Origin of the sequence: Marinovum sp., from assembly GCF_034669705.1 — a bacterium.
GTDB lineage: Bacteria > Pseudomonadota > Alphaproteobacteria > Rhodobacterales > Rhodobacteraceae > Marinovum.
Map to the genome: position 1 here is coordinate 1 of NZ_JAXMOR010000013.1, position 114210 is coordinate 114210.

Annotated in this window: 99 protein-coding genes, 1 tRNA gene and 2 pseudogenes; 57 read left to right on the forward strand and 45 right to left on the reverse strand. The window is 66.6% G+C overall.

Annotation, left to right across the window (positions count from 1 at the left end; translation table 11 throughout):
* Positions 1-675 precede the first annotated feature (675 nt).
* The 5 genes from VOI27_RS10895 to VOI27_RS10915 form a co-directional block, all read right to left on the reverse strand.
* A complete protein-coding gene (locus tag VOI27_RS10895) occupies positions 676-1992 on the reverse strand; it encodes a hypothetical protein (RefSeq protein ID WP_323765375.1) in 1317 nt (438 codons plus the stop codon).
* Positions 1986-2384 carry a TadE/TadG family type IV pilus assembly protein gene (locus VOI27_RS10900; RefSeq protein WP_323765376.1) on the reverse strand — a complete coding sequence of 133 codons (399 nt, stop codon included), beginning with the start codon at positions 2382-2384 and terminating at the stop codon, positions 1986-1988. Before VOI27_RS10900 ends, VOI27_RS10895 begins: the two co-directional genes overlap by 7 nt.
* A 134-nt stretch (positions 2385-2518) precedes the next feature.
* Positions 2519-3559, reverse strand: a complete 1041-nt coding sequence (locus tag VOI27_RS10905) for a Hint domain-containing protein (protein ID WP_323765377.1) — start codon at positions 3557-3559, stop codon at positions 2519-2521.
* Between the two features lie 602 nt (positions 3560-4161).
* On the reverse strand, positions 4162-4692 hold the full coding sequence (locus tag VOI27_RS10910; RefSeq protein ID WP_323765378.1) for a hypothetical protein: 531 nt from the start codon (positions 4690-4692) through the stop codon (positions 4162-4164).
* 547 nt (positions 4693-5239) lie between these two features.
* On the reverse strand, positions 5240-5851 hold the full coding sequence (locus VOI27_RS10915) for a TetR/AcrR family transcriptional regulator (protein ID WP_323765379.1): 612 nt from the start codon (positions 5849-5851) through the stop codon (positions 5240-5242).
* A 214-nt stretch (positions 5852-6065) separates the two neighbouring features.
* On the opposite strand from VOI27_RS10915, the gene VOI27_RS10920 reads away from it, so the two are divergent.
* The 5 genes from VOI27_RS10920 (at position 6066) to VOI27_RS10940 (ending at position 13465) form a co-directional block, all read left to right on the forward strand.
* Positions 6066-7325, forward strand: coding sequence for a hypothetical protein (locus VOI27_RS10920; protein WP_323765380.1), 1260 nt, complete (start codon positions 6066-6068; stop codon positions 7323-7325).
* A gap of 925 nt (positions 7326-8250) precedes the next feature.
* A complete protein-coding gene (locus VOI27_RS10925) occupies positions 8251-9501 on the forward strand; it encodes a sarcosine oxidase subunit beta family protein (protein ID WP_323765381.1) in 1251 nt (416 codons plus the stop codon).
* A 67-nt stretch (positions 9502-9568) separates the two neighbouring features.
* Positions 9569-9856 carry a sarcosine oxidase subunit delta gene (locus VOI27_RS10930; RefSeq protein WP_323765382.1) on the forward strand — a complete coding sequence of 96 codons (288 nt, stop codon included), beginning with the start codon at positions 9569-9571 and terminating at the stop codon, positions 9854-9856.
* Positions 9853-12909 (forward strand): sarcosine oxidase subunit alpha family protein, encoded by a 3057-nt coding sequence (locus tag VOI27_RS10935; RefSeq protein ID WP_323765383.1) that lies wholly within the window; start codon positions 9853-9855, stop codon positions 12907-12909. The genes VOI27_RS10930 and VOI27_RS10935 overlap by 4 nt, the downstream gene beginning before the upstream one ends.
* A 1-nt stretch (position 12910) precedes the next feature.
* The gene (locus VOI27_RS10940) at positions 12911-13465 is read left to right on the forward strand and encodes a sarcosine oxidase, gamma subunit (protein WP_323765473.1); all 555 of its coding nucleotides are present in this window, start codon (positions 12911-12913) and stop codon (positions 13463-13465) included.
* A 412-nt stretch (positions 13466-13877) separates the two neighbouring features.
* Here the strand turns inward: VOI27_RS10940 and VOI27_RS10945 are convergent, their stop codons facing one another.
* The gene (locus VOI27_RS10945) at positions 13878-14882 is read right to left on the reverse strand and encodes a GlxA family transcriptional regulator (RefSeq protein ID WP_323765384.1); all 1005 of its coding nucleotides are present in this window, start codon (positions 14880-14882) and stop codon (positions 13878-13880) included.
* An 87-nt stretch (positions 14883-14969) separates the two neighbouring features.
* Between VOI27_RS10945 and VOI27_RS10950 the strand changes: the two genes are divergently transcribed.
* The 9 genes from VOI27_RS10950 to VOI27_RS10990 all read left to right on the forward strand — a co-directional run bounded on the left by VOI27_RS10950 (position 14970) and on the right by VOI27_RS10990 (position 24753).
* Positions 14970-15626: an XRE family transcriptional regulator gene (locus VOI27_RS10950; RefSeq protein ID WP_323765385.1), complete on the forward strand. Its 657-nt coding sequence runs from the start codon at positions 14970-14972 to the stop codon at positions 15624-15626.
* Positions 15627-15884: 258 nt separating this feature from the next.
* Entirely contained in the window at positions 15885-16781 is an 897-nt protein-coding gene (locus VOI27_RS10955; RefSeq protein ID WP_323765386.1) for a glutamine amidotransferase family protein, read from the forward strand.
* 1 nt (position 16782) lies between these two features.
* Positions 16783-17466: a GXGXG domain-containing protein gene (locus VOI27_RS10960; protein WP_323765387.1), complete on the forward strand. Its 684-nt coding sequence runs from the start codon at positions 16783-16785 to the stop codon at positions 17464-17466.
* Between the two features lie 10 nt (positions 17467-17476).
* The gene (locus VOI27_RS10965) at positions 17477-18817 is read left to right on the forward strand and encodes an FMN-binding glutamate synthase family protein (protein ID WP_323765388.1); all 1341 of its coding nucleotides are present in this window, start codon (positions 17477-17479) and stop codon (positions 18815-18817) included.
* Between the two features lie 101 nt (positions 18818-18918).
* Positions 18919-20277: a type III glutamate--ammonia ligase gene (glnT, locus tag VOI27_RS10970; RefSeq protein ID WP_323765389.1), complete on the forward strand. Its 1359-nt coding sequence runs from the start codon at positions 18919-18921 to the stop codon at positions 20275-20277.
* 592 nt (positions 20278-20869) lie between these two features.
* Positions 20870-21850, forward strand: coding sequence for a TRAP transporter substrate-binding protein (locus VOI27_RS10975; protein ID WP_323765390.1), 981 nt, complete (start codon positions 20870-20872; stop codon positions 21848-21850).
* A gap of 70 nt (positions 21851-21920) precedes the next feature.
* Positions 21921-22448 carry a TRAP transporter small permease gene (locus tag VOI27_RS10980; RefSeq protein WP_323765391.1) on the forward strand — a complete coding sequence of 176 codons (528 nt, stop codon included), beginning with the start codon at positions 21921-21923 and terminating at the stop codon, positions 22446-22448.
* Positions 22449-22460: 12 nt separating this feature from the next.
* A complete protein-coding gene (locus VOI27_RS10985; RefSeq protein ID WP_323765392.1) occupies positions 22461-23744 on the forward strand; it encodes a TRAP transporter large permease in 1284 nt (427 codons plus the stop codon).
* Positions 23745-23772: 28 nt separating this feature from the next.
* Positions 23773-24753 (forward strand): aldo/keto reductase, encoded by a 981-nt coding sequence (locus VOI27_RS10990; protein WP_323765393.1) that lies wholly within the window; start codon positions 23773-23775, stop codon positions 24751-24753.
* 74 nt (positions 24754-24827) lie between these two features.
* Here VOI27_RS10990 and VOI27_RS10995 read toward each other — a convergent pair whose 3' ends face one another.
* The 11 genes from VOI27_RS10995 to VOI27_RS11045 form a co-directional block, all read right to left on the reverse strand.
* Positions 24828-25652 carry a sugar phosphate isomerase/epimerase family protein gene (locus VOI27_RS10995; protein ID WP_323765394.1) on the reverse strand — a complete coding sequence of 275 codons (825 nt, stop codon included), beginning with the start codon at positions 25650-25652 and terminating at the stop codon, positions 24828-24830.
* Complete coding sequence (locus VOI27_RS11000) at positions 25649-26803, reverse strand: dihydrodipicolinate synthase family protein (RefSeq protein WP_323765395.1); 1155 nt, start codon at positions 26801-26803, stop codon at positions 25649-25651. Before VOI27_RS11000 ends, VOI27_RS10995 begins: the two co-directional genes overlap by 4 nt.
* 10 nt (positions 26804-26813) lie before the next feature.
* Positions 26814-27965: a Gfo/Idh/MocA family oxidoreductase gene (locus VOI27_RS11005; protein ID WP_323765396.1), complete on the reverse strand. Its 1152-nt coding sequence runs from the start codon at positions 27963-27965 to the stop codon at positions 26814-26816.
* Between the two features lie 234 nt (positions 27966-28199).
* On the reverse strand, positions 28200-28862 hold the full coding sequence (locus tag VOI27_RS11010) for a TetR/AcrR family transcriptional regulator (RefSeq protein ID WP_323765397.1): 663 nt from the start codon (positions 28860-28862) through the stop codon (positions 28200-28202).
* A gap of 35 nt (positions 28863-28897) precedes the next feature.
* Positions 28898-30211 carry an enolase C-terminal domain-like protein gene (locus VOI27_RS11015; protein ID WP_323765398.1) on the reverse strand — a complete coding sequence of 438 codons (1314 nt, stop codon included), beginning with the start codon at positions 30209-30211 and terminating at the stop codon, positions 28898-28900.
* A complete protein-coding gene (locus VOI27_RS11020) occupies positions 30208-31038 on the reverse strand; it encodes a sugar phosphate isomerase/epimerase family protein (RefSeq protein WP_323765399.1) in 831 nt (276 codons plus the stop codon). The genes VOI27_RS11015 and VOI27_RS11020 overlap by 4 nt, the downstream gene beginning before the upstream one ends.
* Complete coding sequence (locus VOI27_RS11025) at positions 31031-32554, reverse strand: tripartite tricarboxylate transporter permease (protein WP_323765400.1); 1524 nt, start codon at positions 32552-32554, stop codon at positions 31031-31033. Before VOI27_RS11025 ends, VOI27_RS11020 begins: the two co-directional genes overlap by 8 nt.
* Positions 32551-33036 (reverse strand): tripartite tricarboxylate transporter TctB family protein, encoded by a 486-nt coding sequence (locus VOI27_RS11030; protein ID WP_323765474.1) that lies wholly within the window; start codon positions 33034-33036, stop codon positions 32551-32553. Before VOI27_RS11030 ends, VOI27_RS11025 begins: the two co-directional genes overlap by 4 nt.
* Positions 33037-33121: 85 nt before the next feature.
* Positions 33122-34141: a tripartite tricarboxylate transporter substrate binding protein gene (locus VOI27_RS11035; RefSeq protein ID WP_323765401.1), complete on the reverse strand. Its 1020-nt coding sequence runs from the start codon at positions 34139-34141 to the stop codon at positions 33122-33124.
* A 115-nt stretch (positions 34142-34256) separates the two neighbouring features.
* A complete protein-coding gene (locus tag VOI27_RS11040; protein ID WP_323765402.1) occupies positions 34257-35498 on the reverse strand; it encodes an L-rhamnose isomerase in 1242 nt (413 codons plus the stop codon).
* A gap of 21 nt (positions 35499-35519) precedes the next feature.
* A complete protein-coding gene (locus VOI27_RS11045; protein ID WP_323765403.1) occupies positions 35520-37622 on the reverse strand; it encodes a bifunctional rhamnulose-1-phosphate aldolase/short-chain dehydrogenase in 2103 nt (700 codons plus the stop codon).
* 189 nt (positions 37623-37811) lie between these two features.
* Between VOI27_RS11045 and VOI27_RS11050 the strand changes: the two genes are divergently transcribed.
* From VOI27_RS11050 to VOI27_RS11085, 8 genes are all read left to right on the forward strand, one after another.
* Positions 37812-38618 carry a DeoR/GlpR family DNA-binding transcription regulator gene (locus VOI27_RS11050; RefSeq protein WP_323765404.1) on the forward strand — a complete coding sequence of 269 codons (807 nt, stop codon included), beginning with the start codon at positions 37812-37814 and terminating at the stop codon, positions 38616-38618.
* 38 nt (positions 38619-38656) lie between these two features.
* Entirely contained in the window at positions 38657-39658 is a 1002-nt protein-coding gene (gene rhaS, locus VOI27_RS11055; RefSeq protein ID WP_323765405.1) for a rhamnose ABC transporter substrate-binding protein, read from the forward strand.
* Between the two features lie 123 nt (positions 39659-39781).
* Positions 39782-41305: a sugar ABC transporter ATP-binding protein gene (locus VOI27_RS11060; RefSeq protein ID WP_323765406.1), complete on the forward strand. Its 1524-nt coding sequence runs from the start codon at positions 39782-39784 to the stop codon at positions 41303-41305.
* Between the two features lie 7 nt (positions 41306-41312).
* Positions 41313-42296: an ABC transporter permease gene (locus VOI27_RS11065; protein ID WP_323765407.1), complete on the forward strand. Its 984-nt coding sequence runs from the start codon at positions 41313-41315 to the stop codon at positions 42294-42296.
* Positions 42293-43279, forward strand: a complete 987-nt coding sequence (locus VOI27_RS11070) for an ABC transporter permease (protein WP_323765408.1) — start codon at positions 42293-42295, stop codon at positions 43277-43279. Before VOI27_RS11065 ends, VOI27_RS11070 begins: the two co-directional genes overlap by 4 nt.
* Complete coding sequence (rhaM, locus tag VOI27_RS11075; protein ID WP_323765409.1) at positions 43279-43593, forward strand: L-rhamnose mutarotase; 315 nt, start codon at positions 43279-43281, stop codon at positions 43591-43593. Before VOI27_RS11070 ends, rhaM begins: the two co-directional genes overlap by 1 nt.
* Positions 43590-44966 (forward strand): FGGY-family carbohydrate kinase, encoded by a 1377-nt coding sequence (locus VOI27_RS11080; protein WP_323765410.1) that lies wholly within the window; start codon positions 43590-43592, stop codon positions 44964-44966. The genes rhaM and VOI27_RS11080 overlap by 4 nt, the downstream gene beginning before the upstream one ends.
* A gap of 192 nt (positions 44967-45158) precedes the next feature.
* Positions 45159-46094, forward strand: coding sequence for a LysR family transcriptional regulator (locus VOI27_RS11085; protein ID WP_323765411.1), 936 nt, complete (start codon positions 45159-45161; stop codon positions 46092-46094).
* 78 nt (positions 46095-46172) lie between these two features.
* Here the strand turns inward: VOI27_RS11085 and VOI27_RS11090 are convergent, their stop codons facing one another.
* The 3 genes from VOI27_RS11090 to VOI27_RS11100 form a co-directional block, all read right to left on the reverse strand.
* Complete coding sequence (locus VOI27_RS11090) at positions 46173-47642, reverse strand: biotin carboxylase (protein WP_323765412.1); 1470 nt, start codon at positions 47640-47642, stop codon at positions 46173-46175.
* Positions 47643-47839: 197 nt separating this feature from the next.
* Positions 47840-48193, reverse strand: a complete 354-nt coding sequence (locus tag VOI27_RS11095) for a hypothetical protein (protein ID WP_323765413.1) — start codon at positions 48191-48193, stop codon at positions 47840-47842.
* A gap of 82 nt (positions 48194-48275) precedes the next feature.
* A complete protein-coding gene (locus VOI27_RS11100; protein WP_323765414.1) occupies positions 48276-48779 on the reverse strand; it encodes a VOC family protein in 504 nt (167 codons plus the stop codon).
* A gap of 153 nt (positions 48780-48932) precedes the next feature.
* Here VOI27_RS11100 and VOI27_RS11105 point away from each other — a divergent pair, with 153 nt between their 5' ends.
* Positions 48933-50018 (forward strand): C45 family peptidase, encoded by a 1086-nt coding sequence (locus VOI27_RS11105; protein WP_323765415.1) that lies wholly within the window; start codon positions 48933-48935, stop codon positions 50016-50018.
* A complete protein-coding gene (locus VOI27_RS11110) occupies positions 50018-50869 on the forward strand; it encodes a carbon-nitrogen hydrolase family protein (protein ID WP_323765416.1) in 852 nt (283 codons plus the stop codon). Before VOI27_RS11105 ends, VOI27_RS11110 begins: the two co-directional genes overlap by 1 nt.
* A gap of 160 nt (positions 50870-51029) precedes the next feature.
* Here the strand turns inward: VOI27_RS11110 and VOI27_RS11115 are convergent, their stop codons facing one another.
* Complete coding sequence (locus VOI27_RS11115) at positions 51030-52751, reverse strand: hypothetical protein (protein ID WP_323765417.1); 1722 nt, start codon at positions 52749-52751, stop codon at positions 51030-51032.
* Positions 52752-52854: 103 nt separating this feature from the next.
* Here VOI27_RS11115 and VOI27_RS11120 point away from each other — a divergent pair, with 103 nt between their 5' ends.
* The 13 genes from VOI27_RS11120 (at position 52855) to cysG (ending at position 70123) form a co-directional block, all read left to right on the forward strand.
* Positions 52855-54345: a UbiA family prenyltransferase gene (locus VOI27_RS11120; protein ID WP_323765418.1), complete on the forward strand. Its 1491-nt coding sequence runs from the start codon at positions 52855-52857 to the stop codon at positions 54343-54345.
* Positions 54342-54710 carry a DMT family transporter gene (locus VOI27_RS11125; RefSeq protein ID WP_323765419.1) on the forward strand — a complete coding sequence of 123 codons (369 nt, stop codon included), beginning with the start codon at positions 54342-54344 and terminating at the stop codon, positions 54708-54710. The genes VOI27_RS11120 and VOI27_RS11125 overlap by 4 nt, the downstream gene beginning before the upstream one ends.
* 398 nt (positions 54711-55108) lie before the next feature.
* On the forward strand, positions 55109-55693 hold the full coding sequence (locus VOI27_RS11130; protein WP_323765420.1) for an ANTAR domain-containing response regulator: 585 nt from the start codon (positions 55109-55111) through the stop codon (positions 55691-55693).
* Positions 55690-56865 (forward strand): CmpA/NrtA family ABC transporter substrate-binding protein, encoded by a 1176-nt coding sequence (locus tag VOI27_RS11135; protein ID WP_323765421.1) that lies wholly within the window; start codon positions 55690-55692, stop codon positions 56863-56865. The genes VOI27_RS11130 and VOI27_RS11135 overlap by 4 nt, the downstream gene beginning before the upstream one ends.
* Positions 56866-57130: 265 nt before the next feature.
* The gene (locus tag VOI27_RS11140; RefSeq protein WP_323765422.1) at positions 57131-58498 is read left to right on the forward strand and encodes a CmpA/NrtA family ABC transporter substrate-binding protein; all 1368 of its coding nucleotides are present in this window, start codon (positions 57131-57133) and stop codon (positions 58496-58498) included.
* Between the two features lie 102 nt (positions 58499-58600).
* On the forward strand, positions 58601-59683 hold the full coding sequence (locus VOI27_RS11145; protein ID WP_323765423.1) for an ABC transporter permease: 1083 nt from the start codon (positions 58601-58603) through the stop codon (positions 59681-59683).
* Between the two features lie 45 nt (positions 59684-59728).
* Positions 59729-61420: an ABC transporter ATP-binding protein gene (locus tag VOI27_RS11150; RefSeq protein WP_323765424.1), complete on the forward strand. Its 1692-nt coding sequence runs from the start codon at positions 59729-59731 to the stop codon at positions 61418-61420.
* Entirely contained in the window at positions 61417-62358 is a 942-nt protein-coding gene (locus tag VOI27_RS11155) for a GAF domain-containing protein (RefSeq protein ID WP_323765425.1), read from the forward strand. The genes VOI27_RS11150 and VOI27_RS11155 overlap by 4 nt, the downstream gene beginning before the upstream one ends.
* A gap of 11 nt (positions 62359-62369) precedes the next feature.
* The gene (gene nirB / locus VOI27_RS11160; protein ID WP_323765426.1) at positions 62370-64802 is read left to right on the forward strand and encodes a nitrite reductase large subunit NirB; all 2433 of its coding nucleotides are present in this window, start codon (positions 62370-62372) and stop codon (positions 64800-64802) included.
* Positions 64799-65131 carry a nitrite reductase small subunit NirD gene (nirD, locus tag VOI27_RS11165; RefSeq protein WP_323765427.1) on the forward strand — a complete coding sequence of 111 codons (333 nt, stop codon included), beginning with the start codon at positions 64799-64801 and terminating at the stop codon, positions 65129-65131. Before nirB ends, nirD begins: the two co-directional genes overlap by 4 nt.
* The gene (locus tag VOI27_RS11170; RefSeq protein WP_323765475.1) at positions 65131-67761 is read left to right on the forward strand and encodes a molybdopterin-dependent oxidoreductase; all 2631 of its coding nucleotides are present in this window, start codon (positions 65131-65133) and stop codon (positions 67759-67761) included. The genes nirD and VOI27_RS11170 overlap by 1 nt, the downstream gene beginning before the upstream one ends.
* The gene (locus VOI27_RS11175; RefSeq protein WP_323765428.1) at positions 67758-68720 is read left to right on the forward strand and encodes a glycosyl transferase family protein; all 963 of its coding nucleotides are present in this window, start codon (positions 67758-67760) and stop codon (positions 68718-68720) included. The genes VOI27_RS11170 and VOI27_RS11175 overlap by 4 nt, the downstream gene beginning before the upstream one ends.
* Positions 68721-68740: 20 nt before the next feature.
* The gene (gene cysG / locus VOI27_RS11180; RefSeq protein WP_323765429.1) at positions 68741-70123 is read left to right on the forward strand and encodes a siroheme synthase CysG; all 1383 of its coding nucleotides are present in this window, start codon (positions 68741-68743) and stop codon (positions 70121-70123) included.
* A gap of 396 nt (positions 70124-70519) precedes the next feature.
* Here the strand turns inward: cysG and choV are convergent, their stop codons facing one another.
* Complete coding sequence (choV, locus tag VOI27_RS11185) at positions 70520-71554, reverse strand: choline ABC transporter ATP-binding protein (RefSeq protein WP_323765430.1); 1035 nt, start codon at positions 71552-71554, stop codon at positions 70520-70522.
* Positions 71551-72384: a choline ABC transporter permease subunit gene (choW, locus tag VOI27_RS11190; protein ID WP_323765431.1), complete on the reverse strand. Its 834-nt coding sequence runs from the start codon at positions 72382-72384 to the stop codon at positions 71551-71553. The genes choV and choW overlap by 4 nt, the downstream gene beginning before the upstream one ends.
* 71 nt (positions 72385-72455) lie before the next feature.
* Between choW and VOI27_RS11195 the strand changes: the two genes are divergently transcribed.
* Positions 72456-73079, forward strand: coding sequence for a glutathione S-transferase family protein (locus VOI27_RS11195; protein ID WP_323765432.1), 624 nt, complete (start codon positions 72456-72458; stop codon positions 73077-73079).
* A 59-nt stretch (positions 73080-73138) separates the two neighbouring features.
* On the opposite strand, the gene VOI27_RS11200 is transcribed toward VOI27_RS11195, so the two are convergent.
* Positions 73139-74059, reverse strand: a complete 921-nt coding sequence (locus tag VOI27_RS11200; protein WP_323765433.1) for a choline ABC transporter substrate-binding protein — start codon at positions 74057-74059, stop codon at positions 73139-73141.
* Between the two features lie 81 nt (positions 74060-74140).
* Between VOI27_RS11200 and betI the strand changes: the two genes are divergently transcribed.
* Genes betI through betA form a run of 3 tightly spaced genes read left to right on the forward strand, consistent with a single transcriptional unit; the run spans position 74141 to position 77839 of the window.
* A complete protein-coding gene (betI, locus tag VOI27_RS11205; RefSeq protein WP_323765434.1) occupies positions 74141-74722 on the forward strand; it encodes a transcriptional regulator BetI in 582 nt (193 codons plus the stop codon).
* Positions 74719-76179 (forward strand): betaine-aldehyde dehydrogenase, encoded by a 1461-nt coding sequence (betB, locus tag VOI27_RS11210; RefSeq protein ID WP_323765435.1) that lies wholly within the window; start codon positions 74719-74721, stop codon positions 76177-76179. The genes betI and betB overlap by 4 nt, the downstream gene beginning before the upstream one ends.
* 1 nt (position 76180) lies before the next feature.
* On the forward strand, positions 76181-77839 hold the full coding sequence (gene betA, locus VOI27_RS11215) for a choline dehydrogenase (protein ID WP_323765436.1): 1659 nt from the start codon (positions 76181-76183) through the stop codon (positions 77837-77839).
* A 443-nt stretch (positions 77840-78282) separates the two neighbouring features.
* Here the strand turns inward: betA and VOI27_RS11220 are convergent, their stop codons facing one another.
* Positions 78283-78975: an HAD family hydrolase gene (locus tag VOI27_RS11220; RefSeq protein ID WP_323765437.1), complete on the reverse strand. Its 693-nt coding sequence runs from the start codon at positions 78973-78975 to the stop codon at positions 78283-78285.
* Positions 78972-79256 (reverse strand): DUF3572 domain-containing protein, encoded by a 285-nt coding sequence (locus VOI27_RS11225; RefSeq protein WP_323765438.1) that lies wholly within the window; start codon positions 79254-79256, stop codon positions 78972-78974. The genes VOI27_RS11220 and VOI27_RS11225 overlap by 4 nt, the downstream gene beginning before the upstream one ends.
* 95 nt (positions 79257-79351) lie before the next feature.
* On the opposite strand from VOI27_RS11225, the gene VOI27_RS11230 reads away from it, so the two are divergent.
* Positions 79352-80755 carry a diguanylate cyclase gene (locus tag VOI27_RS11230; protein ID WP_323765439.1) on the forward strand — a complete coding sequence of 468 codons (1404 nt, stop codon included), beginning with the start codon at positions 79352-79354 and terminating at the stop codon, positions 80753-80755.
* A 15-nt stretch (positions 80756-80770) separates the two neighbouring features.
* Here VOI27_RS11230 and VOI27_RS11235 read toward each other — a convergent pair whose 3' ends face one another.
* From VOI27_RS11235 to VOI27_RS11250, 4 genes are all read right to left on the reverse strand, one after another.
* A complete protein-coding gene (locus VOI27_RS11235) occupies positions 80771-81262 on the reverse strand; it encodes a periplasmic heavy metal sensor (RefSeq protein WP_323765440.1) in 492 nt (163 codons plus the stop codon).
* Positions 81263-81264: 2 nt separating this feature from the next.
* A complete protein-coding gene (locus VOI27_RS11240) occupies positions 81265-81669 on the reverse strand; it encodes a hypothetical protein (RefSeq protein WP_323765441.1) in 405 nt (134 codons plus the stop codon).
* On the reverse strand, positions 81656-82252 hold the full coding sequence (locus VOI27_RS11245) for an RNA polymerase sigma factor (RefSeq protein WP_323765442.1): 597 nt from the start codon (positions 82250-82252) through the stop codon (positions 81656-81658). The genes VOI27_RS11240 and VOI27_RS11245 overlap by 14 nt, the downstream gene beginning before the upstream one ends.
* 167 nt (positions 82253-82419) lie before the next feature.
* A complete protein-coding gene (locus VOI27_RS11250; protein ID WP_323765443.1) occupies positions 82420-83058 on the reverse strand; it encodes an EF-hand domain-containing protein in 639 nt (212 codons plus the stop codon).
* Between the two features lie 220 nt (positions 83059-83278).
* Between VOI27_RS11250 and VOI27_RS11255 the strand changes: the two genes are divergently transcribed.
* The gene (locus VOI27_RS11255; protein ID WP_323765444.1) at positions 83279-83734 is read left to right on the forward strand and encodes a DUF983 domain-containing protein; all 456 of its coding nucleotides are present in this window, start codon (positions 83279-83281) and stop codon (positions 83732-83734) included.
* Between the two features lie 10 nt (positions 83735-83744).
* The gene (locus VOI27_RS11260) at positions 83745-84443 is read left to right on the forward strand and encodes an NUDIX hydrolase (RefSeq protein WP_323765445.1); all 699 of its coding nucleotides are present in this window, start codon (positions 83745-83747) and stop codon (positions 84441-84443) included.
* On the opposite strand, the gene VOI27_RS11265 is transcribed toward VOI27_RS11260, so the two are convergent.
* Complete coding sequence (locus VOI27_RS11265) at positions 84444-84647, reverse strand: DUF2061 domain-containing protein (RefSeq protein WP_323765446.1); 204 nt, start codon at positions 84645-84647, stop codon at positions 84444-84446.
* Between the two features lie 105 nt (positions 84648-84752).
* Between VOI27_RS11265 and VOI27_RS11270 the strand changes: the two genes are divergently transcribed.
* On the forward strand, positions 84753-85610 hold the full coding sequence (locus VOI27_RS11270) for a helix-turn-helix transcriptional regulator (protein WP_323765447.1): 858 nt from the start codon (positions 84753-84755) through the stop codon (positions 85608-85610).
* Here the strand turns inward: VOI27_RS11270 and VOI27_RS11275 are convergent, their stop codons facing one another.
* The gene (locus VOI27_RS11275) at positions 85611-86513 is read right to left on the reverse strand and encodes a DMT family transporter (RefSeq protein ID WP_323765448.1); all 903 of its coding nucleotides are present in this window, start codon (positions 86511-86513) and stop codon (positions 85611-85613) included.
* A 46-nt stretch (positions 86514-86559) separates the two neighbouring features.
* Positions 86560-87156, reverse strand: coding sequence for a LysE/ArgO family amino acid transporter (locus VOI27_RS11280; RefSeq protein ID WP_323765449.1), 597 nt, complete (start codon positions 87154-87156; stop codon positions 86560-86562).
* 166 nt (positions 87157-87322) lie between these two features.
* Here VOI27_RS11280 and VOI27_RS11285 point away from each other — a divergent pair, with 166 nt between their 5' ends.
* A complete protein-coding gene (locus VOI27_RS11285) occupies positions 87323-88336 on the forward strand; it encodes a Fe(3+) ABC transporter substrate-binding protein (RefSeq protein WP_323765450.1) in 1014 nt (337 codons plus the stop codon).
* A 344-nt stretch (positions 88337-88680) separates the two neighbouring features.
* Here the strand turns inward: VOI27_RS11285 and VOI27_RS11290 are convergent, their stop codons facing one another.
* From VOI27_RS11290 to VOI27_RS11320, 7 genes are all read right to left on the reverse strand, one after another.
* Complete coding sequence (locus VOI27_RS11290; RefSeq protein ID WP_323765451.1) at positions 88681-90342, reverse strand: iron ABC transporter permease; 1662 nt, start codon at positions 90340-90342, stop codon at positions 88681-88683.
* A gap of 45 nt (positions 90343-90387) precedes the next feature.
* Positions 90388-90870: a tRNA (N6-threonylcarbamoyladenosine(37)-N6)-methyltransferase TrmO gene (tsaA, locus tag VOI27_RS11295; protein ID WP_323765452.1), complete on the reverse strand. Its 483-nt coding sequence runs from the start codon at positions 90868-90870 to the stop codon at positions 90388-90390.
* 65 nt (positions 90871-90935) lie between these two features.
* Positions 90936-91967: a diguanylate cyclase domain-containing protein gene (locus VOI27_RS11300; protein ID WP_323765453.1), complete on the reverse strand. Its 1032-nt coding sequence runs from the start codon at positions 91965-91967 to the stop codon at positions 90936-90938.
* Positions 91967-92563, reverse strand: a complete 597-nt coding sequence (locus tag VOI27_RS11305) for a heme NO-binding domain-containing protein (protein WP_323765454.1) — start codon at positions 92561-92563, stop codon at positions 91967-91969. The genes VOI27_RS11300 and VOI27_RS11305 overlap by 1 nt, the downstream gene beginning before the upstream one ends.
* Before the next feature lie 95 nt (positions 92564-92658).
* Positions 92659-94521: a PAS domain-containing protein gene (locus tag VOI27_RS11310; protein ID WP_323765455.1), complete on the reverse strand. Its 1863-nt coding sequence runs from the start codon at positions 94519-94521 to the stop codon at positions 92659-92661.
* Between the two features lie 141 nt (positions 94522-94662).
* The gene (locus VOI27_RS11315) at positions 94663-95805 is read right to left on the reverse strand and encodes a lytic murein transglycosylase (RefSeq protein WP_323765456.1); all 1143 of its coding nucleotides are present in this window, start codon (positions 95803-95805) and stop codon (positions 94663-94665) included.
* A gap of 145 nt (positions 95806-95950) precedes the next feature.
* The gene (locus tag VOI27_RS11320; RefSeq protein WP_323765457.1) at positions 95951-96691 is read right to left on the reverse strand and encodes a YebC/PmpR family DNA-binding transcriptional regulator; all 741 of its coding nucleotides are present in this window, start codon (positions 96689-96691) and stop codon (positions 95951-95953) included.
* 122 nt (positions 96692-96813) lie between these two features.
* On the opposite strand from VOI27_RS11320, the gene VOI27_RS11325 reads away from it, so the two are divergent.
* Positions 96814-98586 (forward strand): SLC13 family permease, encoded by a 1773-nt coding sequence (locus VOI27_RS11325; RefSeq protein ID WP_323765458.1) that lies wholly within the window; start codon positions 96814-96816, stop codon positions 98584-98586.
* A 177-nt stretch (positions 98587-98763) separates the two neighbouring features.
* Here the strand turns inward: VOI27_RS11325 and VOI27_RS11330 are convergent, their stop codons facing one another.
* Positions 98764-99621: a MurR/RpiR family transcriptional regulator gene (locus VOI27_RS11330; protein ID WP_323765459.1), complete on the reverse strand. Its 858-nt coding sequence runs from the start codon at positions 99619-99621 to the stop codon at positions 98764-98766.
* A 250-nt stretch (positions 99622-99871) separates the two neighbouring features.
* Between VOI27_RS11330 and VOI27_RS11335 the strand changes: the two genes are divergently transcribed.
* The 5 genes from VOI27_RS11335 to VOI27_RS11355 all read left to right on the forward strand — a co-directional run bounded on the left by VOI27_RS11335 (position 99872) and on the right by VOI27_RS11355 (position 103998).
* Entirely contained in the window at positions 99872-100834 is a 963-nt protein-coding gene (locus tag VOI27_RS11335; RefSeq protein WP_323765460.1) for a tripartite tricarboxylate transporter substrate binding protein, read from the forward strand.
* The gene (locus VOI27_RS11340; RefSeq protein ID WP_323765461.1) at positions 100831-101769 is read left to right on the forward strand and encodes a BMP family protein; all 939 of its coding nucleotides are present in this window, start codon (positions 100831-100833) and stop codon (positions 101767-101769) included. The genes VOI27_RS11335 and VOI27_RS11340 overlap by 4 nt, the downstream gene beginning before the upstream one ends.
* Positions 101757-102197 carry a tripartite tricarboxylate transporter TctB family protein gene (locus tag VOI27_RS11345; RefSeq protein WP_323765462.1) on the forward strand — a complete coding sequence of 147 codons (441 nt, stop codon included), beginning with the start codon at positions 101757-101759 and terminating at the stop codon, positions 102195-102197. The genes VOI27_RS11340 and VOI27_RS11345 overlap by 13 nt, the downstream gene beginning before the upstream one ends.
* A 1-nt stretch (position 102198) precedes the next feature.
* On the forward strand, positions 102199-103710 hold the full coding sequence (locus VOI27_RS11350; protein ID WP_323765463.1) for a tripartite tricarboxylate transporter permease: 1512 nt from the start codon (positions 102199-102201) through the stop codon (positions 103708-103710).
* Positions 103711-103924: 214 nt separating this feature from the next.
* Positions 103925-103998: transfer RNA gene (locus tag VOI27_RS11355), tRNA-Cys, on the forward strand.
* An 80-nt stretch (positions 103999-104078) separates the two neighbouring features.
* Here VOI27_RS11355 and VOI27_RS11360 read toward each other — a convergent pair.
* Together VOI27_RS11360 and VOI27_RS11365 are read right to left on the reverse strand one after the other, a co-directional pair.
* Positions 104079-104990, reverse strand: coding sequence for an NAD(P)-dependent oxidoreductase (locus tag VOI27_RS11360; RefSeq protein ID WP_323765464.1), 912 nt, complete (start codon positions 104988-104990; stop codon positions 104079-104081).
* The gene (locus VOI27_RS11365; protein WP_323765465.1) at positions 104987-105754 is read right to left on the reverse strand and encodes an SDR family NAD(P)-dependent oxidoreductase; all 768 of its coding nucleotides are present in this window, start codon (positions 105752-105754) and stop codon (positions 104987-104989) included. The genes VOI27_RS11360 and VOI27_RS11365 overlap by 4 nt, the downstream gene beginning before the upstream one ends.
* Positions 105755-105903: 149 nt before the next feature.
* Here VOI27_RS11365 and VOI27_RS11370 point away from each other — a divergent pair, with 149 nt between their 5' ends.
* The 3 genes from VOI27_RS11370 to VOI27_RS11380 are packed head-to-tail and all read left to right on the forward strand — an operon-like array spanning position 105904 to position 108916.
* Positions 105904-106866, forward strand: a complete 963-nt coding sequence (locus VOI27_RS11370) for a tripartite tricarboxylate transporter substrate binding protein (RefSeq protein ID WP_323765466.1) — start codon at positions 105904-105906, stop codon at positions 106864-106866.
* Positions 106867-106920: 54 nt separating this feature from the next.
* The gene (locus VOI27_RS11375) at positions 106921-107415 is read left to right on the forward strand and encodes a tripartite tricarboxylate transporter TctB family protein (RefSeq protein ID WP_323765467.1); all 495 of its coding nucleotides are present in this window, start codon (positions 106921-106923) and stop codon (positions 107413-107415) included.
* A gap of 22 nt (positions 107416-107437) precedes the next feature.
* A complete protein-coding gene (locus VOI27_RS11380) occupies positions 107438-108916 on the forward strand; it encodes a tripartite tricarboxylate transporter permease (protein ID WP_323765468.1) in 1479 nt (492 codons plus the stop codon).
* Between the two features lies 1 nt (position 108917).
* Here VOI27_RS11380 and VOI27_RS11385 read toward each other — a convergent pair whose 3' ends face one another.
* Positions 108918-109763 (reverse strand): IclR family transcriptional regulator, encoded by an 846-nt coding sequence (locus VOI27_RS11385; protein WP_323765469.1) that lies wholly within the window; start codon positions 109761-109763, stop codon positions 108918-108920.
* A 67-nt stretch (positions 109764-109830) separates the two neighbouring features.
* Entirely contained in the window at positions 109831-111543 is a 1713-nt protein-coding gene (locus tag VOI27_RS11390) for a thiamine pyrophosphate-binding protein (protein WP_323765470.1), read from the reverse strand.
* Between the two features lie 172 nt (positions 111544-111715).
* On the opposite strand from VOI27_RS11390, the pseudogene VOI27_RS11395 reads away from it, so the two are divergent.
* Together VOI27_RS11395 and VOI27_RS11400 are read left to right on the forward strand one after the other, a co-directional pair.
* Positions 111716-112762: pseudogene (locus VOI27_RS11395) on the forward strand (sigma-54-dependent Fis family transcriptional regulator); the annotation flags it as partial.
* 1 nt (position 112763) lies between these two features.
* Positions 112764-113249, forward strand: a pseudogene (locus VOI27_RS11400) (NAD(P)/FAD-dependent oxidoreductase); the annotation flags it as partial.
* Positions 113250-114210: the final 961 nt, after the last annotated feature.

Consider the following 114210-nt stretch of genomic DNA (forward strand, 5'->3'; position numbering starts at 1 on the left):
TCCACGACCAACATCCCACACTGTGCTCCCCGATGATCTCGGGGGCATCATCCACATCAGTGTAAGGGGGTCATTTTTGGACGCCGATCACCCCTCTACGGGGTCAAAATTGCACGCCGGTTCACATGCAAGCAATTGCACGGAAAAACGAGCGCCGAGACGCCACAAGGCGCAAGATCATCTACGGAGCCGCGATCCTTCAACTACTTGACGATGTGCATGGCGAGAAATCCGAAAAGCTACAGCGTTTATTGGACGAGAGGATCAGACGCCCAAGTGATCGTAAATCCCTCGGGTTGCCTGTCATTGGAACGTCAACTGAGCCCGGCTAATGAAAATTCCCCAGCGCCTGATACAGCGTCGAACGGCTCACCCGCGCGCAGATGCCTGAAAGTCGGTGCAGTTAAGCACCTGCTTGTGAAGCACCGCAAATCGAAGGGGGCCTTTGCGGCCAATGAGTTCCGGAATCAGAATAGCGCTCTGGTGATGGAGAAGTTTGAAGCGAGCTGGATTCGCGCGCCCGCATTTGACTTGGGCGTGCGAACAAATGGCAATCCAAGGTTTGACACCGTTGATCTTCGCGATGGCGAACAGAGAGGCGATGCTGGCCCAGGTTCGGCCGCTTCGCAATGCCCTGCAACAGTTGCTTTCTTCCGCGTCGCGGAGTCGTCCTACTCAGTCCACCATCTGATAGCTGTAAAGGCCGAGCCCCAAGTCGTGGTCGCAGGTCCCGAAGGAGGAGTTGGACGTGCCTCGGATTTCGTCGCCCGATATGACAACTGCACCGTCCATGGTGCCCGCATCGGCCGCAAAATGGATCGGTCCGGCGGCCAGAACCGCGCTGCCGTGCAGCTCGAACCCCGAAGCCACCGAGATGCCGCCTCGGGTGACCAGAATCGCGTTGTTCGCAGGGTCGCAGCCGTCGATGGCACCGAAGCGGACACCATTGGCTGCGCTGAATGCCTTAATGTCCGTGTTTTCCTGGTAGATCACAACGTTCTCGAAGGCGACGCCGGAGGGCATCTGGATTGCGCAGTCGGTGCGGATGCCAAGGTTCTGATAGAGTCCGGCGACAAACTTGAGTTTCCCGCCGCCCTGACCGCAGGTCACGTCATAGAAGGCTCCGGACGACAAGGTCTGAGGGGTGACCGGGTTCGAGAGTGAGGTGCCAAGCTGATGCATCTCAACCGGGAGCGTGGCAGCCGAAATCGGGATGTCGAGCGCGCCTTTGCCCTCAAGGCTTGCCTCGAAGTCATCGATCATGCGGGGCACATCGAGCCAGGCAGGACGCACGCGACGCGCTGCATCGAGGCCGGTTTCCTGCCCGGAGGCCAGATTGGCCAGGACCGGGAGCGTCACTTCGGCGTGGGCGCCGAACACCGTGTGGTTCACGAACTGCATCGTGTTGTCGGAATGGATGCAATAATAGGGGCCGAATTCGTTGTTCCCCGAGAATCTTATATGGTTCTCGGCGAGCATTCCGCTGCGCGCGCACTGGTGGCTCTTGGTGCGAAAGACGCTGGAAGCCTCGACTTCAAAACCGGCGAACCCGACAAGACGCGTCAGGAGACCGCGAAGGTAGTTGTTGCGGGCCTGGCCGTAGAGGGCGCTGGCTTGCACGGCGTTTCTGGCATTCGGGTCGGGGGCAAAGAGACGTGTTGTATCGTCCCAGGTGCCGAACTTGATATCCCCGGCATTGATCGCGCGACCTTTTCCGACCGTGCCTACATTCGGCCCGGCGATTTGCAGCGCGGCCGCTCTGGCGCTCGGGGCGTCGCGCGTCTGACGCGCGACAAGCGCGGCATGGGCCACGGTGTCCGTGGCAAGCTGCAGGCGCACCCGGCTGTCGTCACGGCGCATGAAGTCCACCGCAACGCTACTGAACGCAAGCGCGGCAAAAAACATGATCACAGCGCCCGTCGTCATCGATCCGCCCTCGGCGTGGAGGAAGCCGCGGGCCTGTGCCTGAGTCCTGCCCATAGAGATCACCATTCGACCAGCTGCCGATAGGCAACCGCGACATCAACGGGATTGAACGCGTCGAAAAATTTCATCGTCATCAGGTCCTTGGAGGGCACGCTGACCTGAGTGAGAACGTATTCGCCCTCCCGGCTGGTCGTGATCGCCGCGTTCGCGGCAGACAGGCCCATTTCGCTGCGCACATGGGTCTCGACCTCGGGAAGAGACAGGTATCGTCCGGTCGCGTAGGCCCGATTCGCCTCGTTGACCGCAAGGGATATCTGGCTCTGCTTGTGATACATCGACGAGACGTCGATTGTCAGGGCGATGATCAAGGTGAAGATCGGCAACCACAAGGCCGCCTCGACAGAATAGGAGCCGGTTTCGTCGCTCTTGAACCTCTGGAGATAACTCGTGTATTGCATTGGCGTCACCGTGACTTGTAAAATTTTGCGGGTATCGTAACTAATCACGGGAACGTGGCGGAACCGCGTCCGGAATGAAGCGGCAATGTGTCGAGTGGTCGGCTCCCGGACAGAGCGAAGCCACCGCGCAGGCCCTATGCCCGCACCGACTGCTCCTGCTTCATTTGCGCCACGCGCTCTCTGACGGTGGCGACTTTCATGCAGTCTCGTGCCGGCGGTCCGTTGAGCGCCGAACCTCGGTCCATGGCAGGATCACGCTGCCCCCTGAAGCTGCGTTGCTGTGCTCTGGTCATGTGGGCAAGGACCATGGGACCGAGCAGAAGGGATTCCGAAAGGCAACCGTTGGCGAAGACGATCTCGTGACTGTCGAAAGCAAAATGAACCCAGGTCATGTCGCGCTTGCCCATCATTGTGCGGATGCCGGGCAGGTCTGTCAGCGCCTTGGCAGGAACAAGACAAGGCCGGTCGAAGAGGTGTGGCAACTGCCCCTCGCCGCCAACCAGTATCCGATGCTGTGGCGAGACGACCAGGTCGTGCGAGGGACAGCCCGGCCCGAAGGCGCTGCGCCGGATCATTACAGGCTTTGCGTCGCGCGGCGCGTCTTCCAGTGGCTGATCCGCCTGCCGCACCCATCTCACCGGCAAGGGGCCGTGGTCCAGAGTGCTTACAAGGTCCCCGGTCCGTAAGGTTTCGATCCTGCGCGGCCCCTGCGCCGTGGCGATGAGCGTGCCTGGCGCATAACAGGGGACGGTCCCTGGATTCTCGTCTGCCTGCTGGTAGTAGGTGGCCCCGCCGTCATCGGATTGCAGAGAAGTGCCGCCGGGTGCCTGACCGATATCGGTAGCGGTGAGACCGGACGCCGGGCCCTGCGTCGCGGTGGTTCCAGAGCTTTGGGAGACGAATTGCAGAACGGTCCCGGTATCATCCACCAGAGCAAAGGCATCGGTGCCGGTGACCGGAAAGTTTCCTGTCGGCGCGTTCTGGATGGAGTAGACGTCCTGCCCGGCGATGCTCGAATCCGCCGCGCCAAAGGTGTAGGTGGCGTCCACGTGTCCGTTGGCTTTGTAGACGACCAAGGTGTAGCCGCTGACGTCGGTGCCCGCGGGCACAGCGATCTCTACGAAACTGGGGCTGCCGCTGTTGCTCCAGCTGACCTCGGAAATATAGACTGACACGGCTCTGCCCCTTGTTTTTTGCGACTTACTATAGCGCCATCTTGAGGAAACAGGGGGTTAATTGGGTTGGTCAGGCTGTCCGGTTTTTCAGTGCGCCGCGAGAACCACACTCTTGAGGTTTCGGTGAGGATGCGCCGATGTCGTGCCACTGAATATCCCCGTGTATCGTGGATGCCCTTTTTCGCCAGTTTTGTGGCCAGGAGACCATGATGAGCGGGAGCAAGTTTAGCGATGAATTCGCGACGGTCGCGCAGATAACCAGGCGGCGCTACCCTGTCAGAGAAGTAGCGGAGCATCTCGCGGTCAGGCCGTAGCTGCTTTTCGCCTTGAGGAAGACGTTCGCGATGGCGTCATCTGGCGAGGCGGGTCAGATGGGCCGATGCGCACATGAGAGTGGTGACGCTGCCATCGTGGCGATCCCAGTTAGAAAGATGACGAACTTGCATGGCCCACGCCCTTCGCCTGTAGCGGAGGCAAGAGCGGGGACCATCCGAAGTTTAAGTTGCCCCTCCAGCGCGGCCGCGATTGATACCGGCTCGACCACACTAAGAAGGTGGGCCAGAGCCGTCCTCCTCGGCGCAATGAGGCCGCCTCCGTGATCTTTATGCGAAGATGACCACCTCCCAGTCATCGTCATCTTGCAGTTCGGCAGACGCGTCATTTTCGGGGAGGGGCGGGAGAGAGAACAAAGCGTCGAAAATCTCCGCAACCTCGTCTTTCTCACAGTCATCGTTGGCGTGGAATTTCTGATGGCCCAGGCCATTGGCATATCCGATGCTCTCGTGGTCATGGCCGACGCCGTTCTGGTGGCCGGTGCTGTCCTCCTGATGGCCGACTGGGGTCGCCTTGGCACCTGCGCCGCTTTCGCAGCTGTCGTCGGGCCAGTCGTCCTCCGGGTCTTCGAAAATGGCATGCTTGAGGTCCGCTTCATCCTTCTCACAGTCATCGTCGCCGTGGAATTTCTGATGGCCCGAGCCGTTGGCATATCCGGTGCTCTCGTGGTCATGGCCGACGCCGTTCTGGTGGCCGGTGCTGTCCTCCTGATGGCCGACTGGGGTTACCTTAGAACCTGCGCCGTTTTCACAGCCGTCGTCGGGCTCATTCACAGTGGTAAAATTCTTCGCATACTTCATTTTGGACACTCACCTTTTGAATTCCGAGCTGTCGAAAACCAACTGCATTACCAGGCGGACTGTCAGCTTCCATATCATTATCCGACCCGGTCTTCCCTGCCGTATAGGAAAAGGCTAATAAGTTATTTTGCCAAGTTATTTCCGCATTTTGGTCTAAATTGATTCTGTTTGTTTCTGGCGAGTAAACAGCCAGCTTCTTTTCCCGTAATTGGAGAGAAAGGTTACGCCGTAAGCGGAGGAAAGCCTGCCAATCGACTGATTCGATCTCGACCGAAATACCTGTGCGCCACTTCAAAACATCTTAGAAGCAACAGAAACGTTGGGGATGTCCGCAGAGCGTGGTGGCGGACTGTGCGAGCCGGTGTATGCGCGGTATGGCATACATACCAATGTCGCCGGCACAATACCCAAGGGGGCAAAGCGAGCCAGTCCGCGCGGACTGCACCGTTTTAAAGCAACCAAGCCGTCGTCGGCCGACCGCACGACGTGCGCGCAGAAGCAGCGGCGCCCACCTGACCAACACGATCTTCGACGCCCCACTTAGTGTTCAGCAACCTTGACCAAAGGTTGCCCGAACCAATCGGCACATCAAGTCGCGAGCGTCTGCGTCAGAGAGGTCTTGATCGCAGCAGAGCTCCCGCCACGTCAAAAAGCTGGACGCGTGAGCTATGGCAGCCCGCTGAAGGTCTGTGGCTTGCGCTTTTGGCACGCCAAACCCCGCATGCAATACACCACGAATATCTTCCAACCATTTGGCAAAACCCGTGAGGGTTTCCTTGAGCGCCGGAGACCCCTCTGCGTGCCGGATCACGTTGGCGAGCATCTGCGCATTCGGCCGATAATAGGAATAGATCAGATCGAGCACAGTGGTGAGGCGCTCATGACCGCCAGTGATGTGGCGCAGTTGCCCGGCATCCGGAAGAGGGTTCTGAGACAGCCAACGGCTCGAGCATGCCGCGAACAGGGCCGTCTCATCCGGGAAATGCCTGTAGACCGTGGCGCGCCGGACATTGGCCCTCTCTGCAACCGCGCTGATCGTCGTGAACGCCGGGCCGACGCTGCCGTGCAGATCGACCGCGGCCTGGGCGATGCGGGCCCGGGTTTCGGCTTCACCTTCGGCGCGCTTGCGCTTGGTATAGGATCCACTTTCGCTGGACATATGTGTTCGCCGAATATTGACACGACTCACCGGGTGGGTCTTACTTGATGATACACGCATGTTCAGCGAAAGGAATTGTGATGGACCAGAAAGTGATGGAAGCCCCGGCCAGGGTGCTTGGCCCGGATGACGGACAGCTCGGGGTCTTCGCGACAATAGCGGGATATGACCGGCTGCGGAGCAGTGAGACCTATCTTCAGAGGGGGATGTGAACATGCCGAATACTTTGACTATTTCCGTCCGCGACAAGGGCGGGGCCAACATCGCGGAGCTGTTCGACGCGCTGGAACAGGGGCTGATGACCGCAGATGGCACCACCATGGAGCTCGGCCCCGTGGGCACCGCGCTGATGACCGCAGATGCAGGCACCACGGAGTTCGGCGCTGAGGGCACCGCGCTGATGACCACGGATATGGGCACCCTGGAGTTCGGCGCTGAGGGCACCGCGTTAATGACGGATGCGGGCACCATGGAGCTCGGCCCCGAGGGCACCGCGCTGATGAGCACGGATGCAGGCACCATGGAGTTGCGCATCGATTACACCACCATCGCCGGCGAGGTTCACGCCACCGGTCTGACCGTCGTCGACGACGGCGATGTGGTCTGGCAGGGGATCTATGCCGAGCCGCAGCCGCTGGGCTTCGGCTCATGGGGGATGAGCACTGGCACGCTCTTTGATCCGCTTCTGGGCGACACCCGGATCGACATGAAGGGCAGCAAGGGCGATGACTGGGCCACCGGCTCTGATTTCGGCGACCGCTTCAAGCTCGGCGGTGGCAACGATGCAGCCAATGGCGGCGACGGCGATGACCTGTTCAAGGGCGGCACGGGCAACGACCTGCTGATCGGCGGCGCCGACAATGACAGGCTGTCGGGGGGAAACGACAACGATCTGCTGATCCTCGGCACCGGCAATGACCGCGCCGATGGCGGCAGGGGCAACGACGTGCTGATCCTCTCCAGCGGGCAGGACGTTGCCAAGGGCGGCAAGGGCAATGACATTTTCATCGTCGACTCCACCGCAGATACCGACGACCCGAACGTCCAGGCCCGGATCACCGATTTCAGTCGTGACGATCTCCTTGTCTTCACCGAATTCGACGTCGCGATGCCCGAGGGCTTTGGCGGCGAAACGCTGGCCGATCTCGTAAATAGCACGATTGACGACTTTGTCTGGCGCGAGACCAGGAATGGCGTCGAGATTCAGGCGGGGGACGCGACGCTTCGGCTGAAAGGCGTGTCGGCGGATGAGATCGATCTCGACCAGCTTGTGTTCTCGATCGAAAGCACCGCCGACACAGCAACGCTGTTCGACACCGGCGGCCCCGGAGGACACTTGGGCACATCGCTGGCGGGTGATCCCTTCCTGATGATCCCCGAAAATAACGGCGCCGACACATCGTTCCTCGACTTCGGATCGGACGAAGCGAGCTACGATCTCTGGGGCGGCGATTTTTCAGGATTTGTCACCTAAGGGGCCGAAACCACCCTCTGACAAAAGCCCGCAGCGCATACCGCGGAGCTTCACCGCGGAAATCAGGCCCATCATCCGCAATCCGGCACCATATGGCAGACCGCCAACCCGGGCGGTCTGCTCGCTGCGCGCACGAGTCGTCCTGATGACCCAGCGAATCCCGGAATGCGCTCGGGTTCTTTAGCTTGTTGGTCAAGCCGGCCAACAGGCCGAGAAGGACGCCGTCAGGCGCGCTTTTCCTGCGAAGAAATACCAGTCGATGTCGCCATCGAGGTTTTTCGACGGGGGGCCTTTGAGCGGCCGCATGCACACCTTAAGTTGGTTATGAAGGGCGTTCGCGTATTGAATGTGAAGGCTTTAGGCGATCTTTTTCCTGCCCGGTGAATTGCTCAGCACCATATGGAATAGGCCATGGCGCGTCGCGAATTTGGCGTAAGCAGGGAAGCCTTGCCGAATACTTATGTTCATGCTCGCCAAGTTTCGGGAACCCGGCAATTTGACCACTCTTCAAACCTTGCAACCCCGTGGGCCACCTTGCTGGCAAGCTATTGATTTCCCTGTGCCAAGCTGAGCAGTTGCGTGGGACACCAGGCCCTTAAAAATCAATTACTTAGCCCGCGGGTGGGACTCCCCTACGGGCTGCCACTTTTCGCCTTAGATCACCAAATCGTATCGCAGAATGCCGCTCCATGCGGGCCGCATCGGGCGTTCGAGCCACCAACTCGCAAAACGCAAACATGGGTCAACCGCCCACGGTACAGTGCGATCACCCTCCCCATGTCATGCCCGCGACTCCGCAAAACGCATCAGCCAAACGCCCCAACCAGACAGCGAATGTCGGGTTTGAACAGCTTCTCGTCCGATCCCGGCCTCCTGCACTGCTGCGAAATCCTGCATTCTGGTGTCGCAAACGAGCGAGGTCGCGATGAAGTATTCAGGTCTGCGAGTGATCAAGGAAGCCCTGACCGGCCACAGAGGCTGGGGCCCGGCGTGGCGCGATCCCGAGCCGCAGAAGAGCTATGACACCGTCATCATCGGCGGCGGCGGGCACGGGCTGGCGACGGCCTATTACCTGGCCAAGCACTTCGGCGGGAAACGCATCGCGGTGCTGGAAAAAGGCTGGATTGGCGGCGGCAACGTCGGTCGCAACACCACGATCATCCGTTCGAACTACCTGCTCGACGGCAACGAGCCGTTCTATGAATTCTCGCTGAAGCTCTGGGAAGGTCTGGAGCAGGAGTTGAACTACAACGCAATGGTCAGCCAGCGCGGCATCCTCAACCTCTATCACAACGACGGCCAGCGCGACGCCTTCGTCCGCCGCGGCAATGCGATGATCCTCAATGGCGCCGATGCCGAGATGCTCAGCGTCGGCCAGATCCGCGAGCGCTATCCGTTTCTCGATTTCGACAACGCCCGCTTTCCCATCAAGGGCGGGCTGGCCCAGCATCGCGGCGGCACGGTGCGCCATGACGCGGTGGCCTGGGGCTATGCGCGGGGCGCCGACAGCCACGGCGTCGACATCATCCAGAACTGCGAGGTCACCGGTTTCCGCATCGAGGACGGGGTCTGCAAGGGCGTCGAGACCTCGCGCGGTTTCATCGGGGCCGGCAAGGTCGCTTCCTGCGTCGCCGGATCGTCGAGCCGCGTCATGGCGCTCGCCGGCATGCGCCTGCCGATCGAGAGCCACGTCTTGCAGGCCTTCGTCTCGGAGGGGCTGAAGCCGGTGCTGCCGGGGGTCATCACCTTCGGTGCCGGGCACTTCTATTGCAGCCAGTCCGACAAGGGCGGGCTGGTCTTCGGCGGCGATCTCGACGGCTACAATTCCTATGCCCAGCGCGGCAACCTGCCCGCGGTCGAAGATGTCTGCGAGAGCGGCATGGCGCTGATCCCGGCGCTGGGCCGCGCGCGGCTGCTGCGGATGTGGGGCGGGGTGATGGACATGTCGATGGACGGCTCGCCGATCATCGACCGGACCGATGTCGACGGGCTCTACTTCAACGGCGGCTGGTGCTACGGCGGCTTCAAGGCGACGCCGGCCTCGGGCATGTGCTACGCGCATCTGCTGGCCACCGACACCCCGCATGAAACCGCCACCGCCTATCGCTTCGACCGCTTCCGCCGCGGGCTGATGATCGATGAAAAAGGCGTGGGCGCGCAGCCCAACCTGCATTGACCGTGGGTATCTCAGCAAAAGCGGGAACCGGATTTGCGGTTCGAGATGCGAACAGAGGATCTGAAAGATGATGATCGACCACCCCCTCCTCGGTCCGCGTGACGCGCAGGAGTTCACCTATCTCGGCGACGCATCCCTGATCGACCGCCCCGACTGGCAGGCCGAGGATGCCGTGGACCAATTCCACGACTACCTCTACCTGCGCGACAATCCGGCGGGCGTTCACCGCGAGTTGTGGTTCCACGAGATGGGCGACCGCAGCTGGCTGGTGGTGACCCGCAATACCGTGACCCATGAAATCACATCGGTTGAACTGGCCCGCGACGTGGCCCGCAGCCGGGGGCGCAGCAAATGACGTTTACAGACCATCTTCGTGACGGGGCCAAGGGCCTGTCGCTGAACCTCCAGCGCTTCAAGGGCGCAGCCGACGCACAGACCGGACCGTCGAAGGGCGCGACACAGGTCAACCGCCTGTCCGGCGGCCAGATCGACACCTCGCGTACCCTGTCCTTCACCTTCGATGGCAAGACCTATCGGGGCCATCCGGGCGACACGCTGGCCTCGGCGCTGCTGGCCAACGGCGTGCGGCTGATGGGCCGGTCGTTCAAGTATCACCGCCCCCGCGGCGTGCTGACCTCGGGCAGCGAAGAGCCCAACGCGCTGGTCGAGCTGCGCACCGGCGCCCGGCAAGAGCCCAACACCCGCGCCACCACCGCCGAGCTGTTTGACGGGCTCGAGGCCAACAGCCAGAACCGCTGGCCCACGCTCAAGCACGACGCGATGGCGATCAATGACCGGTTCTCGAACTTCCTCACCGCCGGCTTCTACTACAAGACCTTCATGTGGCCCGCCGCCTTCTGGGAAAAGCTCTACGAGCCAGTGATCCGCAAGGCCGCGGGCCTCGGCTCGCTGTCGCTGCAGGCGGACCCGGACCAGTACGACAAGGGCTTTTTGCACTGCGACCTGCTGATCGTCGGCGCCGGTCCGGCGGGCCTTTCTGCCGCACTGACCGCAGGCCGGACGGGCGCGCGGGTGATCCTCGCCGACGAGGATTTCGCCATGGGCGGACGGCTGAACGCCGAGACCTTCGGCATCGACGACACCGCGGGGGCCGACTGGGCCGCGGCTGCCGTGGCGGAACTGCACAGCATGGACAACGTCCGCTGCATGCCCCGCACCACGGTGATCGGCGCCTTCGACCACGGCATCCATGGCGCGGTCGAGCGGGTCTCGGACCACCTGCCCGTGCCTGCCGCCGGAAAGCCGCGGCAGATCCTCTGGCGGATCTATGCGAAACGGACCCTGCTTTGTGCCGGGGCCATCGAGCGGCCGATTGCTTTCGAGAACAACGACCGCCCCGGCATCATGCTGGCCGGCGCGATGCGCGCCTATGCCAACCGCTGGGCCGCGACGCCGGCGCAGAAGGTCGCGGTCTTCACCAACAACGACGACGGTCATCGCACCGCCGTGGACCTGATGGCCAAGGGTGTGAAGGTCGCGGCCGTGATCGACGTTCGCCCCGACGCGCCGCGGATCGCCGATTGCGAGCTTCTGGCCGGCGCGCAGGTGGTGGACACCTCCGGTCGGCTGGGTCTCACCTTCGTCAAGCTGCGGCAGGCCGACGGCGCGGAGCGGATGATCGAATGCGGCGCGCTTGGGGTGTCGGGCGGCTGGAACCCCAACGTGCATCTGACCTGCCACCAGCGCGGTCGTCCGGTCTGGAACGAAGCCATTGCCGCCTTCGTCCCCGGCGGCGCGCTGCCACAGGGCCAGAGCGTGGCCGGGGCCGCCATGGGCGCCTTCTCGACCCATGCCGCGCTCGCCACCGGCGCGGATGGCGCTGTCGCCGCACTGGACACGCTCGGGATCAAAGCCGACAAGGCCCCCCTTCCCCGCGCCGAGGATGCGCCTGTCAACCTCAAGCCCTTCTGGTATGTTGCCGGCAAGGGCCGCGCCTGGCTCGACCAGCAGAACGACGTCACCGTCAAGGACGTGAAGCTGGCGCATCAGGAAAACTTCCGCTCGGTCGAGCACCTCAAGCGTTACACCACGCTGGGCATGGCGACCGACCAGGGCAAGACCTCGAACATGGGCGGCCTCGCCATCATGGCGGAACTCGCCGGCAAGACCATCCCGGAGGTCGGCACCACGATCTTTCGCCCGCCCTACACCCCTGTCTCCATGGGCACCCTCGGTGGCCGGTCGCGCGGTGAAAACTTCCACCCGGTGCGCGAAACCCCCAGCCACAGGTGGGCCACCGAACAGGGCGCGGTCTTTGTCGAGACCGGCAACTGGCTGCGCGCCCAGTGGTTCCCCCGCCCCGGCGAGACCACCTGGCGCGAGAGCGTCGACCGCGAGGTGCGCGCGGTGCGCAGCTCGGTGGGGGTCTGCGACGTGACCACGCTGGGCAAGATCGATGTGCAGGGCACTGATGCGGCGGAGTTCCTCAACACGGTCTATGCCAACGGTTTCGCCAAGCTGGCGGTCGGCAAGACCCGCTATGGCGTGATGCTGCGCGAGGATGGCATCGTGATGGACGACGGCACCGCCGCGCGGCTGGCCGAGGATCATTTCGTGGTGACGACCACCACCGCCAACGCAGTCAGCGTCTATCGCCACCTCGAATTCGTGCGCCAGTGCCTGTTTCCCGACATGGACGTGCAGCTGATCTCCACCACCGAGGCCTGGGCGCAATACGCCGTCGCGGGGCCGAACAGCCGCAAGCTGTTGCAGAAGATCGTCGATCCAGAGGTGGACATCTCGAACGAGGCCTTCCCCTTCATGGGCTGCGGCGAAGTCACCGTCTGCGGCGGTCTGCGCGCCCGGTTGTTCCGCATCTCCTTCTCCGGCGAGCTGGCCTTCGAGATCGCGGTGCCGACGCGCTATGGCGATGCCTTGATCCGCAAGTTGATGCAGGCCGGCGAGGAATTCGACGTGGTGCCCTATGGCACCGAGGCGCTCGGCGTGATGCGGATCGAGAAGGGCCATGCAGCCGGCAACGAACTGAACGGCACGACCACGGCGCTCAACCTCGGCATGGGGCGGATGGTGTCGAAAAAGAAGGACGCCATCGGCTCGACCCTGTCGGAGCGCGCGGGGCTGAACGCCGACGACGCGCTGGCGCTGGTCGGCTTGCGGCCGAAGGTGGCCGAGGACAAGGTCACCGCCGGTGGGCACCTGATGAACAAGGACGGTCCGGTCGATGCGGCGCATGACCAGGGCTATGTCACCTCGGCCTGCTATTCGCCGATCCTGAACAGCCATATCGGCATCGGCTATCTGAAATCCGGCTCCGAGCGCATGGGCGAGACCCTGCGCCTGGTCAGCCCGCTGACCGGCCAGAACATCGAGGTCGAGGTGGTCTCGGCCCATTTCGTCGATCCAGAGGGGGACCGTCTCCGTGCATGACATGATCGCAGTGACCGCGCTTGGCGGGGCAACAGCGCAGATCGATGATTTCGACGGGCTGCGGATATCGGAATGCCCGGATTGGGCGCTGGCCTCACTGGCGGCGCGGCTGGGGCGCGAGGCTGAGCTGGCTGAGGCGGCCGCGCGGTTTCTGGGCGCTGGCCTGCCAGAGGTCGGATGTTGCGGCGGGGTGGCGCCTTTCGGGGTGTTCTGGATCGGGCCGGAGCAGTGGATGATCGAAGCGCCGCACGCCAGCCACGAGGATCTCGCGGCGCAGGTCAAGGCGGCTGTCGGGTCGGCCGGGTCGGTCACCGAGCAGAGCGACGGCTGGGTGCGGTTTGACCTGGAGGGGGTGCGGTGCCATGACGTGCTGGAGCTTTGCTGCAACGCCGACAGTCGCGCCATGGCGGTCGGAGCGGTAACGCGAACGCGGATCGAGCACCTGGGCTGCTTCCTGATCCGTCGCGGCACCGGGCATTTCAGCGTGCTGGGCCCACGGTCCTCGGCCGGCAGCCTGCATCACGCACTGGTGGGCGCGGCGAAGAGCGCGATTTGACTGGTGGGGTGGCAGTTCTGTTCCGCCGGCGGCATCTGTCACCCAGCGCGTCAATTGCTGGCATCACGACGGAGGCACACAGCCGGAGCGCAGTTTTGGCTTTGCGCCGTCGACGGAGTCTGCCCTCAAGCGCCTCAACTGCGAGCTAGAGCCTGTCGCTCATTGTTTGCGCGAGACCAGCTTCATGCTCCCGTCGCCGTCTGCCACCCAGCGCACTAACAGCGGGCTGAAAGCCCGCCGCGCATCGTCATGCCGGTGGCATGCCTTCGGCATGACGCCGCCCCCAGGTCCGGCAATTTGGCCGCCCGCAGCGCTCCGGCTCCTAAGTCTACGGGCTTGCCTATATGAACTGCCACATGCGCCGTCGGGTCGCCGCACCGCGGCCCGGCGATGCGCGGCTCCGCACCGGCGCTCATGACGGGATCGGTCGGTTCTTCTCCACCCGGAACAGGTTGATCTTCTGCCTGTCCTCCTTGGGCGTGGTGCCAAAGGCCTCGCGGTATTGCCGCACCAGCGGCGCGGTGGCGCCGTAGCCCACCGCCGCGGCGATGCTCGACATGCTGTCGTTGGAATAAAGCACCAGTTGCCGCGCCGCATTCATCCGCAGGTTGCGGTAGTAGCGCGACGGGCTCTGCCCCGTGGCCGCCTTGAAGTTCCGCTCGAGCTGGCGCGGCGAGAGCCCCACCATCCGCGCCACATCATCGACGTTCACCGGGTCCTCGATATGGTCGCCGAAGATCCGCACCGCCTGCGCCACCGTCGGCGGCAGCATGTCAGAGGTGCTTTCGCGGCGCAGGGTCGGCACCTTCTGCCGCACGCCTTGGCCACGCATCAGCGGATGCTGAAACCAGCAGGCGACCTCGGTCGTTACCTCCTCGCCCAGCTTCTCGTCGATCAGGCTGAGCATCAGGTCGAACACCGCCGCCGCCCCCGACACGGTCAGCCGGTCGCGGTCGATGATGATCACGTCGCTCTCCACCCGCATCTCGGGGAATTCCGCGGCAAAGGCGGCCTCGTAACACCAGTGGACGGAACAGACATGGCCGTCGAGCAGGCCCGAGCGCGCCAGCGGAAACACCCCGCCGCTGACCCCGCCGACCCGCACGCCGTGCCGGCTCAGGCTGCGCAGCCGGCCGTTCGAGGGCCGCGGCGTATCGAACCGCGCCAAGGGTCCTGAGAGCAGGAACAGGTAGTCGAGCGTCAGGTCGTCACTCAGCGCCTGATCCGGGTCGAACCAGATGTCGGCGCTGGATTTCACCCGCGCGCCGGTCTCGCCGATCAGCTTCCAGCGAAACGCGTCCTGACCGGAAATCTCGTTCGCCGCGCGCAGGGGCTCGATCGCCGAAGTCAGACAGGACATCGGAAAGCCGGGGAAAATGAGAAACCCCAAAGTGGTTGTGTTTTCACCTCTGGTCATTACGGTATTCCTGAGAGGAAACTTGGCGCGGGTCAACCCCGGTCGTCGCGCCGGCAGTGCCGGACGCCTGTTGAGGATGTGTGGTAGATGGTACAGCAGACAACGGACGCAGCAAGATCGCGCAAGGCCCTGACGCAGGATCCCCACCGTGTTGGCGAAGAGCGTGAAAAGAACCTCGAGGTCGCGATCGGCCGCGAGGTCCGCGCCTATCGCAAGCAGCAGAACATGACGGTCGCCGATCTGGCCCGGGCCAGCGGATTGTCGATCGGCATGCTGTCCAAGATCGAGAACGGCAATACCTCGCCCTCGCTCAACACCCTGCAGACCCTGTCGCATGTGCTCAGCGTGCCGCTGACCGCCTTTCTGCGGCGGTTCGAGGAAAAGCGCTCGGCGGTGCATACAAGGTCCGGCCGTGGCGTCGAGATGGAGCGCGAGGGCACCCGCGCGGGCCACCAGTACAACCTGCTCGGCCATATCGGATCGAACGCCAGCGGGGTGATGGTCGAACCCTATCTGATTACCCTGTCAGAGACCTCCGACGTGTTTCCGACGTTTCAGCACGAGGGGATCGAGACGATCTACATGCTCGAAGGCACGGTGGATTACCGCCATGGCTCCGAGGTCTTCAGGCTCGAGCCCGGCGACACGCTGTTCTTTGACGCCGATGCGCCGCATGGGCCCGAGGGGCTGGTGCGGCTGCCGATCCGCTACCTGTCGATCATCTCCTATCCGCAAGCCAACTGACTCGCGCCGCAGGTCCGCGACGGGGTTGCCGGCGCCAATAGGGCGCGGGTCGTTCCGGCCGTGGCCGCGCGGGAAGATCTTCGGCCGCTCATGAATCGTGCATGTCGGCCGAGGAACGCTTGGAATTTGACCGCGTCGCGCCGTCGCGACCCCTGTTCGGCGGAATTATTCCCCAAATGCAAAAAAGTTTCTTATGAGTTGAGGGGGCGACGGGTCGGTGATAGCGTCCGGCCAGAGGCAACAAGAAGGGTCTGCGCCATGTGCGGAATCGTTGGATTATTCATCAAGGACAGGTCGCTGGAGCCGCAGCTCGGCAGCTTGCTGACCGACATGCTGGTCACCATGACCGACCGCGGCCCCGACAGTGCCGGCATCGCGATCTACGGCGGCCAGAACGCCGGTGCGGCCAAGCTGACCGTGCAATCGGATGACCCCGGAACCGATTTCGCGACCTTGGCCGAGGATCTCGGTCTGGCGATCGCGGCCGGCGTCACCGGCACCGTCAAGGACAGCCACATCGTGCTGACCCTGCCCGCCGACAAGGTGGCCGAGGCCCGTCAGGCGCTGCCGGAACTGCGCCCGGCCGCCAAGGTCATGAGCAGCGGCGAGACCATGGAGATCTACAAGGAAGTCGGCCTGCCCAAGGACGTGGCCGCCCGCTTTGCCCTGTCGCAGATGAGCGGCAGCCATGGCATCGGCCACACCCGCATGGCCACCGAATCCGCCGTCACCACGATGGGCGCGCACCCGTTCTCGACCGGGATGGACCAGTGCCTCGTGCACAACGGATCGCTGTCCAACCACAACTCGTTGCGCCGCAAGCTGCGCCGCGAGGGCATCCACATCGAGACGATGAACGACACCGAGGTCGGCGCCGCCTACCTGACCTGGAAAATGCAGACCGGGTCGAGCCTCGGGGAAGCGCTGGAAAGCAGCCTCGCCGATCTCGACGGGTTCTTCACCTTTGTCGTCGGCACCAAGGACGGCTTCGGCGTTGTGCGCGACCCGATCGCCTGCAAGCCCGCAGTGATGGCCGAGACCGATCAATACGTCGCCTTCGGCAGCGAATACCGCGCCCTCGTCAACCTGCCGGGCATCGAAGACGCCCGCGTCTGGGAGCCCGAGCCCGCAACCGTCTACTTCTGGAACCACTGACATGCAGAGATTCGACTTGGAAGCGCAGGGGCTCCGCGCCCTGAACGAGGCCCTGCACGCGCAGGCGGAAACCACCAACCAGACCGCGTGGGAAGTGGTCAACGCGCGCGGCAGCCATGCCATCGCCGTCGGCCTCGACGCGCCGATCGAGGTCAGGGTCATGGGCTCCACCGGCTATTACTGCGCCGGGATGAACAGCCAGGCCACGGTGCATGTGCATGGCTCCGCCGGGCCGGGCGTGGCCGAGAACATGATGTCGGGCAAGGTGATCGTCGAGGGCGACGCCAGCCAGTATGCCGGGGCGACCGGTCATGGCGGGCTGCTCGTCATCAAGGGCAATGCCAGCTCGCGCTGCGGCATCTCGATGAAGGGCATCGACATCGTGGTACATGGCAACATCGGCCACATGTCGGCCTTTATGGCCCAATCCGGCAACCTCGTGGTGCTGGGCGATGCCGGCGACGCGCTGGGGGATTCGCTCTACGAGGCCCGGCTCTTCGTGCGCGGCAGCGTCAAGAGCCTCGGCGCCGACTGCATCGAGAAGGAGATGCGCCCCGAACACATCGAGATCCTGCGCGACCTGCTGGAGCGTGCCGGGGCGGATGCCAAGCCGGAAGAGTTCAAACGCTACGGTTCGGCCCGCAAGCTCTACAACTTCGACGTCGACAACGCGTCCGCCTACTGAGGAGATGGACATGAAAGACCAGACAACACCGGCCATCCCGCGGACCGAACCGATCCAGTCCGAGACCTTCACCAACCCGATCAACGCCGAGATCCGCCGCGCCGCGGCCACCGGCATCTATGACATCCGCGGTGGCGGTGCGAAACGCCGGGTGCCGCATTTCGACGACCTGCTGTTTCTCGGCGCCTCGATCTCGCGCTACCCGCTCGAAGGCTACCGCGAGAAATGCGAGACCAAGGTGACCCTTGGCACCCGCTTCGCCAAAAATCCCGTCGTGCTGGACACCCCGGTCACCATTGCCGGCATGAGCTTCGGGGCCCTGTCCGGCCCCGCCAAGGAAGCCCTGGGCCGTGGCGCCAGCGCCGCCGGCACCTCGACCACCACCGGCGACGGCGGCATGACAGAGGAAGAGCGCGGCCACTCCAAGACGCTGGTCTACCAGTACCTGCCTTCGCGCTACGGCATGAACCCGCGCGACCTGCGCCGCGCCGATGCGATCGAGATCGTCGTCGGCCAGGGCGCCAAGCCCGGTGGCGGCGGCATGTTGCTGGGTCAGAAGATCAGCGACCGCGTGGCGGGCATGCGCAACCTGCCCAAGGGCATCGACCAGCGCTCGGCCTGCCGTCACCCGGACTGGACCGGACCTGACGATCTGGAAATCAAGATCCTCGAAATCCGCGAAATCACCGGCTGGAAGGTGCCGATCTACGTCAAGATCGGCGGCACCCGGCCCTATTACGACACCACGCTGGCGATCAAGGCCGGGGCGGACGTCGTGGTTCTCGACGGCATGCAGGGCGGCACCGCGGCGACGCAGGACGTCTTCATCGAACATGTCGGCCTGCCGACGCTGGCCTGCATCCGCCCTGCCGTTCAGGCGCTGCAGGACCAGGGGCTGCACCGAGAGGTCCAGCTGATCGTCTCTGGCGGCATCCGCACCGGCGCCGACGTGGCCAAGGCGATCGCCCTGGGCGCGGACGCGGTCGCCATCGGCACCGCCGCGCTGATCGCGCTGGGGGACAATGATCCGAAGTGGGAGGCAGAGTACCAGAAGCTCGGCACCACCGCCGGCGCCTATGACGACTGGCAGGAGGGCCGCGACCCGGCCGGCATCACCACCCAGGACCCGGAGCTGATGGCACGGTTCGATCCGATCGAAGGCGGCCGGCGGCTGAAGAACTACCTCAAGGTGCTGACGCTGGAGGCGCAGACGATCGCGCGGGCCTGCGGCCACAACCACCTGCACAACCTCGAGCCGGAGGACCTCTGCGCGCTGACCATGGAGGCCGCGGCCATGGCCAGGGTGCCGCTGGCCGGCACCGACTGGTACCCCGGCAAGGCAGGGTTCTGAAACACGCGCGGCGCGGCCCCACCCGGGTCGCGCCGCTTTGCAAAGCGGGTGCCGGCCTGAACGGACACCGAGATGACTTCGACAGAGAGGATCAAGATCACATGCCCCGAGATCAAGTGGCGCCCGACGCGCAGACCAACCTCGCCGAGTACGCCGCCGAGCGCGACATCAAGTACTTCATGATTTCCTTTACCGACCTGTTCGGCGGACAGCGCGCCAAGCTGGTGCCGACGCAGGCGATCGCCGACATGCAGGAGAACGGCGCGGGATTTGCAGGCTTTGCCACCCATCTCGACATGACGCCGGCGCATCCCGACATGCTGGCGGTGCCCGACCCCTCGTCGGTGATCCAGCTGCCGTGGAAGCCAGAGGTCGCCTGGGTCGCCGCTAACTGCGTCATGGAAGGCGAGGACGTGGCGCAGGCGCCGCGCAACGTGCTGCGCCGGCTGATCAACGAGGCCGCGCAGGAGGGCATGCACGTCAAGACCGGCATCGAGGCCGAGTTCTTCCTGCTGACGCCGGACGGCGAGCAGATCAGCGACGAGTTCGATACCGCCGACAAGCCCTGCTACGACCAACAGGCGGTGATGCGCCGCTATGACGTGGTGCGCGAGATCTGCGACTACATGCTGGAAATGGGCTGGGGCCCCTACCAGAATGACCACGAGGACGCCAATGGCCAGTTCGAGATGAACTGGGATTTCGACGACGTCCTGAAGACCGCCGACAAGCACTCCTTCTTCAAGTTCATGACCAAGTCGGTGGCCGAAAAGCACGGCTTCCGCGCCACCTTCATGCCCAAGCCCGTCGAGGGGCTGACCGGCAACGGCTGTCACGCGCATATCTCGGTCTGGGATGCGCCGGGCAAGGCATCGAAGAAGAACGTCTTTGCCGGCGAAAAGGGCGACAGCCCGACGGCGCAACTGGGCCTGTCGGAGAAGGGCAAGCACTTCCTCGGCGGCATCATGAAACACGCCAGCGCGCTGGCCGCGATCACCAACCCGACGGTGAACTCCTACAAACGCATCAACGCGCCGCGCACCATGTCGGGGGCGACCTGGGCGCCCAATACCGTGACCTGGACCGGCAACAACCGCACCCACATGGTGCGCGTCCCCGGCCCCGGCCGCTTCGAGTTGCGCCTGCCAGACGGCGCGGTGAACCCCTACCTGCTGCAGGCGGTGATCATCGCCGCCGGTCTCAGCGGCGTACGCTCCAAGGCCGACCCCGGCAAGCGCTGGGACATCGACATGTACGCCGAGGGCCACAAGGTGAAGGGCGCGCCGAAATTGCCGCTCAACATGCTCGACGCGCTGCGCGATTACGACAAGGACGCGGCATTGAAGTCCATGATGGGCGAGGCGTTCTCCTCGGCTTATCTGAAGCTCAAGCGGCAGGAATGGAACTCCTTCGTGTCGCATTTCTCGCGCTGGGAAAAGGCGCATACGCTGGATATCTGACCCATTCGGCACCGGTGAAAACGCCGTCGCGGGCTTCCTGCGGCGGCGTTTTGCGTGCCTGCATCGCCGCGACGCGCGGCCGCGCGCCGGACCCCGCTCAGGGGCCTCTCCGCAAGCCCCGGCAGAAGGTCCCGGATCCGGTCCGACACGGCGGCGAGGCAGGTTCCTTCCGTCCCGTGTCCCTCGCAAAAGGCGGACTCGCGACGGCATGCCCTGCCCCGGTTCAAGACCTGAATCGTCCAATGCCGAAAATTTTATCTTGACTTAACTGGGATACTAGTAATCATTAGGAGCAAGACAGGATCGCAAGGTGCCCCGGGGAGAACAACGGGCGCCGCACGGTCACGAGTGACGCGACACGGGGGGGACGGCCGCGGAAAGCATCGGGCTGATGACAGCAGGACCAGCGGTCCTGCGACTGTCGCAGCCTGGCGCCACAACGCAATCTAATTCCGACAGGACTGCCGCCGCCAAGTCGACAACCGGCGCACCGCTGGCTCGTGGCGGCCTGTCAAAGTTACCCGCGACGGGCGGCCCACCGGCCCCCGTCGCGGATCGGATCAACTGGTTACGATATCCAAGGGAGGACACCATGTACCAGAAATTCACCACCACGCTTCTCGCCACGGCGGCCGCCGCGGCACTGCTCGCCACGGCCGCCTCGGCCGAGAACTGGCGCGCCTGGAACATCCACAGCGACGGCCATCCGAACACCGCCGCGATGGACCGTTTCGCCGAGCTGGTCGAGGACAAGACCGACGGCGAGGTCACCATCGAGGTGTTCCACGGCGGCGTTCTTGGCAGCCAGCCCGATGCGCTCGAGCAGGTGCGCCTGGGCGCCATCGAGGTCGGCAACTTCAACCTCGGCCCGATCGGCCCGATGGTGAAGGAGGCCAACCTCGTCTCGCTGCCGTTCATCTTCAAGAGCGTGCCGCACATGTTCCGCGTGCTCGACGGCGAAGCCGGCCAGATGGTCTCTGACGCGATGGCCGAGGCCGGCCTGCTGCCGCTGGCCTGGGTTGATGCCGGCGCGCGCTCGTTCTACACCCAGAAACCGATCAACACGCCCGACGACGTCGCCGGCCTGAAGATCCGGGTGATGAACAACGATCTCTACACCGCGATGATCTCGGCCATGGGCGGCAACCCCTCGCCGATGGCCTTTGGCGAGGTCTACCAGTCGCTGAAGACCGGTGTGGTCGACGGCGCCGAGAACAACTTCCCCTCGTTCAAGAACGTGGCGCATTACGAGGTGACCACCAACTATTCGCTCTCCGAGCACCTGATCATCCCGGAATGCATCTGCGTCAACACCACCAAGTTCGAGGCGCTCTCGCCCGAACTGCAGGACGAAGTGCGCGCAGCCGCCGAAGAGGCCGGTCTCTACCAGCGCGAGCTCTGGGCGGTACAGTCCGAACAGGCGCGCAAGGATGTCGAGGAAGCGGGCGTCACGGTCAACGAGATCGCCGACAAGACCCCGTTCCAGGATGCCATGGTCGCGGTCTATGACGACTACCTGGCCGCCAACCCCGACATGCGCAAGCTGGTCGAGCTCGCCCAGTCGACCGAATAACGCCTGACTGACAGAAATCCAGAAACGCCCGGCCCAAGGATGGAGCCGGGCGTTTTTCGGGAGAAAAGCAATGAACGATACCCCCGAACTGCTCAAGGGCCTGCGCGCGCTCGAGCGTGTCTTCGATGCCATCGTCTGGGTCTGCCGCGTGGTGGCCGGTGCGGCGCTGGTGGTGATGACGCTGATCTTTGGCTGGCTGGTCTTCGGCCGCTACGTGATGAACGACACCCCCACCTGGGTCGAGCAATACTCGCTGCTGCTGGTGATGCTGATCGCCTTTCTCGGCGCCGCCGTCGGCGTGCGCGAGAACACCCACCTCTCGGTGGTGGCCTTCCGCACCATGGTGCCCGCCCGCGTGCGCACCGTCTTCGTGATCCTGTCGGACATCTTCATGGTGCTCTTCGGCGGTCTGATGCTCTGGTACGGGGCGCTGCTCACCCAGTTCAAGTGGAACTCGCTGATCCCGCTGATCCAGATCAGCGAAGGTTATCGCTCCTTGCCGCTGACCATCGCCGGCGGGCTGATCCTCGTCTTCTCCCTCGGCCATCTGACGCGCGTCTTCCTCGGCCGCGATCACCGCGTCGATTCGATCGAATAAAGGCAAAATCCCATGGGACTTCTCTTGCTTCTCGGGCTGTTTGCCTTCTGCGTCGTCATCGGCACGCCGGTGGCCTTCGCGCTCGGCATCTCGGCCATCGCCGCCTTCTGGTACGAGGGCCTGCCGCTGATGATCGGCTTTCAGCGCATCGTCTCGGGCATCAACGTGTTTTCGCTGATGGCCATCCCCTTCTTCATCTTCGCCGGCGAGCTGATGTTTCATGGCGGCATCGCCATGCGGCTGGTGCGGTTTGCCTCGGCCGCGGTCGGTGCGGTGCGCGGCGGGCTCGGCATCGTCAACGTCTTTTCCTCGATGCTGTTCGGCGGCATCTCGGGTTCGGCCATCGCCGACATCTCGGCGCTGGGCTCGATCCTGGTGCCGGTGATGAAGGACAAGGGCTATGACGCCGATTACGCCGTCAACGTCACCGTCACCTCCTCGATCGCCGGGATCATCATTCCGCCCAGCCACAACATGATCATCTTCGCCATCGCCGCCGGCGGCGGCATCTCGATCTCCAAGCTGTTCCTCGCCGGCGTGGTGCCGGGCGTGCTGATGTGCCTCTGCCTTGCCGCCGCGGCCTATATCGTCGCGGTCAAACGCGGCTACCGGGCCGAGACCTTCCCGGGCTGGCAGGCGCTGGCCTTCACCTTCTTCAGCGCCATCCCCGGCCTGATGACGGCGGTGATCATCGTCGGCGGCGTGCTCTCGGGCGTCTTCACCGTCACGGAATCCGGGGCTTTCGGCGCGATCTATGCCTTCCTGGTGACGCTGCTGGTCTATCGCAACATCACCTGGGAGAACTTCAAGATCGCGGTCTCGTCCTCGGTCAAGACCACTTCGATGGTGATGATCCTGATCGCCTGCGCCGCGGCTTTCGCCTACATGCTCACCTTCTACCGGGTGCCGAGCCTGACCATCGAGCTGATGACCGGGCTGACCGACAACCCGATCCTGATCCTGCTGATGATCAACCTCGTGCTGCTGATGCTGGGGATGATCATGGACATGGCGGCGCTGATCCTGATCTGCACACCGATCTTTCTGCCGGTGGCCAACAGCATCGGCGTCGATCCCTACCAGTTCGGCATGATCCTGCTGGTCAACCTCGGCCTCGGCCTCTGCACCCCGCCGGTGGGCTCCTGCCTCTTCGTCGGCTGTGCCGTCGGTGGATTGCCGATGGAAAAGGCTGTGCGCACGATCTGGCCGTTCTACATCGCGATCTTCGTGGCACTGATGCTGATCACCTTCGTGCCGGCGATTTCGCTGACCCTGCCCAACCTGGTCGGGTCCTGACCGCAACTTTCACTCTGAGGTAAAGACAGTGAACCAGACTTTCGGAAACACCGGGCTGACGACCAGCCCCATCGTTTATGGCTGCATGGGCGGCGCCGGCGCCTTTGGCGCGCAGGAAGAGAGCGACAGCATCGAGGCGCTGCGCGCGGCCTTTGACGTCGGCATCAATTTCTTCGACACCGCCGAGGCCTATGGCGCGGGCTATTCCGAGCAGCTGTTGCATCGCGCGCTTGGCGACAAGCGCAAGGAGATCGTGATCTCCTCGAAGGTGGCCGAGCGCAACGCCGCGCCGGAGGACGTGATCACCGCCTGCGAACGCAGCCTCAAGAACCTCGGCACCGATCACATCGACATCTACATGCTGCACTGGCCCAACCGCGAGGTGCCGCTGGCCGAGACCCTGGGCGCGCTCAAGGCCTTGAAGGACGATGGCAAGATCGGCCATTACGGCGTGTCGAACTTCGGCAGCGCCGATCTTGACGAGGCGCTGGCGCTTGGCGAGATCTCGGTCAACCAGCTGCCCTATCACCTGTTCTACCGCGCCATCGAGTTCGAGGTGCAGCCCAAGTGCGCAGCCGCGGGCGTGCCGATCATGTGCTATTCCTCTCTGATGCAGGGGCTTCTGGCCGGCAAGTACAAATCGCTGCAGGATTTCCCGGTCAACCGCGCCCGCACCCGGATGTTCGACCACGCCAAATGGGCCGAGGCGGTGCATGGCGAGGACGGTGCCGAGGACGCCGGACAAGAGCTGCTCGACGCGCTGTGGAAGATGACCGATGAGACCGGTCTGAGCATGGAAGAGCTGGCCATCGGCTGGCTGAAGTCGCGCCCTGCCGTGGGCGGCGTGATCGTCGGCACCCGCAACGGCGAACAGAGCCGCGGGCTGAAGAAGCTGCTCGAGGTCGAGCTGTCGCCAGAGGTGCTGCAAAAGCTCGATCAGGCGTCGGACCCGCTCAAGCAGGCGCTCGGGTCGAACATCGACATGTGGGGCAAGGGCCGCACCCGCTAAACGACTCGCACGAATGCCAAAGCCCTCCCTGTCGTTGACAGGGAGGGCTTTTTTCCGTCCGGACGTCCGGCATGTCAGATCACCGGCAGCGCCGCGACCATGGCCTTGAGCACATCGTCGCCCGGCTTTGTCCACCAGTTCCCGGCCGAAAAGATCTCGACCTCGACCAGCCCGTCAAAGCCCTGTGCCTCGACCATCTGGCGGAAGGCGGGGATGTCGATCACCCCCTCGCCCATCATGCCGCGATCGGTCAGCATGTCCTGCGTCGGGTTCATCCAGTCGCAGACATGGAACGCGAGCAGACGCTCCTTGCCGGCGCGCTCGATCTGCGCCGCGATCTCCGGATCCCACCAGATGTGATAGACGTCGAGCGCCACGCCGATGCCGTCGCCCAGCTGGTCGCAGATATCCAGCGCCTGCCCGGTTGTGTTCACGCAGGCGCGGTCGGCGGCATACATCGGATGCAGCGGCTCGATGCCGATCTTGACGCCTTGCGTGCGGGCATAGTCGAGCGTCTTGCCCAACCCCTCGGTGACGATCTCGCGTGCGGCGACGATGTCTTTCGATCCCTCGGGCAACCCGCCGACCACCATGACAAGGCACTCCGCCCCGATGGCGGCCGCCTCGTCAACGGCCCGCTTGTTGTCGTCGATCACCTTCTGCGTCAGCGCGCCCTCGGCGGTGTACCAGCCGCCGCGGCAAAGCCCGGAGACGCCGAGGCCCGCGTCGCGGATCAGCTTGGCCGCGCGGTCCACGCCGCATTCCTGCAGCTTGTCGCGCCAGGGAGAGATGCCGCCGATGCCGTGGCGCTGGCAGCCCTCGATACATTCCTCGAGGCTCCATTGCTTCGACACCGTGGCGGTGTTCAGAGACAGGTCGGATGCGGTGAGCGTTCTCATGCCCCGATCCCCCGTGCCTGGAATACCGGCGTGGCACGGCGCACCACCTCGTCAGGGTCGGTAAACAGCTGGGCCGCATTGGCCAGCCGGATCGCCTCGGCCAGGTGGAGCGTCGAACGCGCGCTTTCCTGCCCGCCGACCATGGTGAAGTGATCCTGATGACCCATCAGGTAGGCCAGGAACACCACCCCGGTCTTGTAAAACCGTGTCGGCGCCTTGAAAATATGCCGGCTGAGCGGCACGGTCGGATCGAAGGTCGCGTGATAGGCCGCGTCGTCGCCCTCGGCCAGCGCGTTCAGCGCGCGACAGGCCGCACCCGCGATCGGATCGAAGATGCCGAGCAGCGCGTGGGAATAGCCCTGATCGTCGCCCTTGATCAGCTCGGGGTAGTTGAAGTCGTCGCCGGTATACATCAGCACGCCTTCGGGCAGGCGGCGGCGCATGGCGATTTCCTTTTCGGCCGAGAGCAGCGAGATCTTGATGCCGTCGATCTTGTCGGCGTTCTCGGCGATCACCGACAGGCAGGTGTCCATCGCCTTCATGTGGTCGGCGTCGCCCCAGTAGCCCGCCAGCGCCGGGTCGAACATCTCGCCCAGCCAGTGCAGGATTGCCGGCTGCTTGAGCCCCGAAAGCACGCGGCCATAGACCCGCGCGTAATCGTCCGGCGATTTCGCCGCCTGCACCAGCGCGCGGCTGGCCATCAGAATGACGCGCGACCCGGTGGCTTCCACCGCCTCGCATTGCATTTCGTAGGCGGCGATCACGTCGTCGACGGTCACGTCCGGCCCGGGCGTCAGGTGGTCGGTGCCGGCGCCGCTGGCGATCAGCGCGCCCTCTGGGGCCACGTCCATGCTGCGCTGGATCAGCTCGAGCGAGGTCGGCCAGTCAAGGCCCATGCCGCGCTGCGCGGTGTCCATTGCTTCGGCCACGCCAAGCCCCAGCGACCAGAGGTGCTGGCGGAAGGCCAGCGTGCGGTCCCAGTCGACGGCGACGCCATCGCCGGGGTCGACCTCGGCCAGCGGATCGGCCACCACGTGGGCGGCCGCATAGGCGGTGCGGGTCCAGCCGCCGCCGGGTGCGGGGACCGGGCCGGCGGTGATCTCGAGGGGCGCGGTGGCGCCGCCCGAGACGGGGAGGATCAGTTTTGCCATGTCAGCGCCCTCAGATGTCCAGCGCCGGCACGTCGAGCCAGCGGCGCTCTTCCGAGCTCTTGTAGCCCAGCTCGGCCAGCTGCACGCCCTTGGCGCCCTCTTCGAGGGTGTAGGACCACGGCGCATCCTCGACCACGTGGCGCAGGAACTGCTCCCACTGGACCTTGAAGCCGTTGTCGAAGTCCTTGTTGTCGGGCACTTCCACCCAATCCTCGAAGAAGTTCATGGTCTGCTTCTGGTCGGGGTTCCAGACCGGCTTGGGCGTATTGACCCGCGACTGGCTGTAGCAGGTGTGCAGACCGGCCACGGCGCTGCCATGGGTGCCATCGATGTGGAAGGTCACCAGATCGTCGCGGCGCACGCGGGTGCACCACGAGCTGTTCAGCTGGGCGATGATGTCGCCCTCCAGCTCAAACGTGGCATAGGCGGCATCATCGGCGGTGGCGTCATAGCGTTCGCCGTTCTCGTCCCAGCGCTCGGGAATGTGGGTCACGGCAGTGCAGTTCACCGCCTTGACAGGTGCCACGACGTTGTCGAGCACATAGCGCCAGTGGCAGAGCATGTCGGAGACCATGCCGCCGCCGTCCTGCTTGCGGTAGTTCCACGACGGGCGCTGCGCCTGCATCCAGTCGCCCTCGAACACCCAGTAGCCGAATTCGCCGCGCACGCTGAGGATCTTGCCGAAGAAGCCGCTGTCGCGCAGGCGCTTGAGCTTCAACAGGCCCGGCAGGTCGAGCTTGTCATGAACGATGCCGTTCTTGACGCCTTTGGCCTTGGCGTGTTTGGCGATGGCAATGGCCTCGTCGAGACCCTCTGAGACCGGCTTCTCGGAATAGACATGCTTGCCGGCGTCGATCGCCTTGCGCAGCAGGCCGGGGCGCATCTGGGTGCTGGCGGCGTCAAAGAAGATGGTGTCGTCGGGATTGGCCAGTGCCGCGTCGAGATCGGTGGTGTAGCGCTCGACGCCGTGTTGCGCGGCCAGCTCGGCGATCTTTTTCTCGTTGCGGCCGACGATGATCACATCGGGCACCAGACGGTCGCCGTTCTTGAGCAGCATGCCGCCCTGGTCGCGGATTGCCAGAACCGAGCGGATCAGGTGCTGGTTCATCCCCATCCGTCCGGTCACGCCATGCATGATGATGCCGATGCGTTGTGTAGCCATTGTCTCTTCCCTTGCTGTGTCTGCACATCCGCCGCCCGCTCTCCCGAGGCGGGCCGGTGGGCGGAATGTCTGGTTCCTACCGGATGGTAGCTCTTAAACTACCAATTAGTAGGTTACGTGATTCCTGTCAAGCATCGCCGTGCCGCCCTGCTCCGGAAAGCGCGGCACGCGGCCCGCCTTTGCCGCGCCCAAGGCGGAGCGGGACGGCCGTCGGACAAACGACAGGAGATGCGGTCAGGAGGTGGCGGGGTCGTCGGCCTTGAGGTAGCCGTTGATCATCATCGCAGCCTTCTCGGCGTGATCGGTCAGCCAGTCCTCGCCGATCGGCTGCTGGAACACCACCGACAGCGTGTGCATGTTGGAGATCGGGAACCAGCAGACCGAGGCGATGAAGATATAGAGCTCGACCGGGGTGATGCTGGCGCGGAACAGCCCCACTTCGTGGCCGCGGCGCAGAATCTCCTCGACCCGCCGCAGCAGCACCGACTGGATGTCGGCGGCATCCTCGAGCGTGCGCACCGTGGTGCCGCCCATCAGGTTCTCGGTGTTGAGCATGCGGATGAACCACGGATTGTTCCAGAAGTGGTTCATGGTGAACATCACCAGCGCGCGGATGGCCTCTTCCGGCGCCAGCGTATCGAGGTTGAGCGTCATCTCGCCCTGCCGGATTTGCACATAGGCCTCGCGCAGGGCAGCAGAATAAAGTGCGTCCTTGTCGCCGAAGTAGTCGTAGATCATCGGCTTGCTGACCCCGGCGCGGGCGGCGATGCGGTCGACCCGGGCGCCGGAGTGGCCGACCTCGCTGAATTCCTGCAGCGCGGCGTTGAGGATCGCGGCGCGTGTCACTTCCGGGTTGCGCTTGCGGTCCTTGCGGATCGGGGTCACTTGCTTGGCCATTCGCCCTCTTCACCTGTGATCAGACGCCCATCCTATCAGCCCAGACCCGGCCGTGCCAGAGAGCCGATCTCGACCCCGCCGCCCTTGATCCGAAGCACCACCCGGCCCTCCCGTTCCGCCAGCACGTCGCCATGCTCGGCCAGCAGCGCCGCGCGCTCTTGCGCCGGGGCGCCCTGCAGGCCGCCGGCGAAATGGTGGCCGTTGCGCTCCACGTCGCGCACCCCGCAGGCCGACATCATCGCCGCATCCTGCAGCCAGCAGATCCCCGGCTGGCAGGTCAGGTCCTCGCCAGAGAGATGCGCGCCGGCGGCCTCGGCCCGCGCCTTGTTGAGCAGCGCCCGCAACACGCCCTTGCAGCTCTTGATCGAGGTGCCGGACCAGCCAAGCTTGAGCGCGCGGGCAAAGGCATCCTCGCTGTCGTCGCTCTCATCGATGATCAGCGGCAGCGGCGCGGACACCTCGGTCTGCAGCGCGATCTCTCGCGGGAAGGGCTGTTCGACGAAACGGATCGCCGGATAGAGCCGGTCGAGTGCCCCGTCGCCGGCCAGTGCAGGCAGCAGCCGGTCGAAATCGCCGGGGGCGTATTGCTCGTTGGCGTCCAGCGTCACCGCGTAATCGCCACTCCGGTCGATCAGCGCCGCGATGTCGCGCAACCGCTTGTGGTCGGCGTCGGGGTCGCCCTTGAGCTTGATCTTGAAGGCGGAAATGCCGGTCTGGTCGATCACCTCCTCGAGCGAGACCGGCAGGCCATCGTCGGGCGCATCCGCGCCCACCTCGGCGCGCAGCAGCGGCGCGTCGAAGCCCACCGTATGGCGCAGCACCAGCCGCTCGGGCGCCGCGATGCGCGTCAGCGCGCGGGTCACGTCGTCGGCGCTCAGGTCCTCGGGGCAGCCGGCGGCGAGGCCGAAGGCATCCCCCTTGGCCGCCTGCCAGAAGGGCAGCTCCAGCGCCCGGCAGAGCGCGTCGATCACCGCCATTTCCACCAGCGAGGGGCCAAAGCCCAGCGCCAGGCGCGGCACCGCGGCATTGCGCGCCAGATCGGCCCGCAGGGCGCGGGTGATCTCCAGCGCGCTGCCCGCCTGCCCCGGTGCCGCCTCGACCGCGGCCGAGACCACCCGGCGCAGTTCGTCAATGGTGTCGGCGTTGCTCATCTCGGGCGCCTTGTTGAACCAGCGCGGCACCATCAGCTGCGCCGAGCGGCCCTCGGCCCGGCGGCCGTCGACCGCGATCTCGACGCGGCAATGCGCCTCGGCGGTCTCGCGCACCTCGGTGCTGCCGAACTGGAACGGCAGGCGCATCACCACCGGGCGCTCCGACCAGCTGGCAGACAGAATTTCGATGCGGGTCATTGGGCGGCCCTTTCATAGGCTTTCAAGGTGGCGATGCCGATTGCCGCGGTCACGCTGGCGTTGACGCGGCAGCGGAACGGCTCGACGCCGACGGGGCGGTCCCAGCCGGTGTCGCGCAGTGCCTTGATGATGTCGAAATGCGGATCGTCGCCCATGCCGGGCGCGCCGCGGTTGGTGTCATTGGCGTGGATGTGGCCGATCTGGCCGCCGGGCACCCAGCGCCGGATCAGCTCGGAGACCGGCGGCTCGGTCTGGCCGGCGGCGCTCATGTCGATCATGGTGCGGAAGGCCGGGCTGGCAATCGCCTCGGCCAACGCCAGCCCTTCGGCCACGGTGTTGACAGTGTTGTCCTCGGCCCGCGACAGCGGCTCGATGCAATAGGTCACGCCGCGCGCCTCGGCCTGACGGGCCACCGGGGTGAAGAAATCGGCCAGAAAGGCGATCAGCGCCGCGTCCTCCATGCCGCCGGGCCGCAGGCGTTGCCTGGGCGAGCCGTGGATCAGCACCGCGCCGCCGAGGTCGGCGCAGAGATCAACGAGGCCAGCCAGGATGTCGCGCGCCGCGCCCTGCCGCGCCGGATCGGTGATCGAGGCCTCCGGGTAGCCGCTCAACAGCCAGTGCAGCCCGGTGACCCGCAGCCCGGCGTCCTCGACGGTCTGCCGGATCGTGGCCACTTCGGAGGCACTCAGCCGATGCGGCGCCGCGCCGAGGGTGGCCGGCGCCAGTTCCAGCCCGACATAGCCCAGCTCGGCGGCAATCCGCGCCTGTTCGGCCAGCGGCTTGCCTTCCTCGGCCAGAAGCTCGTTGCACAGCGTATACTCAAGCACCGCGCCGCGCCTCGAACCAGCGCAGGGGCGCCATCGCCACCCGCCGCACCGCCGGCAGGTTCAGCGCGATCGACAGCACGATCAGCGCCACGAACCCCGCCGACACCGGCCGCGTGAAGAACGGCGCCAGCTCGCCATCGCTCAGGGTCAGCCCGCGGCGCAGGCTCTTGTCGAGCAGGTCGCCGAGGATGATGCCCAGCACCAGTGGCGCCATCGGATATTTCATCTGCCGCAGCAGGAAACCCACCAGCCCGAAGAACACCATGATCCAGATGTCGAAGATCCTCTGGCTCAGCGCATAGGTGCCGATCACGCAAAGCACGAAGACCACCGGCATCAGGTAGGCATAGGGCACCTTGAGCACCTGCACGAAGGCCCGTGTCAGCGTCAGCCCGTAGAAGGCCATGAACAGCGTCGCGATAACCACCATGGCGCTGATCAGCCCGATGAAGTCCGGCTGCTCGATCATGATCAGCGGACCGGGCCTTATGCCGTGGATGAAGAGCGCCGCGATCAGCACAGCCGAGGACGCCGAGCCGGGCACCGCAAGCGTGATCGCCGGAATAAGCGAGCCGGGCACCACCGCCGAGTTGCCGGTCTCGGCCGCGATCAGCCCCTCGTGGCTGCCATGGCCGAACTTCTCCTTCTCCTTCGAGGTCTTGCGCGCGGCGGCATAGCTCGCCCAGGCGCCGATATCCTCGCCCACGCCGGGGATGATGCCGACCATGGTGCCGATCAGGCCGGAGCGCGCGATGGTGAACTTGTAGCGCCACAGATCGACCAGGTCTGGCAGCGTCTTGTCGCTCTTGTCCTTGGTCATCGCCAGCTGCCCGGCGCGGTTCCACATCGCGGTCAGCACCTCGGCAAAGCCGAAGGCCCCGACCATGGCCGGGATCAGCGCGATGCCGGCATTGAGGTCCTGCACCCCGAGGTTGAAGCGCACATGGGCGTGGATGCCCTCGGAGCCGATCATCGCCACCGCAAGGCCCAGCAGCCCGGCGATATAGCCCTTGAGCGGCGTGGTGTCCGCGGTCAGCTGGCCAGAGATCAGCACGCCGAAGACCGCCAGCCAGAAGAACTCGAAACTGCCGAAGTTGAGCGCGGCCTCGGCCAGCGGCGGCGCCACCAGCACCAGCATGAAGACCCCCGCCAGGGTGCCCAGCGCCGAGCCGGCGGTGGCCAGCCCCATGGCGTAGCCCGCCCTGCCCTGTTTCGCCAGCGGATAGCCGTCGAGCGAGGTCGCGGCGCTGGCCGGCGTGCCGGGGATGTTGAGCAGGATGGCACTGCGCGAGCCGCCGTAGATCGCACCCACATACATGCAGACCAGCACCAGGATCGCGGTGGTTGAATCCAGCGAATAGGTCAGCGTGGTCATCAGCGCCACGCCCATGGTCGCCGTCAGCCCCGGCAGCGACCCCACGATGATGCCCAGGAGCGTCGCCCATGCGGCGTGAAACAGCATCTCGGGCGTGGCCAGCGTGCCCAGCCCGGTGATCAGATCGCCCAGCCCGCTCATGGCAGACGCACCAGGAAAAGCTCGCGGAACAGCAGCGACGAACCCAGCGCAATCGCCAGCCCCAGCGCCAGTGCCGAGGCGGCGGCGATCAGCTGCGCCCGGCGCGCGCCATCGAGCGGAAAGGAAAACAGCAGCGCAAAGGCGCTGGCAAAGAGGAAGGTGGCCCAGAAATACGGCAACCAGCCCACCAGCCCCAGCGCATAGACGGTGCAGATCGCGCCGGTCAGGCCGAGCCGCGACCACGAGCCGCCGACCAGCACCAGTGCGTCATTGCGCGCCGCGGATTTGAACGACGACAGGAACAGCAGCGCGGCGCAGAGCGCCAGCAGCACGCCGAGGATCATCGGCACCAGTCCGGGGATCGAGGCGGGGTGGATCTGGCGGATTTCGAGCCGGTCCATCGTGTAGCCGCCAGAGAGCAGCGCCAGCCCCAACAAAAAGAGTGCAACCGCCGTGAGACGGTCGGCCAAGGCCATGTGCATGAGGGTCACCTTCAAGTCTGCCGGAGCGCACTCCGGTCGCAACGGGATCCGGGCGCAGCCGAGGGGGCCGCGCCCGGACCGCAGATTATTCAGCCGGGCAATCGATGCCGATGTCGGACGGGCTGACCACCGCTTCGCCGCGGGTGACGCGGGCACAGGCCTCGGCGATCACAACCGGCATCGCCTTTTCAAGCGCGGCCTCGCCGTAGCTCGGGGCAAAGACGGCACCGCGGTCGGTGGCATAGGATTTCAGCGCATCGCTGGTCATCACGTGATCCTGCCAGACCTGATCGACGGTGTCATAGACTTCCTGCGGCGCGCCCATCGGGATGAAGACGCCGAAGTAGTCGGCCGCGACGTGGAAATCGGGCATGAAGTCGGTGATCGGCGGCACCGGGTCGATGCCCTCGACCTCGAGCGCGGTGTCGGACAGCACGGTCAGCGCCCGCAGGCGGCCGGCGCGGATCATCTCGGTTTGCTCCACTGCCAGCTGGGTGGTCACCTCGACCTCGCCGCTGGCCGCGGCGATCACCGCCGGGTTGCCGCCGTCATAGGTGATCATCCGTGCGCCAGAGAGATCACCCTCGGCGCTTTCCTTGATCGCCGCCAGCGCCATGCCGCCCGAGGAGTTCACCCCGGCGGTGCCGACGGTGACAGAGCCCGACTTCATCGCCTCAAGCAGTTCGGGGAAGGTCTGGTAGGGCGCATTGGCGTTGACGCTGACCACCGGCACATTCGCGACGTGCAGGTAGATGTGGTAATCCTCGATCGAGGTGTCCTCGATCAGCCCGGTCACCGCATAGGTGGCGTTGTTGGCAATCGCATTGGCGGTCCAGGTATAGCCGTCGCGCGGCGCGTCGAGCGCGGCCTTGGTCCCGGTCGAGCCCGAGGCCCCCGGCTGGTTGACCACCACGACCTCGGTACCCAGCGCCTCTTCGAGAATCGGGGCGACGACGCGGGTCACCTGGTCGGTCGAGCCGCCGGCCGACCACGGCACGATGATGTTGATCGGACGGTCGGGTTTCCAGCTGTAATCCTGGGCGGCAAGCGGCGCGGCAAAGGCGCTGGCCGCTGCAACAATGGCAATGGTCTTAAGGGCGGGCATGATATCTCCTCCGTTATCTACCATGTAGTAGGTTAGGAGGCAGCGCGTGGCCTGTCAAACCTTTTGGCCCCTTGCGTCAAAAGAAATCGCCGCCCCGAGGGGCGGCGATCATGTCCTATCCGCGGCTGGCGACCGAGGCCTGATATCGGTCGAGCGTCTCGATCAGCGCCAGCCCTTCGGGCACCTCGGCGCGGGCACAGAATTCGGCCCAGACCGCGCCATAGGGCAGGTCCTTGATCTCTTCGGTCAGCAGGAACCGGCGGGTGTAATCCATCCCGGTTTCCGCCGCCCTGAGCCGGTCGAGCGGCAAGAGCAGCGCGCGCATCAGCGCCTTTTGCATGTTGCGCGTGCCGATCACCCAGGCGGCGGTGCGGCTGATCGTGGCGTCGAAGAAATCGAGCCCGATATGGGTCCGCCCCAGCAGGTCGCCGCTGACCAGCTCGTTGGCCATCGCCTGGATGTCATCGTTGAGCAGGATCACATGGTCGCTGTCCCAGCGCATCGGCCGGCTGACATGCAGCAGGATCTCGTCCACTGACAGCGCCACCGATGACAGCTTGTCGGCGACATTCTCGGTCGGGTGGAAATGCCCCATGTCGAGACAAAGAGCCGTGCCCTTGCGGATCGCGTAGCCCATGTAGAACTCGTGGCTGCCCACCGTGCAGGCCTCGACGCCGATGCCGAAAAGCTTGCTTTCCACCGCATCGAGCATCTGCGCCCGGTCCTGCGCCGGGGCCAGCATCTCGTCGAGCGACGCTTCCAGACGCCGCCGCGCCGCCATCCGGTCCACCGGCACGTCCTTGTAGCCATCAGGCACCCAGATGTTGTTGACGCAGGCCGAGCCCAGCGCGGCCCCCATCTTCGCGGCGATATCACGCGACCGCTTGCCATGCTCGATCCAGAAGTCGCGCACGCCTTTGTCGGGGTGCGACAGCGTCAGGTTGTCGTCGGCCTTTTCATGGGCAAAGAACGTCGGGTTGAAATCCAGCCCGACGCCCGCGCCCTTGGCCCAGTCGACCCAGGGCGCGAAATGCGCATATTCGATCTCGTCGCGGTCCGGGGTCTGATCGCTATCGAGATACATCGCATGCAGGTTCAGCCGGTGCGACCCCGGGATCTGCCCGTAGGCGAAATCCAGGTCGGCGCGCAGCTCGTCTGGCGTGCGCGCCCGGCCCGGATGGTTGCCGGTGGCCTGTATGCCGCCACCGGAACTGCCCGTGCGCGTCTCGAAACCGACCACGTCATCGCCCTGCCAGCAATGCATCGAGATCGGGATGGTCCCGAGCCGCGCCAGCGCCGCCTCGACGTCGACGCCCCAGTCGGCAAACTGCGCCTTGGCGCTCTCATAGGTGCTCATGGTTTCTCCTCCCCTGCCCGCTCAGCGCGTGAACGCCTGAACGTTGCCGGCATCGACATTGAGGATGTTGCCGGTCGACTTCGCCGAGAGGTCCGAGGCGAGGAAATACGCCGCCTCGGCGATATCCTCGGGCAGCACCGAGCGTTTCAGCATCGAGCGGTTGCGGTACATCTCCTCAAGCCCTTCCTTGTCGGTGCCATAGGTGCCGGCGCGCTGTTCCAGCCATTCGCCTTCCCAGATCTTCGAGCCGCGCAGCACCGCGTCGGGGTTGACCACATTGACCCGGATGCCCGCCTCCGCGCCTTCCAGCGCCAGGCAGCGCGCAAGGTGGATTTCCGAGGCTTTCGCCGTGCAATAGGCGCTGGCGTTGGGGCTGGCGGCAAGGCCGTTCTTGGAGGCAACAAAGACGATGGCACCGCCCATGGCCTGCACCCGCATCAGCTTGAAAGCCTCGCGGCTAACGAGGAAATAGCCCGTGCTGAGGATGTCCATGTTCTTGTTCCACAGCGCCAGCGAGGTCTCCTCGACCGGGGCCGAGGACGCGATGCCGGCGTTCGACACCAGAATGTCGACCCCGCCGAACTCGACCGCGATTTCTGCATAGGCGCGGGCCACGGCGGTCTCGTCGGTGACGTTCATGTTGACGGTCCGCACCACATCCTTGCCGAAGCGCTGCGTCAGGTTGGCTTGCGTCGAGGCCAGCGCCGCGTCGTTGATATCGGCCAGCATCACGCAGGCCCCTTCGCGCAGGTAGCGCTCGGCGGTCGCCGAGCCGATGCCGCCTGCCCCGCCGGTGACCAGAGCCACCCGGCCGGCCAGCGATTTCGGCTTCGGCATGCGTTGCAGCTTGGCCTCTTCCAGAAGCCAGTACTCGATGTCAAAGGCCTCCTGTTCCGGCAGCCCGGTGTATTCGCTGACCGAGGACGCGCCGCGCATCACGTTGATCGCGTTGACGTAGAACTCGCCCGAGATCCGCGCCGTGGCCTTGTCCTTGGCAAAGGTGATCATGCCGACGCCGGGCACCAGATAGACCACCGCGTTGGGGTCGCGCAGCGCCGGGCTGTCGTCATGCTTGCAGCGCTCATAATAGGCCTTGTACTCCTCGCGGTAGGCCTCGATCTGCGCCGGCAGTCCGGCCAGCACCTCGTCGAGGTTGCCTTGCGCAGGATCGAAATTCACCACCAGCGGGCGGATCTTGGTGCGCAGGAAGTGGTCCGGGCAGGAGGTGCCGAGCGCCGCCAGCGGCTCCATGTCGTTCGCATTGACGAACTCAAGCACCGCGTCGCTGTCGTTGAAATGACCGACCATATGCTGGTTGCCCGAGACGAAGCCGCGAATGGCGGGCATCAGCCGCGCAGCGACGGCGCGGCGCTCTTCTTCCGTCAGGCTCTGGTGCTTGGCACCGCCAAAGGCCGCAACGCCCTCGGTCTTCTCGCCCAGCCACTTGGTGGCGGTGTTGATCACCTCGATGGTCTTGTCATAGCAATCCTTGGCGGTGTCGCCCCAGGTGAACAGCCCGTGGCTCTCCAGCACGACGCCATCGGCCTCGGGGTTTTCCTCACAGAACTTGCCCAGCCAGAGACCCAGCTCGTAGCCCGGCTTCTTCCACGGCAGCCAGCCGATGCTGTCGCCGAAGATCTCCTGTGTCAGCTCCTTGGAATTCTTCGACGCCGCAATCGCGATGATCGCGTCGGCATGCACGTGATCGACATGCTTGCGCGGCACATAGGCGTGCAGCGGCGTGTCGATCGAGGCCGCGCGCGGGTTCAGCCGATAGGTGCAATGCGGCAGGTAGCCCACCATCTCGTCCTCGAACGCGACGCCGCGATAGAGCCCCTTCAGCGCCTCGAGCTTTTCCTGATAGAGCGTGGCAAAGCCGTCCATCTTGATCGAGCCGATATCGCCGCCCGAACCCTTGACCCAGAGCACCTCGACCTCCTGGCCGCTGAGCGGGTCGGTCTCCATCACCTTGGCCGAGGTATTGCCGCCGCCATAATTGGTCACGCGCTTGTCGGCTCCAAGGATGTTCGAGCGATAGAGAAGCAGCTCCGATTCGCTTTTCCCGGCCGCCTCGGCCTCGTCCCAGCGGTTCTCAAGAAGCTGCGTTTCAACGGTTTTCAGCATGGTGTCCTCCCATATGGCGCCGCGCGCCCTGCATGATGGCTTGCGCCGGACACTGCTGCGTCGCGCCGCTCAAGTCAATCATTTTCGATCATGAATAATCATTCTGCGCCGCAGAATGATTGTTTCTGATTATTTTTGATTGACAGAAAGCCGGGATTCGCGGATTGTGAGCCACCAAGGGAGGCCGCCATGCACGAGACAGAACGCCACAGGATCATTCTTTCCGCCGTCCAGGATCGCCCGATGGTGACGGTGGCCGACCTGTGCAACCTGACCGAGGCGTCAGAGGCCACGATCCGCCGCGACATCGCCGCCCTGCACATGCAAAAGAAGCTGCGCCGCGTCCGTGGCGGCGCCGAGGCGATCAGCCCGCCGCAGTTCGTGGGCCTTGCCGGGCGGCCGTTCTCGGTCAACCAGACGATGCGCGCCAAGCAGAAGCAGGCGATTGCCCGGGCGGCGGTCGACCTTTGCGAAGATGGCGACTCGATCATCATCAACGGCGGCACCACCACGTTCCAGATGGTGCATCCGCTGGCGTCGCGCCGGTGTCAGGTCTTTACCAACTCGTTCCCGATCGCCGAGCACCTGCTGAAGCATTCCAAGAACACCATCATGCTCTCTGGCGGCGCGATCTACCGCGAGCAGAACATCATCCTGTCGCCCTTCGACAACGACGTGACCCGCAATTTCTATGCCCGCCGCATGTTCATGGGGGCGCAGGGGCTCGGGCCCATCGGGCTGATGGAGGCCGACCCGCTGCTCATCCAGGCCGAACAGAAGCTGATCGGCCAGGCCGACGAGCTGGTGGTGCTGGTCGACAGCACGAAATTCGACAACCGCTCCAGCCTGGTGCTCTGCCCGCTGGGGCGGATCGACACGGTGATCACCGACGAGGGCATCACCGACAAGGCCGCCGCCATGCTCGAGGCGGCCGATGTGACACTGATCGTCGCGCAATCGGGCGCGGCGCAGGAAGAGGACGAAGCGGCCTCGTAAACCGCCTCACCATTCGTGTTTTCAGGGAGGAAACCATCATGAAACGACGCATTTTCACCAAACTCGCCATCGGCCTCAGCCTCGGCGCATCGCTCATGGGCACATCCGCCATGGCGCAGGACAACATGCGCATCGCGCTGGTGGTCAAGGCGCTCGGCATCGGCTTTTTCGAGGCCGCGCACAAGGGCGCCGAGGAAGCCGCCGAAGAGCTCGGCAATGTCGAGATCATCTATACCGGTCCGACCGACACCACCGCCGAGGGCCAGATCGAGGTGATCAACTCGCTGATCGCACAAGGCGTCGACGCCATCGCCGTCTCGGCCAATGACACCGACGCGCTGGTGCCGACGCTGAAGAAGGCGCAGCAGCGTGGCATCACCGTGATCTCCTGGGACTCGGGCGTCGCCGAAGAGGGCCGTCAGGTCCATCTCAACCCCTCGTCCAACCCGCTGATCGGCAACATGATCATCAAGCTGGCCGCCGATCACATGCCCGAGGGCGGCAAGGTGGCGCTGCTCTCGGCCACCACGACATCGACCAACCAGAACATCTGGATCGAGGAGATGACCAAGGTGATGGGCGACTATCCCGCCATCGAGGTGGTCTCGACCGTCTATGGCGACGATCTCGCCGACAAGTCCTATCGCGAGGCGCAGGGCCTGATGCAGTCGCACCCCGATCTCGACGCGATCATCGCGCCGACCTCGGTGGGCATCGTGGCCGCCGCGCAGGCCGTCGAAGACGCCGGCAAGATCGGTGAGGTCAACGTGACCGGCCTCGGGCTGCCCTCGGAAATGGCGGGTGCCATCGAGAGCGGCGCGTCGAAGAGCTTTGCCATCTGGAACCCGATCGACCTCGGCTATTCGGCGGCGATGATCGCCCATGCGCTGGCCTCTGGCGAGGCCACGGCGGAACCGGGTGCCGAGATCTCCATCGGCCGGATGGGCACGATCACACTGGACGAGACGAACTCTGCTGCGATGGCAGACCCCTTCGTCTACGACAGCTCGAACATCGACGACTTCAAGTCGATCTTCTGATTTCGCCACGCCGGCGCGTGTCGACAGGCCGGGGGCTGCGCCCCCGGACCCACAATATCAACCGGGGGTCTTTGCCCCCGGCTCCCCTCAGGAATACTCTTAGCCAGAAGAAGGGCTGACCGGATGTTGATGCAGGCCGAAGCCACCACCATTGCCATGACGGACACCCCCGTGCTGGCGCTCGACGGGATCACCAAGAGCTTTCCCGGCGTCAAGGCGCTGGATGGTGTCTCGCTGCGGCTCTATCCCGGGCAGGTGACCGCGCTGATCGGCGAGAACGGTGCCGGCAAATCCACCGTGGTCAAGACGCTGACCGGCATCTACCAGCCCGACGGCGGCGCGATCCTGGTCGACGGGCAGCCGACCCGCTTTGCCACGGCGCAGGACGCGGCCGATGCCGGGATCACCGCGATCCATCAGGAGACCGTGCTCTTTGACGAGCTTTCCGTCGCCGAGAACATCTTTCTCGGCCATGCGCCGCGCGGCCGCTTCGGGCTGATCGACTGGGCCTCCATGGAGCGCCGGGCGCGCGAGATCCTGTCGGGCATCGGCGCCGAGATCGACCCGGCCCACAAGCTGCGCGACCTCGGGATTGCCAGCAAGCACCTGGTGGCGATCGCCCGCGCGCTGTCGATCGACGCCCGCGTGGTGATCATGGATGAGCCCACCGCCGCGCTGTCGCACAAGGAGATCGAGGAGCTTTACGAGCTGGTCGAGACGCTGAAAGCGCAGGGCAAGGCGATCCTCTTCATCAGCCACAAGTTCGACGAGATCTTCCGCATCGCCGACCGCTTCACCGTGTTTCGCGACGGCCAGTTCATCGGCGACGGGCGGATTGCCGATGTCACCGAGGCCGATCTGGTCAAGATGATGGTCGGCCGCGACGTCAGCCAGATTTTCCCCAGCCGCGCGGCCAACCCCGGCGCCGAGGTGCTGCGCGTCGAGGGCATGTGCCATCCGACCGAGTTCGCCGACATCGGCTTCAGCCTGAAACGCGGCGAGATCCTCGGCTTCTACGGGCTGGTCGGCGCCGGGAGGTCGGAGTTCATGCAAGCGCTCTTCGGCATCACCAAGCCCTCGGCCGGGCAGGTCCATATCGAGGGCGCGCCGGTCGCCATCCACTCGCCCGCCGACGCGGTCGAGGCCGGCATCGTCTATGTGCCCGAGGACCGTGGCAAGCAGGGCGCGATCACCGCGCTGCCGATCTTTCAGAACGTCACCCTGCCCTCGCTGGGCCGCACCTCGAAGAACGGGTTTCTGCGGCTGGCCGAGGAATTTTCCCTTGCCCGCGAGTACACCCAAAGGCTCGACCTGCGGGCCGCCTCGCTCGAGACCGAACTGGGCACATTGTCAGGTGGCAACCAGCAGAAGGTGGTGATCGCCAAGTGGCTGGCGACCCGGCCCAAGGTGATCATCCTCGACGAGCCGACCAAGGGCATCGACATCGGATCGAAGGCCGCGGTGCATGAATTCATGGCCGAACTGGCCGCCGAGGGGCTGGCCGTCATCATGGTCAGCTCGGAGATCCCCGAAGTGCTCGGCATGTCGGACCGCGTCATCGTGATGCGCGAAGGCCGCATGGCCGCCGAGCTCGCGGGTGACGAGTTGACCCCGGAAACGCTTGTCCGCCACGCGGCGGGGATATGAGGACGCGATGCTGCAACGATTGATAACCTCGCGCGAGGCGCTTTTGCTGGGGGCCATCGCCGTGCTGCTGGCGCTGATCGCCACCCGCTTTCCGGGCTATGTGACGCCCGCAAACCTGGCGGATGTGTTCAATGACACCTCGCCGCTGATCCTTCTGGCGGTGGGCCAGATGATCGTGATCCTGACCCGCTGCATCGACCTTTCGGTGGCCGCCAACCTGGCGCTGACCGGCATGGTGGTCTCGATGCTCAACCTCGCCTTTCCCGGCCTGCCGGTGGCGGTGATCCTCGTGGTCGCGGTGACCCTCGGCGCGCTGATGGGGATGTTCAACGGCCTGCTGGTGTGGAAGCTCGACATCCCGCCGATCGTGGTGACGCTGGGCACGATGACCATCTTCCGCGGCATCATCTTCCTGATTTCAGACGGCAAATGGGTCAACAGCCACGAGATGTCGCCGGCCTTCAAGGCTTTCCCGCGGGCCGAGTTCCTCGGGCTGCCGGTGCTGAGCTGGACCGCGATCCTTGTGGTGATCCTCTTCACCGTTGTGATGTCGCGCACCACGCTGGGCCGGGCCGCCTATGCCGCCGGGGGCAATCCGCATGCCGCGACCTATACCGGCATCGACGTCGGCAAGACCCAGTTCTGGGCCTTCACGATCTCGGGCGCGCTGGCGGGGCTGACCGGCTATCTCTGGGTGTCGCGCTATGCGGTGGCCTATGTCGATATCGCCGGCGGGTTCGAGTTGGACGTGGTCGCCGCCTGCGTGATCGGCGGCATCTCGATCGCCGGCGGCATCGGCTCGGTCGGAGGCGCCCTGCTCGGCGCGCTGTTTCTCGGCGTGATCAAGAACGCCCTGCCGGTGATCAATGTCTCGCCCTTCTGGCAGCTCGCCATCTCGGGCGGTGCAATCATCATCGCGGTGGTGGTCAATGCACGCGCCTCGCGGACCAAGGGCCGGATCATCCTCAAATCAGCGGAGCAGGCAGCATGAGTGACACCACCCGTTTCATCCCCGACCGGCTGCAATCGCCGCTGCAGCAACGGCTGAAAAGCTGGGAGTCGCTGCTTCTGCTGGTGGCCATCGCGATCTTTGTCGCCAACAGCTTTGCCTCGCCCTACTTCCTCAACGCCTGGAACCTGAGCGACGCCACCTTCAACTTCACCGAAAAGGCGATGATCGCCTTTGCCATGGCGCTCCTCATCATCTCGGGCGAGATCGACCTTTCGGTCGCCTCGATCATCGCGCTGGCCTCGACCGCCATGGGCGCGGCGCTGCAGATGGGCGCGGGCACGCCGGCGCTGGTGCTGGTGGGCCTCGGCACCGGGCTGATCTGCGGCGCCTTCAACGGGGTGCTGGTGACCCGGCTGGGCCTGCCGTCGATCGTGGTGACCATCGGCACCATGAGCCTGTTCCGCGGCATCAGCTATATCGTTCTGGGCGATCAGGCGTTTCGCGGCTACCCGGCGGATTTCGCCTTCTTCGGGCAGGGTTACGTGTTCTGGGTGATCTCTTTCGAGCTGGTGCTCTTCGCGGTGCTGGCGCTGATCTACGGCGTGGTGCTGCACAAGACCAACTTCGGCCGCGCGGTCTATGCCATCGGCAACAACCCCACCGGCGCGCTGTTTTCCGGCATCCGGGTGGCGCGGGTCAAGTTCATCCTGTTCCTGCTGACCGGGCTGATGGCCGGCGTCGCGGCGATCTGCCTGACCTCGCGGCTGGGCTCGACACGGCCGTCGATCGCCGTCGGCTGGGAGCTTGAGGTGGTGACCATGGTGGTCCTCGGCGGGGTCAACATCCTTGGCGGATCGGGCTCCATTCCCGGCGTGGTGATCGCGGCCTTCGTCATGGGGATGGTGACCTTCGGACTGGGGCTCTTGAACGTGCCGGGGATCGTGATGTCGATCGTGATCGGCGCGCTTCTGATCGGGGTGATCGCCCTGCCGCGACTCTGGAAGATGTGGAAGACACGGTAATGCAGAAATACGCCTTCACGATGCAGCTCAACCCGGGCTGCGAAGAGGAATACCGCCGCCGCCACGATGCGATCTGGCCGGAGCTGGTGGCGCTGTTGAAGGACGCCGGCGTGTCGGATTACTCGATCCACCTCGACCGCGAGACGGGGGTACTCTTCGGCGTCCTCTGGCGGACCGACGATCACAAGATGGACGCCCTGCCCGCGACCGAGGTAATGCAGAGATGGTGGGCGCATATGGCCGACCTGATGCAGTGCCACCCGGACAACGCGCCGGTGGTGAAAGAGCTCGAACCGATGTTCCACATGCCATGACACAACGCCACGTCGCCGTCATCGATATCGGCAAGACCAATGCCAAGCTGGCGCTGGTGGGGCTCGACGACCTGTCAGAGCTTGCCGTGTTGACCCGGCCCAACCGCGTGCTGCCCGGCCCGCCCTACCCGCATTTCGATGTCGAGGGACATTGGGCCTTCCTGCTCGACGGGCTGGCCGAGTTCCATGCCGCCCATGGCGTCGATGCGATCTCGATCACCACCCATGGTGCCTGCGCCGCGCTGATCGATGCCGAGGGCGGGCTGGCCGCGCCGATCCTCGATTACGAACATGCCGGGCCCGAGGACATGGCCGAGGCCTACGACGCGCTCCGCCCCGATTTTGCCGAGACCGGCGCGGCGCGGCTGGCCGGTGGGCTCAACATCGGTGCGCAATTGCACTGGCAGTTCGAGACCGATCCGGAGCTGAAGGCGCGCACCCGCACCATCGTCACCTATCCGCAATACTGGGGGCTGCGGCTGACCGGTGTCGCGGCCACCGACGTGACCTCTTTGGGCTGCCACACCGACCTGTGGAACCCGCATGAGGGGCGGTTTTCGTCACTGGTGGAAAAGCTGGACATCGCCGGCAAGATCGCCCCGGCGCGCCGCTCGGCCGAGGTGCTGGGGCCGCTGCTGCCAGAGATCGCGGCGCGCACCGGGCTGCGCCCCGACACCCCGGTGCATTGCGGTATTCATGACAGCAATGCCTCGCTCTTGCCGCATATCCTGTCGCAAGAGCCGCCGTTTTCAGTGGTCTCGAGCGGTACATGGACGATCTGCATGGCGATCGGCGGCACGCAGGTGCCCCTCGATCCCACGCGCGACGTGTTGATCAACGTCAACGCCCGTGGCGCGCCGGTGCCGTCGGCGCGCTTCATGGGCGGGCGCGAGCATGACCTGGCGATGGGCGGTCCCTACCCTGAGCCGACCTCGGCCGAATTGCAGCAGGTGCTGACCTCCGGCGTGATGCTGATGCCCGCGCTGGCGCCCGAGACCGGGCCGTTTCGCGGGCAGGTCGCGCGCTGGATCGGCCCCGAACCAGAGGCCGGCAGCGGTCGTCGCGGCGCGGCGGTGGCGCTTTATCTGGCGCTGGTGACGGCGCGCTGTCTCGAGCTGATCGGCCATCGGGGCGAGATCATCGTCGAGGGGCCTTTTGCCCGCAACCGCGCCTACCTGCAGATGCTTTCGGCCGCGACCGGCAGCGCGGTACGTCCGATGCTCAGCGCCACCGGCACCAGCCAGGGCGCGGCGCTTCTGGTGCGCGATGCCACCAGCCCCCTGCCCCCCGCGACGCGGCAAAGCCTGCAGGCCGGCGACTGGACCGCGCCGATGGCCGGCTACGCCAAGGCCTGGCGAAAGGCCTGCGGCTGAGGTGTCGCGCGCCGCGGTAAGGCTTATTTGTCACGCTGTCTGACGAAGGCGCCACAGGGCGCTGGTCTTGGCACGTCTGCCGACCTAGACTCTCCCATGACGGGTGAATCCGGAATACCGGACGCCCGTCAACGGGTATCGGTTTTGTTTCAGGCGTTTTCCAAGACCACCTCAGGCAACGAGCGATGCAGCATGACCCCTCACCACTTGCAAACGGATCTCAACTGGAACCTGCTGCGCATGTTCTACATGATCGCCCGCGAACAGGGCATCACCAAGGCCGCGAAATGCCTCGGGCTGAGCCAGCCTTCGGTGTCGAACGCGCTGCAGAAACTCGAGGCGCAGCTCGCTTGCCAGCTGGTGATCCGTGACAGCCGCCAGTTCAAGCTGACGCCGCGGGGCGAACAGATCTTCACGGAATGCCGCGAGATCTTTCACAGCGCCGAGCGGATTTCCCAGCTGGTCAGCGGCACCGACCAGGAACGCGGCAAGGTGCGGTTCCAGATCATCGCGCGGCTGGTCTCGCCGATGATCGACGAGCTGCTGCGGCTCTATCACCAGCAGAACCCCTCGGTGATCTTCCAAAGCGAGGTGACCGACAGCTACGCCATCCTGCGCGCGCTCAAACGGGGTGAGACCACCATCGGCTTTTGCCTTTTGACCGAGCCGCTGGACGACCTGCCGGCGGTGCGGCTGTTCCGGCGCGAGTTCAACGTCTTTTGCGGTCCGGGCCACCGGCTCTTTGGCCAGGACAGCGTCGCGCATGAGGACCTCAAGGGCGAGCCGGTCATTTCCTTTGCCAGCACCACCGCGGGCCAGGATCTCGAACCGCTGACGCTGGTGCGCGGCGGGCTGCGACTGGGCGACCGGATCAACGGGCTGACCACCGATTTCGAGGAGCTGCGGCGGATGATCGTCGCCGGTCTGGGGATCGGCATCCTGCCGCGGCGGCCGGTGGAAGAGGATATTCGCAAGGGCCGGCTTTGGCCGCTCAGGATCATCGGCGAACAGATCGGCAAGGATGTCTACCTGGTCCATGCCCCGCGCGAGACGCTGTCGCCCGCCGAGCAGGCCTTTGTCGATCTGGCGCGCGACATGCAGCAGCGCTTCGACCAGCAGGCCGCCTGACTGGACGTCCCTTCCGTTTCGCACCCGCGGCCGCCCGAGCGTATCGGGCGGCCGCGGTGTCGTTTCACAGGCTGCGGCTCAGAACCACTTGCCGTCGGAGATGTTGTCGGGGATGGCGATCGCGTCCACTGCCGGCAGCGGGATCGACTCGAACTGCGCCTTGATCCCCGAGTTCCACAGCTTGGCCCGTCGCGTCAGGTTGCGCCGGTCGGTCTGCATCCGGCCGCGCGCCACGACGCAGCCCAGATCGGCCCCGTGGTAGCAGTAGTCGCCGGCGGAATAGACCCGCAGGTAGAAGGCCTCGTTCTCGTCACCCAGCGACTGCGGGTTGAGCGCCGGACGCACGAATTCCGCCGTGCCCTCGTCGGTCAGCCGCCAGATGCCCGAGTGCGGTGCCTTGGTGATCAGCTCGACCTTGTCGTCGGTCTGCTTCAGCACCAGCTGGGTCCAGTTGTCGTAATCGTTCCAGCGCGATTGCACCGCGTCGACATCGACCTCGTAATCGACATCGAGATATTCCAGCAGGTGGAACAGGAACAGCGGGCAGCCGCCATAGGTCGAGGTGATCAGGTTGGTCGGCGGGGTGACGCCGGAAACCCGCGGGTTGAGCTCGCCGAGGTAGACCTCGTTGGTGTCGGTATCGAGCAGGAAGTCGAGGCAGAAGACGCCCTTGTAGCCCTCCTTGTAGAGCCTGTCGCCGAACTTGCGCGCCATCTCGCGGACCTTGTCCGGCACGCCCTCGGGCAGCAGCGCCGGCGAGGCATCGTTGCCGCACCAGCCACCCTTGTAGGGGGTGACCTCGGCAAAGCCGGTGATGTCGGTCATCACCGGGCCCACGAAGGTGCCCAGCCGGGTGGCGCAGCCCTCGATCGCGCCGGGCAGGTGGTTGAGCCGTTTCATCACCTTGAGCTTCTGGTCGATGATCTTGGCGGAATACTTGTCCCAGTCCTTGCGCGACTTGATGAAGAACGTCGTCCGGCCGCTGTCGCCATAGGGCGTCTGCACCACCAGATCGGAGCCCAGCTTGCCCTTCTCGGCCAGCTCGGACAGCGCCTCATAGCTGTCGGCCTCGCCCATGATGTTGGGCGCGCTGTCGACGCCGGCCTCGTTGCCGAGCTGGGTGGTGACGATCTTGCTGTCGAGCCGCTCGCGCAGCGCCGCCGGCGCCAGCGCCACCTCGATGCCGGCATCGGCACAGAGCTTTTCCGTGGTCTCGTTGAACATCACGAAGATCGCCTTGCCGCCGGGGTTGGCCTTGGCCTTGGCGACGAACTGCGGATGGCTGACAAGGTAGTTGCCCACGTCCTCCATCGACTGGAACTCGTCGTGCATGATCTTGGTGGGCACGAAGGAGCGCGGGTGCTTGCCGTCGAAGATATCGAAGTAGTTGATGAACTCGAGCCCGCCGACCCATTGATCCAGCCCGAGAAGGCTGTAGGGCGTCGGCGTGACGATATAGATCGGCTTGGTGTTCTTGCGAAGGTAATTGAAGATCTCGCTGAGACCGGTGAGCTTTTTCCTGCGGGTGCGTTTCTTGGCGGGTGGCATGTGATTCCCTTTGTTGGTGGTCCAAGCGTTCCCCAGCTCTAGCAGGTTTCGCAAGCCCTGTGTTCTTATCCACACCTGCGCGAGCCTGCGAAACTGCCAGAACATCCGCCGCTGCCCGGATGTCACCCGGGACATCAGCCCCCTGGCCCGCCGACGTCTGGCGGCATGGCGCGGTCGTTCGGTGCGGCTGGTGCGGCTCACTTCATCGACGGGCCGCCCATCGGGCCGTCCCATACCATTTCGACCGGATCGATGTCGTTGCGCACGTAGAAGAAGCGAAACCCCATGCCGCGCAGCCATTTCTCCAGCCGGTCGAGGCTGGCCCATTCGCGGCGCAGCCCGCGGGCGCTTTCGACCAGCGCCCATTGGTCATCGACCAGGAAATAGACCGTCCAGGTGTTGGGATGTTTCGACTGGTCGGCAAAGCCGCCGCCCAGCACCTCTCTGGCGGTGCGGACGGCGACCGGGTGGTCGCCGATCCGCTGGTGCGACGCCAGGTCAGACAGGTCGTTCTGCCGGATCGTGAACGTCGGCGCCGGTGTTTCCTGCATGTCTGTCGCCTGCCTGCTGCTGCCTGTCACAGTGATAGGGCGCGGATCGCAGCCTTTGCAACGCGATCCCGCGAGCTGGGGCTCAGGCCGGCGCCTCTTCGGCCCCTGCCGGCGCCTCCTCGGCAATTTCGCCAGCCTCGGCCAGCGCCTTGCCGCGGGCGGCGATCTCTTCGGCGCTCAGCGCCTCCACCCGCGTGGCCAGGGTCCAGACATGGCCAAAGGGATCGGCAATCGTGGCGCAGCGCTCACCCCAGTAGGCCAGCGCCGGTTCGGCCAGCACCTGCGCGCCGGCGTCGCGCGCCGCGGCACAAGCAGCGTCGACATCGGCCACATACATGTGATGCGCCACCGAGGCCGCGCCGGGCGTCGGCTGGTGGCCATGACCGGCCCAGCCGGCGCTGACAAAGAGCATCGAGCTGCCGATCTTGATGGCGGCAAACCGGGTGTCTGTTGTGTCATCGCGGCTCTGCACGCTGGCGCCAAAGGCGGATTGGTAGAAGCTCAGCGCCGCCGGCACGTCAGACACCGCCAGCGTGGCGGTGCAGGTGCGGTAGCCGCGCGGCGTCACGGCGGGTTTCTTCGGCATCGGGTTGTCCTCACATCTGGCGGACTTTCGTCCATTTTTCAGGCAGTCACCTTGGGGCATTTTCGCCACCATGGACCATGGTGTAGCAGATAGCCCTTGAAAAGGCAACACCATGGCCCATAGTGTAGATGGAACCGACAGGAATCCTCTCGCATGTCCCCTTTCGCCCCGATCCCTCCTGCGCCGGCCCGGCCGGGCTATGCCCTTGAGCGCCGTTTCTCCGCCCTGTCCGAGGAGCGGCCCGGCCCGGTGTGGCAGACCCTGCTGGCGGCGAACTGGCCGGGCTGGCGCGACTGGTACCTGACCCGCGGCGGCTCGACCGCCGAAACCTCGCGCGAGGCCGAGCGTGCGCTGCGCCGGCACATGCCCGAGATGGTCAACATGCACGACAGGCTCTCCGCCGCCCTGCCCGACGATCCGCTGCTGCGCGAATTCCTCACCTTCTGGTGCCCGCCCCGCTACCTGGTGAGCTGCACCCAGGCGGCCTCGGCCGACGCTGCCGGGCCGTTCCTGATGCGCAACTACGATCTCGACCCGGCATTGAGCGAGGCGACACTGCTGCGCTCGAACTGGCGCGGCAAGGTCGTGATGGGCATGGTCGAGGGGCTCGCCGGCCTGTCGGACGGGATCAACGAGGACGGGCTCGCCGTCTCGCTCAGCTTCGGCGGCCGCGTCGTCACCGGCCGCGGCTTCGGCATCCCGCTGCTCATCCGCTACGTGCTCGAGACCTGCACCGACGTGCAAGACGGGCTCGAGGCGCTGCGCGCGGTGCCCTGCCACATGTCCTACAACGTCACCCTGACCGACCGTCAGGGCCAGGCGGCCACCGTGTTCCTCAGCCCCGACCGGCCGGCGATGGTGCAGTTCACCCCCTGGGCCACCAACCACCAGCTCGGCGTCGAATGGCCGCGCCACGGGCGGATCTCGGCGACGCTGGAACGCGCCCAGGGCCTTGGCCGGATGTTCGCCCAGGGCCAGCCCGACGAGGCCTGGCTTCAGGCCACCTTCCTCACGCCGCCGTTCTACTCGGCCAAGTACCGCGCCGGCTATGGCACCGTGTTCTCGGTGGCCTATCGCCCGGCGCTGGGCACCGCCCGGCTGTTCTGGGGCGACGGGATGGGACAGGCCTGGCAGATGCAGGCCTTCGCGCCGGCCACGCTCGACGTGGAGTATACCGATTTCGGCAGCCGCATGATCGCGGCGCCGACTTTCCTGACAGACCTTCAAAGGACCGCCTGATGACCAAATTCGCAATCGCAGGCATCCAGATGCATGTGACCACCCAGAACAACCTCGCCGAGATGCGCAAGCGTCTGGCGCTCCTGATGCACCTCTACCCCTGGGTCGAGATGGTGTGCTTCTCGGAGCTGGCGCCGCATGGCCCGGCCCTGCCCAGCGCCCAGGCCGCTGGCGGCGAATTCGATCTCGCCTTTGCCGAGATGGCCCGCCAGTACCAGATCTGGCTGCAGCCCGGCAGCTACTTCGAACGGCGCAACGGCCGGATCTACAATGCCGCCCCGGTGTTCAACCCGGCCGGCGAAGAGGTCGCGCGCTACGACAAGATGTTCCCCTTCACCCCCTACGAGGAAGGCGTCGCCGCCGGCACCGAGCCTTGTGTCTTCGAGGTGCCGGGCGTCGGCCGCATCGGCTTGTCGATCTGCTATGACATCTGGTTCCCCGAGCTGACCCGTACCCTGGCCTCGATGGGCGCCGAGGTGCTGATCAACCCGGTCAACGCCGCCTTCGTCGACCGCCATGCCGATCTCGCCTGCGCCCAGGCCTCGGCGGCGATGTTCCAGATGTATGTGTTTCACATCAACGGGCTCTTGGCCGGCGGCAACGGCTATTCCCAGGTCATCGACCCCACGGGGCGGCTGCTGCACAAGGGCAATGTGCAAGAAGAGATGATCCCGCTCGAGGTCGATTTCGCCGAAGTGCGCCGCCAGCGCGAGCGCGGCATCCTCAACATGGGCCAGCCGCTCAAGAGCTTCCGAGACAGCCCGGCGCGCTTTCCGATCTACGAGCAAGGCTACCGCTCGGACTATCTCGACAGCCTCGGTCCGCTGCAAAAGGCACAACGGCTGCGCTGACCCACCAAAGTTCCGCTTTCAGGGATGACTGCGCGCCCCGGGCCAAAGTGCCCGGGTCCAGTCCTTCTTCTGTTCAAAAATACCCTCGGGGGGTCTGGGGGGCTGGCCCCCCAGCCGGTCGACGTGCGCAGGGCACGGCGACAGCAGGACGACCGGGCCCTCACCGCTCTCCACAGCGATAGATCGTCACCTCCCGCTCGAGATAGAGCGGCTTGTTGGGATCGAACTCGGCCAGAACGGCGCAACGGTCATGCAACTCGGTGAAGAACGCCCGCATCAGCGGCGAGCCAACCTCGCGGCGCATGAACTCCGGCGCCTTGACGACAAAGACGTCGACCCCCTGCGCGCGCCAGGCGTCAAGCTGCCAGTCGGCGCGCTGTGGCGGCCAGGCGTAGGGCTGTGCCTCATAGTCCGGGTCGTCCTCGTCAACGCCTTCGAGGCCATAGAGCCCCGTCGGCATGCCGATGTGGAACACCGCATCCGGCGCGTCCTCGCGGATCCTCCGCTCCTCGGCGATCTCCGGCAGCGGCGTGTCGTATTTCTCGGCCAGTCGCTGCCAACGGGCGATCTCGAGCTCCTGCGCGGCGCGGGTCTGCGGCAGATGGGTGACCACGCCGGTCAGGATCCGCGCCTCGGCCAGGTGGGTGGCGATATAGGCGTCGACCTCCCGCCACATCGGCGGCGCCAGCGCCTCGGTCACCGCGATCACAGCGCCCACCAGAGACAGCCCCCCGCCCAGCGCAAATGTGCCCTGCGCCACCCGTCGCAGCCGCCCGGACGCCTCGGCCGACCGGGCCAGACCGGCCAGCGCCAGCCCGCCCAGCAGGGTGAAGCCGGCGAAACTGGCGATCCACAGATGCTCTGGCTGGCGCGGACCGGTCAGCGCCGCCAGCACCAGCGTGCCCACGACCAGCGTCGTCCAGATCAGCAGTAGCACCGGCTTGTGACGCAGCCGGCAGGCGGGCATCACCAGCACGAAGGGCGTCAGCAGCGCCAGCGCCGCGAACACCGGGTTCAGCCCCCAGACCAGCTGCAGCGACCGCCAGCCCAGCGTCTCGAGCCCGGCGGCCAGCCCGGCGTCGGTGCGCAGCGACATCACCGTCTGGATCTTCTGGTACGCCAGGAAATTGCCGAAATCCAGCAGGATGCCGATATTGAGCAGCGGCCAGAGCAGCCCCACCGTCAGCAGCGCACGCCCCATGCTGCGCGCCATCGCCCGGAGCCCCTCGGCCCAGAGCAGCAGCCCGGCCATGCCGACCGCCAGCGGCAGCAGCACGAAGACGCCGGATTGCTTGAAGCTCACCACCAGCACCGCAAAGACCCCGAGCCAGATATCCCAGCGCCCCGGCCGGCCGGCCTCGAGCCGGGCGATCAGCGCCCAGAAGACGGCGATGGTGGCGGTCGCCAGCGCCACGTCGCCCTTGGCGATATGCGACATGAAGACCCCGAGCGGAAAGACCACCCCGAGACAGCCCACCGCCACACCCGGCCAAAGGCCCAGCCCGGCCCGCCGCGCAATGGCAAGAAACAGCGGTGCGATCAGCGCGCCGATCAGCGCCGTCACGTAGCGCGCCGTCAGGTAGAACACCGTCGGGTCGGAGAAATACTGCGCCCTGAACGCGCCCGGCCCGTCCCACCAGCCCGACGGCACGCCAAGCGCAAAGAGCCCGCCAAAGGCCAGCCCGTTGAGATAGTTGATCAGCGGCGGGTAGAAGTGCTGTCCCGGCACGATCTCTCCGGCCAGCACCCGCGCGGCATCGTTGATCCGCTCGTCACCGTGAAAATAGCCATAGTCCGCGCCCAGCGCCCGAAACGCCAGGGCCAGGAGAAACAGGACCAGACCCGCCGCGAAACGTGTCACAAATTCGCTTTTGTCAGACATGGGTTAACTTTTTACAGTCTAGCCTGACCTGCGCCAGAAAATCTGCACATTTTGCGCCCATTGTCAGGCGAAAGCGGACGGCGCGGGCAGCGGAGCGGGATTGTTGAAGGATTTGGACGGGGCATTGGCCGAGGACAGGACGCCGGACCAGGCAGGAGAGCTGCCGCTGTATGTCGATCTGGACGGCACGCTCGTGCAGACCGATGTGGCACAGGAGCAGCTTGTGGCAGCGCTTGCCAGGCCGCGCAACTGGCCGCCGGTGCTGCGGGCGTGGCGCGCCCATGGGGCCAGCGGCATCAAGCACGCGGTCTGGGATGGCGACGGGTTTCACCCGGCGCTGCTGCCCTATGACGCCGAGGTGCTGGACTACCTGCGGGCGGCCCGCGCACAGGGCCGCCGTATCGTCTTGGCCACCGCGGCCGACCGCCAGGCGGCCGAGGCGGTCGCGGCGCATCTGGGCCTGTTCGACGCGGTGCTGGCCTCGGAACCCGGCCACAACCTCAAGGGCGCGGCCAAGCTTGCCGCAATCCGGCAGGACTGCCCCGGCCCCTTCGAATATCTGGGCGACAGCGCCGCCGACATCCCGGTCTGGCGCGCGGCGCATCGGGTGGGTTTTGTCCGCCCCGACACGCGCGCGAGGACCGAGATGCAGGCAGCGGGTGCACGCCTCACGCTGAGCACCGATCCCGCCGCGCCGGCCTGGCGGGGCCTGCTCAGGGCGATGCGACCGCATCAGTGGGCCAAGAACGCGCTGGTGTTCCTGCCGCTGTTCTTCGCCCATATCTACACCGATATGCGCATGCTGCTGATGGCCGCGCTGGCCTTTGCCGCCATGTCGCTGATGGCCTCGGCGGTCTACCTGATCAACGACCTGCTCGACATTCCCGCCGACCGCCGCCACCACAGCAAACGGCTGCGCCCGTTTGCCGCCGGGGTGGTGCGCCCGGTGCAGGGGGTCGCGGCGGCGCTGGCGCTGATGATGGCGGCGGTGGGCCTGGGCTTTGGCGCCTTGGGTCTGCCCTTCGGGCTGGTGCTGCTGCTCTATTTCGCGATGACCACGGTCTATTCCTTCGCGCTCAAGCGGTTCTCGACCATCGACGTGATCGTGCTGTCGCTGCTCTATACCGTCCGCATCGTTGCCGGGGCCGCGGCCTGCGACATCCTGCTGAGCCCATGGCTGCTGACCTTCTCGTTGTTCTTCTTCGTCAGCCTCGCCTACATGAAACGCTTCATCGAGCTCGACGCCGTCACCGAGGATGCCAAGCTGCCGCACCGCAACTACTGGGGGGCGGAACTGGCCAGCGTGCAGGCCTTTGGCATCGCCAATGCCGCGGTCAGCCTGCTGACCCTGGCGCAATACATCAATAGCCCCACCGCGCTCGAGACCTATGGCGCGCGCGATATCCTCTGGCTGACGGTGCCGCTGCTGATGTTCTGGATCTATCGCACCTGGATGTGGGCGATCCGCGGCAAGGTGGGCGACGACCCGGTGATCTTTGCCCTCAAGGACCGGATCAGCCAGCTCACCCTGCTGGCGGTGCTGGTGGTGCTGGTGGCGGCGAGACATTTCGAGTTCATCGGGTTCATCCGATGACCACCGCAGGCTTTGCGCTGATCCTCGCCAGCGTGGCGCTCTCGGCGCTGGGGCAGACCTGTTTCAAGGCCGGGGTCGGCCGGGTGAGCTTTGCCGAGAGCGCCGGGGTTGTGCACAAGAGCCTCGCCCTGCTGCTCTCCCCTTGGGTGCTGGGCGGGCTGGCGTTCTATGGCGTGGGCACGGTTCTGTGGCTCTTTGCACTGAGGCGGTTGGACCTGTCGCTGGCCTATCCCTTCGTGGCGATGAGCTTTGTCATGGTCGCCGCCTCCGGGGTGCTGTTTCTGGGCGAGACGCTGACCCTGACCCGGGTGCTGGGCATGGCGCTGATCATCTCCGGCCTGCTGGTGATGGCGGTGGGGCGTTAGCGGGTGCGAGCGGCCTTTGGCATCGGCCCTGTACAGTAGTCTTGTTCCGCATTGGCTTCTTTTCCCGCCCGCAGCGCTAGCGCCGAAGCACAAGCCGCGCGATCGCCGAGCCGCGGGGTGGCGATCCGACAGAGACGTCGAGCCGCCCTATAGCAGCAAAGCCCGTAGAACCTCACACGTTGCGCCTGCAGCAGCCAATTCGCCGCCCAGGGGGGCGGGTCATGCGGGAGGCATGCCTTCGGCATGACGATCACGCGGCGGCCTGCGGCCTTGTCCCCGCGCGAGGAACCACAGAAGCCGGCCGCTACCGCCCATTCTTTAAGCACAGCGCCCTGCGGACGCCCCGAAACCACGCATCCCCCATTTACAATCCCTGACCGGCGCGCGCATCTGCAGCCATGCCCCGCCCGCTCTCGATCATCATCGTCGAACCCGACCGCGACCGCGCGCTGCTCATCGTCGACAGCCTGCGCAGCGCCGGCGATTTCGACATCCAGGTCATCGCCGAACCCACCAGCCTCGCCCGGCAAATCCAGGCACGCCAGCCCGACATGGTGCTGATCGACATCGAGAACCCCTCACGCGACATGCTCGAGGAACTGGCGCTGGCCTCCGGCCCGCAGGACCGCGCGGTGGCGATGTTCGTTGACCGTTCGGCCGAAGGGCTGTCGGTGGCCGCGATTGAGGCCGGGGTCTCGGCCTATGTGGTCGACGGGTTGCAGCCCGGCCGGATCAAGCCGGTGCTCGACGCCGCGATCACCCGGTTCCGCATGTTCCAGCGGATGCGCACCGAACTGGCCGAAACCAAGCGCGCGCTCGAGGAACGCAAGGTGATCGACCGCGCCAAGGGCATGCTGATGAAGGCCCGCGGCGTTGGTGAGGACGAGGCCTATGCCCTGTTGCGCAAGGCGGCGATGGACCAAGGCAAGCGCGTGGCCGATGTGGCGCAGGCGCTGGTGACGGCGGCGGGGCTCTTGGGATGAACGCGACGACACTGTCTGTCGGCTTCATCCCGCTGGTGGATGCCGCGCCGCTGATCATTGCCCAGGAGATGGGGTTTGCCGCCGAGGAAGGCATCAGTCTCGACCTGCGCCGCGCCCCCTCCTGGTCGTCGCTGCGCGACATGCTGAGCTATGGCAAGGTCGAGGCGGCGCATATGCTCTCGCCGGTGCCGGTGGCCACGGCGCTGGGACTGGGCGGCGCCGGTGCGCCGCTCTCGGCGGTCTCGGTGCTCTCGGTCAATGGCAACGTGATCGGCGTGAGCCAGGCGCTGGCCGATCGGCTGCGCGGCGCCGGCCACCGCTTTGCCTTCGACGACGCCCGCGCCGCCGGGCTGGCGCTGATCGCCGCCGCCGGCCGGGGCCTGCGCATCGGCGTGCCCTTCCCGTTCTCGATGCATGCCGAGCTGGTCTATTACTGGCTCTCGGCACTGGGCCTGCCGGCGCCGCAATCGGTGGTCGTGCGCACCGTGCCACCGCCCCTGATGGGCGATGCGATCCGCGCCGGCGAGATCGATGCCTTCTGCGTCGGCGAGCCCTGGGGCTCTCAGGCGGTCGAGGACGGCATGGGCGAACTGCTGCTGCCCGGCTCGGCGATCTGGGCTTTCGCGCCGGAAAAGGTGCTGGCGATGCGCGCCGACTGGGCCGAGGCCGAGGACATGCTGCGCGGCCGGTTGATCCGCGCGGTCTGGCGCGCCGGGCGCTGGCTGGCCGACCCGTCGTCACGCAGCCTTGCCGCCGAGATCCTCGCGCGGCCGGGCTATCTCGACCTGCCCTCGGATATTCTCGACCGGTCGCTCTCGGGGCGGCTGGTGGTCTCGGGCCGGGGCGAAGAGCGGTCGGTGCCGGGGTTCCTCACCTTCCATCGCTCCGCCGCCAGCTTCCCCTGGCGCAGCCAGGCGGAGTGGATCGGGCTGCAACTGGCCGCCCGCACCGGGCTCGACCGCGCCGCCGCCAAGGCTGCCGCGGCGCGGGTCTTCCGCTCCGATCTGCACCGCGCGGCGCTCTCCGGGCTGACCGCCAGCCTGCCCACCGCCGCCTCGCGGATCGAGGGCGGGGTCAGCCAACCCACCGCCGTGCCGGCCGAGGCCGGACGGCTGATTCTCGACCGCGACAGGTTCTTCGATGGCCGCATTTTTGACCCCGACGCCGCCTGACGCTCATTAATTATGCAGCTGCAGCGACAGCCGCGCTGCATTGCAGAAAAACCCCGTCCGACAGCCTGCTTTCCTTTGCGTGACACCTGCGTGATTTGCCATAACGCTCTTGTCGGCGGGCAATGGCGTCCGCTGCAGGAATTCTCCCGAACGTCCGGGACCCGATGAGCAAAGCCGCTCGACCCTTCGCCTCAGGCGAAGTGCGTCAGCGGCTTTTTTCTTTGCCCGACCCTCTCCTGCCGGGCCTCAGTACAGGACAGATTTCATGAAGACCCTTCTTCTCGGCCTCGCGGCCTCCACCGCCCTCGTCACCCCCGGCTTCGCCCAGATGCTGGAGCTGGAAAAGGACGAGCTGACCTTCGGCTTCATCAAGCTCACCGACATGGCGCCGCTCGCGGTGGCCTATGAACAGGGCTATTTCCTTGACGAGGGCCTGTTCGTGACGCTGGAGGCGCAGGCCAACTGGAAGGTCCTGCTCGACGGCGTGATCGGCGGCCAGCTCGACGGCGCGCATATGCTGGCCGGTCAGCCGCTGGCGGCGACCATCGGTTTCGGCACCGAGGCGCATATCATCACCCCCTTCTCGATGGACCTCAACGGCAACGGCATCACCGTGTCGAACGAGATCTGGGAGCAGATGAAGCCCAACATCCCCGCCGATGCCGAGGGCAAGCCGATCCACCCGATCAGCGCCGAGGCCCTGGCACCGGTGGTCGAGAGCTACAAGAACGACGGCAAGCCGTTCAACATGGGCATGGTCTTCCCGGTCTCGACCCACAACTACGAGCTGCGCTACTGGCTCGCCGCCGGCGGTCTGCACCCGGGCTACTACAGCCAGGACAACATCACCGGCCAGATCGGCGCCGACGTGCTGCTCTCGGTCACCCCGCCGCCGCAGATGCCCGCCACGCTGGAGGCCGGCACGATCTATGGCTACAGCGTCGGCGAGCCGTGGAACCAGCAGGCGGTGTTCAAGGGCATCGGCGTGCCGGTGATCACCGACTACGAGCTGTGGAAGAACAACCCCGAAAAGGTCTTTGGCATCACCGCCGAGTTCGCCGAGGAATACCCCAACACCACGCTTGCGGTGACCAAGGCGCTGATCCGCGCCGCGCAGTGGCTCGACGAGAATGACAATGCCAACCGGATGGCAGCGGTCGAGATGCTGAGCCAGCCCGAATACGTCGGAGCCGATGCCGAGGTGATCGCGGCCTCGATGACCGGCACTTTCGAGTACGAACAGGGCGACAAGCGCGACGTGCCCGATTTCAACGTCTTCTTCCGCTACAATGCGACCTATCCGTTCTATTCCGATGCCATCTGGTACCTGACCCAGATGCGCCGCTGGGGGCAGATCGCCGAGCCGAAGTCGGACAGCTGGTACGACGAGGTCGCCAAATCGGTCTACAAGCCGGAGATTTACCTCGAGGCGGCGCGGATGTTGGTCGACGAGGGTCTCGCCAATGAGGCCGACTTCCCCTGGGACAGCGATGGCTACAAGGTGCCGACGCCCGCCGAGGATATCATCGACGGTATCGCCTATGACGGCAAAGCCCCGAACGCCTATCTCGAGAGCCTGCCGATCGGGCTGAAGGGCGACCAGATGGTCGTCGGCACCGAAGTCAAAGGCTGACCGGCCGGCCGCTCCTCGGCCCCTGCGGCGCCTCTTCGCGAGGAAAGCCCGCACGGGCTTGAGGAGCGGCCCCGCCCCCCCCGGAATTCAAGGAAGCTCCCCATGACAACCGTCGATCCCGATTTCTCAGACGCCCAGGCCCGCGAAGCCCGCAAGGCCCGGCTCTTCACCCGCATCAACGCCGCCGACAAATGGTTCCAGGTGCTGGGCCTTTCCTGGGCCACCCCGGTGCTCAAGGCCGCCGCCGGCGACAACCCGAAAGCCCAGGTCAAGGAGATCTGGCGCCTGCTGGCAGTGCCGCTGATCGCCATCATCGCCTTCCTGATGCTCTGGGCCACACTGGCACCCAAAGTGCAGACCTCGCTCGGCGCCGTGCCCGGCCCGGCCGAGGTCTGGGTCGAGGCGGTGAACCTGCACGCGGATGCCCAGGCCAAGGCCGCCAAGCGCGAGAAGTTCGAGACCATGGTCGCCGCGCGCAATGACAAGCTGGTCGAAGCCGGCCGCGCCGACGAGGTCAAGTCGATCGCCTATACCGGCGCGCCGTCCTATTACCAACAGATCTGGACCTCGATCAAAACCGTCTTCTTCGGCTTCCTGATCGCCACCGCCGTCGCCGTGCCGCTGGGTATCGCCGCGGGTCTCTCGCCCACCGCCAATGCCGCGATCAACCCGTTGGTGCAGATCTTCAAGCCGGTCTCGCCGCTGGCCTGGCTGCCGATCGTGACGATGATCGTTTCGGCGGTCTACGCCACCAATGACGGCCTGTTTTCCAAGTCGTTCCTGATCTCGGCGATCACCGTGACGCTCTGCTCGCTCTGGCCGACGCTGATCAACACCGCGCTTGGCGTGGCAAGCATCGACAAGGACCTGGTCAACGTCTCCAAGGTCTTGAAAATGAACACCTATACCAAGATCACCAAGCTGGTGCTGCCCTCTGCCCTGCCGCTGATCTTCACCGGACTGCGCCTATCTCTGGGCGTCGGCTGGATGGTGCTGATTGCCGCCGAGATGCTGGCCCAGAACCCCGGCCTCGGCAAGTTCGTCTGGGACGAGTTCCAGAACGGCTCTTCCTCCTCGCTCGCCAAGATCATGGTCGCGGTGCTGACCATCGGCATCATCGGCTTCCTGCTGGACCGGGTGATGTTCGCACTGCAATCGCTCTTCACCTTCTCGAACAACCGCTGACGCGCGCTCTGGCAGCGAAGCGATCGCGCAAGAAAGGACATGCAGATGAGCATTCTCAAGTTCGACAACGTCTCCAAGAGTTACGGTGAAGGCACCCAGGCCGCCTCGGTTCTGAAGAACATCGACCTCGAGGTCAGGGAGGGCGAGTTCCTCGTGCTGCTGGGCTTTTCCGGCACTGGCAAGACGACGCTGATCAACCTGATGGCCGGGCTCGAGCAGCCGACCAAGGGCGCCGTCACCTTCAAGGGCAAGCCGATCACCGGCCCCGGCCCCGAACGTGGCGTGATCTTCCAGAGCTATTCGCTGATGCCCTGGCTGACCGTCGCGGGCAATGTCGGCCTCGCGGTCGACACCATCTTCCCCGGCATGGCCAAGGCCGAAAAGGCCAAGAAGGTCGCGCATTACGTCGATATGGTGGGGCTGTCTCACGCCACCCACCGTCGCCCGGCCGAGCTGTCGGGCGGCATGCGCCAGCGGGTCAACGTGGCGCGTGCACTGGCGATGAACCCGGAGGTGCTGCTGCTGGACGAGCCGCTCTCGGCGCTCGATGCGCTGACCCGCGCCAACCTGGCCGACGAGATCGAGGCGATCTGGGAGGAGGACCGCAAGACCTGCGTGCTGATCACCAACGACGTCGACGAGGCGATCATGCTGGCCGACCGGATCATCGCGCTCAATCCCGATGGTTCGCTGGGCGAGGAATTCCCGGTCAACATCCCGCGCCCCCGCGATCGCAGCGAGATGAACCACCACGACGGCTTCAAGAAACTCCGCGCCAAAGTCACCAACTACCTGATGGACGTGGGCATCGAGGCCAAGGTCGAAGGGTCGCGCATCCTGCCCGACGTGACACCGATCCACTCGGTGCCGAAGGCCGTGAAGGACGCGCAGGAGGGCATGATCGAAGACCGCTTCCTCGACTTCTCGCAGCTGCACAAGATCTATCCCACCCCGAAGGGCCCGCTCACCGTGGTCGAGGATTTCGACCTCAAGGTGAACCGAGGTGAGTTCATCTCGCTGATCGGCCACTCCGGCTGCGGCAAGTCCACCGTGTTGACCATGGCCGCCGGGCTCAACGACATCTCCAAGGGCGCGATCCGGCTCGACGGCTACCACGTGCAGGGCGCCGACCCCGAGCGCGCGGTGGTGTTCCAGTCGCCCAACCTCTTCCCCTGGCTGACGGCGCGCGAGAACTGCGCCATCGGGGTCGACAAGGTGTACCCGAAAGCCTCCCAGGCCGAGCGTCAGGACGTGGTGGAGTACTACCTCGAGCGCGTCGGTCTGGCCGACGCCATGGACCGCTCCGCCGCCGACATGTCGAACGGCATGAAGCAGCGGGTCGGCATCGCCCGGGCCTTTGCGCTCTCGCCCAAACTGCTGCTGCTTGATGAGCCCTTTGGCATGCTCGACAGCCTGACCCGCTGGGAGCTGCAGGAGGTGCTGATGGAGGTCTGGTCCCGCACGAAGGTCACTGCGATCTGCGTCACCCATGACGTCGACGAGGCGATCCTGCTGGCCGACCGGGTGGTGATGATGACCAACGGCCCGCAGGCCACCATTGGCCGCGTCGTCAATGTCGACCTGCCCCGCCCGCGCACCCGCAAGGCGCTGCTCGAGCACCCCGATTACTACCTCTACCGCGAGCAGGTGCTGAGCTTTCTCGAGGAATACGAACACGGCGCCAAGCCCAAGGCCAAAAGCCCGGCGGCAAAACCCGACACGAAGGAAGCCGCATGATGGAAGCGATGATCGACACCGAGGCGCGCACCTTCATCGAGGTCACCGAATATTGGGTGCCCGAGGAGGGCGTGCTGAAACTGGCAGGCGGCAACTACGGCGACCTGACGGAGTTTCGCGCTGCCTCGGGCCAGACCAGCTTTGCCAAGGGCGAAGGCCTGCCCGGCACCGCCTGGGCCGAGGAGCGCCCGGTGGTCTTCAAGACATTGGACCCCGCCACCTTCAAACGCGCCGAGGCGGCGAAGGCCGCCGGTCTGACCAGCGCCGTGGCGGTGCCGCTGTTTGACGGTGCGGAGCTCAAGGCGGTTCTGGTGGTGCTCTGCGGCGATGGCGAAGAGCGCATTGGCGCGCTCGAGGTCTGGCAGGCGCAGGACACCCTGCTGATGCTGAACGATGGCTATTACGGCGCCGCCAAACATTTCGAGTTCGTCTCGAAGCACACCCATTTCCCGCGCGGCCAGGGCCTGCCGGGCGCGGTCTGGGCGGCGAACACGCCGATCCTGATGCGCGACCTGGGCTCGGCCTATGGCTTCGTCCGCTCCGAAAGCGCCGGACAGGCGGGGCTCACCACCGGGCTTGGCCTGCCAATCCCGGTGCCCTCTGGCGAGACCTTCGTGCTGACGCTGCTTTCGGCCCGCGGCACGCCGATCGCCCGACGCTTCGAGATCTGGGACGCCCGCGCCGCGAAGGTCGGCAAGGACAGTGCCGCAGTGCTGATCGACGGCATCTGCGCCCGCGAGGGCCGGCTTTGGGCTGGCGAGGGCGAAGAGCCGCGCCGCGCCACCGCCTGGCAGGGCCTGATCGGCCGGGTTCTGGGCACCGGCCTGCCGGTGGTCGACCAGGGCGTCGCCGGCATCGCGGCAGGCTACGACAACGTCGTCGCCCTGCCCCTCCATTCCAAGGGCGAGCTGTCTCACATCGTCGCCTGGTATTCGTGAAAGGAAACGACATGCAGAAACTGGTCGTTATCGGCGCCGGCATGGCCTCGGGACGGGTGCTGGAGCACCTGTTCGAGCAAGCCCCGGACGCCTATGAAGTCACCCTGTTCAACGCCGAGCCGCGCGGCAACTACAACCGCATTATGCTCTCGCCGGTGCTGTCGGGCGAAAAGAGCTATGCCGAGATCGTCACCCATGACGACGATTTCTACAATGGCAACAAGGTCACCTGCCGCTTTGGCGAGTCGGTCGTCGGCATCGACCGCGACCGCAAAGTGGTGATCGGCGAGCATGGCGAAGTGGCCTATGACAAGCTGCTGATCGGCACCGGTTCCGCCCCCTTCATCATCCCGGTGCCGGGCAAGGACCTGCCCGGCGTGATCTCCTACCGCGATCTCGATGACACCAACGCAATGATCGAGGCCTCCGCCAAGGGCGGCAGCGCCGTGGTGATCGGCGGCGGTCTTCTGGGTCTGGAAGCGGCCGCCGGCCTCGCCCAGCGCGGCATGGACGTGACCGTGCTGCACCTTATGGGCCACCTGATGGAACGCCAGCTTGACGAAGCGGCAGGCTACCTGCTGCGCAAGGACCTGGAGGGGCGCGGGATTACCGTGAAGACCCAGGCCTCGACCAAGGCCATTCTCGGCGAGGACCGCGCCGAAGCGGTGCTCTTGGAAAGCGGCGAGACCCTGCCCGCCGATCTGGTGGTCATGGCCGTCGGCATCCGGCCCGAGACGCGGCTGGCCAATGACGCCGGTCTCGAAGTAGGGCGCGGCATCGACGTCAACGCCCAGATGCAGACCTCCGACCCCGACATCTATGCCGTCGGCGAATGCGTCGAGTTCGACGGTCAGCTCTTCGGTCTCGTCGCGCCGCTCTATGACCAGGCCAAGATCGTGGCCGCGTCCCTGCTCGGCGACGCCGGCGCCTTTGTGCCCAAGGAGCTGTCGACCAAGCTCAAGGTCACCGGCTGCGACCTGTTCTCCGCCGGCGATTTTGCCGAGGGCGAGGGCCGCGAGGACATCGTGTTCCGCGATCCGGCGCGCGGCGTCTACAAACGGCTGGTGATCGAAGGCGACAAGCTGGTCGGCGCGGTGATGTATGGCGACACGGCGGACGGCAACTGGTTCTTCGGGTTGATCAAGGACGGCACCTCGATCGAAGAGATGCGCGACACGCTGATCTTTGGCCCGTCGTATCAGGGAGGTGCCGCCGCGGACCCTCTGTCAGCCGTTGCAGCATTGCCGCTTGATGCGGAAATCTGTGGCTGCAACGGCATCTGCAAGGGCACCATCGTATCGGCCATCGAAGCCGGGGCCACAGACCTCGGCGCAATCAAGGCCACCACCAAGGCCAGCGCCTCCTGCGGCACCTGCACCGGGCTGGTGGAGCAGGTCCTGCAAGTTACCCTCGGCGACGATTTCCAGATGCCCGCCGCGCAGGCGATCTGCGGCTGCACCGACCTCAGCCACGAGGACGTGCGCCGGCTGATCAAATCGAGCGAGCTGAAATCGCAGGCCGCGGTCTGGCAGGAGCTGGGCTGGACCACGCCGAACGGCTGCCATGTCTGCCGCCCGGCGGTGAACTACTACCTGCTGGCCGACTGGCCGCTGGAGTATCAGGACGACCCGCAAAGCCGCTTCATCAACGAGCGCAAGCACGCCAACATCCAGAAGGACGGCACCTTCTCGGTGGTGCCGCGCATGTTCGGCGGCATGACCACCCCCGACGAACTGCGCGCCATCGCCGATGCAGCGGACAAGTACAAGGTGCCCACGGTGCATGTCACCGGCGGCCAGCGCATCGACCTGCTGGGCGTCAAGGGCGAGGACCTGCCGGCGATCTGGGCCGATCTCAACGCCGCCGGCATGGTTTCTGGCCACGCCTATGCCAAGGGTCTGCGCACGGTGAAGACCTGCGTCGGCAAGGATCACTGCCGCTTCGGCACGCAGGACAGTACCGGTCTCGGCATCCAGCTCGAGAAGAAGCTCTGGGGCTCCTGGACGCCGCATAAGGTCAAGCTGGCGGTCTCGGGCTGTCCGCGCAACTGCGCCGAGGCGACCTGCAAGGATATCGGCGTGGTCTGCGTCGATAGCGGCTACCAGATCGGCGTCGCCGGCGCGGCGGGCATGGACGTGAAGGAGACGGAGCGTCTGGCCGAAGCCAAGACCGAGCAGGAGGCAATCGATCTGGCGACCGCTTTCATGCAGCTCTACCGCGAGAACGCCAAGTACCTCGACCGGCCCTACAAATGGGTCGCCAAGGTGGGCCTCGACTGGGTCAAGCAACGTGTCGTCGACGATCTCGAGGAACGCGCGGCCCTGATCGAGCGGTTCGAGCTGTCACAAACCATCTATCGCAAGGACCCCTGGGCCGCGGAGGCCGAGACCCGGTCCGAGCAATACGCCCCCCTTGCCGATCTTACCCTGGAGGCCGCGGAATGAGCTGGCTCGACATCGGAGACGTGAACGACATTCCCCTGCGCGGCGCGCGGGTGGTCAAGAGCAAGGTCGGCTGCGTGGCGCTGTTCCGTACCGCGCCCGAGGAGGTCTTTGCCACCTCGGACCGCTGCCCGCACAAGGGCGGGCCGCTGCACGAAGGCATCGTGCACGGCCAGAAGATCACCTGCCCGCTGCACAACTGGGTGTTCGACCTCAACACCGGCGCGGCGCAAGGTGCCGACGAGGGCCATATCGCCACCTACCTGGTGCGGGTCGAGGCCGGGCGCATCCTGCTCGACACCACCAAGCTGGCCCAGCGGAGCGCGGCGTGATGGACGGGGCGGGGATGAGGGAAACACGGTCGACCTGCCCCTATTGCGGCGTCGGATGCGGGGTGCTGCTGCGCCCCGACGGCGCCGGCGGGCTGGCGGTTCGGGGCGATCCGGACCACCCCGCCAACCGCGGCAGGCTCTGCTCCAAGGGCGCGGCCCTGGGCGAGACGGTGGACAGGGCGGGCCGGCTGCTGGCCCCGCGGATCAGCGGCCAGGACGCCAGCTGGGACAGCGCGCTCGACTTGGTGGCCAAGCGGTTTTCCGACACCATCGCCCGGCACGGGCCGGACTCGGTGGCCTTCTACGTCTCGGGGCAATTGCTGACCGAGGACTACTACGTCGCCAACAAGCTGATGAAGGGCTTCATCGGCTCGGCCAATATCGACACCAACTCGCGGCTCTGCATGGCCTCGACCGTGGCCGGCCACAAGCGCGCCTTTGGCAGCGACACCGTGCCCGGCACCTATGACGATCTCGACGAGGCCGATCTGGTGGTGCTGGTCGGCTCCAACCTCGCCTGGTGCCACCCGGTGCTCTACCAGCGGCTGCTCGCCGCGCGGGCCAAGCGCGGCACCAAGATCGTCGTCATCGACCCGCGCCGCACCGCCAGCTGCGATGGCGCCGACATGCACCTGAAACTGCGTTCCGGCAGCGACGTGGCGCTGTTCAACCGGCTGCTGGTCGAGATTTACGAGGGCGGCGCCTTTGCCAAGGCGTACTTGCGCAACGTCGACGGGTTTGACGCCGCGCTCGAGGCCGCCTTTGCCGATGACCCCGCGGTCACCGGGCTGAGCGAGACCGAGATCGCCGCCTTCTGCCAGCTCTGGATGCGGCACGAGAAGGTCGTCACCGTGTTCAGCCAGGGGGTCAACCAGTCCTCCTCCGGGGCCGACAAGGTCAACGCCATCCTCAACTGCCACTTGGCCACCGGGCGGATCGGCAAACCGGGGTGCGGGCCGTTCTCCGTGACCGGCCAGCCTAACGCCATGGGCGGACGCGAGGTCGGCGGGCTGGCCAACATGCTGGCCTGCCACCTCGATCTCGAGAATCCCAGCCACCGCACCGCGGTGCGCGAATTTTGGCAGGCGCCGGCGATGCCCGAAGCGCCGGGCCTCAAGGCCGTCGACATGTTCCAGGCGGTGGGCGACGGGCGCATCAAGGCGCTCTGGATCATCCACACCAACCCCGCCGTTACCATGCCCGACGCCGACGCGGTGGCCGCGGCCATCAAAGCCTGCGAGTTCACCGTGGTCTCCGACATCACCGCCGAGACCGATACCGCGCGTCTCGCCCATGTGCTGCTGCCTGCCGCCGCCTGGGCCGAGAAAAGCGGCACCGTCACCAATTCCGACCGCACCATCAGCCGCCAGCGCGCGGTACTCGAGGCGCCGGGTCAGGCACGCGCCGATTGGGATATCCTCGCCGATGTCGGCCGCCGCATGGGCTGGCACGCCGGGTTCGACTACCAGGCCCCGGCCGAGATCTTCCGCGAATATGCCGCGCTCTCGGGCATCGCCGGCTACTTCGGCCGCGACTTCGACATCTCGGCCCTGCGCGGTCTCGACGATCCCGAGTATGACACCATGGCCCCCGCCCGCTGGCCATTGACCGAGGCGCGCCGGGGCGGCCGGTTCTTTGCCGACGGCCGGTTCTTCCACGACGGCGGCCGGGCCAAGATGCTGCCCCTGCGCCATCGCGGACCGGAGGCGCAGCGCGCGCCGCGCTATCCTTTCCGGCTCAACACCGGGCGCATTCGCGACCAGTGGCACACGATGACCCGCACCGCGATCTCGCCCCGGCTCTCGGCGCATCTGGCCGAGCCGTTCCTTGATATCCACCCCGCAGATGCCGCCGAACTGGCGTTGCAACCGGCCGATCTTGTGCGGGTCAGCAGCCCGCAGGGCAGCGCCATCCTGCGCGCCCGGGTGACGACGGACGTGCGTCGGGGCGACGTCTTTGCGCCGATGCACTGGACCGGAGAGACCGCGCCCTCCGGCCGGATCGACGCGCTGGTGGCGCCGGTGGTCGACCCGGTCTCGGGCCAACCGGAGAGCAAGGCCGGCGTCGTCGCCATCGAACGGCTCGACGCCGCCTGGTACGGATTTGCCGTCACCTCGGGCGAAATCGCGCCGGACTGCACCTACTGGGCCCGCGCCCGCACGCCCTCGGGCTATCGCGCCGAACTGGCCGGCACCGAAGCGGTCGCCGACTGGGAAGCCGAGGCGCGCCGCCTGTTCGGACTGAAAGACGCCGAGGTGCAATCGGTGATCGACCAGACCCGTGGCATCGCCCGGCTGGCATTCTACCACGAGGGCCGGCTTCTGGCCGCGCTCTTCGTCGCGCCGGAGCCGGTGGCGGTGCTGCGTGACTATCTGGTCACCCTGCCCGGAGGCGAGGCGCCGCAGGCGATCACCGGTGCGCCGCCCTCCGACCAGCCTGACCCCGGCCCGGTGCTTTGCGCTTGTTTCTCCGTCGGCGTGAACACCATCCTTTCGGCGATCGAGACCGAGGGGCTGATCAGCGTCGAGGCGATCGGCGCGGCGCTCGGTGCCGGCACCAACTGCGGCTCTTGCCGGCCGGAACTGGCCGACCTGCTGGCCCGGTTCGAGACCCCGGAGGCGGCAGAATGAGCCTCGCGCCTTACGTCCGCATCCTCGGCCGCGGGCCGGGCCGGTCACGCTCGCTGACGCTGGAGGAGGCGCGCGAGGCGATGGCGTTGATGCTGCAGGGCGATGCCGCGCCCGAAGCGGTGGGCGCGCTGCTGATGCTGATGCGGATGAAGGGCGAGACGCCCGACGAGATCGCAGGCTTTGCCAGCGCCGTCGGCGCCGCCCTGCCGCCCCTGCCCCGCCCGGCGCTCGACTGGCCGTCCTATGCCGCCGGCCGCACCCGCGGGCTGCCCTGGTTCCTGCTGTCGGCGCGGCTGGTGGCGCGGGCCGGGCACAGCGTGCTGATGCACGGGTTCAACGGGTCTGACGCCGCGGTGCGGCAGGGTCTGGCGGCGGCGCAGATCCCCGTGGTCTCCGATCCCGACGAGTGCGCGCAAATGCTCGCCCAAGGCGGCGTGGCATACCTGCCGCTGGAAACCCTCTCGCCGCAGCTCTTTGCGCTGCTGACGCTGCGCGATGTGCTGGGTCTGCGGTCCTGCGTCAACACCGTCTGCCGGATGTTGAACCCGGGCGGCGCTGCGGCCTCGGTGCAGGGGGTTTTTCACCCCTCCTACCGCGGTTTGCAGACCGAGGCGGCGCAGCTTCTGGGCCTCGACAGCCAGACCGTGATCAAGGGAGGTGGCGGCGAGTTCGAGCGCCACGCCGGCAAGGAGATCGCCACCTTCGGCCTGCGCCACGGGGCACCCTGGCAGGACACCGCCCCTGCATTGATCGAGGAAACCCGACGGCTGGATGATGGCGACACCGACCCGGCGCATCTCGCCGCCCTCTGGGACGGTACGCGCGACGATCCCTTTGCCGTGGCCATCGTCACCGGCACTGCCGCACTCGCACTGGCCACACTGGGCCACGACCAACCAGAGGCGCTTGCACAATCGCTCTGGGCCGGGCGCCACCGCGCGCTGGCGGCCTGCAATTGACGGCCTGACAGGAGACCGAGATGAAAAGCTTTCCCATGTTCATCCGCACCACCGGCCGCCGGGTGGTGATCTGCGGCGGCGGCGAACAGGCGGCGCAGAAGGCGCGGCTGATGCTCAAGACCGATGCGACGCTGGTGCTGGCCGCGCCGGAGCTCGACGACGAACTGGCGGCGCTGGTGGCCGAAGGTCGCGCGACCCATCATGCCGGCGCGATCACGCCGGCGTTCTTCGAGGGCGCGGCGATGGGCTTTGTCGCCACCGGCTGCCCCGGTCTGGATGCGGCGCTGCACGGGCTGGCCAAAGCCGCGGGCTGTCCGGTGAACGTGGTCGACCGGCCCGACCTCTGTGATCTGACGACACCGTCGCTGGTCGACCGCGACCCGGTGGTTGTGGCGATCGGCACCGAGGGCACCGCGCCGGTGCTGGCGCGGCAGATCAAGACCCAGGTGGAACAGATGCTCACCCCGAACCTCGGTGGCCTGGCGGCACTGGCCGGCCGGATGCGCAGCGCGGTGGCGCAGCGGGTGGCCCCCTCGCAGCGCCGGGCGTTCTGGGCCTGGGTGTTCTCAGACGCGCCGCGCCGGGCCTGGACCCGTGGCGCCGAACGCGAGGCGGCGCAGGCGCTGAAGGCGGCCCTTGCCGAGGGTCGAGCGCCGGGCAGCGCGACCGAAGGCTCGATTGCCCTGGTCGGCGCCGGTCCGGGCGCACGCGACCTGCTGACGCTTCGGGCGGTGCAGCGTCTGCAGGAGGCCGACGTGATTTTCTACGACCGGCTGGTCGATGCCGAGGTGCTGGAACTGGCGCGACGCGATGCCGAGCGGGTCTATGTCGGCAAGGTGGTGGGCGCCCATGCCTGGCCGCAGGCGCGGATCAGCGCGGTGATCGTCGCCGCGGCGCTCAAGGGCCAGCGGGTGGTGCGGCTGAAATCCGGCGATCCGGGGATCTTTGGCCGGGCCACCGAAGAGCTCGAGGCGGCGCGCGTGGCCGGTATCGCGGTCGAGATCGTGCCGGGCATCACTGCCGCCTGCGCCGCGGCGGCCAGCGCCGGGCAGCCGCTGACGGAACGTGGGGTCTCTGACACACTGGTGCTGACCACCGGCACCTGCCGCGACGACGACCCGCTGCCCGACTGCGCCCGCCATGCCCGGCCCGGCACGACATTGGCGCTTTACATGGCGGTCCGGCAATCGGCGCGGATCGCCGCCGGGCTGATGGCACGCGGGCTGCCGGGGGCCGCAGAGGTGACGGTGGCAGTGGAGGTCTCGAAACCCGGCGAGCGGCGGTTCACCTGTCGACTGGACGGGCTGACGGACGCGCTGGCCGAACAGGCCGTGACGGGCGTGGCGGTGCTGCTGATCACCTGGCCGAAGGTGGCTGTGGCGGAGATGGCGCTCTCGGCGTGAGGTGCGGGTGAGGCGGGAGGTTGCCGGCGCGGTGGCCGGGATGGTGCGGCTTTGGTGGCCAACGGTGCGATGGCAAAACGAGGTCTGAGGCCATGAGCGCCGCGCGCCCCGGGCCTGACCCGGGGCCTCCCGGCCGAAAAATACGCCGGCCCGGAACAAGGGCGCGGCCCGCCGGGCCAGCGGCTGCCCGCCCCACCGGGCTGCCGCTTTGACTGCGGCAGGCGCATCATTGAGAGGGTCGACGGGTTGGGCCAACATAAAGTGCCAGACATAGCCGTCGGAGCGGCATCCCGCGGGCAGCCGCCGGCCCGGCTCTCGTTGGCGGTTCGGCTGAGGTGAACCGGCAGACAGAGCATACAAGCCGTGCCGCAGGCCAAAGCCCGCGCCTCAGACCCCTCACCCCGGCATGGTCTGGGCCAGACGCTGCAGCAGGGTGTCGCGGGTGATCACGCCCAGGGTCTCGCCGTCCTCCATGACGGTGATCTGATGCACGTCGCCAGAGAACATCTGCACCAGGTCGTTGATCGGCGTGCCCGGCGCGACCTCGGGCCCGGCCGCCGTACCCGGCCCCATCATGTCACGCGCGCAGAGCACCCCGAGCGGGTTCATGTGGGCAACGAAATCGGCGACGTAATCCGTGGCGGGGTCCGAGAAGATCTCGCGCGGGGTGCCGCATTGCACGATCCGCCCGCCCTCCATGATGGCGATGCGGTCGCCGATCTTGAAGGCCTCGTCGAGATCATGGCTGACAAAGATGATGGTGCGTCCGAGACGGCGCTGCAGGTCAAGAAGCTCGTCCTGCAGCCGGGTGCGGATCAGCGGATCAAGCGCCGAGAACGGCTCGTCCATCAGGAGCACCGGCGCCTTGGTGGCAAAGGCCCGCGCCAGCCCCACGCGCTGCTGCATGCCGCCAGAGAGCTCGCCCACCTTGCGGTCGGACCAGTCGGAGAGCCCCACCAGCGCCAGCTCTTCCTCGGCCTGGGCATTGCGCTCGGCGCGTCCCATGCCGCCCAGCTCGAGGCCCAGCACCACGTTGTCGCGCACGCTGCGCCAGGGCAGCAGGCCGAACTGCTGAAACACCATTGCGACATGGCGCAGGCGCAGGTCGCGCAGGGTCCTGGCATCGGCATGGGTGACGTCCACCATGTCCTCGTCGCAGCGCAGCCGCACCTGCCCGCGGGCCACCGGGTTGAGCCCGTTGACCGCGCGCAGAAGCGTCGACTTGCCGGAGCCCGACAGGCCCATGAGCACGAGGATCTCGCCTTCCTTGACCTCGAGCCGGCAGTTGTGGACGCCCAGCACCTGGCCGGTCTCCTGCTGGATCTCGGCCCGCTCGCGGCCCGTGTCCATCAGCGGCAGCGCCGCCTCGGGATGGTTGCCGAAGACGATCGAGACATTGTCGAAGTCGACAGCGGTCCTGCGCGCGCTCATTTGCGGTCCACCCTCAGCATCCGGTCCAGCATGATGGCGACGACGACGATGACGAAGCCGCTCTCGAACCCCAGCGAGGTGTTGACCTGGTTCAGCGCCCGCACCACCGGCACGCCGAGCCCGTCAGCCCCCACCAGCGCCGCGATCACCACCATCGACAGTGACAGCATGATGGTCTGGTTCAGCCCGGCCATGATCTGTGGAAAGGCATAGGGCAGCTCGACCTTGACCAGTTTCTGCCAGCCGGTGGCACCGAAGGCATCCGCCGCCTCGAGCAGCGCATCGGGGGTCGAGGTGACGCCGAGATGGGTGAGCCGGATCGGCGCCGGCACCACAAAGATCACCGTGGCAATCAGACCGGGCACCATGCCGATGCCGAAAAAGACAATCGCGGGAATGAGATAGACGAAGGTCGGCAGGGTCTGCATCAGGTCCAGGACGGGCCGCATCCAGGCATAGAGCCGCGGCCGGTGCGCCACCGCGATGCCGATCGGCACGCCCACCCCCATGCAGACCACGCAGGCCGAGAGCACCAGCGTGAGGCTTTCGGTGGTTTCCTCCCAGTAGCCCTGGTTGAGGATGAAGAGAAAGCCCAGCACCACGAAAAGCGTGACCTTCCAGCTGCGCTGCAACACCCAGGTCAGCGCTGCGAAACAGGCGACGATCAGCAGCGGATGCGGGCCCTGCAGCACCCAGAGGATGCCCTCGATCATCGCGTCCATCGCATCCGACAGCGCGTCGAAGAACCAGGCGCCGTAGTCCTGCAACAGGTCGAACACCCAGGCGGCGGATTTGCCGACGGGGATCTTGTTGTCGGTCAGCCAGTCCATGCCTGTCGCTCCCGCTTGCCGTATCCGGTCTCTGCTGTCACTCTTGCCTCCTGACCCGAGGGAGATCGCCCATGGCGCTTGTGTTCTATACCAACCCGATGTCGCGCGGCCGGATTGTCCGCTGGATGCTCGAGGAGGTCGGCGCCCCCTACGAGACGAAGGTGCTGACCTACGGCCCCGAGATGAAATCGCCGGAGTACCTGGCGCTCAACCCGATGGGCAAGGTGCCAGCGATCGTGCATGACGGCCAGGTGGTGACCGAGGCGGCGGCGATCTGCGCCTATCTCGCCTTTGCCTTTCCCGATGTGGGCCTGGCGCCGGAGCCCGCCGAGCGCGCCGATTTCTTCCGCTGGATGTTCCTCGCCGCCGGTCCCGGCGAGGCGGCGATCACCAATGCCGCCTTCGGCTTCGAGCTGCCCGACAGCGACGAGGCCCGCGGCCGCGCAGGCTATGGCAGTCTCGAGATGGTGACCGATGCGCTGGCCACGATGCTGGCGGACGGGCGCGACTATATCTGCGGCGCGCGGTTCACCGCGGCGGATGTCTATGTCGGCGCGCAGATCCAGTTCGGCCTGCAGTTCGGCACCCTGCCCGACCGCCCCGGCTTTGCCGAGTACGCCCAGCGGCTGGCCCGCCGACCGGCGGCACTCCGCGCCGTCGAGATCGACACCGCGCTGATGCCGCAGGAGGGCTGAGACGCTGGCGGTGCGCCCCTGCCGCGCGGCAGGGGACGTCCTATTGCGGCCGGTCCGGATCACTCCAACGCGGCCTTCACCGCGGCCATCGCGTCGCCGCCGTCCTTGGTGGTCACGCCGTCGAGCCAGCCGTCGAGCACGCCCATGTTGGCCGAGAGCCAGGCCTTGGCGGCCTCTTCCGGCGCCTCGCCGTCATCGAGGATCGCCGCCATGATCTCGTTTTCCATCGCCAGCGTGAACTCGAGGTTCTGCAGGAGCGCGCCGACATTGGGGCATTCCGCGACATAGCCGGCGCGGGTGTTGGTGTGCACCGTGGCACCGCCGAGGTTGGGGCCGAAGTAATCGTCGCCGCCGGTGAGATAGGACATCTCGTAGTTGGCGTTCATCGGGTGCGGCTCCCATCCGAGGAAGACCACCGGCTCGCCGCGACGGTCGGCCCGGGCGACCTGCGCCAGCATCCCCTGCTCGGAGCTTTCAACCACCTCGAAGCCTTCGAGGCCGAAGGCGTTCTCCTCGATCATCGACAGGATCAGCCGGTTGCCGTCATTGCCGGGCTCGATTCCATAGATCTCGGCCTCCAGCGCCTCTTGGTGGCTGGCGATATCGGCGAAATCCTTGATCCCGAGGTCGGCGGCGGCCTTGTTCACCGCGAGGGTGTATTTCGCGCCCTCGAGATTGGTGCGCACGGTATCGACGGTGCCGGCCTCGCGGTAGGGCGCGATATCGGCCTCCATCGTCGGCATCCAGTTGCCGAGGAACACGTCGATGTCGCCATTGGCCAGCGAGGTATAGGTCACCGGCACCGAGAGCACCTTGATGTCGGTCTCGTAGCCCAGCGCCTCGAGCACGGTGGTGGTGGCGGCGGTGGTGGCGGTGATGTCGGTCCAGCCGACGTCGGCGAAAGTCACCTCATCGCAGTCGGCGAAGGCGGGCGCGGCAAGGCCGATCGCCAGCGCGGAGGCCGTAATCCTGAATTTCATCTGATCCATCTCCCGGTTTTTTTATTGACTGACCAGTCAATCAATAACATACAAATCCCAGACTTCAACGCGGAGGGTCTCATGCCCAAGGTCGGAATGGAGCCGATCCGTCGCGAAGCGCTGATACAGGCGACTATTGCCGAGATCGGCGCCAAAGGCACGCTCGACATCACCGTCTCGGCCATCGCGCGCCGCGCCGGGGTTTCGCCGGCGCTGGCGCATCATTATTTCGGCGGCAAGGAGCAGCTGTTCCTGTCGACCATGCGGTATATCCTCGGCGTCTACGGTGCCGACGTGCGCGCCGCCCTGCGCGGCACCGAAGCGCCGCAGGCCCGGCTCGAGGCGCTGGTGCTGGCCGGATTCGCGCCAGAGCACTTCCGCCGCGAGGTGGTCTCGGCCTGGATGAACTTCTACGCGCTGGCGCTCTCGTCGTCCGCGGCCGCACGGCTCTTGTCGGTCTACCAGCGCCGTCTGCGGGCAAATCTGCGCCACGCGCTGAGACCGCTGGTCGCCGACCCCGCCGCTGCCGCCGAGCGCATCGCCGCCGTGATCGACGGGCTTTACCTGCGCGAGGGGCTCGCTCCGCGCGAGACCGAACACCGCCATGCCGCCGACCTGGCCATGACGCATATCCAGTTGGAACTGAAAGGAGCCGCGCAATGACCCTGCCCGACGCCCAGCCCACAGCCAGCCACTTCATCGGCGGCTACTATATCGAAGACGCCTCCGGCCCCGAGATCGCCGTGGTCTACCCCTATACCGGCGACCGGATCGCCACGGTCCATGCCGCCACCGACGGCATCGTCGATCAGGCCATCGCCGCCGCCGTGCAGGCGCAGAAGGACTGGGCCAAACGCTCTGGCACCGAGCGCGGCCGGGTGCTGCGCCGTGCCGCCGAGATCATGCGCGCCCGCAACCACGCGCTCAGCCAGCTCGAAACGCTCGATACCGGCAAGCCCTATCAGGAGACGAGCGTGGTCGATGCCACCTCTGGCGCCGATGCGCTGGAGTATTTCGGCGGCTTGGCCGGCACGCTCACCGGCGAGCATATCCCGCTCGGCGACGACTGGGCCTATACCGTGCGCGAACCGCTCGGCGTCTGTGCCGGCATCGGGGCGTGGAACTACCCCACTCAGATCGCCTGCTGGAAGGCCGCGCCGGCGCTGGCCTGCGGCAATGCCATGGTGTTCAAACCTTCCGAGACCACCCCGCTCTGCGCGCTGAAAGTGGCCGAGATTCTGGTCGAGGCCGGCGCGCCTCCCGGCCTCTTCAACGTCATCCAGGGCCGCGGCGAGGTCGGCGCCAAGCTGATCGCGGATCCGCGCATCGCCAAGGTCTCGCTCACCGGGTCGGTGCCCACGGGACGCAAGGTCTATGCCGCCGCCGCGGAGGGCATCAAGAACGTCACCATGGAGCTGGGCGGCAAGTCGCCGCTGCTGATCTTCGACGATGCCGATCTCGAAGACGCGGTCTCGGGGGCGATCCTCGCCAACTTCTATTCCTCGGGCCAGGTCTGTTCCAACGGCACGCGGGTGTTTGTGCAGGCCGGCATTCACGACGCCTTTGTCACCCGCATGGCCGAGCGTCTGAAAGGCGTGAAACCCGGCGATCCGCTCGACCCGAAGGTGAACTTCGGCCCGCTGGTCAGCGCCGCGCAGCGCGACAAGGTGCTGGGCTATATCGAAAAAGGCAAGACCGAGGGCGCGCGGCTGGTCACCGGCGGCACGGCGATGGAGGGCTCCGGCTTCTGGGTCGCGCCGACGCTGTTTGCCGATGTCACCGACGAGATGACCATCGCCCGCGAAGAGATCTTCGGCCCGGTGCTCTCGGTGCTGAAGTTCGACAGCGAGGCCGAGGCGGTGGCACGCGGCAATGCCACCGAGTTCGGCCTCTCGGCCGGGGTCTTCACCTCCAACATCACCCGCGCGCACCGGGTGATCGGCCAGTTGCAGGCCGGCAGCTGCTTCATCAATTCCTACAACGACGCCCCGGTCGAGGTGCCCTTCGGCGGCTCCAAGCTGTCGGGCGTCGGACGCGAGAACGCCAAGGCGGCGATCGAGCATTATTCGCAGCTGAAATCGGTCTTCGTGCGCATGTCGCAGATCGAGGCGCCCTTCTGAGATGCACGCCGACTACGTCATCGTGGGTGCCGGCTCGGCCGGCTGCGCCCTTGCCCATCGCCTGACCGAGGCGGGCAAGACCGTCGTGGTCATCGAGCATGGCGGCTCTGACGCCGGGCCGTTCATCCGGATGCCCGGGGCGCTGTCCTACCCGATGAACATGAAGCGGTACGACTGGGGATTCCAGACCGAGCCAGAGCCTTACCTTGGCGGCCGGCGGCTGGCCTGTCCGCGCGGCAAGGTGATCGGCGGCTCGTCGTCAATCAACGGCATGGTCTATGTGCGCGGTCACGCCGCCGACTACGACCATTGGGACAGCCTCGGCGCCAGCGGCTGGGCGGCGGCGGATGTGCTGCCCTATTTCAAGCGGATGGAGAGCTGGCACCCCGGCGGTCATGGCGGCGATCCGGACTGGCGCGGCCGCGACGGTCCGCTGCATGTCAGCCGCGGCAGCCGCGAGAACCCGCTGGTCCGCGCCTTCGTCGAGGCCGGCCGGCAGGCGGGCTACGAGACCACCGAGGATTACAACGGCGCCAAGCAGGAGGGCTTCGGCCCGATGGATTCGACCATCCACAAGGGCGAGCGTTGGTCGGCCGCGCGCGCCTATCTGATACAGGCCCGCGCCACCGGGCGCTGCACCGTGGTGCGCGGGCTGGCCACCCGGGTGGTGATCTCTGAGGGCCGCGCCACCGGCGTCGAGCTGCTGCGCCATGGCGGTCGCGACACCGTGCATGCCGGGCGCGAGGTGATCCTCGCGGCCTCCTCGATCAACTCGCCCAAACTGCTGATGCTCTCGGGCGTAGGCCCCGGTGCGCATCTCTCGGCGCAGGGCATCGAGGTCATCGCCAACCGCCCCGGCGTGGGGATGAACCTGCAGGACCATCTCGAGCTCTACGTGCAGATGGCCGCCTCGCAGCCGGTGTCGCTGTTCAAATACTGGAACCTGTTTGGCAAGGCCTGGGTCGGGCTGCAATGGCTGCTGGCCCGGCGTGGGCCCGGCGCCTCGAACCAGTTCGAGAGCGCCGCCTTCACCCGGTCGCGCGCCGGGGTGCGCTATCCCGACATCCAGTATCACTTCCTGCCGATCGCGGTGCGCTATGACGGCAAGGCGGCTGCCGAGGGGCATGGCTTTCAGGCCCATGTCGGCCCGATGCGCTCGCCCTCGCGCGGCGCCGTCAGCCTGCGCTCGCGCGATCCGCATGACGCGCCGAAGATCCTCTTCAACTACATGTCGCACACCCAGGACTGGGAGGATTTCCGGCGCTGCATCCGCCTGACCCGCGAGATTTTTGCCCAGGACGCCTTTGCCCCCTACCGCGGGGCCGAGATCCAGCCGGGCGCCGACCTGCAAAGCGACGACGCGCTTGACGGCTTCATCCGCGAGCATGTGGAGAGCGCCTATCATCCCTGCGGCACCTGCCGGATGGGCGCGGTGGGGGATCCGGCGGCGGTGGTCGATCCGGAGTGCCGGGTGATCGGCGTCGCGGGGCTGCGTGTCGCCGACAGTTCGATCTTTCCGCGGATCACCAACGGCAATCTCAATGCGCCGTCGATCATGGTGGGCGAAAAGGCGGCCGATCACATCCTCGGCCGCAGCCCCCTCCCGCGCGAGAACGCCCGGCCCTGGATCCACCCCGACTGGCAGACCGCGCAACGCTAGGCCAGGGCGGTCCCGGCCACTGCGCCACGCGCTTGCGCCGAGAGGCCCCGGATCAGGTCCGGGGCGGGCACATTGAGGCGCGAGCCAGAGCCAACCATATCAGCCGCTGCAAAAGCCGGGCCGGCGGCGGCTTGCGGGATGCCGCTGCGACGGTCCTGTCTGCCACCTTATCTTGGCAATGCCCGGACAACATCTCCCGGGTGCGCCTGCGGGACCCAAAACGGCAGCCCAGGGGGGCGGACAGCCGCTGGCCCGGCGGCCTGCGGCCTTGTCCCGGGCCTAGGTCCACCGTCCGGGGCGGGGTGAATGCGAGGCGCATCGGTCCCGCAGGTCCCAATTGTCGGACCATATGGCAACCGCAGGCACACCCGTCCCGCGTCCCTCATGCCGCCTCTGTCCCGGCCGCCGCGCCGGGTCCTCTTTGCACCCCCCCACATCCCGGGTCACTGCCCGTCAAGCCACTCCGGCAGATGGCCGATGTCGGGCAGCACCGCATCCGCATAGGGCGTCAGCGTCTCGGACCGGGCGGGACCGGTGAGCACCCCCACCGTCTTCATCCCCGCCGCGCGGCCCGCGATCAGGTCATGGGTGCTGTCGCCCACCATCACCACCTCGGCCGGTGCGATCTCCACCGCGCTGGCAAAGGCCAGCAATGGCGCCGCGTCGGGCTTCATGCCATAGCCGCTGTCGAATCCTGCGACGAAGTCGAACAGCGGGGTGATCTCCACCGCCGCCAGATGCGCCCGGGCCGAAGCCTCTGTGTCGTTGGTCACCACGCCCAACCGCAACCCGCGGTCGGCCAGGGCGCTCAGCAAGGGCGCCAAGGGCACCGCCGGCGCCAGCGGTGCCGCGCGCGCAGCGGCGTCGAGGAAGTGCTCGACCTCCTCGACCGGGCGGCCGGGCAGCACGCGGGCAAAGCACTCCGCCGCCTCGCGCGCGGTGCCGGCGATCACCGGGCTGTCGGGCTCGAAGGTCAACCGCGCCAGGTCATAGCGCGCCGAGGCCGCCAGCTTCTGCGCCAGCGCTGCGTCGCCCTCGGACAGCGTGGCAATCACCCCGGCCGCCCAGCCATCCCAAGTGGCGCTGAAGTCGAACAGCGTGCCGTCCTTGTCGAACACGATCGCCCCGATGCTCATGTCCAATGCACCTGCTCGCCGCCCGGCAGTGCCGCCCGCGCCAGCATCACCCGGTCATAGGCCAACCCGTGCGCGTCGCAGAACCGGATCACCCAGGCGTCGTCCATCATGATGAAATCCAGCACCGAACCGAGGAACTCCGGCTCGCCGGCGCGCGCCCGCAGTTCGGCCTCCGATAGCCCGGTCGAACCCAGGAAGACCCCCACCAGGTCCTCCTCGCCGACCAGCCAGCCCAGAGCCTGCAGACCCAGGGTTTCGGCAGATTCCCGCGTATACGACATGTGGCGCGCTCCAAAGTTAACGACGGGAAAGGATTTCTTAACTCTTCCGGCCGAATAATTAAGACAAGATTGAACGAAGGTCCGAGGGTGCACTGTTGGCACGTCAAATCCTACTTGTCGATGCGGTGGCGACCAACCGCATCGTGCTCAAGGTCAAACTGGCGGCGGCCTTCTACGAGGTCGAACAGACGATCAGCGCCGCCGAGGCGCTGGAACAGGTGCGCCGCAAGACACCCTCGGCGATCCTGATCGGCGGGCTGGGCGATGCCTCGCCGGTCGAGCTGTGCCGGCAGTTGCGCGCCATCGCCGCCACGGCGCATTGCCCCATCGTGGTGATGGCGGCCGAGAGCGACGCCTCTGCCCGGATTGCCGCGCTCGAGGCCGGGGCGAGCAGCATTCTCGACCTGCCCTGTTGCGACGCGTTGCTGCTCGCGCGGCTGCGGGCGCTGCTGCGCGGACATGAGACCGAGATGGAGCTCAGGATGCGCGAAGGCACCCACCGCGCCCTGGGCCTGTCGGAGGCTCCGGCCAGCTTTGACCGGCCGGCGCGGATCGGCATTCTCGCCGAAGAGCGGCGCGGATTGGCCGGGCGGCTGCGCGAGCTCCGCCGGATGCTGCCGCACCGGTTCGAGATGATGTCGCCGCGCGAGGTCTTTCACCCGCTCACGGGGCCGCTGGGCCGTCAGGCCGGGACCGGGCCGGATGTTCTGGTGATCGCGCTCGATGCCGACCGGGCCGAGGTCGAGATGCAGATCCTGCCCGACCTGCGCGCCCGCACCGCCACCCGCCATGCCGGCGTGCTGGTGCTGGCCCCCGACACCACCGGGCCGCTGGCGGCGGCGGTGCTCGATCTCGGCGCCGATAATGTCGCCCCGGCCTGCGCCTCGGCGGCCGAGATCGCGCTGCGCATCGACCGGCTCACCACCCGCCGGCGCATGGCGGACCGCCTGCGCAGCACCGTGCAGGCGGGGCTGCGTGCGGCGGTGACCGATCCGTTGACCGGGCTCTTCAACCGGCGCTATGCGCTGCCGCATGTCACCCGGATCGCGGAGCGGGCCAACCGGCTGATGCGGCCCTTCGCGGTGATGGTGGCCGATCTCGATCACTTCAAGAAGGTCAACGACACCTATGGCCATGCCGCCGGCGACGCCGTGCTGGCCGAGGTGGCGCGGCGGCTGCGGGACAATCTGCGCGCAGTGGATCTGGTGGCGCGGATCGGTGGCGAGGAGTTTCTCGTGGTGTTGCCGGATGCCAGCGACCGGACGGCGGGCGACACCGCCCACAGGCTCTGCGCCGCGATGTCAGAGGCGCCCTTCGTGATCCCCGGAGGCGAGGCGCCGATCCGCATCACCATATCGATCGGCGTGATGATCGCCCAACCCGCCCGCGACGGCGGGCCAGCGCCTGAGGACCTGCTGCGCAGTGCCGATGCCGCGCTCTACGAGGCCAAGGCGCAGGGCCGCAACCAGGTCGAGCTCAGCCGCCGGCCGGCGGCCTGAGCGGCGCGCGCCCGTCTACTTGCGATCCCTGTCGCCGCGCTCCAGCGCCGCGGCCACCCGGTCGGCAAAGCCTGCCCGGTCCTCGGGGCTCATCGCGGCGACATGCGACACCAGGATATCCTGGCCGCGCTGCTGGCGCTCGGCGGCACGTTCATTCTGCCGGGCCAGAACCTCGGCGAAACCCGCCGGATCGAACGGCTCGGCCCGCAAGGCCTCGAGCGCCTCGCGGTACTCGGCCCGCGCCCGCGCCCGCAGGTCCTCGCGCGTGCCCTCCTTGCGCATTTCGGCAAAGAGCTGCCGGCCAAGCGCCCGGCGGTCGTCGCGGGTCAGCGCCTGAGTATAGGGGGCGACCGCATCGCGCGGGTTGCGCGGCGGCGGCTTGCCGGGCCCGCCAGTCAGCACGAAGCCCGCCACCACCCCCGCGATCGCCAGATTGGCCGCCAGCGACAGGAACAGCACGATCCGCAGGCCGGGCGAGATGCGGCGTGATTTCAGGTCATCCGCCATGGTCAGCTTTCCCCCAGATCGAAATCGAAGCCCGAGACCGGATCATAGAGCGCCGCCTCCTCGGTGGTGTAATAGGCCGCCGTGTCGCTGAGCCCCTGCGGCGGGCTGAGCCCCACCAGCAGACCGCAGACCGAGGCCGCCGCCAGTCCGGCAAAGGCGGGCCAGCCGCCCAGCGCGGCGCCGAGCTGGGCCAGAAGGCCGGGGCGCCGGGCGGGCTGGCGCTCGGGCAGGGCCGCGGTGTCGAACCCCGCCTGCACCGCTTCGGCATCGGCCAGCACCCGCGCCAGCAACTCTGGCGGCACCCCGGGTTCCCGGGGTGCGCGTGCACTGCGCGCCTCTTCGAACAGCGTCTCGAGGAAGGCGTCTTCGCCGGCCTTGCCGGACCCCATGTTGTCAGACCTCGTCATCGGTGTACCCCAGTTCTGCCTTGCGGCCCTCCAGCGCCCGGGCCAGCGCCCGTTTGCCACGCGCGGTCAGGCTCTCGACGGCCTCCACGCTGATCTCAAGTATGGCGGCGATCTCGGGGTTGCCCAACCCCTCGAAATGCCTCAGCTCCACCGCCCGGCGCTGCCGCTCCGGCAGCTCGGCCAGCGCCGCGGCAAGCGCCGCACGCCGTGCCTCTGTCTGCATCTGCGCCGGGGCGTCGCCGGCGGTGTCGGCCGGTTCACCGGCGTCTTCCAGCGGCGCCACCCGGCGGCGTTTGCGCAGCCGGTCGGTTGCCAGGTTGGCCACCACCCGCCACAGCCAGGTCGAAACCTGGGCCTCGCCCTGCCGCCAGTTCGGCGCGATCTTCCACAGGCGCATCAGCGCGTCCTGGGTCACGTCCTCGGCCTCGGCACCATCGCCCAGCATCCGGAAGGCCTGGCCATAGGCGCGCGGCGTCAGCCGCAGCGTCAGCGCGCGCGCCGCCGCCCCGTCGCCATTGGCGTAGAGCACCAGCAGAGCCTCGTCACTGATCCCGTCCGTTGATGCGTCGAGCGCCATGTTCATGTACCGCGGCCTAAATCCTTTTGTCGCGCTTGGGAACCGGGCAATCCGGCCCTGCCCCCCTGCGGCATCCCTGTGGTGGTCCTGACGCCGCCCCCCGCCCGAAGGCAGGGGGAGACGCGGACCGGCGGCGGACAAAGGGATGAAAGCCCGCCGCCCGTGACCGGCGATCAGTTCTCGGTCGGAGCCGTCGGGGCGCGGCGGGTGGCGAGACGCGCCTTGGCGCTGTCGAACTCGGCCTGAGACACCGTGCCGTTGCCGTCGGTGTCGACCAGCGCGAACATCTGGTCAAAGCGCGCGTCGCCGCGGGCCTCGCGACGCTCTGCGCCGTCGCGCTTGCCACCCTGCTTGCTATCCTGGTCGGCCCGGCGCTGCGCCCCGCGTTCCTTGCTGCCGCCGTCTTTGTCGCCGCGCGCCTGGTCGCGGCCCATCTTGCCGCCCTTGCGCATCTTGTCGTGGCCTGCCTCCAGCTCGGCGGCGCTGAGCGTGCCGTTGCCGTCGCTGTCGAGCCGCTCGATCATCCGCTCGAAGCGGGCGTCACGCCGGGCCTCGGCCGCGGCCTGCAGCTCGTCGGCGCTCAGCTCGCCATCGCCGTTGCCGTCCATCTGGGCAAAGCGCGCCTTGCCGACGTCGCGCATTTCCTCGGGGGTCAGGCTGCCGTCACCGTTCTGGTCGAAATGCTGAAATTCGAGACCGGCCGCGCCGCCCGCGCCCGGACCGCCCCGGGCCAGCGCGCTGGTGGCGGGAACGCTCAGGGCGATGGCTGCCACGAGGGCAGAGAGGATCAGGGTGTTGCGTGTCTTGCTCATGTCTAGGGTCCTTCCGGTTACCTGCTTGAGATGCGGTGGTCGTTTCCGCCGCGATCTGAACCTCAAACGGGCCGGCGCCGGGCTTCCGTCGGCCGGGGGCGGGTTTTTCGCATCACAGCACCGTGAGCTCTCACGCGACATCGCGCCGCAAGGACGGATTGTCCGATGTTTATTCCTGCGCAAGGCCCCTAGTCTCTGTGGGGTTAGCGAGGTGGTGACCATGAAGAATTACCAATTGTCCGACCGCGATGCGGTCGAGGCCGTCGATCTGCGGCCACACGAACATGCGGACGAGCGCGAGATCTGGAGCGCCCTGTGGAAGGGCTGGCGGCGCAAATGCCCCAATTGCGGTACCGGTCCGTTGCTTTCGGGCTACCTCAAGGTGCGCGATACCTGTCCGGTGTGCCGGCAGCCGCTGCACCACCATCGCGCCGATGACGGCCCGGCCTACCTGACCATCCTGATCGTCGGCCACCTTCTGGCGCCGCTGCTGCTGGTGGTCTTTACCACCTGGCGGCCAGAGCCGATGGTTCTCTTCACCATATTTGGCGTTGGCACAATTGCACTCTCGCTATATCTTCTGCCGAGGCTCAAGGGTGTGATCGTGGCATTTCAATGGGCGCGCAGGATGCACGGTTTCGGCAAACCCGCCGGACCAGAGGCGCCGCGCCCCTGACGGGGGTAGGATGGGCAGCATCGACAAGACGCAGATACGCGACGCGGCAACCGTGATCGTGCTGCGCGACCGGGCGACCCGGCCGCGTATCCTGATGGGGCAGCGCGGCGCGGCGGCGGCCTTCATGCCCAACAAGTTCGTCTTTCCCGGCGGCGCGGTGGATGTGGCGGATGCCGAGGTGCCGCTGGCGCGCCCGGTCTCTTTGCCCTGCGCCGCGCGGCTGCGCGAGGATTGCTCCGAGGACCGCAGCCACGCCATTGCCGCCGCCGCGATTCGCGAGCTTTGGGAGGAAACCGGCCAGCTTCTGGGGCAGACCGGCGCATGGCCCGGCGCAGTGCCGGCGGACTGGCAGGGCTTTGCCGAGTTTGGCCTGCTGCCGGATGCCGCGCCGCTGCAATTCGTCTTTCGCGCCATCACCCCGCCCGGCCGGCCGCGGCGCTTCGATGCGCGGTTCTTTCTGATCGATGCCGCCGAACTGGCCTCGGACCCGGATGATTTCTCGGCGGCCTGCGACGAGCTCAGCCACCTGCACTGGGTCGCGCTCGACGAGGTGCGGGCGCTCGACCTGCCGTTCATCACCGAGGTGGTGCTGGCCGAGGTGGCGGCACGGGTCGCGGACCCCGGCCCGCCGGCCTCGGTGCCGTTCTTTCGCAATGACGATGAGGCAAGCCTGTTCCTGCGCCTGCACGGCACGCCGCTGGCCGAGTGATCAGGCCCGCCGGCCCCAGCGCACCCCGGCCCAGAACCGTTCGTAGAGCACATAATTGACAAAGCCGATGGCGGAATTCACCAGCGCCATGGTGCCACCCACGGCCACCGACCCGGTGAACAGCAGCCCCACGAGGCTCATCACCACCAGCCCCATGAAAATCCACACCACACCTTTTACGATCGTGCGTTCGCGCGTTTCCAAACCTGCCTCCTTGTGTCGAGATAGGCTTGGGATACGCCCGCATCGGCGGTTCGGACATCCGGAATATAGTTAGCAAAACGCAGCAACTGTGAATATTGTCACCATATGATGGCAAAAACCGACAAGCGTGTCAGAGCCGAGACCTTTCGCAGCCGGGTGACCGAGGCAATGGCCGAGGCCGGCACCAACCAGAGCGCGCTGGCCCGCGAGATCGGGGTGGATCGCTCGACCGTGTCGCAGCTGTTGTCGGGCGGCGGCGCGCGTCTGCCCAATGGACAGGTGGTGGCGGAATGCGCCCGCGCGCTCGGGGTCTCGTCGGACTGGCTGCTGGGGCTGTCTGACCGGCCAGAAAGCGCGGCGCGGCTGATCGCCAACGCCTTTCGCATCACCGAGGCGCCGCGGGCGCTGGTCGACCGGCAGATCTTCGACTGGCACGTCGAGGCCGACGGCTACAAGATCCGCTACGTGCCCCCCGCCCTGCCCGACATGCTCAAGACCCGTGAGGTGCTGGACTGGGAATACACCCCGCATCTCGGCCGCACCGCCGAACAGGCGATCAACGCCTCTGAAGAGCGGCTGGACTGGATGCGGGAGTCGGCCTCGGACTACGAGATCTCGCTGCCGCTGTATGAACTGGCGAGCTTTGCCGGCGGCACCGGCTATTACGCCGGCCTGCCCCGCGCCCTGCGCCGCGCCCAGCTCGAGCGGCTGCAGACCCTGGCCGACCAGCTTTATCCGCGGATGCGGATCTGCCTGTTCGACGCGCGCCGGCTCTATTCCGCGCCGCTGACGATCTTTGGCCCGCTGCAGGCGGTGATCTATCTCGGCAGCAACTACCTGGCATTTCGCGACACCGAGCGGGTGCGCGCCATCACCCGGCATTTCGATCACCTCGTGCGCGAGGCGACAGTGCCGGCCCGCGCGCTCGGCGGGCATGTCGAAGGCCTGCTGAAAGCGATGTGATCAGCCCTTAGGGGCGTTGACGCCCGGCGTCACCACCCGGCGCTTGAGCTGCGCCTCGCGCAGGGTGATGAAGATCACCGACCCGAGGATCAGCAACCCGCCCAGCACCACCACCGGATCGACCGGCTCGTGGAAGACCAGCGCGCCCAGCGTCACCGCCCAGACCAGCTGCAAAAAGGTCACCGGCTGGGTCAGGGTCAGCGGCGCGGCGCGAAACGCCAGCGTCATGGCGAAATGCCCGCCGGTGGCAAAACAGGCGAGCGCGAAACAAATGGCCAGCGTCCAGAGATCCGGAGTGACCCAGACTGCAAGGGCAAAGGGCGCGAGGCCGATCGTCACGGTGATCGACAGCATTGCCACCACCAGCGAGGGCGCGACCTCGTCCGCCACGATCTTGGCAAACAGGTAGGAGCAGGCAAAAAGCGCCGCGGTGGCCAGCATCGCCAGGTGGCCCGGGTTCACCTCGCGAAACCCCGGCCGCAGGATGATCATCGCCCCGGCGAGCGCCACGCAGATCGCCATGATCCGGCGGAAGGCCAGCTTTTCCCCCAGAAACAGCGCCGCGCCGAGGGTGACATAGACCGGCGAGAGATAGTTCATCGCGGTGACCTCGGCGATCGGGATGCGGGTCATGGCAAAGAACCACAGGATCACCCCCAGCGTGTGCACCGCGCCCCGCGCGCCAAACAGTTTCCAGTGCCGTGCCGTCATTCGCGTGGCCAGCAGCGAGCGCGCCATCGGCAGCAGGAATACCAGCCCGATGACATAGCGCAGAAACGCCGCCTGCGCCGCCGGCACCGCATTGTCGAGGTATTTGACCAGCGCCGTCACCGTCACGAAGCACAGCCCCGTGACCAGCATCCAGAACACGCCACGCACGGGGGAAGGCTGGGGTTTCGTCATGCGCGCATCAAGACCCGGACGCCGCCGATGTGCAAGACCCGCAGCGTTATCCCAGGATGAGTTTTGTCGCGATCAACCACATCGTCAGGCCGACGATGACGTCGAGCACCTGCCACGCCCTGGCCGAGGTAAAGAGCGGTCGCAGGAGCCGCGCGCCAAAGCCCAGCGCGACGAAGAAGACGAATGAGGCGCTCATCGCCCCCAGCGCAAAGGCCAGCCGGTCGTCATATTGCGCCGAGATCGCGCCCAGAAGCACCACCGTATCGAGGTAGACATGCGGGTTGAGCCAGGTCAGCGCCAGGCAGGTCAGCACCGCGGCCCGCAGGCTCTGGCGGCTGTCGCCGCTGACCTCGAGCGCCGCCCCGCCGGCCATGGCAGCCCGGAAATTGCGCGCGCCGTACCAGATCAGGAACGCCGCCCCGCCCCAGCGCATCACCGTCTCGAACAGCGGCACCGCCTCGGCCAGCGCGCCGAAGCCCGCCACCCCGGCGGCGATCAGCAACGCGTCGCTCAGCGCGCAGGTCAGCACCACCGGCAGCACATGCGCGCCGCGCAGCCCCTGCCGCAGGACAAAGGCGTTCTGCGCCCCGATCGCCAAGATCAGGGAAAACCCCAGTGCGAAACCCGCCAGTGCCGTCTGCATCCCTGCCCCCCTTCGTGCCTTTGCGCGTCCTGCCCGGCTGCGGCGCGAAAGTCCAGCGACAGGGCGCGCACAGTATTCCGATATTTTTTGTCGGATAAGGGATTGCAGAGCCCGGCCAGATCAAATACCGATGGTTTTAGTAAGATACTAACCCATGGAGTTTCACATGCGGACCACCGCTGTCACCTCGATCCTTGCCCTGTCCCTCAGCGCCGGCGCAGCCCTGGCCGAAGGCGAGGTCAACCTCTATTCCTCGCGCCACTACGACACCGACGAGCAGCTCTATTCCGAGTTCGAGGCGCAAACCGGCATCACCATCAACCGGATCGAAGGCAACGCCGACGAGTTGATCGCACGGATGCAGGCGGAAGGGGCGAATTCTCCGGCCGACGTGCTGCTCACCGTCGACACCTCGCGCCTGACCCGTGCCAAGGAAGCCGGCGTGCTGCAATCGATCGAGAGCGATGTGCTCGAGGCCCGCGTGCCCGGCTATCTGCAGGACGCCGACAACCAGTGGTTCGGCTTTTCCCAGCGCTCGCGGATCATCTTCTACGACAAGGCCGATGTCGAAAACCCGCCGGCGACCTATGCCGATCTGGCCAAACCCGAATACAAAGGCATGGTCTGCATCCGCTCCTCGACCAATGCCTACATGCAGACCCTGCTGGCCTCGATCGTCGAGCATCAGGGCGAAGAGGCCGCGCGCGACTGGGCGCAAGCGGTCAAGGACAACTTTGCCCGTGATCCGCAGGGCGGCGATACCGACCAGCTGCGCGGGTTGGTCTCTGGTGAATGCGACATCGCGGTGTCGAACACCTATTACTTCGCCCGCGCCGTGCGCACCGAGGTCAGCGGCCTGAGCGACAGCCTCGAGGGCATCGGCTGGGTCTTTCCCGACCAGAACGGCAATGGCGCGCATATGAACCTGTCGGGGGCCGGCGTGGCGGTGAACGCCCCGAACCGCGACAACGCGATCAAGTTCCTCGAGTACCTGACCTCCGATCAGGCGCAGCAGTACTTCTCGGCCGGCAACGACGAATACCCGGCGGTGCCCGGCGTGGCGATCAGCCCCTCGGTGGCCTCGCTCGGCTTCTTCAAGCCCGACAGCGTCGACCTGAGCGCCGTGGCCGGCAACATCCCGACCGCGCAGAAGATCTTCAACGAGGTTGGCTGGGAGTAATTCCAACGCCTGTGCCACCCCCAAACCCCGCCTGTTCCGCAGGCGGGGTTTTTGGTTTTGGGTGCAATGCGCGCCGGGCCTGCGGCGGCCCGCGGGATGCCGCTTGGACAGCGTAGTATGGCAGTTTATGCCAGCCAGATCCGTAGACCCTCAGACCGTAGCGTTTCGGTCAGCCAAAGCGGCAGCCCGGTGGGGCGGGCCGCCGCTGGCCCGCCGGGCTGCGCCCTTGTCCCGGGCCGCGATGAACGCAACTTTCCCTGTGGGAGCCCGTCATGATGAAGACACATCACCGGCATGGGCTCTTCTATCTTGCGACGGGTCCTGCCGCGGAAGTATCGGCCGCGCTACTCCCGCCCGACCCGCCGGCACAGCAGGATCACCGGCAACACCCCCACTGCCACGATCACCAGGCTGGGCACCGCCGCCCCTTCGAGCCGCTCGTCCGCCGCCAGCCGATGCGCCTGCACCGCCAGGGTGTCATAGTTGAACGGCCGCAGGATCAGCGTCGCCGGCAGCTCCTTCATCACATCGACAAAGACGATCAGCAGCGCGGTCAGCAGCGACGGCGTCAGGATCGGCAGGTGGATGCGCCGCAACGTGCCATAGCTCGACTGCCCCAGCACGCGGGAGGCGGCGTCGAGGTTGGGGTTGATCGCGCTCTGACCGCCCTCGTAGGCGCCGATCGCGGCGGCCATGAAGCGGATCATGTAGGCAAAGACCAGAACCCAGATCGAGCCGGTAAAGAGCAGCCCGGTCGAGACCCCGAACCAGTCGCGCATCACCGCGTCAAGCGCGTTGTCGAAGGCCGCGAAGGGCACCATCAGCCCGACCGCAATCACCCCGCCGGGCACCGCGTAGCCCAGCCGCCCGGCATGGATCGCCCAGCGGGCGCCCGGCGTGCGGGCGGCGCGGTGAAAATAGCCCAGCACCACCGCCGCGGTCAGGGTGCAGAGCGCCGCGGTCCCCGCCAGCACCAGCGAATTCTGGATGAATCCAAGGTAGCGCCGGCTCAGCAGGTCCTGCCCCGCGCCCTGCCCCATGATCACCAGCGCCACGATCGGGATCAGCGCGCCGAACAGCACCGGGATCGCGCAGAGCGCCCAGGCCGCCGCCTGCGACCAGCCGCTCAGCCGCAGCCGGGTCAGCCGCTCGACCCGCTGGCCGGTGTGATACTTGGCCTCGCCCCGCGAGCGCCGTTCGAGCACCGCCAGCGTCAAAGCAAAGGCCAGAAGCCCGAGCGAGAGCTGCGCTGCCGCCGCTCGGTCGGCCATGGAAAACCAGCTGGTGTAGATGCCGGTGGCAAAGGTCGGCACGCCGAAATAGGACACGGTGCCGAAATCCGCGATGGTCTCCATCGTCGCCAGCAGCACGCCGGCGGCAATCGCCGGCCGCGCCATCGGCAGGGTCACCTGCAGAAACGCCTGCAGCGGCGTCTTGCCCAGCGCGCGGGCGGCGTGAAAGGTGCTGGCGCTCTGGCCGAGGAAGGCAGCCCGCGCCAGCAGGTAGACATAAGGATAGAGCACCAGCACCAGCATCGCCGCGGCGCCGCCGAGGCTGCGGATCTCGGGAAACCAGTAGTCGCGCGGCCCCCAGCCCATCACCGCGCGCAGGGTGCTCTGCACCACGCCCGGGTGGTCGAGCAGATGGGTATAGGCATAGGCCAGCACATAGGCCGGAAAGGCCAGTGGCACCACCAAGAGGATCTCGAACAGCCGGCGGAAGCGGAACTCGGTCATCGTGACGAAACAGGCCGCGCCGGTGCCGATGCTGAGCGTGCCCAGCGCGACGCAGGCGACCAGTACCAGGGTGTTGCCGACGTAGTTGGGCAGCACGGTCTGTGCGAGATGGGTCAGGGTCTCGAGCCCGCCGGTGCCCCCAGCCAGCGTCACCGCGAGGATCGGCAAGAGGCAGAGCGCGGCCACCGCGAAGGCTGCGGCGCGCAGCAGGCGCAGCGGTTCCGCGGAACGGCGGCGACGGGGCGGGATCAGGGAGCTGTCTGTCGGCATCCGAGCTTTTTTGTCAGGTGATCGGAGCGGACGCAAGCCCTGGCCTCAGGGGGCGCGGTCGGCGGGTTTGTCCGGCGCGGCGACGGTATAGGCGCAGTGGTCGGGCTTGAGATCGATCAGCGGCGTGCCGTCGAGACAATCAAGGCCGCGCACGATGACCTCCGGCCCCTCGATCCGCAGGATCGCCACCCTTGCAAGACCGATCGGATTGGGCCGCACCGGCGAGCGCAGTGAAAACACGCCGCGCACCGCGCCGTCGGACTTCGGGCTCTGCAACACGAGGTCGCGGCGGCTCTCGTGCAGCCAGTAGAGCACCTCGGCGAACTCGAACCGCTCCAGCCCGGCGAGCCCGGCCGCCCAGGGCGCCCGCAGCACCAGCCGGCACTCCGGCCCGTCGGGCCGGCCTTGCCGCGGACAGAGCGCGCGACTGGTGAACGGCGTGCGGATATGGCCGATGAAGCGCAGCGCCGCATCGGTGGGCGGTGCGGCGGTCACCGCCACTTCGTTCTCGCGCAGGTTTTGTGACATGTCCGGTCCCCCTTTGTCCGCCCGCCAGCCTAGCCCGCCCGCCGGCGGCGCGGCAAGCCGGGCGGTCAGCGCAGGGTCATATTGCCGCCCGGCGCCTGAGGCGCGGTGGCAAGGGCCGCCGTCCGCAACGACAGGTCGTAGAAGGTGTGGCAGGCCCGCCCCCGGTGCTTGGAGGCATAGAGTGCGATATCGGCATCCTCCTGCAACAGCGCCCGGTCGAGCGTCTCGTAATCCTCGCTCATGGTGATGCCGATGCTGGCCGAGATCCGGCAGTTGTCGGTGCCGAAGGCGATGGGGCGTTCCAGCCGTGCGATCAGCCGGTCGCAGATGTCGGCCAGCCGCTTGCGGTTCATCCGGCCGGCAAAGAGCAGCATGAACTCGTCGCCGCCGACGCGGGCCACGGTATCCTCGTCACGGGTCTCTTCCACGAGGATCCGGGCGACCTCCTGCAGCACGTGGTCACCGGCGGCGTGGCCCAGGGTGTCGTTCACCGCCTTGAAGAAGTCCAGATCGAGATGCAGCAGCGCAAAGCGGCCGGGGCCCGCCACCGCCCGGCTCAGCACGTGATCCATGGCGCGGCGGTTCTTGAGCCCGGTGAGCGTGTCGGTAAAGGCCTGTTCCTCGGCGGCGATCTTGGCGCCTTCGAGCTTCTGGTTGAGCTTGCGAGAGGCCTCCATCGCGGCGGATTTGGCCTCGACCAGGTAGAGCATCTCGATGGTCAGGTCGGTGGCGGCGAAATCGCCGCCGGTGAGGGCGAATTCGCGCACCGCATCGACCACGGAGATGCCGAAGGAGAGGTTGACCACCATATGGCCCGCCGCCCCCGGTGCCGGCATCATCACGCCCTTGAGCCCGGTCTGCGCGCCGGCGCGAAACCGCAGGTGGAGCCGGGATCCGGCATGCTGGCGCAGGTCGTCGATATTGATCACCGACCGCGGCCGGCGCAGCTCGAACACCTCGAGAAAGCGCTGGCCGGTCAGCAGCTCGTCGGGGCGCAGCTTGGCCAGTGTCGGGCCGGTATGGGCGATGTGGCCGGTGCGGTCGAGCACGAGGTGCATCGGGCAGAGCGTATCGAGCATCTGGATCAGCGTCTCCATTATGTGCCCTCCGCCCGTGCCATGCCGAGCTCGAAGCTGCGACCCTCGGCAAAGGCGGCCTCGACCAGGGTGATCTCGATGTTCTCGGCGCCGCGGAAGAGCCCCTGGTGCTCGAGAAAGACCAGGGCGCCGTAATCGTCGGCCATGGCGCGCAGCACGCCCACGAGCACATGGCCGATGCCCCGGGGCTCGCCGGAGCAGAGCAGGCTGAACCGGTTGCCGCCGTAATCGCGCAATTCAAGCGCCGGCAGCACCAGATCCTCGACCGCGAGACGGGCGCGGTCGGGCAGATCGTCGAGCGAGTGCAGGAAATCGAGAAAGGTCTCGCCGCCGAATCGCAGCAACCGGCGCGGCGCCTCGACCGCGGGGTTGGAGATCAGGTAGGTGCCGACATCCTCGAGCACGGTTTCACGGTCCTTGCCCAGCGTCACCGCCATTTCGTCGATCATGCGCTGGGTCAGGTCGTTGCCATAGTGCAGCATCGGTTCGAACTCGGTGAAATCGAGCTCGAGCCGGCGCACCAGGTCGCCCCAGGCCGGGGCGCCATAGGTGTCGCGGTAAAAGCACTGGATCGCGCGATTGATCAGGCCATGCATCTTCAGGTCTCCGTTTGGAGGCAGCATGGCGGCAAGAGCGTTAAGGTTTTCCCAACAGATAAAATGCGACGGAATAAGCGCGCGCGCGCCGGGGCCTAGACGCTGCCAGGCGTCAGGATCTTGCCGAGCTGGGCAAAGAGCGTGGCGAAATTCATCGGCTTGCCGATCAGCGGCACGCCCTCGAACTCGTCCGGCAGCTGGGTCGCGCTATAGCCCGAGACGGCGATGAAGGGGATGCCGAGGCTGCGCAGCTCGCGGGCCAGCGGCACCGAGGTCTCGCGCCCGAGATTGACGTCGAGCACCGCCGCCGCGCAGCGCGACTGGCTGAGCAGCGTGCGCGCCTGGGCCACCGAATTGGCCGGCCCCAGCACCTTGTAGCCGGCCCGGTCGAGCCCCTCGGCGATATCAAGCGCGATCAGCGGCTCGTCGTCGACCACCAGCACGGTATTGTCGGGCTGGCTGTCGACATAGCCGGTCTCTTCGGTCAGCGGCTTGCGCAGCGGAAAGGGATCCTCGATCACCCCGTCGGCCGGGCACTCCAGCCGCCAGATCACGCCGCTGGCGGCATAGCGGGTCTCGACCTCGCCGTTCAGCGAGCTGCGCACCAGATGGCCGGTCATGGTCGAGCCGAACCCGCGACGCTGCGGCTGGGTCACATCGGGGCCGCCGGCTTCCCGCCACTCGAGGCAGAACCGCGGCTTGCCCTGCGCGGTCTCGAGCCGCCAGCGCAGGGTGACCTCGCCCGATGGAGCCGAAAGCGCGCCGTATTTCGCCGCGTTGGTCGCCAGTTCGTGCAGCGCCAGCCCCATGGTCTGGGCGGCGGCGGCGGTCACCTCGAGCTCTGGTCCGTCAAGATGGATGCGCTGGCCGATCAGATCCTGAAAGTGGCTCAGCTGGGCGCGCACCAGCGCATGGATCGGCACGTGCCGCCAGCCGCTTTGCACCAGCACGTCCTGCCCGGCCGAGAGTCCCTGGATGCGCTGGGTGAACCGTTCGACGAAATCCTCGGGGCTGCTGGCGGCGGTTTGCCGCGCAATCGACAGCACCAGCGACAGCATGTTCTTGGCGCGGTGATTGACCTCGCGCATCAGCATCTTGATCTGCTCTTCGAAACGCTGCCGCTCGGTGAGGTCGTAGAAATGGCAGACCACCCCGTCGCGCCCGTCAGGCAGCGTCAGCCGCTCGATCTTCCAGTCATAGGCCTCGCGTTCCTTGATGTCGGCGCGGGTCTCGACCATGCTGGGCGAATGATAGGGCTCGCCGGTCTCGAGCGTGCGGCGGAACAGGCCGATCGTCTCCGAGGCGAAAGGCTCTGGCCAGATGACCCGCAGCACCTCTGAGAAATCGCGGCCGATCAGCGGGTTGACGTTCTCGAACACCTTCTGCGCCCCGTGGCTGACCTGGTGCAGCCGGAAATCGGCGTCCACGGTATAGATGCCGAACGGCGAGCGGGCGACGAGATCGCGAAAGGTGTCATGGGCGGCGCGTAGCCGGGTCTCGGCCGCCTTGCGCTCGGTGATGTCGAACCCCGACGGCACCAGCGCCGCCACCTTGCCCGCGCCGTCGCGCAGTGGCGAGACCATGAAGGCGATCCACATCCGGGTGTCACCGGACATCCGAACCAGCGCGTCATAGCGCACCACATCGCCCTGAGCCGCGCGGCGCACCGCGTCCTGCAGCCGGGCCACCTCTTGCGGGTCATGGTTCCACCAGTAGCAGTCCCAGAACTTGCGCCCGATCACCTCGTCGCGGGCGACCCCGCCGCTCTCGAGCGCCGGCGCATTGGCCTCGACCAGGGTGCCATCGGGCTCAAGCAGCCCGACGAAACCGACGGTCTGGTCAATCACGCTGCGCAGAGCCTCAACTTCGGAAGTGAACCCCGCGGCGCCGGGGCCCGGCCCCGCATGCCCCAGCAGGGCGGAAAGATCAGGGCTGTCGGAGGAGGTCAGGTTTGCCACGCGGGGTGCCTTCTTGGTTGCGTTCCCGGATGCCGTGGCTCCGCCGGCAGCACCGCTTCACGCTCTGAACTTAGGCGGATAATCGCTTGTGGCAAAGTATTTTTCAAGCTTTGCCCTGCAAGAACCCCGGCCCCCCGTTCCCTAACCCAACAGGCGCAGAAGCTCCGGCGAGGGCAGACCTGTAACCGGCAGGCCCCGGCTTCGCTGGAAGGCCTCGATGGCCGCGCGGGTGTTGTCGCCGATCACCCCGTCGGCACCGCCGGTGTCAAAGCCGCGCGCGGTGAGCCGCTCCTGCAGGCGGATGCGGTTGTCCTTGGTCAGCCCGTAGCGGTCTGGCGGAAAGCTGGCGCGCAGCGGCCCGCCGCCGGCGATCCGGTCGGCAAGGTGGCCGACCCCCAGAGCATAGGCGTCAGAGTTGTTGTAGCGCTTGATGGTGTTGAAGTTCGAGGTCACCGAGAACACCGGCCCGCCCGGTTCCGGCTGCAGGCTGCGTCCCGCCGGCGCGCCTGCCCCGGCCTCCGCCCCCCAACGCAGCCCGCGCTGCCAGCCGTGACGCGACAGGTAGGCTGCGGTCGAAGCCAGCGCATCCGAGGGATCCGCGGCCCAGATGTCGCGCCGCCCGTCGCCGGTGAAATCGACGGCATATTCCTGAAAGGTGGTGGGGATGAACTGGGTGTGACCCATGGCCCCGGCCCAGCTGCCGGTCATCCGCGCCGGGGTGATGTCGCCGCGCTGCAGGATGCGCAAGGCCGCCAGCAGCTGCGCTTCGAAGAAAGCGCCGCGGCGTCCGTCATAGGCCAGGGTCGAGGTGGCCGAGACCACCGGGATCTCGCCCTGACGCTCGCCATAGAAGCTCTCGAGCCCCCAGATCGCGGTGACGATATGCGCATCGACGCCGTATTGCGCCTCGACCGCCCTGAGAACGCCGGCGTGGCGGGCAAAGGCGGCGCGGCCCTTGGCGATGCGCTCGTCAGAGGCGGCGATCGACAGGTAATCCTCGAGCGTGCGCTTGAATTCGGTCTGGTTGCGGTCTCGGGTCACCACGCCGGGCAGGTAGCCGGCCCCGCCAAAGGCGGCGTCGAGGGTCGCTTGCGAAATGCCGCTGCCGGCGGCCCGGCTGCGGAAGCCGGCGACCCAGGCGTCATAGCCGGCATTGCGCACCGGCCGCAGGTCGTCTGGCAGGCCCGCCGCCGGCGAAGCACCACCGCCGCTGCGCGCCCCGCCGCACCCGGCCAGCAGAAACGCCGTCAGCCCTGCCCCGAAACCCCGTCTGGAAACTGTCATCAAACTGCCCTCACCGATTTTTCGCCGAGCTTATCGCATCAAGGCGCGGGCGCAATCGCTGCGCCGCCGGTCAGTCAGAGCTGTCGGCAGGCGATCGCCGACAGGACGGCCCGCCCCGCCTGTACGGCGGGACGGGCCGGCGCGGTCAGAGCTGCTCCATCACCTCGTCGGAGGCTTCGAAATTGGCGGTCACGCGCTGCACGTCGTCATCGTCTTCCAGCGCATCGATCAGCCGCATCAGCTTTTGCATGCCGTCAAGGTCAAGCTCGGTGGTGGTGGTCGGCTTCCAGATCAGCTTGGTCGACTCCGACTCGCCCAGTTCCGCCTCGAGCACGTTCGACACGTCGTTGAGATCGGTGTCGGCGCAATAGATCACATGACCGTCCTCAGAGCTCTCGGCATCCTCGGCGCCGGCCTCGATCGCCGCCATCATCACCGTATCCGCATCGCCGACCTCTGCGGGATAGACGATCTCGCCCTTGCGTTCGAACATGAACCCGACCGAGCCGGTCTCGCCCAGGTTGCCGCCAGCCTTGGTAAAGGTCGAGCGCACGGTCGAGGCGGTGCGGTTGCGGTTGTCGGTCATCGCCTCGACGATCACCGCGACGCCACCGGGGCCATAGCCCTCGTAGCGGATTTCCTCGAAATCATCGCCCTCGCCGGCCTGCGACTTCTTGATCGCGCGATCGATCACGTCCTTGGGCACCGATTGCGACTTGGCTTCCTTGACGGCAAGGCGCAGGCGCGGGTTCTTGTCGGGATCGGGGTCGCCCATCTTGGCGGCGACGGTGATCTCCTTGGAAAGCTTGGAGAACAGTTTCGAGCGTGCCGCGTCCTGACGGCCCTTGCGGTGCTGGATGTTTGCCCATTTGGAATGGCCGGCCATGGCTGCCTCTTCATCATGTCTCTCGGATCAGGCGCTTCTATAGTCCAGCGGGGCGGCCCTTCGCAAGCCGGTTGCACCGGGCGCGTGAACCGGGTGAAGTGGCCGCAACGGAGGCAGCTTCAATGACCATGGACCAGATCATTCTCTTCTCGCTCTTCGCGGCGGTCTTCGGCTTCCTGCTCTGGGGCAAGTTCCGCTACGATGTCGTCGCCTTCACCGCGCTGCTTCTGGGTGTGGTGCTGGGGGTGGTGCCGACCAAGGAAGCGTTTTCCGGCTTCGGCCATCCCGCGACGCTGATCGTGGCGCTGGTGCTGGTGGTCTCGGCTGGGCTGGTGCGCTCTGGCGCGGTGATGCTGATCACCCGCACGCTGGTGGACAGTGGCCGGGCGCTGGGCACGCATATTGCCATCATGGGCGGTGTCGGCGCCGTGCTCTCGGGCTTCATGAACAACGTGGCGGCGCTGGCACTCCTGATGCCGGTCGATATCCAGACCGCGCGCAAGGCCGAGAGATCGCCGGCCAAGTCGCTGATGCCGCTCAGTTTCGCCACCATCCTCGGCGGCATGGTCACGCTGATCGGCACGCCGCCCAACATCATCATCGCCTCGATCCGCGGCGAGACCTTCGGCACGCCGTTCAAGATGTTTGATTTCGCCCCGGTCGGCGGCGTCGCGGCGCTGGCCGGGCTGGCCTTCGTGGCGCTTGTCGGCTGGCGGTTGATCCCGCAGCGCGAGGATGCGCTGTCGAAGGCCCGCGAGCTGGAGCCCTATATCGCCGAGCTGACGGTGCCGGCCGAGAACAAGGCGGTGGGCCAGCGGGTGCGCGAGCTGTCGGAGGCGGCGGAGAAGGCCGATGTGGCGATCCTCGGGCTGATCCGCAACGGCACCCGGCGCTACGGCTCGGTGCTCAACACCCGGATCGAGGCCGGTGACGCTCTGGTGCTGGAGGCGACGCCGGAGGCGCTCGACGAGTTCCGCACCACGCTCGACCTCGCCTTTTCCGACGACCGGCGTGAGGAATTGCTCAAGGCCGAAAGCGACGGGCTGAGCCTGGTCGAGGTGGTGGTGCCCGACACCTCGCGGCTCAACGGCAAGACGGTGCAATCGGTCGGCCTGGCCTGGCGGCACCGCACCATCCTGATGGGCATCTCGCGACAGGGCCGGCGGATCACCAAGCAGATGCGCCAGACGGTGATCGAGCCGGGCGACATCCTGCTGCTGCTGGCCCCGCGCGAGGCTGCCTCGGTCGTGGCCGACTGGCTCGGCGTGCTGCCGCTGGCCGACCGTGGGCTGGCGGTGACCGAGAATTCCAAGACCTGGGCCGCGATCGGACTCTTTGCCGGTGCGGTGGCGGCGGCGAGCTTCGGGCTGGTCTACCTGCCGGTGGCGCTGGGGCTGGTGGTGGTGGCCTATGTGCTGCTCAAGATCCTGCCGTTGTCGGAGCTCTACGACCACATCGAATGGCCGGTTGTGGTGCTCTTGGGCTCGATGATCCCGCTCGGCGCCGCGCTCGAGACCTCTGGCGGCACCGAGCTGATCGCCGGGGCGCTGGTGGGGCTGACCGAGGGTTGGCCGGTCTGGGCGGTGCTGACGGTGCTGATGGTGGTGACGATGACGCTGTCGGATGTCCTGAACAACACCGCCACGGCGATCGTCGCGGCACCGGTCGGCATCCAGATGGCGCAGGCGCTCGAGGTCTCGCCGGATCCGTTCCTGATGTGCGTCGCGGTGGCGGCCTCGGCGGCCTTCCTGACGCCGATCGGGCACAAGAACAACACGCTGATCCTCGGCCCCGGCGGCTATCGGTTCGGCGATTACTGGCGCATGGGGCTGCCGCTCGAGGTGCTGGTGATCGCGGTCTCGGTGCCGGCGATCCTGGTGTTCTGGCCGTTGTAAGGCTTCATGCGGAACGCCAAGCGGTCTGCGTTGGTGCCCGAGGTCGTAGGGGCCACGGGTCGCAACGGCGTCTTGATCGGCGCTGGCGGATGGCCGTCCGGCGCAGGCTGACGTCAGTGTTCGTCCCAGAGCTGGGTTGGGCTCTCACTGATGGCGGAGGAAAAATCTTGTCGCAGGTCACACCTCCCCCAGCCTCTCGTTCGCCTCGTCGATCTCGCGCAGCCGGCGGCGCCCCTCGCGGCCGGCCTTCAGCGTGGTGCTGGTCACAATCTGGTGGCAGAGCGAGAACACAGCGGCGTGGTTGAACTGCGGGCTGGTGGTCTCGATCCGGCAGCGGAAGTGCCAGGCGGCGCGCGGGTCGGAGCTCATGCCGTCGTCGCTGATCAGCAGCGTCGAGGTGCCGATCCGGGTCAACTCCTCCAGCAGCGGCTCGGTATTGGCGGCGCGGCGGCGCAGCGCGGTCAGGATCACCAGGTCGTCGCCGGTCATCTCGGCGGTGTATTCGCCGAGGCTCTCGCCGGCCTGTGGCAGCACCGTGGCCGAGGGGATCACCTTGAGCAGTTGCCAGTAGAGATAGTCGGCAAAGACACGGCTGATCCGGTAGCCGATCAGCCAGACCCGACGCGCGCCGAGGATGGCTTCGGCCAGGGCCTCGAGATCGGCAGGTGTGATCCGCTCGAAGGTGGCCGCGACGTTGCCCATCTCCTCCTGCAGCGCCCGGGTCAGCGGGTCCTCTACGGCCATGTCCTCGGCATGGGCGAGGAAATGGCGGGAGCCGGTCTGGCGTTCCTCTCGGGCGGCGCGGCGGGCGGCATCGTAGTTGGCAAAGCCGATGCGGCGGACGAACCGCGACACCGTGGCCTTGGAGACACCGCTGAGCCGCGCGAGCTCCTGCGCGTCGTAGGAGGCAAGGTCGCCGGGGAAATCGAGCAGGAAGGTGCCAAGCCGGCGTTCGGCCCGATGCAACTCTGGCAGAACCGAGCGGATGCGGGGCAGGAAGCCCTTTTCGGGCGCGTCGTGAAACTGCGGTTCCATATCGTCAATCTGCGACGGGACGGGCGGCAGCGCAATCCCGCGGCGGTGATTCGCCAAGGGTCCGCGGTGTTTTGGTTGGTTTCGGGACACATGCCGTGCAAGATTTCACAGCAGGTGCGCCCCGCAACGCCCGGAAAATACGCGAAACCATGGTTTCATACGCAGCTTGCAACTGAAACCTCAGTTTCTTTTCTTTGTGAACTCGAAGTTCTGTGGAACCATGATTTCGTCGCAAACATGGAGACGCCACATGAACCGCCGCATGCTTCTTACCGCCACCGCCCTCACGCTCAGCGCGCTCACCCTGCCTGCCCTGGCAGACACCGCCTGGCCCGAACGGCCGGTGCGCATCCTCGTGTCCTTCCCGCCCGGCGGCTCCTCGGACCTCGTGGCGCGGCTCTTGTCAGAGAAGCTCTCGGCCAGCCTCGGCCAGCAGTTCGTGGTCGAAAACAAGCCCGGCGCGGCCGGCACCGTCGCCGCCTCGGCCCTGCAGCAGGCAGCGCCCGATGGCTACACGCTGATGCTGTCGAACCTGACGCCCTTCAACGTGGCCCCAGTGCGCTATCCCGACACGCCCTATGACCCGATCGCCGATTTCGACCACATCACCTATGTCGGCACGGTGCACCTTGGCCTCTTTGCCACGCCTGACAGCGGCGCCGGCGACCTTGCCGGCTTCATCGAGATGGCCAAGGCTGAGCCGGGCAAGTACGAATACGGCAGCTCCGGCGTCGGTTCCTGGGGCCATATCATCGCCGAGCAGTTTCAGAACGAGACCGACGCCGAGCTGTTCCACATTCCCTACAAGGGCTCCGGCCCGATGCGGCTCGACTTCATGGCCGGCGTGGTGCCGACGATCTTTGATGCCGTGCCGCAGAACCTGCCGGCGGTCGAGGATGGCACGGCAATCCCGCTTGCCGTTTCGGCGCCTGAGCGGATCGACACCCTGCCCGATGTGCCCACCTTCCGCGAGATGGGCTATGACATTCTGGCCGAGAACTGGCTTGGCGTGAGCGCCCCGGCAGGCGTGTCGGAAGACATCAAACTCACGCTCGACGCGGCGCTGACCGAGGCGATGGCGCTCGAGGAGGTTCAGGCGCAATTCGACAGCTGGGGGCTGATCCGCGCCCCCAAGACCTCCGAGGCTTTCGCGACCTATGTCGCCGACCAGCTGACCCAATGGACCCCGCTGGTCAAGGCAGCGACGCAATGAGCGCGCTGCCGAAGATCGCGGTGTTCTTCGTCGGCGAACTGTACGACGATGGGTTCAACCAGGCCGCTCTCGATGGCGCCGAACGCGCGGCGCGCGAGGGCAAGGCCGATATCTCGGTGATCTCCGGCGTGCGTTACGATCAGGATGTCATCCGCGCGCGGCTGGCCGAGGTGGTGCCAGAGGTCGACGGGCTGGTGTTCATCGGCGGTCAGGGCAATATCACCACGCCGGAGGCCGCCGCCGCCCATCCCGACATGCGTTTCGCCATCGTGCAGGGCCAGAAGACCGGCCCGAACCTCGCCAGCTATGACGTGCGTCAGGAAGACTCGGCCTTTCTCGCCGGGGTGCTTGCGGCGCATGTCACCCGGAGCGGCACGGTCGGTCACCTCTCCGGCCACCGTGTGCGGCCGGGGCTGAAGGGGCGCGCGGCTTTCGTCGCCGGGGCGCGCCATGCCAACCCGGAGATCAGCGTGCTCACCGGATTCTGCGGCACCCAAGATGACAACGCGGTGACGCGCGCCTGGGCCGCGGCCGAGATCGAGGCCGGGGCGGATGTGATCTTTACCATGCTGAACGGCGCCCGGCGCGGCGCGGTCGAGGCCTGCCGCGACGGCGGGGCCCGCCAGATCGGCAATGCGCTCGACTGGGTGGCCAAGGATCCGCAGGTCTTTATCGCCTCGGCGCTGGCGCGGATCGACCTCGGGGTCGAACGGGCGGTGGCCGATATCGTGGCAGGCCGCACCCCCGAGAGCATCGTGGAGTTCGGTCTGGCCCAAGGCGACGTCGTCTCGCTGCGGCTGGGCGACGACGTGCCAGAGCCCGCGCGCGCAGCGGTGGCCGAGGCAGCCGAGGCGCTCAGGCAGGGGGCGCTGACCATCCCGGACAGCTATGATGGCCCGGAATTCCAGCTCGAAGATGTCTCATGCGCCGGCTGATCGCCCATATCGGCCCGCTCCTGATGCTGGGGGCGGGGCTCGCCTTTGCCCTCGGCGCGATGCTCACGCTCGAGCTGGGCTCGTTTCGCCGCATGGGGCCCGGCGCCTTCCCGCTTCTGGTGGGCGGGCTGCTCTGCCTGCTGGCGCTGATCGGACTGGTGCAGAGCCTGCGCCAGCCCCTGCCCCTCGACCGGCCCGACCCGATGGCGGTGCTCGGCGTGGTGGGCGGCGTCGCGGCTTTTGCCTTCCTCACCCCGCTGACCGGCGTGCTGCCGGCCACGGCCGCCGCCGTGCTGGCGACCGGTGCGGTCATTCCCGGCTTCGGCCTGCCACAACGGCTGGCGCTGGCCTTGGGCGTGGCGCTCGCTGTCTGGCTGATCTTCGTGCTCGGCCTCGGCATTCCCTTCATCGCGATCAAGGGGCTCTGACATGGACCTTCTGGCCAATCTCTCGCTCGGACTTGCCACGGCAGCCACGGCGCAGAACCTGATGTTCTGCTTCGTCGGCGTTTTTCTCGGCACCTTCATCGGCGTCCTGCCCGGTGTCGGGCCACTGGCCGCGGTGGCGATGCTGCTGCCGGTCTCCTTCTATTTGCCGCCCGAAACCGCGCTGGTGATGCTGGCCGGGGTCTATTACGGCGCGGAGTACGGCGGCTCGATCGCCTCGATCCTGCTCAACATCCCCGGCACCCCCTCGGCCTCGGTGACCTGTCTCGACGGCTACCCGATGGCGCAGCAGGGCCGCGCCGGGGTGGCGCTCTTTGCCACCGCCATGGCCTCGATGTTCGGCGCACTCTTCGGCGTGGTGGTCATGGTGCTGCTGTCGCCGCGGATGGCCGAGTTCGCGCTGCTGTTCCAGCCGGCCGAGTATTTCGCGGTGATGGTGCTGGGGCTGGTCGCCGCCTCGGTGGTCAATTCCAGCGGCGCGGTGCGCGGCCTGATGATGGTCTGCCTCGGCATCCTGCTGGGCACCGTCGGCGTCGACGTGAACTCCGGCGAGACGCGCTTTACCGGCGGCTTCCAGGAGCTGCGCGACGGGGTCTCTCTGGTGGTGGTCGCCATGGGGCTTTTCGGCATCTCAGAGGTCATGGTCTCGCTGCGCGGCGCAACCCAGAGCTATGCCGGGGCGGGCCTTGCCGGCAGCATGTTTCCCACCGCGCGCGAATGGCTGCGCTGCCTGATGCCGGCGCTCAGGGGCTCGGCCATCGGCAGCTTCTTCGGCACCCTGCCCGGCACCGGCCAGACGGTGGCAAGTTTCGTGGGCTACGCGCTGGAGAAACGCGTCAACAAACGCGGCGCGAGCTTCGGCACCGGGGCCATCGAAGGCGTGGTTGTGCCGGAATCGGCCAATAACGCCGCCGCTCAGACTGCCTTCATCCCGACGCTGACGCTTGGCATTCCCGGCTCGACCACCATGGCGCTGATGCTGGGGGCGCTGATGATCCACGGCATCACCCCGGGGCCCCGGCTGATCTCGGAGCATCCCGAGCTGTTCTGGGGGCTCGTCGTCAGCTTTGTCTTCGGCAATATCTTCCTGCTGATCCTCAACATCCCGCTGATCGGCCTCTGGGTGCGGATCCTGCGGGTGCCGCATCACTACCTCTACCCGACGGTGATCGTGCTGATCTGTGTCGGCGTCTTCAGCATCTCGAACTCGCTCACCGATGTCTGGACGACGCTGGTCTTCGGGGTGATCGGCTATGTCCTGCGGATGCTGCGGTTCGAGCCGGCGCCGCTGCTGATCGGCTTCGTGCTGGGGCCGATGATGGAGGAGTTCTTTCGCCGCGCCATGCTGCTCTCGCGGGGCGACCCCAGCGTCTTTCTCACCCGCCCCGGCAGCGCGGCCCTGCTGGGCGTCGCCCTCCTGCTGTTGCTGGCCACCGCCCTGCCCTGGCGCGCGTGGCTGGCGGCCGTACCCTGGGCGCGGCGACGCGGGGCCTGAGCGAAGGCGGTGTTGGCGGTGCCTGTCCCGGCGCCGCTTTGGCCGTCGTCGACGCGGCCTTTCTCGCAATGCGCCGTGTGGATCACGACCTTGGGTCTCGGGCATGCAGCCAAGCGATCGATCTCTGGGTGGCACCGGGGCCCCGGCATCATTTCGAGCGTTTACGCTTGCAGGACATTTCCAGATCCGCTATCCGGCAGATCACCACCAAGGCGGCGAGTTGGCGGAGTGGTGACGCAGCGGATTGCAAATCCGTGTACACCGGTTCGATTCCGGTACTCGCCTCCATAAAACGCTGAACCCCGGTCAATGTCGCACAGCGTGGCGGCCCTGACTGATCAACGTCGGACGCGACCCGTCCGACCCGTTCACAAACGCCACCCTTCGATCGTCCGTTGTGTCCCTTCCTGCAGGGACACCCCCTGCCAGTCGCCCAGCAGCGACCGCAACGGCGCGTTGTCCAACCCTTCCGGAGCCGCGCGCTCACCCGATGCGGCGCTGACCTGCGCTTCCGGCTCATAGACCCGGATGGCCTCAAGCACCTCCTCGACCGACCGCACCTCGGTCGTCAGATCGCTGACCACTGCGCTATCATTCTCGGCCGCCAGGCAGCGCAAGAAGATCTCGATCACCTCATCCACATGCTGAAAGCACATGTGGCCCGAGAACGGGAGCTCGTAGCGTTCGCCTTGCGCCGCCGCGCGCATGGCGAGGCTGATCGCGGCGGTCTCGCCGTCGATGCGGCCGGGGCCGTAGACCACGTTGGGGCGCAGGCCGATCGACGGCACGCCGTGATCCATCAGGTAGACCTTGGAGATGTCCTCGCAGGCCGCCTTGTAGACGCCGTAGAGGTTCGCCGGGCAGTTCAGCGCCCCGCGCGGCCGGGCGGCGAGAGAGCTGGTGTAGACGATGCGCCTGATGCCAGCCTCGCGAGCGGCTTCCAGCATGTTGAGGTGGCCCAGCACGTTGACCTCGGCGCCAAGGACCGGGTCCTTCCGGCAGGACGGGATGACCAGGGCGGCGAGGTGCACGATGGCGGCGATGTCATGTTTGCGCACGGTCGCCAATACCGACCCGACCTCACGGATATCGGCCTGGACATAGGTCGCTCCGGCGATGCGCTGGACCTCGGACGGCAGGTGCAGGTCGCTGACGATCACGCGCACCCCCTGCTTTCCCAAGGCAGCGGTCAGCGCACGGCCGAGGAAGCCGGCGCCGCCGGTGACCAGCACCGGTCCGATCGAGGGGGAGAGGCGGAACGCCTGAGCCGCGCCGCTCATGACGACATGCCCTGACCGCCGTTCACGTCCATCAGTTGGCCGGTGATGAAGCCGGCCTCGTCGGCGGCGAAGAAGGCCACCGCTGCGGCCACATCCTCGACCCGGCCGGCGCGACGCACGGGAATGGCGTTCAGCACCGCCTGTTGTTCTGCGTCGCTCATCCTCTCCTTCAGCAAGCCGATCACCCGCGGGGTGTGGATCGCGCCCGGGCAAACCGCGTTGCAGGTGATGCCGTGCGGCCCGAACTCCTGAGCGAGCTGCAGGGTCATGGATTGCACCGCGCCCTTGGCGGCGACGTAGTTGGCGCCGGTGAACAGGCTGCCGTAGCGCCCGGCCTTCGAGCCGAGGTTGACGATCCGGCCGTAGCCGCGCGCGATCATGCCGGGCAGGACGCCGCGGATGGTGCGGACCGTTGCCGTGACGTTCAGCCCCATCACCCGCTCCCAGTCCGCGTCGCTTTCTTCAAGGAAGTCGCGCGGCGTGTGCAGCGAGCCGCCGACATTGTTCACCAGGATGTCGAAGTGAAAACCTTCGGCTTCGAGCTCGGCGAGTGTCGCCGCAAGCGCCGCGCCGTCCATCATGTCGACCTGGCGGAAGGTGATCCCTTCCATCCCCGGCTCGGCCGCAGCGCGCGCGAGGGCTTCGGCGTCGCGGTCGAACACCACCGGGCGCGCGCCCTCCTGCGCCAGTCGGGCGGCGACCGCCTTGCCCAGCCCTTCGGCTCCGCCGGTGACCAAGGCCACCCTCCCCTTCATGCGCCCCATGTCTCTCTCCTCCGACAGGTTGGACCGTGCAAAATTGCTGCTTGCTTATTCCATTATATCCAACATAATCCCGTTATACAAAACTAACTGGCGCCGTAAAGAGGAGTTGCGCGTGCCGGTCTGACAGGAAAAAACTCTGGGAGGAGACCATGAAAACATTCAAACTCAAGGCATTGTCCGGCATTGCTTCGGCGCTGGCGCTCACCGTCACCGCAGGCAGTGCGCTCGCACAGTCGAATCGTCCGGTCACCGTCGTCGTGCCCTTCGCCGCCGGCGGCGGCACCGACATCACCACGCGCGCGATGCAGCAGGGCCTGTCAGAGGCGCTGGACGCCAACATCGTGGTCAAGAACACCGCCGGTGCCGGTGGCACGCTGGGGGTGGGCGAAGTCGCGCGGGCGCGCGCCGATGGCCGTACCCTCGGCATGGCGCCGGTCGGGCCGCTGACCACGCAGCCGCATCTGCGCGAACTGCCCTACAACGTCGACAGTTTCGAATACATCTGCCTCGCCTATTCGGCACCGACGGTGATCGCGGTGGCCAAGGACTCGGAGTATTCGACGCTCGAGGAGATGGTGGCCTACGGCAAGGAGAACCCGGGCGAGATCACCTTCGCGGTACAGGCCATCGGTTCGATCCCGCATATTGCCGGGCTGGCGCTGTCAGAGGCGGCGGGGATCGAGATGACCTACCTGCCGGTGAACGGTGACGGGCCGGCGCTCAAGGCGCTGCTCGACGGCACCGCGGATGTCTTCATCCCGCATGTCTCCTTCTTCACCAACAACGCCGAGCAGCTGAAATCGCTGGCGATGCTGCAATCCGAGCGGCTCAAGGAACAGCCCGATCTGGTGACCGCTGCCGAGCAGGGCTATGACCTCGACTTCCCGATCTGGGGCGGTCTGGTGGCGCCCAAGGGACTGCCGGCCGAGGATGTCACCCGGCTTGAAGGGGCTTGCGAAGCGGCGGTGAATTCCGCACCCTTCCAGGAGCGCATGGAAGCGGTCAAGCAGCCCTCGGCCTACATGGGCGCCGAGGAGTTTTCCGCCTTCGTGCAGGAGAAATACGAGACCAACCGCGGTCTGCTCGACAAGGCCGGGCTCCTCTCGAACTGAGACATGGGGGCGGCCGGCTGACCCGGCCGCTGCCTTGGGCAAGGAGGAGGCCACATGGCCGAGGAGAGCGCAGCGCCGCCACCGCGTGCCACGGTGATCACCGACCGCGCCGTGGCGCTGGTCATCGTCGCTGTCACGGCGGTGTTCTTCGTGCTGACCTTCGGCGAGGTCAGCGCCTTCGCCCGCGCCAGCGCCGGGCGTGGTCCCTATTTCTTTCCTCGCGTGGTGCTGGTGCTGCTGCTGATCGTCGAGACCGTTCTGCTGTTTTCGGTCTTCTCGCCACGGCATCCGATGGTCAGTCGCCGCCTGCCCTCCCTGCGCATGGGCCTGCTGATCGCGGCCACCGCCGCCTATTGCGCGCTGATCCCGCTGGCCGGTTTCCTGATCGCCAGCGTAATCTTCGGTATCTTCGTGCCGGTGCTTCTGGGCCGGCGCGACTACGGCGTGATCGTCGCGGTGGCGCTGGTCTACAGCACCGCGGTCTGGTGGCTGTTCGAGCGGGTCTTCCTGATCATCCTGCCGGCCAGTCCCTTCGACATCGGTTTCTGACCTCTCGCATGAAAGACCCCTGATGGACCTCATCCTCCTCGCCGCCGGGCAGATCGCAACGCCGCTGACCCTGTTCTGCATCGTGATCGGCACGGTGGTGGGGGTGGTGGTCGGTGTGCTGCCGGGGCTGGGCTCGGTGATCGGTCTGACCATGGTGCTGCCCTTCACCTTCTCGATGCCGCAGATCCCCTCGATCGCGCTGATGCTCGGGGTCTATTGCGGCTCGGTCTACGGCGGGTCGATCACCGCGATCATCCTCAACACGCCCGGCACGCCGCAGGCCGCCGCCACCGCGCTCGAAGGCTATCCGATGGCGCGGCGCGGCGATGCCGACCTGGCGCTGGGCTGGGTGACCACGGCCTCGACCCTTGGCGGGCTGTTCTCGGTGCTGGTCTTCATCCTCGCCGGGCCCTGGCTGGCGCGGCTGTCGCTGCAGTTCACCCCGATCGAGTATTTCGCCCTCGGGGTCTTTGCCATGACCTGCATCGCCGGGGTCTCCTCGGGGCAGATGACCAAGGGGCTGGTCTCTGGCGGCATCGGTCTGATGCTGGCGAGCATCGGCGTCGATCCGGTGACCGGCGACATGCGCTATACCTTCGGCAGCTTCCAGCTCAGCGCCGGGATTGCGCTTATCCCGGTGATCGTCGGGGTCTTTGCCTATTCCGAGATGTTCCTGCGCGTCCTCGACCTGAGCGGTGACAAGCCGGCCCCGGAGGAGATGCGCGTCGGTTTTCGCATGCCGCCGTTCAAGCACTGGCGGATGCGGCTGGGCATGTTGCTGCGCGGCTCGATGATCGGCTCCTTCGTTGGCGCCCTGCCCGGCACCGGTGCCGCCACCGCGGCCTTCATCGCCTATTCAGAGGCGCGGCGCACCTCCAAGCGGCAGGCCAATTTCGGCAAGGGCGAGCCCGACGGGCTGGTGGCCTGCGAGGCCTCGAACAACGCCGTCACCGGCAGCGCGCTGGTGCCCACCCTGGCGCTCGGCATCCCCGGCGACCCGGTCACTGCCGTCATGCTGGGCGCGCTGGTGATCCAGGGGGTGGTGCCGGGGCCGCAGCTCTTTGCCAACAACCTCGACCTGGTCTATGCGATCTTCCTCTGCCTGATCCTGGTGAACCTGGTGATGTTTGCGACCGGCGCACTCGGCGCGCAGCTCTTCACCCGCATCCTGCGCATCCCCGAACCGATCCTGATCGGGCTGATCCTGATCATCTCGACGGTCGGCGCCTACGGGGTGAACGGCAGCACCTTCGACATCTGGGTCGCCTTCGCCGCCGGGGTCGCGGGTGCGGTGCTGCGCTGCCTGTCCTACCCGCTGGCGCCCATCGTCATCGGCATGGTGCTGGGGCCGACGATCGAGATGTCGCTGCGCCAGGGGCTGATCCTGACCGACGGCAATATCCTCGAATTCCTGGCCCGGCCGATCGCCACGGTGCTGTTCCTGCTGACGGTGGCAATCCTCACCTGGCCGCTGATCCGCGACCGGCTGGTCCGCCGCTGAGCTATCTCAGGTTGCTCCCGAGCGAAGACATCGCCTGCGCCGCCGCCAGCAGCTTTGGCAGATGCTGGGCGCGCAGCTTCTCTGGCGGCAGCAGCTCGGCATTGCCACCGACGCTGATGGTATAGATGTCGCCGGTCAGCGGCTCGCGCACCGGGATGCCGATGGCGTTGTGGCGCGGGTTCCAGTCGCCGAAACTGTCGGCGTAGCCCTGGGTCTCGAAGCGCTCGATAGCGGCCTCGAGGTCGCTGAGTACACTGTCCCACTCATCACCATGCAGCGCCTCGAGCGCCGGGTAGAGCCGCTCGCGTTCCGCCGCATCCGCAGCCGCCAGATACGCCCTTCCGGGGGCCGACAGCGCCAGCGGGATGCGCGACCCGACGTTGAGGTTGAGTGCCACGGCGGTGGGTTTGCGGATCAGCTCGACGAACATCATCTCATTGATGTCGCGCACGCTCAGCGCCACGACGCAATCGCCGCCGCTGGCGATTTCTTCCATGTGGCCGCGCACCATCTCGGCAAAGCCGAACCGGCCGATCGCCGCCACGCCCAGCGTCAGCACCTGGTTCGAGACCGCGTATTTACCATACTCCGGCAGGTAGCGCAGATAGCCCAGCGTGGTGAGCGTGCCCAAGAGCCGCGACACCGTGGTCTTGTGCAGCCCGGTGCGCTCGGCGATGGCCTGGGTGCCGAGGATCAGGTCCTCGGCGTGAAAGGCGCGCAGGATCGACAGGCCGCGCGCCAGCGAGGTCACGAAGGGGCGGTCATCGTTCAGGGCGGCCGCGCCCATGTCCTGTCGCGGCCGGCCCCGCCGGGTGGCGGAGAGCTTGGGGGTCTTGGTCTCTTTCATGCGCGCTCAATAGCCCATTCGCGCCGGCCTGTCCCGGCAAAATCGGCGGATTTCCCTGTCCCCGGCTTCACTTGAGGGACGCCGGATCGTCCAGCGGACCATAGTCGGAACAGTCCTTGTGGCTGGCGGCCGGGTCGGTCTTGACGTCGATCACCACCGGCCCGCCGCGGCCATGCGCCTCGCGCAGGGCCTCGGGGATCTGGTCGGCCTCGGTCACCGTCAGCCCCGAACCGCCCAGCCCCTCGGCCACCTTGGCGAAATCATGGTCGCGGAAATCGACGCCCAGCCGCTGGTTGCCAAGGTTGTCGCGTACCATGCCGAGGCCCGCATTGTTGGCCACCAGGTAGACCACGTCGAGCCCCTGTTCCGCCGCCGTCGCCACCGCGTCCATCGTCATGACGAAACCGCCGTCACCGATCACCCCGGTGACGCGTTTCTCGGGGCAGGTGATCTTGGCCCCCGTTGCCGCCGGCGTGCTCCACCCCATGCCGCCAATCCCGCCCGGCGCCACCAGCTGATGCGGATGGCGCAGCGGCAGACGCGTGGTGGCCCAGATGCGGTTGCTGCCGGCATCGAGGGTCAAGAGGTCGTCGGCGTCGAGAAAGCCGCCCAGCGCGCGCATGATATCGGCGTAATGCACCGTGCCCGGTGCGGTCTCGTAGTGTGGCAGAACGCCGTAATCGTTGTCCTGTTTGATCTTGGCGATGCGGCCGGTCCGTGCCTCGACCACCGACCGCTCGGGCGCGGCGCTTTGCAGCAGGAAATCGAGCACATCGCTGACATCCGCCGTCACCGCCATGTCGACCGGCACCACCCAGCCGGCGTTGCGCGGATCGGTGTCGACCTGGAGGATCGTCTGGTCGCCGGGCCGGATCATCTCGGCGTCGCGGAACCTTGTGTACTCCGGCCCGAGGCTGCAACCGAGCACCAGGATCACATCCGCCGCCTGCACCATCCGGTTCGCTGCCGCCGAGGCCCAGGTGCCCATCATCCCCACTGCGACATCGCAAGTCTCGTCGATCACGCCCTTGCCGTGATAGCTCGAGGCCACCGCGATGCCCTGCGCCTCGGCGAACTGCTGCAGCTTGACGCCCGAGCGGCTCATGTAGACCCCGTTGCCGGCGATGATCACCGGCGCCTTCGCCCCCTGCAGCGCCTCGGTAATCGCCTGCAACGCCTTGCGGTCCGGCACCATCGGCGTGTGCCGCAGGTAGCCCTCGGTCGGATAGAGCCGCGCGCGCGGGTCGTCGGGCAGGTCTTCCTTGATGATGTTGGTCCGCATCAGCATCGCCGCCGGGCCTTGGCGCGGCGTCTGGGAATGTTTGATTGCCAGCTGCGTGCCATAGACCGCCTCGGTGGGCGTGGTCGCATAGGTCGCGAACTTGGTCATCGTCTTCAGAACGGCAAAGGCATCCCCGGCGCCGTAATCGCCGGTCATCGTCTGGTAGACGCCATGCTGGGCAAAGCCGTCGTAGCAGGAGGTGTCGGTCATCACCACCATCGGTGACGAGGAGAAGTAGGCCTCGAGAATGCCGAAGGCGCCGGTGGTAGTGGCAAACGGCCCCTGCGCCATCAGGAGCCCCGGCTTGCCGGTCAGCTTGCCCGCCACCTGCGCCATCACCGAGGCCGATTGCTCGCTGCGCGCCAGCACCAGCTCGAACTCGTCGCGCCGGTCGTAGAAGGCCGGCAACGACCAGGTGATGCCAAGCCCCGGCAGGGTGAAGCCACGGGTGATGCCGGCCTCGATGAACGTGTTGATGACGCCTTCGTTGGTTTTCATGGGGGTCTCCTCTCCGGGGCAGGATAGAAGAGGAACGTAATTCCGGCAAGCGCAATTAAGATGCGTATAGTGGTCTTTGCAATGTGCGCCCGCGCCCGCCTGTCCACGACGAAAGTCTGATCTTCACAGCCTTGCCACGCGTGATAGCCTGTCGCGCGGGAGGACGATCGCCATGGCGGACCGCCGACACGTCGAGGAGATCGAACAGGTACTGGACGGCACGCAGACCGGGCGCGACGGTGTCGTCGCAGCCTCTTGGCGGCGCTGTGTCGAGGTCTACGGCATGGACCCCACCCGCAGCGACCCGGCGCATATTGTCACCGAGACCGAGCTGCGCGATCACCGCAAGCAGGCGGAATGGCTGATCGGCGCGGCGCGCAGCAGCCTGCAGAGCCTGTTCCGCCAGGTCGCCGGCCAGAACTACGCGCTGCTGCTGACCGATGCCAAGGGCGTCTGCGTCGACTTCTTCGGCGATGACCGGTTTCTCGACGAGCTGCGCAAGGCCGGGCTCTACCTCGGCTCGAACTGGTCGGAGGACCTTGCCGGCACCTGCGGCGTCGGCGCCTGCCTCTATACCCAGGAGCCGGTGACGGTGCATCAGGACGACCACTTCGGCAATGCCCACACGACCCTGAGCTGCACCTCGGCGCCGATCTTCGACAGTCTCGGCGGGCTGGCAGCGGTGCTCGACATCTCGCTCCTGCGCTCGGCCCGGCCGAAGCGCAGCCAGACCCTTGCCATGAGCCTGGTCTGCAATGCCGCGCGGCGGGTCGAGATGGCGAACCTGATGGCCGAGAGCAGCCGCGACTGGGTTCTGCGCTTTTCCAGCAGCCCCGAGTTTCTCGACGTCGATCCCGAGGCCGCGGTGCGGCTCGACGGCTCCGGGCGCATCACTGGCTACACCCGCGAGGCACGGCGGCTCTTCCCAGATGGCGCGGCCATCCTCGGCCGGCGGATCGACGAGGTCACCGGCTTGAGTGTCGACGACCTGCCCGACCTGATGCGCGACCGGCCGACCGAGGACCGGGTGATCGAACTGCAGGGCGGCGGCGCGCTCTTTGGTGATGCCATCGCGCCACAGACCCCGCGCAGCCTGCACCGCAGTCCCCGCCCCGGCGGGCCGCTGGCCGCGCTGGCGGGTGACGATCCGGTGATGGGGCGACTTCTCACCCAGGCGGCGAGGCTGGCGCCAACGCAGATCCCGGTGCTGATCTCGGGCGGGCGACGATGGCTCCGGCCTCTTCATGAAGTACCTGCGCCGGGGCTCGGGCTATTACATCGATGTCGGCGCCAGCCAGCTGATCATCGACGGCGAGGTGAAGCTGGTGAAAGGCCAGGTCGATCGATTCGAGGAAGACGCGGTGGTACTGTCAGATGGCATCCGGCTAGCGGCCGACCTGGTGGTGTTGGCCACCGGCTATGGCTCGATGAACGGCTGGGCCGCCGACCTGATCAGCCCCGAGGTCGCCGACAAGGTCGGCAAGGTCTGGGGCTTGGGCTCCGACACCACCAAGGACCCCGGTCCGTGGGAGGGCGAGCAGCGCAACATGTGGAAGCCCACCCAGCAGGAGAACCTCTGGTTCCACGGCGGCAACCTGCACCAGTCGCGGCACTATTCGCTCTACCTCGCGCTGCAACTGAAGGCCCGGATGGAGGGGCTCGATACGCCTGTCTACGGGCTGCAGGAGGTGCATCACCTGTCGTGATGCGCCGCGCGCCCGGGCGTCCCTCCCGGCCCGGGCGCGTTTTCTTGGGTCTCGATGAGCCGAGGTTTTTTGATCTGGCTTCAGACCCGGTCCCGCCGCTGCGTAGCGACAGCGCGTTAACTGGCCACAAGGCCTCTCGCGGGTGAAAGCTCTGTTCCGCCCCGCCGTGCAGATGCATTCCGCCGTTTCATCAGCCGCGCGGAAGGGCCTTGGTCCTCCCCGAACCGGGCGATCGCATTCCGCCGGTCATGGACTGCACGGCGCCCCGTCCGCACCCCTCCGTTGCCCCAACGGCCAAGAAGGAGGCCGCGGCGCGCGGCATGTCCAAGGATTGTGCGCGAATTCTAGCCCCTTCCGCGCCTTGGCAGGGTCAATATAGGATTTTCTCTAGGTTGCCGGATCCTTGGCCGGGATGTCAGGTATGACCTGTAAGTCACTCAGTACACTAGGCAATACCCCCAATGCCCGGCAGCCATTCATCATTGACAGAAAATTTTACTGTCAACGGTCCCTCTTTCAGCACAGGGGGATCGGACGCCATCACGACCGGCGCTCACCCGACTGATCGCGCCAGGGACGCCGCGGCGCCCGGCATCTGAACAAATTTTTTTCAAGCGCTCTGCTCAATCCCTTCCTTGCAGAGCGTACATCGCATTTCAAGGCAAGCATTTGCATATGCACGTGGGATGCGTCGGGTTTGGTTCCGGAAACGGGGCAAAGGTTGACGTCCTCATGCGCAGGGGTTTGACGCCGCCTAGCGCGGCGGCGAATTGATCGTCGACACCACGTTCGACCCTTGCAAGACCCGACCCCGGCCCTTTGTGGCCGGGGTCTTTTCATGCCGGTTCAACAACGCCGCGCACCCGCCCCCTGCGTGAACGCATCCCCGCGACCCGCCGCGGGCCCAAGGTGTTGTGCGCGAAGGAAAGTTCTGCCACGCTCCACGACAACAGAAGGAAGT

Bases quoted from the DNA above. Each gene is read 5' to 3' on its own strand.
- VOI27_RS10895 (WP_323765375.1), bottom strand. From the start codon at position 1,992: ATGGTGATCTCTATGGGCAGGACTCAGGCACAGGCCCGCGGCTTCCTC.
- VOI27_RS10900 (WP_323765376.1), bottom strand. From the start codon at position 2,384: ATGCAATACACGAGTTATCTCCAGAGGTTCAAGAGCGACGAAACCGGC.
- VOI27_RS10910 (WP_323765378.1), bottom strand. From the start codon at position 4,692: ATGAAGTATGCGAAGAATTTTACCACTGTGAATGAGCCCGACGACGGC.
- VOI27_RS10915 (WP_323765379.1), bottom strand. From the start codon at position 5,851: ATGTCCAGCGAAAGTGGATCCTATACCAAGCGCAAGCGCGCCGAAGGT.
- VOI27_RS10920 (WP_323765380.1), top strand. From the start codon at position 6,066: ATGCCGAATACTTTGACTATTTCCGTCCGCGACAAGGGCGGGGCCAAC.
- VOI27_RS10925 (WP_323765381.1), top strand. From the start codon at position 8,251: ATGAAGTATTCAGGTCTGCGAGTGATCAAGGAAGCCCTGACCGGCCAC.
- VOI27_RS10930 (WP_323765382.1), top strand. From the start codon at position 9,569: ATGATGATCGACCACCCCCTCCTCGGTCCGCGTGACGCGCAGGAGTTC.
- VOI27_RS10935 (WP_323765383.1), top strand. From the start codon at position 9,853: ATGACGTTTACAGACCATCTTCGTGACGGGGCCAAGGGCCTGTCGCTG.
- VOI27_RS10940 (WP_323765473.1), top strand. From the start codon at position 12,911: ATGATCGCAGTGACCGCGCTTGGCGGGGCAACAGCGCAGATCGATGAT.
- VOI27_RS10945 (WP_323765384.1), bottom strand. From the start codon at position 14,882: ATGACCAGAGGTGAAAACACAACCACTTTGGGGTTTCTCATTTTCCCC.
- VOI27_RS10950 (WP_323765385.1), top strand. From the start codon at position 14,970: ATGGTACAGCAGACAACGGACGCAGCAAGATCGCGCAAGGCCCTGACG.
- VOI27_RS10955 (WP_323765386.1), top strand. From the start codon at position 15,885: ATGTGCGGAATCGTTGGATTATTCATCAAGGACAGGTCGCTGGAGCCG.
- VOI27_RS10960 (WP_323765387.1), top strand. From the start codon at position 16,783: ATGCAGAGATTCGACTTGGAAGCGCAGGGGCTCCGCGCCCTGAACGAG.
- VOI27_RS10965 (WP_323765388.1), top strand. From the start codon at position 17,477: ATGAAAGACCAGACAACACCGGCCATCCCGCGGACCGAACCGATCCAG.
- glnT (WP_323765389.1), top strand. From the start codon at position 18,919: ATGCCCCGAGATCAAGTGGCGCCCGACGCGCAGACCAACCTCGCCGAG.
- VOI27_RS10975 (WP_323765390.1), top strand. From the start codon at position 20,870: ATGTACCAGAAATTCACCACCACGCTTCTCGCCACGGCGGCCGCCGCG.
- VOI27_RS10980 (WP_323765391.1), top strand. From the start codon at position 21,921: ATGAACGATACCCCCGAACTGCTCAAGGGCCTGCGCGCGCTCGAGCGT.
- VOI27_RS10985 (WP_323765392.1), top strand. From the start codon at position 22,461: ATGGGACTTCTCTTGCTTCTCGGGCTGTTTGCCTTCTGCGTCGTCATC.
- VOI27_RS10995 (WP_323765394.1), bottom strand. From the start codon at position 25,652: ATGAGAACGCTCACCGCATCCGACCTGTCTCTGAACACCGCCACGGTG.
- VOI27_RS11000 (WP_323765395.1), bottom strand. From the start codon at position 26,803: ATGGCAAAACTGATCCTCCCCGTCTCGGGCGGCGCCACCGCGCCCCTC.
- VOI27_RS11005 (WP_323765396.1), bottom strand. From the start codon at position 27,965: ATGGCTACACAACGCATCGGCATCATCATGCATGGCGTGACCGGACGG.
- VOI27_RS11010 (WP_323765397.1), bottom strand. From the start codon at position 28,862: ATGGCCAAGCAAGTGACCCCGATCCGCAAGGACCGCAAGCGCAACCCG.
- VOI27_RS11015 (WP_323765398.1), bottom strand. From the start codon at position 30,211: ATGACCCGCATCGAAATTCTGTCTGCCAGCTGGTCGGAGCGCCCGGTG.
- VOI27_RS11025 (WP_323765400.1), bottom strand. From the start codon at position 32,554: ATGAGCGGGCTGGGCGATCTGATCACCGGGCTGGGCACGCTGGCCACG.
- VOI27_RS11030 (WP_323765474.1), bottom strand. From the start codon at position 33,036: ATGCACATGGCCTTGGCCGACCGTCTCACGGCGGTTGCACTCTTTTTG.
- VOI27_RS11035 (WP_323765401.1), bottom strand. From the start codon at position 34,141: ATGCCCGCCCTTAAGACCATTGCCATTGTTGCAGCGGCCAGCGCCTTT.
- VOI27_RS11040 (WP_323765402.1), bottom strand. From the start codon at position 35,498: ATGAGCACCTATGAGAGCGCCAAGGCGCAGTTTGCCGACTGGGGCGTC.
- VOI27_RS11045 (WP_323765403.1), bottom strand. From the start codon at position 37,622: ATGCTGAAAACCGTTGAAACGCAGCTTCTTGAGAACCGCTGGGACGAG.
- VOI27_RS11050 (WP_323765404.1), top strand. From the start codon at position 37,812: ATGCACGAGACAGAACGCCACAGGATCATTCTTTCCGCCGTCCAGGAT.
- rhaS (WP_323765405.1), top strand. From the start codon at position 38,657: ATGAAACGACGCATTTTCACCAAACTCGCCATCGGCCTCAGCCTCGGC.
- VOI27_RS11060 (WP_323765406.1), top strand. From the start codon at position 39,782: ATGTTGATGCAGGCCGAAGCCACCACCATTGCCATGACGGACACCCCC.
- VOI27_RS11065 (WP_323765407.1), top strand. From the start codon at position 41,313: ATGCTGCAACGATTGATAACCTCGCGCGAGGCGCTTTTGCTGGGGGCC.
- VOI27_RS11070 (WP_323765408.1), top strand. From the start codon at position 42,293: ATGAGTGACACCACCCGTTTCATCCCCGACCGGCTGCAATCGCCGCTG.
- rhaM (WP_323765409.1), top strand. From the start codon at position 43,279: ATGCAGAAATACGCCTTCACGATGCAGCTCAACCCGGGCTGCGAAGAG.
- VOI27_RS11080 (WP_323765410.1), top strand. From the start codon at position 43,590: ATGACACAACGCCACGTCGCCGTCATCGATATCGGCAAGACCAATGCC.
- VOI27_RS11085 (WP_323765411.1), top strand. From the start codon at position 45,159: ATGACCCCTCACCACTTGCAAACGGATCTCAACTGGAACCTGCTGCGC.
- VOI27_RS11090 (WP_323765412.1), bottom strand. From the start codon at position 47,642: ATGCCACCCGCCAAGAAACGCACCCGCAGGAAAAAGCTCACCGGTCTC.
- VOI27_RS11095 (WP_323765413.1), bottom strand. From the start codon at position 48,193: ATGCAGGAAACACCGGCGCCGACGTTCACGATCCGGCAGAACGACCTG.
- VOI27_RS11100 (WP_323765414.1), bottom strand. From the start codon at position 48,779: ATGCCGAAGAAACCCGCCGTGACGCCGCGCGGCTACCGCACCTGCACC.
- VOI27_RS11105 (WP_323765415.1), top strand. From the start codon at position 48,933: ATGTCCCCTTTCGCCCCGATCCCTCCTGCGCCGGCCCGGCCGGGCTAT.
- VOI27_RS11110 (WP_323765416.1), top strand. From the start codon at position 50,018: ATGACCAAATTCGCAATCGCAGGCATCCAGATGCATGTGACCACCCAG.
- VOI27_RS11115 (WP_323765417.1), bottom strand. From the start codon at position 52,751: ATGTCTGACAAAAGCGAATTTGTGACACGTTTCGCGGCGGGTCTGGTC.
- VOI27_RS11125 (WP_323765419.1), top strand. From the start codon at position 54,342: ATGACCACCGCAGGCTTTGCGCTGATCCTCGCCAGCGTGGCGCTCTCG.
- VOI27_RS11130 (WP_323765420.1), top strand. From the start codon at position 55,109: ATGCCCCGCCCGCTCTCGATCATCATCGTCGAACCCGACCGCGACCGC.
- VOI27_RS11135 (WP_323765421.1), top strand. From the start codon at position 55,690: ATGAACGCGACGACACTGTCTGTCGGCTTCATCCCGCTGGTGGATGCC.
- VOI27_RS11140 (WP_323765422.1), top strand. From the start codon at position 57,131: ATGAAGACCCTTCTTCTCGGCCTCGCGGCCTCCACCGCCCTCGTCACC.
- VOI27_RS11145 (WP_323765423.1), top strand. From the start codon at position 58,601: ATGACAACCGTCGATCCCGATTTCTCAGACGCCCAGGCCCGCGAAGCC.
- VOI27_RS11150 (WP_323765424.1), top strand. From the start codon at position 59,729: ATGAGCATTCTCAAGTTCGACAACGTCTCCAAGAGTTACGGTGAAGGC.
- VOI27_RS11155 (WP_323765425.1), top strand. From the start codon at position 61,417: ATGATGGAAGCGATGATCGACACCGAGGCGCGCACCTTCATCGAGGTC.
- nirB (WP_323765426.1), top strand. From the start codon at position 62,370: ATGCAGAAACTGGTCGTTATCGGCGCCGGCATGGCCTCGGGACGGGTG.
- nirD (WP_323765427.1), top strand. From the start codon at position 64,799: ATGAGCTGGCTCGACATCGGAGACGTGAACGACATTCCCCTGCGCGGC.
- VOI27_RS11170 (WP_323765475.1), top strand. From the start codon at position 65,131: ATGGACGGGGCGGGGATGAGGGAAACACGGTCGACCTGCCCCTATTGC.
- VOI27_RS11175 (WP_323765428.1), top strand. From the start codon at position 67,758: ATGAGCCTCGCGCCTTACGTCCGCATCCTCGGCCGCGGGCCGGGCCGG.
- cysG (WP_323765429.1), top strand. From the start codon at position 68,741: ATGAAAAGCTTTCCCATGTTCATCCGCACCACCGGCCGCCGGGTGGTG.
- choV (WP_323765430.1), bottom strand. From the start codon at position 71,554: ATGAGCGCGCGCAGGACCGCTGTCGACTTCGACAATGTCTCGATCGTC.
- choW (WP_323765431.1), bottom strand. From the start codon at position 72,384: ATGGACTGGCTGACCGACAACAAGATCCCCGTCGGCAAATCCGCCGCC.
- VOI27_RS11195 (WP_323765432.1), top strand. From the start codon at position 72,456: ATGGCGCTTGTGTTCTATACCAACCCGATGTCGCGCGGCCGGATTGTC.
- VOI27_RS11200 (WP_323765433.1), bottom strand. From the start codon at position 74,059: ATGAAATTCAGGATTACGGCCTCCGCGCTGGCGATCGGCCTTGCCGCG.
- betI (WP_323765434.1), top strand. From the start codon at position 74,141: ATGCCCAAGGTCGGAATGGAGCCGATCCGTCGCGAAGCGCTGATACAG.
- betB (WP_323765435.1), top strand. From the start codon at position 74,719: ATGACCCTGCCCGACGCCCAGCCCACAGCCAGCCACTTCATCGGCGGC.
- betA (WP_323765436.1), top strand. From the start codon at position 76,181: ATGCACGCCGACTACGTCATCGTGGGTGCCGGCTCGGCCGGCTGCGCC.
- VOI27_RS11220 (WP_323765437.1), bottom strand. From the start codon at position 78,975: ATGAGCATCGGGGCGATCGTGTTCGACAAGGACGGCACGCTGTTCGAC.
- VOI27_RS11225 (WP_323765438.1), bottom strand. From the start codon at position 79,256: ATGTCGTATACGCGGGAATCTGCCGAAACCCTGGGTCTGCAGGCTCTG.
- VOI27_RS11235 (WP_323765440.1), bottom strand. From the start codon at position 81,262: ATGGCGGATGACCTGAAATCACGCCGCATCTCGCCCGGCCTGCGGATC.
- VOI27_RS11240 (WP_323765441.1), bottom strand. From the start codon at position 81,669: ATGACGAGGTCTGACAACATGGGGTCCGGCAAGGCCGGCGAAGACGCC.
- VOI27_RS11245 (WP_323765442.1), bottom strand. From the start codon at position 82,252: ATGAACATGGCGCTCGACGCATCAACGGACGGGATCAGTGACGAGGCT.
- VOI27_RS11250 (WP_323765443.1), bottom strand. From the start codon at position 83,058: ATGAGCAAGACACGCAACACCCTGATCCTCTCTGCCCTCGTGGCAGCC.
- VOI27_RS11255 (WP_323765444.1), top strand. From the start codon at position 83,279: ATGAAGAATTACCAATTGTCCGACCGCGATGCGGTCGAGGCCGTCGAT.
- VOI27_RS11260 (WP_323765445.1), top strand. From the start codon at position 83,745: ATGGGCAGCATCGACAAGACGCAGATACGCGACGCGGCAACCGTGATC.
- VOI27_RS11270 (WP_323765447.1), top strand. From the start codon at position 84,753: ATGATGGCAAAAACCGACAAGCGTGTCAGAGCCGAGACCTTTCGCAGC.
- VOI27_RS11275 (WP_323765448.1), bottom strand. From the start codon at position 86,513: ATGACGAAACCCCAGCCTTCCCCCGTGCGTGGCGTGTTCTGGATGCTG.
- VOI27_RS11280 (WP_323765449.1), bottom strand. From the start codon at position 87,156: ATGCAGACGGCACTGGCGGGTTTCGCACTGGGGTTTTCCCTGATCTTG.
- VOI27_RS11285 (WP_323765450.1), top strand. From the start codon at position 87,323: ATGCGGACCACCGCTGTCACCTCGATCCTTGCCCTGTCCCTCAGCGCC.
- VOI27_RS11290 (WP_323765451.1), bottom strand. From the start codon at position 90,342: ATGCCGACAGACAGCTCCCTGATCCCGCCCCGTCGCCGCCGTTCCGCG.
- tsaA (WP_323765452.1), bottom strand. From the start codon at position 90,870: ATGTCACAAAACCTGCGCGAGAACGAAGTGGCGGTGACCGCCGCACCG.
- VOI27_RS11300 (WP_323765453.1), bottom strand. From the start codon at position 91,967: ATGGAGACGCTGATCCAGATGCTCGATACGCTCTGCCCGATGCACCTC.
- VOI27_RS11305 (WP_323765454.1), bottom strand. From the start codon at position 92,563: ATGCATGGCCTGATCAATCGCGCGATCCAGTGCTTTTACCGCGACACC.
- VOI27_RS11315 (WP_323765456.1), bottom strand. From the start codon at position 95,805: ATGACAGTTTCCAGACGGGGTTTCGGGGCAGGGCTGACGGCGTTTCTG.
- VOI27_RS11320 (WP_323765457.1), bottom strand. From the start codon at position 96,691: ATGGCCGGCCATTCCAAATGGGCAAACATCCAGCACCGCAAGGGCCGT.
- VOI27_RS11325 (WP_323765458.1), top strand. From the start codon at position 96,814: ATGACCATGGACCAGATCATTCTCTTCTCGCTCTTCGCGGCGGTCTTC.
- VOI27_RS11330 (WP_323765459.1), bottom strand. From the start codon at position 99,621: ATGGAACCGCAGTTTCACGACGCGCCCGAAAAGGGCTTCCTGCCCCGC.
- VOI27_RS11335 (WP_323765460.1), top strand. From the start codon at position 99,872: ATGAACCGCCGCATGCTTCTTACCGCCACCGCCCTCACGCTCAGCGCG.
- VOI27_RS11340 (WP_323765461.1), top strand. From the start codon at position 100,831: ATGAGCGCGCTGCCGAAGATCGCGGTGTTCTTCGTCGGCGAACTGTAC.
- VOI27_RS11345 (WP_323765462.1), top strand. From the start codon at position 101,757: ATGCGCCGGCTGATCGCCCATATCGGCCCGCTCCTGATGCTGGGGGCG.
- VOI27_RS11350 (WP_323765463.1), top strand. From the start codon at position 102,199: ATGGACCTTCTGGCCAATCTCTCGCTCGGACTTGCCACGGCAGCCACG.
- VOI27_RS11360 (WP_323765464.1), bottom strand. From the start codon at position 104,990: ATGAGCGGCGCGGCTCAGGCGTTCCGCCTCTCCCCCTCGATCGGACCG.
- VOI27_RS11365 (WP_323765465.1), bottom strand. From the start codon at position 105,754: ATGGGGCGCATGAAGGGGAGGGTGGCCTTGGTCACCGGCGGAGCCGAA.
- VOI27_RS11370 (WP_323765466.1), top strand. From the start codon at position 105,904: ATGAAAACATTCAAACTCAAGGCATTGTCCGGCATTGCTTCGGCGCTG.
- VOI27_RS11375 (WP_323765467.1), top strand. From the start codon at position 106,921: ATGGCCGAGGAGAGCGCAGCGCCGCCACCGCGTGCCACGGTGATCACC.
- VOI27_RS11380 (WP_323765468.1), top strand. From the start codon at position 107,438: ATGGACCTCATCCTCCTCGCCGCCGGGCAGATCGCAACGCCGCTGACC.
- VOI27_RS11385 (WP_323765469.1), bottom strand. From the start codon at position 109,763: ATGAAAGAGACCAAGACCCCCAAGCTCTCCGCCACCCGGCGGGGCCGG.
- VOI27_RS11390 (WP_323765470.1), bottom strand. From the start codon at position 111,543: ATGAAAACCAACGAAGGCGTCATCAACACGTTCATCGAGGCCGGCATC.